Raw genomic sequence first — 112236 nt, 5'->3', positions numbered from 1 at the left:
ATTTAAGGAGGTGAAAACCTATGTATAGAGAGAAAAGGGGGATGGGAAAATGCCAACGCAACAGGAGGTGCAAGTTGATGTGGACGTGTGGAAAAGTGCTATACAATCCGAGATAGATAACATCAAGAACAAGCAGGAAGAAGACCATAAAAGGATAGATCAGTTAGAACGAAAAACAGACATCCATGAACATGACATCAAAGACATCAAAGAGACGTTAAGGGACATCAAAGATGATACAAAATGGTTACGGCGATCGATCACTAATGCACTGATTGTTGCGTTAATTGGTGGAGCTGTAGCCATTTTTTATGCAGCAATTAAAATTGGAGGATGATTAACATGGATAAAGCAAGTGTAACAAGATTCGCGTTACTAATTTTAGCGGTTATCAATTCAGTATTAAACATGTTAGGCTATCAAACTATTTCAGAGGATTTGGTAAATGACATTATCGCTGTTGCTTCTGGTATTTATATCTTGTATGCAACTTGGAAAAATAACTATTTAAGTAAGAAAGGTTTGAAACAAAAAGAAGTCCTTAAAGAAAAAAATCTAACAAATGCGAAATAGGGTAGCCAAACGGCTGCTCTTTTTAATTGGAGTGATTTTATGTTCAAGAAAATTAAATGGTTCTTCAGCAAAATTGATCAGGTTGAGCAAGACGTTTTATTAAACGAAAAATATTGATTGGAGGGTTTAAAATGAGTGTAGAAACATTAAAAAGCAAAGCGATTAGTCGTATGGGTTCTGGTATGAAAGCAATTGTAGTTACAAAAGTATTAGAGATTATCGAAGAAGCTTACAATGAAGGGATTTACGTATTGATTACAGACGGATATCGTTCATATGCAGAACAAGATGCCTTATATGCACAAGGCAGAACAAAACCCGGTCCAATTGTTACAAATGCAAAAGGTGGACAATCAAATCACAATTTCGGTATTGCGGTAGATTTCTGTTTAACTAACAAAGAAGGCACAGCGGCATACTGGACAGTTAATAAAGACTGGAAACGTGTAGCAGCTATTGCGAAATCTAAAGGATTTGAATGGGGTGGAGATTGGACTAGCTTTAAAGACAATCCGCACTTGGAGTACACTGGTAAAATTACAGTTACACCAGATACAAAAGTGGATTCAGAAGTAGTTACTACTCCATCTAAGCCATCTGGCGGTAATAGTAATATTAAAGCTTATCAAAAGTTTTTGAATGGCTATGCTTCAAAAGCTAAGTTTACAAAACTTGTCGAGGATGGTTACACTGGACCAAAAACAAAGTCAGCATACGTCAGAGTTTATCAACATTTAGTTGGTGTAAGTGTGGATGGAATCTTTGGCCCTAAATCTAAAAAGGCTGCTCCTGTTATACAAAAAGGGAAATCTAGTGCAACTTGGATCAAATTTGTACAAGGTTTATTATATTGCAATGGGTATGACCCAAAAGGATTCGATGGCATTTTTGGTAATGGTATGTTAGCAGCTATTAAAAAATTCCAAAAGGATAAAAAATTAACCCAAGATGGAATTGTTGGACCTAATACATTCGCTAAGTTCTTTGCATAAAATAATACGGATTGATATACAATAGTTGTACATCATATTTATACCTACAAGCCCTGCTCTACGGAGTGGGGTATTTTTTTGTACATTTCGTGAACTAAAAGGAATATCCTTCCACAATAAAACAGAAAATGCATGCATAAAAACAGCCCAACTCATTTGAGAAGGGCTGTTTTTTATGCTTGAATCGATGTCTTATCTCGGTTGTTTTTCGTTACCATTAATATTCCAGAAATTAATAAGAGAACTCCTGGAACAACATATACAGAAAATGTATAGATGACACCTACTACAAGCGTGAAAATTCCCCATTTTTGATTATTCTTTTTGATTTTAAAAGTCGATACCCATATTAAGATAACCAATGGTAAAGAAATAAGCGAATATATAAATAGATATAATACAAGAAACATTGAAAAGTCATCAATAGATGGTCCTAATACTATTAAAAAGAAAATAAAAACACCTATAATCCAAGCTATAGTTAAAAGTATAGATGCAATCATAGATAATGTATATTCTGCAGATCGATTCATTTTTTCCTCCTATTTATTCTCGATGTATTCATATAACTCTTCAATAGTGACTCCCAGAAGTCTAGATAATTTATATAATTTAGGAACTGAAGGGAAAGATTTTCCTGTACGCCAGTTAGATAAAGTATTTCTAGATACTTCCATATACATCATAACATATTCATTCTTATAAGGGGATTCGTCTATTAGCTTTCCTATATTACTTATCAACATATTCATCACCACTAATAATATTCCACAATTAGAATGTAAATCCTTTAACAAAAATACATTAAATATATGCACAATTTTTTTGTGAAGGACAGGCAATTTCTTTTTTTAAATGCATACCAATAGACTATCAAACGGATAAGGAGTGGTACCATCATGAACAAAAGGAATATCAATTTAAAGAAATTAAAAAAGGATATAGCGAAGAAAAGTTTAGAAGAATTAGATGATTTATGTAATACGTTTCTTATTTTTTCGCTCGCAACAAAAGATAATGAATACTGTGTCAAAGATATGAGGAAAGCATGCAACATGATTATTGGTGAATTAAGAAGACGAGGCGTTACTGATGAAGAAGACTTAACTTGGGAGGATGAATGATATGTATGAGGTGATCCCATTCAAGGCGTTTGTAGCTGGCAATATCTATCCTACAATGCCCGTCCACAGTTGGTTAGATGGAGGACTAACATTTTTTATAAGCACAGGTGGCGTATTAATCGCTCTAGTAATCTTAGAAAAGTGTGGCGTAGAAATCAATGAATCTCTCGTTCGTTTAGTAGTAGTATCTGGTGGCGTATTAGCTGGAGCATGGGCCATCTTTAAGAACCCACTGTTTCGTAGTCTAGTAATCGGGTTCTGATGTGTCTATTGCGTTATCCATTTAAAAGTTAGTATTTTCATATGTTATTACTTGTACAAAATAGTTCCGAAGGAGTGAAACGAAATGCTCGAATTACTCACATTTCCCCTCGCCATTCTTGCTGTCGCAATCCTACCGAGGGTTGCCGAAGCTGACCATAAAAAAATTGAGCGTATTATGCGGAATATCGGATATGGAATCAGGGGTAAAGAAGGGGAATTAAAAATTCCAAAATTCAAAGGTAAGCAATCAATTGTGGACGGTAAAGAAACAATTGGGACCACATACTTGTACAGCGTGCCACTCGGATTACCAGCCAGTAAAATGACCAAAATCGAAAGTGAAATCAATGTATTTAGTGATGGCTTAAATAAGCCTGTGGAAATCGAGTATAAAAAGCTGTTAATGGTCCATGTCTTTAATGAAGAGTTGCCAGAACTATTTCCTTACGCAGAATTGCCTTCTAAATATGATTGGAGCGTTCCGTTAGGAAAAAGTCTTAGGGGAATTCTATGGCATAATTTTGACCACACTCCACACATGACTGCAGCAGGAACAACTCGCTTTGGTAAAACAGTATTTTTACGCATGATGATGACTTATTTAATCGAACATCACCAAAACAATGTAGAGTTCTATATTATCGATTTAAAGGGTGGTTTAGAGTTCAATCGATACAAAGCATTAGAACATGTTAAAGACGTAGCTTGCGACATATACGAAGCCACAGAACTACTTCAAAAACTACAATCGATGTTTGCTAAGGATTATGAATTTTTCCGTAAGAATAATTATTCGAATGTAGTTGACACAAAGATTCGTAAACGTAGGTTTATTATTGTGGATGAAGCAGCACAATTGGCACCAGATAAATTCCACAGTAAACAAGAGAAACAATTACTATCTTATTGCCAGGGTGTCTTGTCTGAAATTGCTCGTGTAGCAGGAGCGTTAGGATATAGATTAATCTATGCAACTCAATATCCTACAGCTGATACATTACCTAGACAGATTAAACAGAATGCTGATGCTAAGATTTCCTTTAGGCTTCCGAGCGGATATGCTTCTAAGGTTGCTATAGATGACGTAGGAGCCGAGGAACTACCGAGTAATATAAAGGGAAGGGCTATCTTTAAAACGCATGAATTAAGGGAATTGCAAGTGCCATTCATAAGCCATGAAGAGATGTGGGAACGACTAGAAAAATATCAAGATACACAAGTATTAGAGGTGAAACCAGATGACGTTGTCGAGCATAGAGAAGAAGAAAATGCGACAAGAGAAGATCTTGTTAAGTTTGAATGAGCTTAAATTTGCTACAAGCGAACATTTAAGGCAGTTGCATAGTTTAGGAAGCCTCAGAAATGCTCTTAAGGTACTGAATCAGATGAAAGAGTATTTAACTATTCGAAAGCATAATGGCCGCAATGTTTATTATTTAAATAATCTTGGTCGAGAAATCATAGGTGCTGAAACAGAAATCAAATGGTCTTTAACTGTAGATCATCACTTGCTTAGAAATGATATGTTACTTTATTTTGAATGTCCTAGTGACTGGAGAGCAGAGCAAAAAATAACCTTTAAATATAAAAACGGACTATCCTATAAAGAGTCAACCATCATACCAGACGCTACTTTTACCCTCCACAATATATTCCACTTTCTAGAAGTAGACCGCACTCAATCCATGTCAGAGAACAAAAAGAAAATAAACCAATATAAACTACTTTCACCAGCCATTGAAGAACAGTTTAAACATAAGCCTATTCTTGTATTCTATACAACAACAGAAAGCCGTAAAGGGCTATTAGAGAAGCTGTGTAGCGAAGTGCAATTAGAGAACATTATTATCTCCAAGGAGGACTTAAGATGAAAAACATTGTTGATGAAATCTTTAAAGATCATCATGATTGCATGGGTTTATCTGAAGAAGAAATTGAGGACCTTATAGACGAATCGGATTTCTTAGAACGTTATAATTGGTTGAAGAAGAATGGGTATGAACTAGATTGAGTGTGCATGTGCCTATTATAAACTTTGAACATTTGGTGTTGACTACCATGCATACAAGGGATGCGAAAGGTGCGATTCATCGCTTATTGGAGTTTGGTATTAAGGAGACAGAAATTGAACAAACCTTAATTGCTGTTACTGCCCAAAGATTGGTCGAGATAGTATGTCCATTTTGTGATGATGGATGTTCGCCTAGCTGTTACCGTTTAAATGATCGTTTAAAGCGGTCAACCGTGTTTGAAATGATAACAGGACGTAAGATTCCTGCAATTCTTTATAATCAAACCGATAGTTTGACAAATAACTATAAATCATTAGGCGAGATTATTTGTAAAGGTATAGCATTAGGTTATATAAAGAAAGGGGAATATGAACGGTGGATTTATGATGAAAAAAAATAATGCATGGTCTAATTTAGAACAAGCTAGATTTTTAAAGTGTATAGGAGAATTGCTGGATAGGGGATATTCCATGGCAGAGGCAGTTCAATCTTCCTGTTCTTACATGCCTGATCGTCGAATGGAAGATATAAATGCTTGTTACGGTTCATTAAAAGGAGGGGATACATTTTTTGAAAACCTTGTGAGATTAAATTTTGATCGTCAGGTTATTAGCTTTGTTTATTTTGCTGAAAAACATGGAGGATTTGCTAATGCCTTTCAAGATGCCAGTAAAATGATTCAAAATAAGCAAGATACCATCAAAAAATTAAGGAAAATTCTTTCCTATCCTGTCTTTTTATTATTATTTACCTTCGTTTTATTTTTCTTCGTTCAAAGCATACTCATACCGAAATTTAATTCCATTTTTGTAACGATGAATATAAATAAAAATTTCTTTCTCCTTTTTCTCCAGTTTATTGATCATATTATTCCGTATTTCTGTGTAGTCTTACTTCTCTTACTTTTCTCAAGCATTCTCTATTATTATTTGTATTTCCGTAAGTCAAATATCATTGTTCAAATGAATTTATTAGCGCGTATCCCATTTGTAGGTAAATTTGTGAAACACTATTTCTCTTATCTTCTTTCTATCCAGTTAAGTTATTTATTATCCAGCGGATTTTCTATTTATGAATGTTTGCAATTCTTCCAAGAAAATAAGGAGCAAAGACTCTACTCGGAAATAGGTAAAATTACTATTTATCGATTAAAAAAAGGTGTTCATCTTCAACATGCTTTTGCACCGTTTGTTTTTTTGGATAGAGAACTATTACAAATTATTCGCCATGGCCAGGAAAATGGAAAGCTTGATCAAGAATTCTATTATTTTGGAAACTATTGCTTAACGCAAATAGAAGAAAATTTACAACAAACAATAAAAGTCCTTCAACCAACTCTATACGCAAGTGTCGGTATATTAATCATTTCTATTTATTTGTCCGTATTAATGCCAATGTTTCAATTATTAGATGGATTTTAATTGTGAAAGGAGAAGAAAATGAAGAACGAAAAGGGATTTACATTAATTGAAATGAAAGGGGGCAAATATGCTCGTTTAGCTGTCAAAAAAATTAACGAGCAAAATGCCTTTACACTAATTGAAATGATGATCGTCTTGGTCGTTATTTCGATATTATTGATTGTTACCATTCCAAATATCACCAAGCATAATTCAAAAATAAATAATACTGGTTGTGAAGCTTTAACAAAGATGGTACAAGCAGAGGTCCAATCCTATTATATGGAGCATAAATCATATCCAGAGAATATTGCTAAATTGGAAGAAGAAAATTATATAACAAATGATCAAAAAAAATGTACGAATGGCAAGGAATTAATTATTACAAACGGAGTAGTTTCTACTTCTGGTACGGATAATCCATGATAGCAAATCAAAGAGGCTTTACATTAATAGAAATGCTTGTTGCAATATCATTATTAGTGATTATTTCTTCTTTATCGATATTCTTAGTCACCTCACAGCAAACCTCGCTTAATGAAAATCATTTCATTACTCAATTGGAGGGAGATCTCTATTATGCACAAGCCTTTGCGATTGAAAATCAACTACCAGTGCAGGTAAGAATCTTCCCTAGTTTGCATCATTACTACATCCGTGCTGATGTTAATACCGGAAATATAGTGGAGCGCTATTATGATAATGACATCAGTTTTTCTAATAATACAATGCTTTCTTTTAACATCAATTCAAATGGGAATTTTTCTAAATTTGGCACATTAGAGTTTCGAATAGGTAAACAAGACTATAAGTTAACGATTCAAATTGGTAAAGGGCGATTCTATGCGACTAAATTGTAAAGGATTTATGTTACCGGATTATTTATTGGCATTTACGATATGGCTTTTAATTGCACTTACGTGGATGCCGGTATATATCCATGTTCTAAAACAGTTAGAGGATTCAGCACAAAGTAAGTTTGTTCATGAACTGTTTTATCAATATTTAATGGAAGTGAAATTAGGAGAAGCAGAAAAAGGAATATCTTCTATTGAAAAGAAGGAACAGACTTATCCCATCTTTTGGGAGGAAGATAATAAAGTCTGTATACAGTATGAAAATGTATTCCAGCAATCAAAAAAAATCTGTGATGTGTGGACAGAATGAAGAATTTATTCCTTCTCAATAATAAAGGCTATGTTTTATTGGAAATGCTGCTTTCTTTTTTTATTTTTACTATTATTCTTTCTCTCTTATTTACTCCTCTTCAATTAATGCTTGATCGTCAATTTTCGGAAAAAGAACTGCAGGACATGGAGTGGGAACTATTTATTCTTGAATTAAAAAAAGAAACAAAAATGTCCCAAGGAATTGCGGTTGCTAACAATAAGTTAGTCCTTTATGTGGATGGAAGGGTCGTAACTTATGAAAAATATGGCAGCAATATTAGAAGGCGAGTAGATTCAACAGGACATGAGGTAGCGTTGCAAGGTATTAACAGCGTCGAGTTTACTATGCAGAAGAACGGTTTTCAAGTGAAGGTAACGGACCGATTTGCGATGGAAAAAGAGACTAGCATAAGATCTTATCTTATGTTTTTGGAGTGATGGGAATTGATCAGGAATAATAAAGGATTTATTTACCCGTTATCTTTATGTGTGTATATCCTTTTCATCTATTTTTTATTTATTTTGTATGGGATCTATGTAAATAAGAAAGGGATAGAAGTTAGTGTGAAAAATAGCAATATGCAAGAATATTATTTTCTGTCTTCCTTAAAAGAAATTGAATATGAACTTTCTACAGAAGAACATCCTGAACTTTCTGGTACAAAGACTTTTTTACATGGTAATGTTTTTTATACAATAGAAAAAAATTCGCGTACTACTTTTAAAATCGATTATCAATTAAATATGAAAGCTGGGATAAAGCCGATCTATGCAATAAGCTACTTTGATATGGAGCAGAATAAAATGACGAAATGGATAGAATGAATAAAAACCAAACGATAGGGCTATCCTAGTACAAATGCTAGAGTAGGTGATTAGATGAATACCAATGATTATGTGAAGTATTTGACCCAAACATTTGTCCAGTATATGGATCAGCCTAAAGAAGAAAGGCAAAAGTTAAGAGCGGAAAGAAAAGGGCTGAAAGAGCCATTTATGCTGAGATGGTTTGGAGTTTTACCTTATTTAATTATATTTAGCTTTAAGCGTAGAAAGGTAAGAAGATAGGTTATGAAAAGGAGTGGATTTAGCTTATTAAAGCATAAATCTGCTCCTTTTTTCATGATTATGGTTTAGGAAACAGCTTCTGAAGCTAAATAGAATAGCCCGCCATTAATAATCGAAATATTAATCTTTGGTTCATACTGCTCCTGTAGAGCTAATCTTTCCGTCTCCAATGTTTCTTGTTCTTCCTCCATGTCTTCCATATCTTCATAAAAATGCTCTAGCAATTCTAAATCCTTTTTCCATCTTTCTTGCGCTTCTTCTGCCCATGTATGATCTTCTGCTAATAATGATTGTTTTATCATATTCTCAATTCTTGTTATCCCGCTTTTTGGCATAATTAACGGAGAAAGGGTAAACGCATAATCGGGAATTTTGGCAGAAAGATTCATCTTCTCAATCTTTGCTTGAAAATCTGTTGCTATTTGACCATTGATTAGCTGTAGCCCAATTGATTGAAACACATCCCGTTTTCTGTCACATTGATACGATATTTTCACATTAAGGGCTAGCCAAGGTTTTAATGATGTTTGTTGCTGACCTTGTCCTGTTTTTTTTTCGTATAAACGTATATACTTCGATAAATTTTTAGCAGAAGCAAAAAGCTGATGAAGACGAGGAGAGCCAAAATGAATTAATTCGCCCTTTATATCGTCTGGTGCAAGCTTTGGATTTGTGATGAGGGTAAGACTGGCAGGGTTTGGTGTGCCGCCAGTCTTTTCAAGATAATGCCAATAAAAAGGGCGATTCATTAACTCTTTATCCATCTCAATGGTAAGTTGTACGGTTAGATAACCAAGTTTATTCTCTACTATTTCACAATCATTCGCGCTGAAAAATCGTTCAAGAAATTGATGAATTTCCTGCTGCTTCATATGCTTCACCTTCCTTCATATTCTGTGCAAATTCAATCATGCTCGTTAAATTATCCATTTTGATTTTCATTTCTCCCTCTGATTTAGAATGGGAGAAGATATCAATCATATAGTCATCCATATTGCCAAAATCTAGCTTTGTAAGAATATCGTCTAGTTCCCCAATTACTTTTTCGAAAAGATGGATTTTTTCGTAAAGTAATTTTAAAATATGATCTTCAACTGTATCTTTAATAGCGAAATTATAAATCTTTACATCTTCTTTTTGACCAAGTCGATGGATACGTCCTATCCTTTGCTCTAGTCTCATCGGGTTCCATGGCAAATCAAAGTTAATTATATGGTGGCAAAATTGAAGGTTAATACCTTCTCCACCAGCCTCTGTTGCTATTAATACTTGCGCATGATTTTGGAACAGATCTCTCATCCAATCCTTTTTGCCGCGTTTAAAGCCGCCGCGGAAGGGAACAGAAGTGATGCCATGCTGCTTTAAAAACCATTGTAAATATAATTGAGTGGCCCGATATTCGGTAAAGATGATTACTTTATCGTTAATTTTCTTAATAAGCTCTAATGCCTTGTTTGCTTTCGAATTTTGTTGAACCGCTTCTACTTTTTTCACAAGTTCCTGTATTCTTTGTTGAAATTGTGGTGTAGGATTTTCCACTTTCTTCATCATATTTTGAAGGGTATAATAGACAGCTTCCCTGCTTGAACATGCCTCTCTTTGTAAAGTAATCATCGAAAAAGGACTTCGATTATTTTCGGTATTATTAGAAAGATAGTTTTCTGTTTTTAAATTAACTAAGCCTTCATATAATGCTCTTTCTTCTTCCGTAAATTGAATAGGAACTGCTTCGACAATTCGTTTTGTCCATTCGATCCCTGTATCATGGCGTCTGTTTCTTATCATTACTTTATTGACTAATGCTTTTAAATTCTCGTCATCATCAATGGAGCGTGCATCTTTTTTATATTTTTCATAGAATGCTGATTCGCTGCCAAGATGACCAGGCTTTAGTAAAGAGACTAAATTAAAGATTTCGCTAATTCTGTTTTGGATAGGAGTAGCTGTTAATAGCAAACAGAATTTCTTTTTTAAATTTTGGACAAACTCATAGTTTTTCGTTTTATTATTTTTCAGTTTATGGGCTTCATCAATAATCACCAAATCATAATCCAGGTTGTATATGATATCTCGATGAGGCTGTCTTTTGGCTGTATCAATAGACGATACGACAATATCGCATTGCTCCCATACATAGCTTTTGCGCTGAACCATAGCAGGAATGTAGAACTTGCTGTTTAGCTCAAAAGCCCATTGTGTTACAAGAGAAGCCGGAACTAAAATTAACACTTTTTTTACTAATCCACGAATCATATATTCTTTGAGAATTAATCCTGCTTCAATTGTTTTACCAAGCCCAACCTCATCTGCCAAGATGGCTTTTCCATTCATATCTTCTATTACCTTTTTGGCAACTTCTAATTGGTGAGGCAAAGGAGAAAGGTCTGATAGGTATTTGGGGGCTTGGAGACCTTCGAAGTTTGGTATGATATTATGTTGTTCTACTTCTACAGCAAGCTTATATAATTCCCAATTTGCCCATGGACCATCATCTGAAATTCGTTTTAATAACTGATTATTCCATGAATCATCAAAATTAATTTGCAGGGTCATATCGTATTCTTCCTTTCTGATTTCATTTGGTTGTAGACATATTATGTATGTATAAAAAGGAATGAAAAAAGAAAGCTAGTAAAACACAAAAATATATTGCCACCTTTTCATTCGGATGTTAGGATAAAAGGGTAAAAAAGTTTTTAATTTTGTCACAATTTATTTATATTTGAAAAAAACATGAACATTAAAAGGGAAAAAATAAAAAATGATCGTGTTTTACTAATCTCACTAAACAACCATTATTTCCGGTAGTATTTAGTATGACCAATTGAGAAAATTTTATGAATCGCGGATGAGAAATAGGGGAGAGACTACATTCGTAGCGCCGAAGGAGCAAACAATTTTGTGAATCTCTCAGGCAAAAGAACTCTATTTGGACGCAGCTCTGGAGAGTGCTTACAAAGAACCGCGTAAGCCACCAAAGGGGACAGCCGGTTATGGTGATAATCGGTAAACTTTCAGGTGCAAGGACAGAGACCTTACTTTTATAAAGGGGGGTTTCTGTCTTTTTTTGTTGCAATTTTTTGACTGCAATAAATGAGAATGTCTAATACATAAGGGATTGGAGTGCTGTTAATTGACTTTATTAAAACAAACACCGTTATATGAGGTATATAAAGAGTATGGTGGAAAGACAATCGATTTTGGAGGCTGGAACTTACCTGTTCAATTTTCCGGCATTAAACAGGAGCATGAGGCTGTTCGTACAAAAGCGGGCTTATTTGATGTATCCCATATGGGCGAGATTGAAGTAACGGGGATAGATAGTCTAGACTTTCTCCAAAAAGTACTTACAAATGACATAGAAAAAATACAAACAGGTGCTGCCCAATATTCTGCGATGTGTTATGAAAATGGTGGGACAGTAGATGATTTATTAACATATAAGCTAGCAGATAATCACTACTTATTAGTGGTGAATGCATCAAATATCGAAAAGGATTTTGAATGGCTCCAAAATCAAGTGAGTGGCGAAGTTACCTTAACTAATTTGTCAGAAGATTTTGCTCAATTAGCGCTGCAAGGGCCACTAGTTGAAGAAGTGCTAAAAAAAATAAATCCTGCTGTTGATTATGCTTCAATTAAATATTTTCATTTTCAAAATAAGGTGACTTTAGCAGGTAAAGAAGTTCTCCTGTCACGTACTGGCTATACTGGTGAAGATGGATTCGAAATCTATTGTCAAAGCGAAGATGCACAAGGTTTATGGAAGGAAATATTGACAGTAGGAGAACCGTTAGGCGTTCTTCCTTGCGGTTTAGGTGCAAGGGACACTTTGCGATTTGAAGCAACACTTGCTTTATATGGTCAAGAGTTATCAGCGGACATTACACCCTTGGAAGCAGGGATTGGTTTTGCAGTCAAATTAAACAAAGCAGCTGACTTTATTGGGAAGGAAGCTTTAGTGAAGCAAAAAGAGGAAGGCTTAACTAGAAAACTAGTTGGACTTGAAATGCTGGACAGAGGAATTCCACGCCATGGTTATAAAGTATATGCAAATGGGTCTTGTATCGGGGGAGTTACTACTGGTACACAGTCGCCAACATTAAAGAAAAACATCGGGCTTGCATTAATCCAAGTTGATTATGCTGCAATAGATACAGAAGTGGAAGTAGAAATAAGAGGGAAATATTTGAAGGCGAAAGTTATAAAAACGCCTTTTTATAAAAGCAAATAACTTTTTAAGCTTTTTTCTACATGAAAAACAAATGGGCTAATGACTGGGGGAAAAACGAATGAAGCATCGCTATTTACCGATGACGGTTCAAGATCAAAAGGAAATGCTTGAAGTAATTGGTGTAAGTTCAGTAGAAGAATTATTTTCAGATATACCAGAAAAAGTACGCTTTCAAGGAGACTATCAAATTAAGCCTGCAAAAAGTGAATCTGCTTTATTGAAAGAATTAACAAAGCTTGCCAAAAAAAATGCGGATGCAAAAGCAAATGTTTCTTTTCTTGGAGCTGGTGTTTATGATCATTATTCACCTGTTATTGTAGATCATGTTTTATCACGCTCTGAATTTTATACAGCTTATACCCCATATCAACCAGAAATTTCACAAGGGGAATTACAAGCAATTTTTGAATTTCAGACAATGATAGGTGAACTGACAGGAATGGACGTAGCTAACTCTTCTATGTACGACGGAGCAACTGCATTAGCAGAGGCAGGTATGTTAAGTGCGGGTACGACGAAACGAAAAAAGATCCTTGTATCAAGTACAATTCATCCAGAAGCAAAAGAAGTAGTGAAAACTTATGCAAAAGGTCAGTATATCGAAGTAGTAGAGGTTCCTCATAAGGAAGGCATAACAGATTTAGATGCGCTAGAGGCAATGGTGGATGATACAGTTGCAGCAGTTATGATCCAGTATCCAAACTTTTTTGGAAGAGTGGAACCGCTGAAGGATTTAGAAGCAATTATTCATGCTCATAAATCATTATTTGTTGTCTCAAGCAATCCTTTAGCTTTAGGAGCACTGACGCCACCAGGAAAGTTTCAGGCAGATATCGTAGTTGGTGATGCACAACCTTTTGGCATTCCAATGGGCTTTGGTGGACCGCACTGTGGTTATTTCGCAGTAACGTCTAAATTAATGCGTAAGGTTCCTGGTCGTTTAGTAGGACAAACGCTAGATGAGAATGGTCAAAGAGGATTTGTGCTCACACTTCAGGCGAGAGAGCAGCATATTCGCCGTGATAAGGCCACTTCTAATATTTGCTCCAACCAAGCACTTAATGCTTTAGCTGCTTCTGTAGCTATGACTGCACTCGGTAAGCACGGGGTGAAGGAAATGGCGATTGCGAATATACAGAAAGCTCATTATGCAAAAACGAAATTAAGGGAAGCTGGATTTGAAATAATTTTTGAAGGTCCATCTTTTAATGAATTTATTATTAAATGTAATTCCTCTATTTCAGCTATTAACCGTGCATTATTAGAAATAGGTATGATCGGTGGCTATGATTTAGGAAGAGACTTTGAACAACTAGAAAATCATATGCTAATTGCCGTTACGGAATTACGTACAAAAGAAGAAATTGATGAATTCGTTGCAGAAATGGAGGATTATCATGTCTAATCAAAATCAGCCTCTTATCTTTGAAAGCAGTACACCAGGCAGAATAGGTTATAGTTTACCAGAGATGGATATTCCAGCAGTAGATCTTAATCAGCTGTTGCCGAATGATTATATAAGAGAAGAAAATCCAGAACTACCAGAAGTATCTGAATTAGATATTATGCGCCACTATACTGCTCTATCTAAACGAAATCATGGATTGGATTCTGGCTTTTACCCATTAGGTTCTTGTACGATGAAATATAATCCGAAAATAAATGAAAATGTGGCAAGATTTAATGGATTTGCCCATATTCATCCTTTGCAAGAAGAGTCATCTGTACAAGGTGCATTAGAGCTAATGTATGATTTACAACAGCATCTTGTGGAAATCACAGGTATGGATGAAGTGACATTGCAGCCAGCTGCGGGTGCGCATGGTGAGTGGACTGGATTAATGCTGATTAGAGCCTACCATGAAGCAAATGGAGACACTCATCGCACGAAAGTAATTGTTCCCGATTCTGCACATGGAACTAATCCTGCATCAGCGACAGTTGCTGGTTTAGAAACAATTACAGTAAAATCCAATGAACATGGACTCGTCGATCTAGATGATTTAAAGCGAGTAGTAGGAGAAGATACAGCGGCGTTAATGTTAACAAATCCTAATACGTTAGGACTTTTTGAAGAAAATATTTTAGAAATGGCTGAAATTGTTCATAATGCCGGTGGAAAATTATATTATGATGGTGCCAATTTAAATGCCGTTCTTTCTAAAGCTAGACCTGGTGATATGGGCTTTGACGTTGTTCATTTGAACTTGCATAAGACATTCACGGGCCCGCATGGTGGCGGGGGACCTGGTTCAGGGCCAGTAGGTGTGAAAGCAGATTTAATTCCTTTCCTACCAAAGCCAGTTTTGTCAAAAGTAGGAGGAGAATTCGTACTAGATTACAACAGACCGCAATCAATTGGTAGAGTTAAGCCGTTTTATGGCAACTTTGGGATTAATGTACGTGCATACACTTATATACGTTCAATGGGTCCTGATGGCTTAAAGGCTGTTACAGAAAACGCGGTGTTAAATGCTAACTACATGATGCGTCGTCTCTCTGCGTATTATGACTTACCATTTGATCGTCATTGTAAACATGAATTTGTTTTAAGTGGAAGAAGACAAAAAAAATTAGGAGTACGAACTCTTGATATTGCCAAAAGACTGCTTGATTTTGGGTATCATCCACCAACTATCTATTTCCCTCTTAATGTGGAGGAATGTATTATGATAGAACCGACAGAGACAGAATCGAAAGAAACATTAGATAGCTTTATTGAAGCGATGATTCAAATTGCAAAAGAGGCAGAAGAAACACCTGAAATAGTTCAGGAAGCTCCTCATACGACGGTAATCGGTCGCTTAGATGAGACATTGGCAGCGAGAAAGCCAATTCTTCGTTATACAAAATAATGCATCTGTTTGAAGCTAAGTTGCCTTTTTAAAAAAAGTTTAACCAATAAAAAAGCTGATGTCTCCAATTTAATGGGCATCAGCTTCTTCTATATAATAATTCCTAAAAGAATATTATTATTTTTTTGCTTTAATTTTTCCTGTCCACTTTTTAAATCCGCCTTCTAATTGGGTTAAATCTTTATAACCTTTTCGATTTAGAAATTGAGCAGCTCTTCCGCTTCTCATCCCATTTTGACAGTATAGATATACTGGTTTATCAGGACGGATTTCACTTTTTCTCATTTTTAGTTGTGATAGTGGAATGTTTCTTGCGCCAAGCACATGTCCAGCCTCATATTCGTTTGGTTCACGTACATCAATTAACTGTGCCTTTCTGTAACCTTGACGGAATTCATCTTGGTTAACAGTTTTTACAATTCGGCGCTGATACAGCCACATCACTAAGGAATACACAAGGAATGCGACTAAAATGATGAGAAGAGTATAAATCGTTGTCAATTCTCATTTCTCCTTTCAATTACTTACACTATCTCTATTATATCTATCAACCCTTATAGTAGTAAAGTAAATACTTACAATATCATTAACATTCCTATGCTATTTGGGATTAATAGAAAGAATAATTCTTCATTTGTGCAAGTTACTTTTAAATATCCTTTCTTTTTGATATCCTTAGTAAGGATTTAATGTACATCATACATAGAAAAAGAGGGTTCATTATGGTAAAAGAAACATGGAGATTTATTGATTCAGGCAATCACTCTCCTTCTTTTAATATGGCATTAGACGAAGCGTTATTAGAATGGCATTCTAAAGGAGTTTTTCCGCCGGTGATCCGTTTTTATGGCTGGAATCCTGCTACTTTATCTATTGGATATTTTCAGAAGGTAGAGAAAGAAATTGATTTAGAAGCGGTCAAAGAACTAGGGCTTGGATTTGTGAGAAGACCAACAGGCGGTAGAGGTGTTCTGCATGAACATGAATTGACTTACAGTGTGATTGTTTCAGAAGAACATCCTCATATGCCAAAAACAGTAACCGAGGCATATCGAGTAATTTCAGAAGGCATTTTAAAAGGATTTCATTTTCTAGATTTAGATGCCTATTTTTCTGTTCCAAAAACGGAAGAACAGAAAAATAATTTGAAAAGTCCAAGGTCTGCTGTATGCTTTGATGCTCCTAGCTGGTATGAATTAGTAGTAGAAGGAAGAAAAGTTGCGGGAAGCGCACAGACAAGACAGCAAGGTGTCATCTTGCAGCACGGTTCGATTTTACTAGATTTAGATGAGGACAAGTTATTTCGACTATTTAAGTATCCGAATGACCGGGTTAAAGAAAGAATGCAAAAAGCATTTAAGAGCAAAGCTGTGGCGATTAATGATTTAACTTCAAGAAATATTTCGATTGATATGGCAAAAGAAGCGTTTAAAAAAGGCTTTGAGGAAGGTTTACATATTCAATTAGAAAATTATCAATTAACAAATGAAGAACTAGAATATGTAGAAAAAATAGCGAAAGAAAAATATGATAGTAATGAGTGGAATTTTAGACGATAAAAATATCGCATTTAAACACGAAATTCTTTTTTAGAATTTCGTGTTTTATTTGTGTGAACAGTACTGTTTAAAAGAAAAAAAGCAAAGATGCAGTCTCATTTTTGATTGTCGAAAACTTTTTTGAGAGAGCAAATTTTTAGATAAACAGGCTTATATCAATGGATTATCCCTTCTTTTATTTAGCAAGGACGAAAAAGGACGAAATTTCTTTTTTTATATTAAATAATCGATGTTTCTCTTTCTTTTTCTTTAAAATCTACTTTATTTCGTCATTTGACAAATTGGCAGATATATAAAGGGGATACAATATATAGATGTGTGTTTTTGCGTTGGGTACTATATATTGATTTTATGTGTTTGTTGTGATAGTTTAAGGGTATTACTAAAAATGCTAGATATCTAATGATAGATTTATATACGAAGTTTATTTTCATCAACTATTAGTATCAGCTCTACTTTTATATAAATGAAGGGGTTGTGTGTATGTCAGTAATGTTAAGTCAAAGTTTGCAGGTAGATATTGAAAAGCTGAATAAGGATATCGCGTTATTTCCGGAGGTTCATTCGATTACTCCAGATATGAAACTAACTCATAAAGGCGTTTCTCGACTTGTCATGCTTGACCGTTATACGTATAAAGATACAGAGAAAATTACGTTATCTGCTGGCGATTTCGTTGTTTTAACAATTAAAGAAGATCCTAAGTTTCCAGCAAGGGGATTAGGATTTATTCAAGAAATTGATCATATTTTAAATACAGCAAAAGTATTAGTGGAAGAGGATTATCGTGGAGTTCTAGAAGGAGAAGAGGCACAAACTGGGGTAATCGTTCGTCCATTAGATATTATTGAAAAACCGTTAGAAATATATTACGAGCAAATTGCAAAGCGAAATGCTACTGGACTTGCATCAGTAGAAAAAACGGAAGAAAAAAGACAAGAATGGTTCCAAAAGTTTTACAGTGAACTTGTTAACTTAAACTTCATTCCAGCAGGACGTGTATTATATGGTGCAGGAGCAGGTACAGACGTTACTTACTTTAACTGCTATGTAATGCCGTTTGTCCAGGATTCAAGAGAAGGTATTTCCGAGCACCGTAAACAGGTTATGGAAATCATGAGTCGTGGTGGCGGAGTTGGAACAAATGGATCGACTTTAAGACCTCGCAACACATTAGCAAAAGGCGTTAATGGTAAATCATCTGGTTCTGTTTCTTGGTTGGATGATATTGCGAAGCTAACGCATTTAGTAGAACAAGGCGGAAGCCGTCGTGGTGCTCAAATGATTATGCTAACTGACTGGCATCCGGACATTATTGAGTTCATTATTTCGAAAATGCAAAACCCCCGAATTTTACGTTTCTTGATTGAAAATACACAAGATGAAACGATTAAAAAGCATGCACAAGATAAATTGAAATTTACTCCGTTAACAGAACAAGAGCGTTCTATGTATCAAGGGATTCTAAATTATAAAAATATCCCCGGTCAAGGTGGTTTTAACGAGGGGATTTTCCGTGATGCAGAAGAAAAGCTATCAAGTGGCGGTACTTATACTGTTCATCAATCTGAATTTTTAACAGGGGCAAACATTTCTGTCTGCTTAACAAATGAATTTATGGAAGCAGTGGAAAAAGACGAAGATTATGAATTACGTTTCCCTGATGTAGAAAGTTATGATAAAGAACAAATGCAGCATTACAACGAAGAATGGCATAAAGTTGGCGATGTAAGAGAATGGCTGGCAGCAGGAAATAAAGTCCGTGTTTATCGCAAAATTAAAGCAAAAGAATTATGGAACTTAATTAATATTTGTGCAACATATTCTGCGGAACCAGGAATTTTCTTTATTGATAATGGTGCGACACGTTCTCTTATAAGTGCGGCTTAAACGCATGAAATAGAGGGTTTAACAAACGAAAGTTATGTTAAATACAACTGATAATTCCGATAGTGGGAATGAAAGCCGTCACGTTGAGCTGAAACCACTATGATGAGACTCCTACATGCATGGAATCATGATAGTGATGAAGTGTATGAAGCTAGGTAAAGTCGTCTGAATTTGACCTAAAACGCACTTAGAGTCATGGTCGAAGATAGGGCGGTCAGCCGAAAAAGATGAATATGGTGAGAATGTCAGATTAGCAACCTGACTGACGAACTTGCGAATGAAAGGGTCTAGAATGAAATCCGCTTGAAAAGGTGGAAGGTTAACCAGTTTAACCGAGATTGTCGTGGAGTAAGCCCGTTGTCATGAAACACGATATAGTGAACAGAGACACTATGTAATCTCAGGCTCAGAGCAAGCACCTAAGTTCAATCATATGGCTGGGAATTATTGGAACGTGGTAAGCAAGGAACACTCATTCAAGGACTATCATCCGAGTAGTTGATATAAGGATTTTTAATCTGAAATTCATTTATCCTTGTGAAAGTAGGGTCACAGTACCGAAGAAGCTTATGAAAATAAGTGGAGGGATAGACCCAAGTCTAATCCAATAAATTAAACCAAACAAAACAAGTGAATTCGATGGTCGGGTAAGAATGCAGGGAATCACTAAGAAAGTCAGGTGATCTGCAACGAATACGAGCCTAAGACACAACGAGTATTATGGTATGCAAGAGGTTTTTGATGAATTATTTACCAAGAGTGAGGAAGGACATCTTTTCAAAAATCTATTTAACCTAATCATAGATGAAAGAAACATCCTACTAGCTTACAGAAACATAAAAGCCAATAAAGGTTCTAAAACTGCCGGATCAGATAAGTATGTGATTGACAACTATAAAGTGATGAATAAACAAGAATTCATCACTCTCATTCGAACTTCGCTCAAAGATTACAAACCTAAAGCAGTCCGCAGAGTAATGATTCCAAAGGGAATGGATAATACCCAATTTAGACCTTTAGGAATACCAACAATGTTGGATAGGCTAATTCAACAGATGTTTAAACAAATTCTTGAACCTATCTGTGAAGCTAAGTTTTATAATCACAGTTATGGTTTCAGACCATTACGAAGCACAAAACATGCTTTATCTAGGGTGAATTTCTTAGTTAATATCTCACAATTACATTATGTAGTAGATATCGACATAAAGGGATTCTTTGACAATGTAAATCATAGGGTTCTCATGAAGCAAATGTGGAATTTGGGTATTCATGATCGAAGGGTTTTAGCAATCATAAGCAAAATGCTTAAAGCCCCGATAAAAGGTATTGGAATTCCAAACAAAGGTACTCCACAAGGAGGAATACTCTCACCTTTACTCTCTAACATTGTTCTTCATGACCTAGATATGTGGGTAAGTAATCAATGGGAAACTTTTGAAACGAAGCATGAGTATTCTCAGAATGTAAAGAAGTACTTAATGTTGAAACGAAACTCGAATATGAAGATTGGCTTTATAGTTCGATACGCAGATGATTTCAAAATTATGACGAATAATCATGAGAATGCAGTCAAATGGTTTCATGCAGTGACAGGATACTTGAAGGATAGATTGAAATTAGATATCTCACCTGAGAAATCTAAAATTACAAATCTCAAAAAGAAGTCCTCGGATTTCTTGGGATTTAAAATTAAGGCTGTTAGGAAGAAACAAAAACATCTTGTTAGGGTAAATATGATTGATCAGAAGAAAGCTGATGTCATTAGGAAAATGAAGGAACTAATTCTTAGAATAAGGAAGGAAACGACCATTAATAACATAAGGCTCTTTAATGCTTATGTAATGGGGATACAAAATTACTTTAAATACGGGAGTATGGTTCCAACAGATTTCAAAGACATAGCACACAAGGTTCATCCTTATGCTAGGAGTAAACTACATCAAGTTGGAGGGAAATATGCACATCCAACAGATGCTAGTAAAGTTTATAATCAGTATTACTCTAACAGTCTCAAAACATGGAAAGTATTAGATGTTTATCTCTTTCCTATAAATGGGATAACAAGTTTTACTGAATCTAGACAATTTAATCCTAAGCTTTCGGTCTATACTGAAGAAGGTAGAAAATTAATTCACAAAAAACTTCAACCAGTTGTTGAATATAACATAAGATTACTAATGCAATCCAAAATACAAGACCAATCAATTGAATATCAAGACAATAGACTTTCCCGTTACTCAATGAAGAATGGATGTTGTGAAATACTTGGTATCTTTCTTGAAGCACATGAAGTTCACTGTCATCATGTAAAGCCTAGAAGTTTAGGTGGAACCGATAAGTATGATAACCTCAAAATTATCCATGAAGACATGCATAGACTAATTCATGCGACCGAGAAGGAAACGATTGATAAGTACCTTGTTAAATGGAAACTCAATCAGAATTCGAAACTGATTGAGAAGATAAATGCATTACGTAAGAAATGTAAGAACGAGCCAATCGTGATTTAATAGCAATGAAAAAAAACTTGCACAATACTCGATAAATAATTTTTAAGCTTGTAACTTGTTAAAATTTGGTTTAGTAGGATTAGATGGAACGCCGTATGAGGGGAAACTCTCACGTACGGTGTGAAGTGGGGGAAAAGGTGGAGAATAGCTTCAAAGCCTTACCTATCACTATCGAATGAAATGACAAATGCAACTAGCTATGGTCAAAAAGTTGTGGCGACAAACCCATGTGGAGAGCAGCCATTAGCACCATTTAGCGTATGTAATTTAGCTGCTGTTAATCTTGCAGAAATGGCAGATAAGGAAAAGAAAACAGTTAACTTTGAAAAACTAAAGAAAACAGTAGAAGTTGGCATAAGAATGCAAGATAACGTAATCGATGCGACACCTTATTTCCTGGAAGAAAATAAGAAACAAGCTCTTGGGGAACGTCGTGTAGGTCTTGGGGTAATGGGACTTCATGATTTACTAATTTACTGTGAAACAGAATACGGCAGTGAAGAAGGCAATGTTTTAGTAGACAAAGTGTTTGAAACGATTGCTACTACTGCTTATAGAGCATCGATTGAGTTAGCAAAAGAGAAAGGTAGCTTCCCATTCTTGAAGGCTGAGACAAGAGAAGATGAAGCGAAACTACGTAACGCCTTTATCCATACGGGCTACATGAGAAAAATGCCTGAAGACATTAGAGAGGATATTCTTCAATATGGTATCCGCAATTCTCATTTATTAACAGTCGCTCCAACAGGAAGTACAGGAACGATGGTTGGTGTATCAACTGGTCTTGAACCATATTTTTCCTTCTCTTATTTCAGAAGTGGAAGACTAGGAAAATTCATCGAAGTGAAAGCAGATATTGTGCAAGAATATTTAGATGCACACCCAGAAGCAGATCCAAATAATCTTCCAAAGTGGTTCGTTGCTGCAATGGATTTAGCTCCAGAAGCACATGCTGATGTTCAATGTATCATTCAAAGATGGATTGATAGTTCGATTAGTAAAACGGTAAATGCACCAAAAGGATACAGTGTAGAACAAGTTCAAAAAGTATATGAAAGATTATATCGTGGTGGAGCTAAAGGCGGTACCGTTTATGTAGATGGCTCACGCGATAGTCAAGTATTAACCTTAAAAGCGGAAGAAAACACATTTGAAGAAGCTCAACCACAAAAACGTGAAGAACCACATGTAGTTCTTGTAGATACTATCAATGAATTGAAATCAACGAATGTAACGATTGGATCAGAAATTGGTGATACATGTCCTGTATGTCGCAAAGGTGTTGTCGAAGAAATCGGTGGCTGTAACACTTGTACGAATTGTAACACGCAATTAAAGTGTGGTTTGTGATTCGTTAATAGAGATAGAAGTGTTGCTTTAAAATCAAGTTTTATGGAAAAAATCCTCTTTGGTTCCTTTACTAAAGAGGATTTTTGTATTTCTGGAAAATGGAAAGGTGTTTGCAAGAATGTTTAAATGCAAACGTTCATCATCAATAGAAAAAAAGCTGGAGAAAGGTATTGGACTGTATTTACCGATTGACTTTTTCTACAAGTCTCTTTAGAATAAATGTTGTACTTTTAAAATATAAGGAGGATTATTAAAAATGATACCTAGACTATGGACCCTAACTTTGAACCAGTAATTGAATACGGTCAAAGACTCTGTTTGTATACACAGAGTAAACGGGATAAGTCTGTCCTTTTTAATAATCTTCTTTTAATTATATTTATCTTCTTTGAAGAAAGGGATTATTCTGCTTTTCTTCATTTTTGTGTAATTTTCTTCGCTAAGAGAGAAGCTTATATGGTGACATTTACCTTCGTGCTTCTACTTTAATTAAGATGGGCAATTCCCTTTACTCTAAATCACAGACATGGTGTCTGTGATTTTTTGTTTTATCTAAATGTAGATGGAGGGGTTTCAAATGTGTATGTTACTTTTTTATTGATACGAGCTTAGTCCAGAAGCTCGTATCGATCCTTGCTATCGATACGAAATGATAAAATTTCGGGAGGTAGCAAATATGGAAAAAATCTGTTTTGAATTAGAAAATGTTGAATTAGCCTATTTAGATAAGGAAATCTTAAAGATCAACCGTTTAGCTATTCACCAATTTGACCGAATCGGGATTGTTGGTAAGAACGGTGTAGGAAAAAGTACACTATTGAAATTATTGGCAGGTAAGATACAACCCACAAAAGGGAGAGTGTCTCGTCATGTTGAATATGGATATTTTGAGCAGCTTGAAGCACCGACATCTCTTGGAGCCGATCCGGTATTACTTGGAAAATTAGATATCCCAAAAGATGCGGTTCAGTTAAGTGGTGGAGAGCAGACAAGGATGAAGCTTGCTCAGTTGTTTACCAATTATTACGAAGGATTGCTAATTGATGAGCCGACCACACATTTGGATCAAGAGGGTATTTCCTTTTTTTTAGAGGAACTTCGTTATTATTATGGAGCGCTAGTATTAATTAGTCATGATCGTAGAGTGCTAGACGAATTAGTAACGACAATCTGGGAAATTCATGAAGGCAAGGTCCAGGTTTATTCAGGAAATTATAGTGAATACGTGGTCCAAAAGCAGTTAGAACGTGAGCAACAACAGCAAGCTCATGAACAATTCGTAAAAGAAAAGAGCAGGCTTGAAAAAGCAGCACAAGAAAAAATGAAAAAAGCACAAAAGGTTGCTCAAGCAGGGAGGATGTCAAAAAGGGAAGCGAGTGCCTTACCGAACAAGTCGTTTATGACAAAGTCCAAAGGTACGAGTGCAAAAGCAATGCAGCGTGCAGCTAAAGCTATTGAGAATCGAATGGAAAAACTTCAAGAAGTCGAAGCTGTAAGTGAAAATAGACCAATTGTTTTCCGTCAAACGAAAGCTACAGAATTGCATAACAAGTTCCCGATTATGGCTGACCGCTTTACACTTCAAGTTGAGAATAAAGTATTAGTAAAAGATGTTAGCTTTCAGCTACCGCTTGGGAAAAAAATTGCGATTACAGGCAAAAATGGCAGTGGAAAAAGTACATTGCTAGATCATATTGCGAATAAAGGTAATGACCTGATAATTTCTCCAAAAGCAAAAATAGGATATTTCAAGCAAATGAGTTATCAATTCACTAATAATGAAACAGTTCTGCATTTCGTAAAAAATCGTTCAGGATATGATGAAACATTTTTACGAAGTGTTTTGCACTTAATGCAGTTTGTTGGTACAGATTTACAAAAAAGTGTAAAGTCACTAAGTGGTGGCGAAGCTATTCGCCTTCAACTTTGTCTGCTATTCTTAGGAGAATATAATATTTTATTGTTAGATGAACCAACTAATTTCTTAGATATCTATGCCATTGAAGCATTAGAAACCTTTATTACGGGATATGAAGGCACCATACTTTTTGTTTCACATGATCAACAATGTATAAAAAATGTAGCAGACTTGCAATTGAATATTCATAAGAAAAAATTGATACAAAAATGAGTGGGAAAATTAGCCGTTAGAATTCGGCGGTTTTTTATTCCGCTCTTAACGGACAGACCCGACCGAAAGTTGCGGAAAATCGATAAAGCTCCCGTAAAAGTCGAGTCAGTGCAACTAAACAGCAGTGGGGGATGAAGGAAAATCCCCACTGATGGAAGTTTCACTTTATTTTTTTGGTGAAATATGGGTTAACGAGGTGATTTTAACCTTATTATATAGCTACGATATTTATAAAAAAGATGAGGAGAAACACCTTTTGGATTTGATTATTGCAAACGGGCTCTATTCTTGAAAATAAAAAGAAAATAATAGAAAATAAATTACAGGCTCTAAAATATCCATGTTAGTTAAGATACTGTTGATAAGGCATACTACCAAAACAACGGATTTTTTGAAGTGCTTAGCTATTAGGTTTAATGAAAATACCCGCACATAACTTGATAATGGAGTGGAATAAATGAAACAAATTTCAATTTTAATTGCTGATGATGAGGAGGAGATAGCTGATCTAGTCGCAATTCATCTAGAAAAGGAAGGATATAATGTCATTAAAGTACATGATGGCCAAGAAGTTATACATGTTACCCAGGCTCAATCAATTGATTTGCTGATTTTGGATATTATGATGCCGAAAATGGATGGATATGAAGTAACCCGTCAGATTCGAGAACAATATAATATGCCTATTATTTTTTTGAGTGCAAGAACCTCTGATTTCGATAAGGTACATGGACTAGTGATTGGGGCAGATGATTATATGACTAAACCATTTACGCCAATCGAATTGGTTGCACGTGTGAATGCGCAATTGCGGCGCTTTATGAAGTTGAATCAACCCAAAGTAGCGGATAAGAAAACTATTTTGGAATTTGGTGAAATAGTGATCTCTCCTGATCAACGTACAGTTTTGCTATATGGTGAAACAGTCGAGCTAACGCCAAAAGAGTTTGACATTCTGTATTTATTAGCTAGTCATCCAAAGAAAGTTTATAGTGTAGAAAATATTTTTCAGATAGTGTGGGGGGATGCATACTTTGAAGGGGCTAATACGGTAATGGTACATATTCGCACCCTAAGGAAAAAACTTGGAGAAGATAAGCGGAAAAACAAGCTAATCAAAACCGTTTGGGGAGTGGGGTATACATTCAATGGCTAAATTTATACGCAGTTTTCGCGCTAAAATAATCGTATTATTTGGTCTAAGTATGCTTCTCGGTGGTATAATAACTTACTTATTCTTTTAAGGACTACAGCTTTATTATCATGCAACTGTTCGTCGAGGTGACCCGTTAGCTGAACTTCGTCAATTCATAGGCAGTATCGGAGACTTTAACTTCTTTTTTATACTATTTATTTCCCTTTCGTTCGTGTTTTTCTTTTTACTTACTAAGCCCTATTCTACCTATTTTAATGAATTATCAAATGGAATTACTTATCTTGCTCGTGGCAACTTTAAACATCGAGTTTATATCCATTCAAATGATGAATTTGGAGATATTGCCCAAGCAATTAATCTGGCAAGTGAAAAATTAGAAGAAGCCATACAAAGAGGCGATTTTTCAGAAAACAGTAAGGAGCAATTAGTTGTAAATTTAGCCCATGATTTGCGGACTCCACTAACTTCTGTTTTAGGTTATTTAGATTTAATCCTTAAAGATGAGAAGTTGACTAAAGAACAAGTCAGGCATTTTTTAACGATTGCCTTTACTAAATCGCAGCGGTTAGAAAGACTGATTGATGAATTATTTGAAATAACTAGAATGAACTATGGCATGTTACCAGTTGAAAAAAGGCAAATTAATTTAAGTGACCTACTTCTCCAATTAAAAGAAGAATTGTATCCTGTTTTTGAGAAAAATGATTTGATCGCTCGAATGAATATTTTACCCCATTTACCTATTTTGGGTGACGGGGAGATGTTAGCTCGTGTGTTTGAAAATCTTTTAACCAATGCCAATCGTTATGGATACGATGGTCAGTTTGTAGATATAAACGGGTTTGTTGATGGAGAAGAAGTGGTTGTTCAAGTTGTAAATTATGGAGATAGTATTCCAGCGGATGAACTTCCCTATCTTTTTGATATGTTTTATACCGGTGATAAAGCACGTACTCACCAGGAAGATAGCACAGGTCTTGGTTTATTCATTGCAAAGAATATTGTGGAGCAACATAATGGAACGATTACAGCTGAAAGTAGTTTAATACGGACTGTATTTGAAGTTCGTTTACCGCAAGAAAGTGTTCCAATTGACCAAGTTTAAATCTTTCATAAAGGATTTAAGAAAAATTTAAATTTTACCCTACTCTTTATTTAAAAAGTTTTTCCTATTCTAGAAGAGAATAGGAGGAACGTGAAATGAAGAAGTGGGGTTTTTTATTGTTGTTAGTAATATGTCTGAGTTTTGTATTTGTCAATAAAGAATGGTCTATTCAAAATAAAGTTGAAGTTGAAGGAAATGAAAAAAATAACATTGATCCTATAGATAATAGCGAGACTTCTGAAGGTTTCCAAACGATAGCGATTACGAAAGAACAGATCTTTCAAGGAAATTTACTTTTGGTTAATAGTGAAAATCCGGTTCACCAAGAGAGTATAAAATCAGATGTTGTAAATTTATTTATGCATAGAGAATTAACAACTGGTTACGGGTTGCTTGATAACGAAATTAAATTGTCAAAGGATGTTGCCCGTAAATTTTCGGTAATGATAGCTGCTGCTGAAAAAGAGGGGGTTCGCCATTTCTTAATTAATAGTGGCTTTCGAGACTTCGATGAGCAAAATGTGCTTTATCAAGAAATGGGCTCTGACTATGCTTTGCCTGCAGGCTATAGCGAACACAATTTAGGTTTATCACTTGATGTGGGATCAACTCTAACGAAGATGGAGGTAGCACCTGAAGGTCAGTGGTTAGAAGATAATGCTTGGAAATATGGCTTTATTTTACGCTATCCAAAGGATAAAACAGAAGTTACTGGAATTCAATATGAACCTTGGCATATTCGCTATGTTGGATTGCCGCATAGTGCGATTATGGAGGAAAAGAATTTTGCTTTGGAAGAATATTTGGATTACTTAAAAGAAGAAAAAAAACTTTCTACGAGTGTAAACGGAGAAAAATATGAGATCTTTTATTATCCTGTTAAAAAAAATACTGATGTTCTTGTGCCGGACAATCTTCGTTATGAGATATCAGGCAACAACGTGGATGGTGTAATTGTCACAGTACTTCCTGAATCAACAAATACTAACTTAAAAAGGGAAAGGATGGAAAAATGAGTAAATCGAAAATAATGCATAGAATTATCGTACTAGCACTTTTTATCTTTTATATATGCGAATTATTTAAAATCATTCTATTTAAGTTCCGTTGGAGAGATACGACCTTCCTCATGTCTCAACTTCAGAGGAATCTTGGGAACCCTGATAATCTCGTGTACCAATTGCAAAGAGGCAATTTCATCCCATTAAAAACAGTATCTATTAATATTCAGAGTCTATCGGGCTGGCATGATTTAAGTAATTTTGTTGGAAATATTGCAGCGTTCATCCCTTTTGGAATATTTCTTGTATTATTGTCTAAAAAAAGGGGGATATCATTCAGAGGTGTATTAGGCCAATCCTTTATTTTAAGTTTATCCTTGGAATGTCTACAGGTCGTTTTTTCACTCGGAATTTTTGATGTAGATGATCTACTATTAAATACCTCTGGGGGATTAATTGGCTTTGGTGCGATCAAGCTTTATCGTAAATTTACAGTTAATACATCAGGCGTTGAACAAGATGGAGATATGGTTGAAAAACAGAAGATTTAGAATATCGAGAAAGAAGAACTGTACCGTTATTTAGCAAAATGGGAAGGGGATGCGGTGAATTAGGTAATAGTGTTAAATCAGCTAACAGAAGCTCCAAAGTAATTCCCAAAGTGGCATTATTGATGAAGTTTTCGCCTGGAAAAATTATCGATTTTTAAATGACTACTAAACAATACTTTACAAAGAAAGATCCAATTTGATCAAATCGAATAAAAAAGGTACGGAAGAAGGCTGTGCAAACTAATCTGCACAGCCTTCTATATATTGAAAATGTTAGTATCTATTTTCTGAAAGTTGGTCTCAATAATAACCGTAAGGCGGGATGCCATACCCATATCCGTATGGTGGATAACCATATCCTCCATATAATGCTGGACCAAGTAAAGCACCAGTAGCAAATCCACCAAGTAGACCTAAACCAAGTCCTAAGCCAGCACCGCCAAATCCAAAACCTGGTCTTCCAAAACCAAACCCCGGTCTGCCGATTCCAAAGCCCGGACGTATTCTTCTCACATCATTTGCATAAATGAAATGATTCTGCATAAAATCTCCTCCTCTTTTTCTAACTAACTTCTAGCACTATCACCATTTCAAACATTATCTTTAGTTTGTGAACAAACAAAGTGCGTGCACTTTCATCTTTCGGGATAGTGTATGTGTCTATTTCCTTTTTTGCTTGATATAAACGCCTATCTCTACTTACAACAATCTTTCTATTGTGTTTTCTACTGAATGAACGGAAATGTGTGAACATTTAACTTGTCTGTTGTACTATTTTCCCCTTCGAAATACTAAATTTGAGTATAGAGATGGAGAATTCCTTACATTTGTCTTCAATTGTCTTAGTTGGTTGTTAAAAGGAGGGAAAAGTATGTATATTGATGGAGTCTTTTCCGGTGGAGGAATTAAGGGGTTAGCATTAGTAGGGGCATATGAAGTCGTAGAGCAGCGAGGTTTTCATTTTGCTAGACTGGCAGGAACGAGCGCTGGATCCATTGTTGCAGCTTTAATTGCCGCAGGATATAAGAGTAAAGAAATAGCTAATTTATTGGAGGAACTGGATTTAAGCACTTTTTTAGATGAAAGAAAATTGCTCATTCCCTTTCCACTCGCGAAATGGTTTTTTCTATATTGGAAGTTGGGATTATATAAAGGAGAGGAATTAGAAAAGTGGATAGCAGATAAATTAGCCGCAAAAGGATTAAGAACATTTGCAGATATACCTCCGCAATCATTACGTTTCATTGCGTCAGATATTACAAATGGAGTATTAATGATTCTGCCAGATGACTTGCCTAAATACGGAATCAACCCTCAAACCTTTTCCATTGCAAAGGCGGTTAGAATGAGCTGTAGTCTTCCTTATTTTTTTGAACCTGTAGTAATTGGGAGTAAGTCAAATAAAAATGTGATTGTGGATGGAGGTGTGCTCAGTAATTTCCCGATGTGGCTATTCGATCAAGAGAACGTTCTGAAAACAAGGCCCGTTTTAGGAATTAAATTAAGCCATAATATCAAAGAGCATCCAAAACATAAAATTCATAATGCAATCGATTTATTTGCAGCGATGTTTGAAACGATGAAAGATGCTCATGATTCTAGATATATTTCCCGAAAACATGAAAAAAATATTATCTTTGTACCAACAGAAGGAGTAGTGGCGACAGAATTTTCCTTAACGAAAGAAAATCAAGAAAAGCTTATTCAATTAGGAAGAGATTGTGCGATAAAGTTTTTTAAAACATGGACTTATTGATAAAGTGAAACTAACCATCTAGTGGGGGGAGTCCTTCTTTTTTCCTTTCTCCTCTGCATTTTGGTTTTCATTCACTTGGTGAACGCCACTTTTTCGTTTGTTTCTCTGCATTTTGGTTTTCATTCACTTGATGAACGCCGCTTTTTCGTTTGTTCCTCTACATTTTGGTTTTCATTCGCTTGATGAACGCCACTTTTTCGTTTGTTCCTCTACATTTTGGTTTTCATTCGCTTGATGAACGCCACTTTTTCGTTTGTTCCTCTGCATTTTGGCGTTCATTCGCTTGATGAACGCCACTTTTTATAGAAAAGAAAACCCTGGGCTATGCCTAGGGTTCCAAAAAGCTTACAGCGTGGTATTAAAAAAACTTCCTCGTGGTGCTAAAATATTTTTTGGTTCGCCAACCGAAAATAAATAGCCAGGAGGAAGTCCTTATGTCAAAAGACAATAATAGTTTAGCACACACAACTTGGAATTGTAAGTATCACATAGTATTTGCACCAAAATATAGAAGACAAATAATTTACGGGAAAATAAAGAAAGATATTGGGCAAATCTTACGTACCTTGTGTGAGAGGAAAGGCGTAGAGATAATAGAAGCAACTGCGTGTAAGGACCACGTACATATGTTAGTGAGTATTCCGCCAAAATTAAGTGTATCAGCATTCGTAGGATATCTAAAAGGAAAAAGTAGCTTGATGATATTTGATAGACATGCACAACTGAAATATAAGTATGGAAATCGAAAATTTTGGTGTACAGGATATTATGTAGATACGGTAGGAAGAAACAAGAAGGTAATTGAAGAATATATCCGTAATCAAATACAAGATGATCTAGTCGCAGAACAATTAACGATTATGGAATATATTGATCCATTTACAGGGGAAGAAGTGAAGAAAAAGAAACGAAAAAATTAGGAGAGAAGGCCTTTGAGGTCTGGCCAGTAGAAGTAGTACAATTGGCGAACCTTTCAGTAGCCCTTTAGGGTTTGGTCAGTAACAAAGGCTTTCAGCCGCAGAGAAAACCACCCGTTCTCACGGGTGGTCCTTATTCGTTTGTTCCTCTGCATTTTGGCGTTCATTCGCTTGATGAACACCACTTTTCCCCTTCAACCCCCCTGAAGGTTAGTTGAACCAATTGGACTTTTTACGAATAGTTGATCTCAAGTGATCTTCCTCGAATTCTCAAAAGTTTGAGACTGAGTTTTACTGTTAGTTAAGGTGGGATAAATGCACTTTTAGAGGAGTATAGAAGTAATGCATTCCAAGAGAGAATTAATTTATAAGGCTGTTTTCGTAAAGTTTGTTGCTCCATTTTTCCAACTAATTCTTTTTTTCGATTGAAAAACAACAATCCTTTAGAAAACAGCCATTTATAAAAAAAGAATCGAGCTCTTTATAAAGAGGCTCGATTCTTTCTTTTGCTCTTCTTCCCCTCAATAACAGTCAAATGAGCTGTACTTTTGCTTCGTTTATGCTTATTGGCTTTTAAGGAAGAGGATTTGGTTGAGTGCTGTTGTGCTATTGGTGATTTTTCTCTAGTTTGTAGTCGCTTTTTTGATTGCTTTGCAGCTTTTAGAAAAGCTCTTTGTTCTCTTTTTTGCGGACTAGATGTACTGAAATGGCGATAAATGAACCAGATAATGGCACCGACAGCAAACATGACAGCAATGTTTAGAAAAAATCCTGTTGGATTTTTAATTAAATTTACAGCTAGGCCAATGAAAGCAAAGAAAATGATACTTCCAAATATAATAATTGAAAATCGGTTCTTCAAAAAAGCCACCTCCCTAAAAGCATGATGAGCATTTTTTCTAACTTTTAAACTATTATTAAGAAAAGTTTATTCAAAAAAGGCTAAATTGTTCACATGAAAAAGTTTTCAGAAAAAGATTTTTAACAAAAAAATAGTATGTGTAGATCAATCTTGTATTTATATTGAATCTATTTCCCTTTATTATCCATCATACCCTTTTTATTTGCTCATTCAACCATTGCTTTTGATAATTGTGCTTCTGTTTCTTCTTCACGCCTTTTTAATTCATTAAAGGAAAGGATTGCTACTTCTACTTGCTCATTACTCGGTTCTTTTGTTGTTAATAATTGCAGCCAAAGTCCTGGTAATCCAAGGTATTTTAATACAGGAACGTCTCTTAATTTATTGGTGATCTGAAGTACTTCAAAAGAAATGCCAATAACGAAAGGAATTAAGGCAATTCGGATTAATACTCTTTCAAACAGATTCTCTGGATAGAAGAATAAATAAAGGAATAGTCCGACAATTACCGTAAAAAGAATAAAACTTGATCCGCAGCGATAATGTAATCTTGATGCTGCTTGGACATTTTCAATCGTTAATTCTTTTCCATTTTCATATGCATTGATTACCTTATGTTCGGCGCCATGATATTGAAATACTCTCTTTATAATAGGTGTTAGTGAAACAAAGTAAATGTATCCAAGTAAAAGGATAAGCTTAAAAAAGCTTTCTAGTAGGATTTGAGCAACATGACCAGAAATAATCGGCATAAACATAGCCGCTAGAAAGGTCGGAATAAGCGTAAAGATGAATTTTCCAAATAGAAAGGAAAGCACTCCTAGAACTGCTACTCCTAAAATCATGGATAGTTTAGATGGTTCTTGTTCTTCCAATTTATAATCTTCTGAAGGGTCAAGATCAAATCGATCTGTTGAAAAATTTAAATGTTTTGTTCCGTTCCCACTTGATTCGATTATGGCAATAAGACCTCTTAAGAATGGGATTTTCTTAAATTTTGCTAGCTTTGTATTATATTTTCTTGGAAGATGAAAATAATCAACCGACTGATCTTTTCGTCTTATAGCTGTTACATAATGATGTTTACCTCCAAACATAACACCTTCTACAACAGCCTGACCTCCGTATAATGGTTTTTGTTCACTTGACATGTATAATTACACCAACCTCAGGATAAATTAGGTGAACACAACGGGCTTCTATATAATGAAGAATATTTATGGTTGTAATTTCCCCTAATACTATCTTACTAAAAAATTCAAAAAACCACTAGCGTGACATCACATCCTATCTTAATCCTTCCTTTTAATTAATCATAAATAAGAATAATGCAAGGAAAGAAAAGGAATGGGACATACTACTAGTCGGAGGTGGATATTATGGAGAACAAACAACAATCACACGATGAAAAAGATAGACCGATGTCTTTTATTGCCTTAGTTATTTGGACAGGGATGTTTGGCGGTATTTTTTGGTCTTTAATTGGTTACGTTGGGTATGTTTTTAATTTTACGGAAATACGTCCTAATATTATTTTAGAACCTTGGGCTATAGGAAGTTGGAAATATGGTTGGCTTGGAACAGTGATCAGTATTATCGCAATTGGTTTTTTCTCCACTGGTGCGGCTTTTGCTTATTATTTAATGCTTAGAAAATTTAAGACCGTTTATATTGGGATGGGGTTTGGAATTGCATTATTTGCTTGTGTATTTATTGTTTTAAATCCAATTTTTCCAAGTATGGCGCCTTTCTTAGAGTTGAAAAGAGATACGATTATCACATCTGTATGTTTATACATTTTATATGGAGTTTTTGTTGGATATACAATTTCCTATGAAGAAAATGAAATTCAAATAAAAAAATGGAAAGAAACTAAGCCAGCTACGACTTTAACAGGTAATGAAGGAGAATAAAAAGTTTTCTTCCTGTTAATTACTCATAGCTAATTAGGGAGTCTAATATCTTTGTTTACATGCTATTTTGTCTGTATTTCAAGCGTATTTATGATAAAATGATTTACATGAGTGTACTTTTTCATCATTCAGATTATTACCTTATCTAGAAGTTGTTAAGGCTTTAAGAAGAACTGTGCCTCTAGGAATGCGTATAAAGTGAGGGAGAGGATTTAAATGGAGAAACTTAAAAGAGTAAGAGAAGCACTAACAGAAGTTGGGGCAGATGGTATTTTAATAACTAGCACTTATAACAGACGCTATGTTAGCAACTTTACAGGTTCTTCAGGAGCTGTCTTAATTAGTGGGGAAAAGGCTTTATTTATAACAGATTTTCGCTATGTAGAGCAGGCGGGAAATCAATGTATTGGATTTGATATCGTTCAGCATAAAGGGGCAATTCTTCAAGAAGTAGCTAATCAAGCAGAGAAACTAGGGATAAAGAACTTAGCATTCGAACAAGATTACACTACATTTACGCAGTATAAGGAGCTAGAAACGGTAGTAAAAGGAGAATTAGTGCCAGTTTCGGGGATAATTGAAAAGTTACGCTTGATTAAGACAAATGAAGAGATTAAGATATTAAAGGAAGCTGCTAAGATTGCTGATGCTGCTTTTACTCATATCCTTGATTTTATCAAGATTGGGAAAACAGAATTGGAAGTTTCGAATGAATTAGAGTTTTTTATGAGAAAATTAGGCGCCACTTCATCTTCTTTTGATACTATTGTTGCATCAGGAAAAAGATCTGCCTTGCCACATGGTGTTGCATCCGATAAAGTGATTGAAGCTGGTGATTTCATTACATTGGATTATGGTGCGTATTATAATGGATATGTATCTGATATTACGAGAACAATTGCGATCGGTAACCCAGATGAGAAATTAAAAGAAATATATGATATCGTCTTAACTGCTCAACTGAAGGGTATGGAAGGCATTAAACCAGGAATTACCGGTGTCGAAGCAGATGCACTTACTCGTGATTACATAACTGAAAAAGGGTATGGAGAGTATTTTGGACATACAACAGGCCACGGAATAGGATTAGAAGTCCATGAAGGACCAAATTTATCCTTCCGTAATAATGCTCCGCTAGAACCAGGTATGGTAGTAACAGTAGAACCAGGTATTTATATTCCAGGTCTTGGTGGAGTGCGTATTGAAGATGATACAATAATAACAAAAGATCATAATGAAGCTTTAACCCATTCAACGAAAGAACTGATTATTTTATAGGAGGATTACTGCATGATTTCAGTAAACGATTTTAAGACAGGTTTAACAATTGAGGTAGACGGCGGAATCTGGCGCGTGCTTGATTTCCAACACGTTAAACCTGGTAAAGGTGCAGCGTTTGTTCGTTCAAAATTAAAAAATTTACGTACAGGTGCTGTTCAAGAAAAAACTTTTAGAGCTGGGGAAAAAGTTGCGAAAGCACAAATTGATAATCGTAAAATGCAATATTTATATGCAAACGGCGACCAGCACGTATTCATGGATGTAGAATCTTATGATCAAATTGAGCTTTCAGATTCTGTAATTGAATACGAATTAAAATTCCTAAAAGAGAATATGGAAGTCCATATAATGATGTATCAATCAGAAACACTAGGTGTAGAACTTCCAAACACAGTTGTATTAGAAGTGGCTGAAACTGAGCCTGGTATTAAAGGAGATACTGCTTCAGGTGGTACAAAACCTGCAGTAATGGAAACAGGTCTAACTGTTCAAGTTCCTTTCTTCGTTAATCAAGGGGACCGTTTAATTATTAACACAACAGAAGCTAGCTATGTTTCTCGTGCATAATGTTCTAAAATGTAGGTAATATACTAATTTTACCATTTGCATTCCGGTAAAAATTCATGTATGATAAAAACATAGAAGCTGCGTTGTACGTTATCGTATGAAGTTTCAACCTTTATCGATATTTAGGGAGTTCTATATTAAAGAAGGATCAGCAGGCCTAATGCCATTCGTCATTAGGACATATGATGAGAGCTTTTGCGAACACCCACCTGGTGGAGCAGGTTTTGAAACTCCATACACCTAAGCGGCAAATGCGGCTGGAAAAGGAGGTAATCATTTGATTGCCTCCTTTTTCCATGGAAATATAGTGGCTCCTATTTTCTGGATTTTCTCTGGAAAATACTTGTGTTGAAAATATAAACGCTGTAATAATGGCGTTATCGTTTCTTATAAGCAGGAAATAAAAATACTTAATGAAATGAAAAGGGCTTTAGTTATAGACTTAAGAAAAACGAATGAAAATTTTCCAAAGGAGTAGGATTACGAATTTATCCTACTCTTAATTTTTGTCCTGGGTATATTTTATTGACATCCCTCAATTGATTCCATTCCTTCACTTTACCAACACTTGTATGAAACATCTTCGCAATTTGGCTGACTGTATCTCCTTTTTTTACGACATAATAGACAGCTTGTGTGGATGGTATTTTGATTTTCTGCCCGACTTTTAGCAGATTTGGATTTTCTATTTGGTTGTAAGCTGAGAGTACTTTGATGGTTGTATTATATTTCCTGCTAATTTGATACAGTGTATCGCCTGCTTTAACAATATATTCTTTATTATTAGAGGTAGTTGCTTTAGTATCTGTTTCAAAATATGGAAGTGGGTTAACTGCATTAGACTTAAGGACATTCCAGCGGCCAACATGTAATTCAAAATGCAAATGCTGACCTGTTGAATCTCCTGTACTGCCCATAATGCCGATAACTTGTCCTTTTTTGACAGAATCTCCAACCTTTACTTTTCGAGAACCACTTTTTAAATGGGCGTATACTGTTTCATATACTTGTCCAGAAATTTGATGAAGAATCATAATGCATTCTCCGTAACTTGCTGAATAATAGGATCTAGTAACAGTTCCATCAGCACTTGCCCTAATTGCATTGATTCCATTTTCTGCAAAGTCCACACCGAAATGTTTGTCCTTACCTGTTGAGTGGAATCCATTTGATATATATGTTACCGAAGTTGGTTTTGAAAACATGGTAATATCACCTCATGATAGCATATGATGAAGTGATTATTTTTGGTTGGACTACCTTTTTATTTTGGGAAATCATACCCCATAATTGCGGCGATTTTTTTCGGAATATCAGTGTTATCTAGCACACCATGAAATTCTTCCGCACCTGTTCCAACTGCGAAAACAACAATCATATTACTTGTATGTCCTCCTGTATCACTAAGCTGCTGTATTTGCGGTTGTATGATGCCGGCGTGATAATGGTTGGCGATTATATTGCCGATTTTCCAGTCAATTTGTTGCTCAAGATAAACCTGTCCTTTGTTTCGCATTGTATTTGTTTGGAATTGCTTAAGCTCTTCTTTACTTAAATCAATAGCTGCATAGTCTTTAAAAACCTTCCGGATGCTGTTTGTCGTATAACCATTGCCTGTTTTTTTCTTGCTTAATTGTTGTGCCATGTAATGTGGAGAGGCAGAAATGTCTTTAAGCCCGTTTATATCCATTGCTTCTGTGGCAGAAACCCCCATTGTCTCATGGTCGGCAGCAACAACAACTAAAGTATCCTTTCGTTTATTAGCCCATTCTACACAATATTTCACAACATCATCGAAAGCAATGGTTTCTTTCCATATTCCTGTAATATCTGATGAATGGGAGGCATGGTCGATTCGGCCTCCTTCTATCATTGCAAAAAAACCTTTTTCTTCATCTGCTAAAACATTTAAAGCTTTTTCAGTCATTTTCTGTAAAGATGGTTCCGTTGTTTTGAGATGATTTCTGTCTAGTTGGAAATTTAAATGAGCATCCCCAAATAAACCGAGAATTTTTTTCGCATCTGTTTTTTCTAATTGATCAGCCGTTGTTAAAAAATCATATCCAGCCTTTTTATAGGCATCGATAAGATCAATTCCTCTTTTATCATTGCGAGTGAAGTATTTTTTACCGCCACCCATAATAATATCGACTTTATTGCTTAATTGTTGCTTTGCAATTTCCTCTTGGTCTGCCCATCTATTATTAACGCTTGCTGTAAAGCTTGCAGGCGTTGCATCTGTTACAGAATTCGTCGTAATAATCGCCGTTTTCTTGCCAGCTTTTTTAAAGCTATCTAAAATACTGTCTTCGTTTTTCCCCTCAGGTGTCATGCCGATCATTCCATTATCTGTTTTCCTACCAAGTGCGAGTGCTGTCCCTCCAGCAGCAGAGTCTGTTACACGATTATTGTTGGATGATGTATGAACGATAGCGGTATGAGGAAGTGTTTCGATAAAAAGTCTTCCTTTTGTTCCATGCTCAAATAATCGAGCAATCTCCATTTGCCCAATGCCCATGCCATCGCCAATTAATAAGATAACGTTTTTAGGTGTTCTTTTTTGTTCCTTGCTTAAAGCAGGTTTATGTCCCGCTGTTTGAACAGAAAGAAAGAGCCCTAAACTGATGGAAAGAAAGACGAGAAGTAATTTTTTCATGTCCTTTTCCTCCTATATTTTTTAGCTTTTAATCTTATATAGCTTTTGAAAAAAAGCTAATTTTTAACCATTTTTTACACTTGGTGCCATCCTTCTATATAAAGGCTGATTTCATATACTTGGCGAAGCCTAAATATAGCAGATACCTTTTCATTATCCTCTATGGTATCTAAGTGTTTTCAAGCTGCTCAGCTTAGTTAAATAATAATCTTTCCTATGAAAAAACAATAATTGATAAAAATAGAAGAATTAAATCCGAAGTGACATAAAAGAAGAAGACAAGCATACATTTTAATAAGTCATCCTATATATGTCATAACAAATCAGTTTAAATATTGTAAAAGCCTTTTTAACAAAGGAGGAATTTCATTGTGAATACCATCTATTCTTTTTTGCCAAAATCTATTGAAAATCATATTCTCACAATCCCTCCAGCAGAAAGATTAGGAATGGAAGAGATTCGAGTTCGAATAGGCAGGCCATTAGAAGTTTTTATTAATGGGCGTTCTATCTTTTTCCCATTTATCGTTTCAAAAGAGGATGGGAATCAATTGTTAAATAAAATAAGTCAATATTCGGTTTATACAATGGAAGAAGAATTGAAAAGAGGATATATCACTGTTCAGGGGGGACATCGAATTGGACTAGCTGGCAGAGTGATTTTACAAGATAGCAAAGTCAAGGCTATACGAGATGTAGCTTCTTTCAATATTCGGATAGCAAAAGAGCAAATTGGAATAGCTAATTCATTTATTCCTTACTTATATGATAAGGGGAAATGGCATCATACGATGATTATTGGACCTCCTCAGACAGGGAAAACAACCTTGTTAAGAGATATTGCTAGACTAATTTCTTCGGAGGAGGAGAATTCTTTATTAAAACCAGCAAAAGTTGGAATTGTAGATGAGCGATCTGAAATTGCTGGATGTTTAGATGGGATCCCTCAAATGACATTTGGACCACGAATTGATGTACTGGATGCATGTCCAAAAGCCGAAGGAATGATGATGATGATTCGCTCCATGAGTCCAGATGTTCTAATTGTGGATGAAGTCGGTCGGAAAGAAGATGAAGAAGCCATTCTAGAAGCAGTAAATGCGGGCATCCAATTAATAATGACTACACATGGATCAAATTTAGATGAAGTGAAAAAACGGCCTATGCTCTCTAGAATGATAAAAATGGGCATATTTGAACGATATATTGAATTAAATAGAAAGAAAGGTCCTGGTACAGTGACAGCAATAAGAAATGGACAAGGCCAATTATTGATGGATGAAATGAAGGTGAAGTAAATGATGAAAATAATTGGTGCAATCTTAATTCTTGCTTCCACAAGCTGGGGTGGAATGGAATTTTCAAAGCTATTAAGCCAAAGACCAAAGCAAATTCGCGCATTAAAATCTGCACTACAATCTTTAGAGGCAGAGATTATGTATGGACATACCCCCTTGCACGAAGCAAGTAGAAGATTAGCAGAACAATTAAATGAGCCATTAAGTTCCTTTTTTGCGAGTTTTGCAGATCGCTTAATTAAAGAGGACACAACCGTGAAAGAAGCATGGGCAGTTTCTTTAAATGACATTTGGAAAAAAACGGCGATGAAGGGTACCGAATTAGAAATTATGAAGCAGTTTGGAGAGACATTGGGGCGGCATGACCGTCTATCGCAACAAAAGCAAATTATGCTAACACTTACTCATCTGGAAAGAGAAGAAGCAGAAGCAAGGGAAACGCAAGGGAAATACGAGAAAATGATAAGAAGTCTCGGGTTTTTGTCCGGCCTGCTGATTGTCATTTTATTGATGTAGTTTTAGGAGGAGACTTTTATGGGCTTAGAGGTCGATATTATATTCAAAATCGCTGGGGTTGGAATCGTTGTAGCTTTTTTACATACAATCCTCGACCAAGTCGGCAAAAAAGAATACGCGCAATGGGTTACGTTGTTTGGATTTATTTACATTTTGTTTATGGTAGCAAACATCGTGAATGATTTGTTCCAGAAAATTAAAGCAGTATTTCTATTCCAAGGGTAAAGGAGGATATCATCATTGAAATTCTTCAAATAGTTGGAATTGCACTCATTTCCACATTTTTAGCACTCGTGGTAAAAGAACAGAAGCCTAATATCGCTTTTTTACTAGTAGTTTTTGTTGGTTGTGCCATTTTTCTTTTTCTTGTTGATCAAATTGCCGCTATTATACAAATGGTTGAAAGAATAGCCTTAAATGCAAGGGTAAATACCGTTTATGTCGAGACGATTCTAAAGATTATTGGAATCGCCTATATCGCTGAATTTGCTGTGCAAATTACAAAAGACGCAGGGCAAGGATCGATTGCCTCCAAAATTGAACTTGCGGGAAAGATATTGATTTTAGCCATGGCAGTCCCAATATTAACCGTTTTAGTTGAAACCATTTTAAATATGATTCCCAATTAACTAGGAAACCGTTTTCCGAGGTGAAAAAATTGAAAACAAAGCTGAAAATCGTACTACTAATAATGGCAGCTATCTTTTTTCTCTATCAACCTATTGTACAAGCCTCACCTCACGAATCACCAAAAACAGAAGATACGGAAACAGCAGAGGAAATAAAGGAAGAAGGAATGGATCCAACAAAAATTGTTGAATCGCAATTGGAGTCTTTAGATCTCAATGAATTAACGGAATTTTGGGATTCTATCAAAACAGAGTATGGAGGTTTTTTACCAGAAAGTCAAAAGGGCAGTCTCTATGACTTTATGGTTGGGAATAAAAGCTTTGATTTACAGGGCTTTTTCCACGGAATGCTTCAATTTGCGTTCCATGAAATTATCGTAAATGGAAAATTATTAGGTTCCTTAATCCTACTTACTATATTTAGTGTCATGTTGCAGATGCTTCAAAATTCATTTGAGAAAAGCTCAATCAGTAAAGTAGCATATGCGATTGTTTTTATGGTGTTAATTATACTTGCATTAAATAGTTTTCATGTAGCTATTACATATGCGAGTGATGCTATTTCGAACATGACAAATTTTATATTAGCGCTGGTGCCGTTATTGCTGGCCCTTATGGCAGCATCAGGTGGTGCTATATCTGCTGCATTCTTTCATCCCGTCATTTTATTTTTAATGAATACAAGCGGCATGTTAATCGAGTATATTGTGCTCCCTCTGTTATTTTTATCCACATTACTCCATGTCGTAAGTAGTTTATCAGAACAATACAAAGTTACCCAATTAGCAAATTTGTTAAGAAATATTAGCATAGGGATTCTTGGGATTTTTTTAACGATATTTCTAGGTGTTATTTCTGTACAAGGGGCATCTTCTGCTATAACTGACGGGATTACGATAAAAACAGCTAAGTTTGTAACAGGGAATTTCATTCCTGTTATCGGACGAATGTTTACAGATGCAACAGATACTGTTATAAATGCCTCCTTATTATTAAAAAACACGGTAGGGATAGCAGGCGTAGTAATCCTTCTTCTTCTTGTAGCCTTTCCGGCAATCAAGATTTTAATGATTTCCTTTATATATAAATTTGCAGCAGCAATCTTGCAGCCAATCGGCGGCGGTCCAGTCATCAAATGTTTAGATGTTATTAGTAAAAGCGTCATTTATGTCTTTGCAGCATTAGCGATCGTGTCCCTGATGTTTTTCTTAAGCATTACAGTGATCATTGTTGCTAGTAACTTAACGATGATGGTCAGGTAGAAGGGGGGAGAAAGAATGAATTTTATTACAGAATGGGTCACTAATATTATTCTGTTTATTTTGCTAGCAACCGTTGTGGATATGCTTTTGCCGAATTCTACCTTTCAGAAATACGCCAAAATGGTTGCAGGATTATTGTTGATAACAGTCATATTGACACCTGTGTTTAAGCTGATATCTAGTGATTTTGAAGACGTTTTTACTGCTAGTGCAATGGGGCAGCCAGAACAAAAAAATATGAATAATTCGATCGAATTGAAAAAAAGAGAAATACAAGCCTCACTTGATGAATATACATTAAATAAAATGGCTGTCCAATTAAAAGAGGATGCAAATGAGGAGTTGATAGCAAATTACGGAATGGAGATCAATTCGATTCAATTATCGATAGACAAAGAAAAGGATGTTGGGTTTCCCGCAAACTTAACAGAACTGGTTATCCATATGAAAGATAGCAAGGATCAAAATAATGTTGTGGAAGCTGTAAGCCCTGTTCGAATTGATACACAGCAACCTCTTCTTGACAAAGATGAATCGAAACAAATGGATACAGAAAGTATTATTTCCTTTCTTTCCGAAAAGTGGGAAGTACGAGATGATGCAATTGTAATTATGTACGAAGGAGGGGAGGATGAGAAAAATGGATAACAAGGACAAAGGGCCATTAAGCTGGTTGAAAAATTTTCTGTCAAACGATGGGAATGAAAAAAAACAGGGGAAAACCACCTACATTGTCATCGTTGTATTGTTTGGAGTCGCCATCATGCTGTTGAGCAATATGTTTTTTAAGGATGATAAAAATGCCCAAGAAGTTGCAGTTTATAGTAATGATGCTTCCTCTCAAGATGCCGAAGAAACATTTGGACAAAAAGCCTCTAGTAACAACTTAACTATTGCTGATTATGAAGAACAATACAAAAAAGAAATTAAGGAAGCAATAACGGCAATAGCGGGAGTTAAGGATGCAATTGTTTATGTAAATATAGAAGGTTCAGAAAAGAAAGTATATGAAAAAAACCAATCCCAAACAATCCAGAAAACAGAAGAAAAGGATACACAGGGAGGAAATAGGAATGTAGAAGAAACATCAAATGAGGAAACCGTAGTATTAGTGCCAAATGGCGATAAACAAGTTCCGATTGTAGTCGAAACGATGAAACCTAAAATTGTTGGGGTTCTAGTTGTTGCAAAAGGAGCTGAAGATATAAAAGTAAAAACAATGATAGTAGAGGCAGTTACTCGGGCACTGGATGTTCCAAGCCATAGAGTTTCTGTACAACCTAAACAAAACTAAGGGGGAATAATAGATGTTATTAAAAAAGCAAACAGTGTGGTTGTTAACAATGTTAAGTTTGGTTGTGGTGTTGTCTGTTTACTATATTACTTCACCAGAGTCTCGGTTAAATGAATTTGCAACAACAGAAGAAGATAATGCAAAGACAAATGATGCCAAAGAAACAGCTACAGACAGTAAAGGAGAAAGCACTGTTACAACTACTGATTCTGAAGCGGTATTTGAGCAAATGCGCCTTGACTTAATGGAACAACGAGACAAAATGAAAGAAGAGCTAGTAACAGTACAGGGATCTAAAGATAAAACAGCCGAAGAGAAAAATGAAGCTACTGAAAAAATTAAAGAGCTTCAAGCTATTACAGATAATGAAAAGATAATGGAAAGTCTAATTAAAGCAGAAAACTATGAAGACGTCCTTGTACAAACCTCTGATGATGGGACGGTAAAAGTAACAGTGAAAGCAGAAGAATTATCTGCAGAAGCGGCAAATGAAATCGTTCAGCTTGTCCGCAAGAACATGGATTCACCAAATGCTAACGTTGCTGTAAAAATCGATCCGAAATAATAGAGACAACAGGGAAGTAACAAGTAAAAATATGGGGAAAAACGAATAGCTAGTCCAAAACTGTAGATCACTGTTATTGAGTGTCTACAGTTTTTTTAGGTAGAATGAATCAATCTATTAGTGAAATTGTGTTATTAATAATAATCAATTTTTGCTCTTTTTAACATCAATTATAAAAGTAAGCGTTTTCTGCAAATCGTCAGCTTTGATTAGTTATTTTAAAAAGATAGTGGTATGATAAGTAGGTAGAAAGAGAGATGATTTCCCGCGGATTTAAAAATTATTATGAAAATATAATAAAAAAATTAGTAGCAAAAAAGTAATGTTTTAAAGATGATTGTTGAATTATAATAAGGTCTTATCGTATGATATTAGTATCTAGTACTAAAAGAATGACTTAAGGGGTGCAATTATATGTTGAAAATTTCAGAAGTGAAAGAATTAATTAAATTAATAGATGATTCGACTATTAGCAATTTTTTATATGAACAAGATGGCGTGAAAGTTGAAATCAAAAAGAATGTTGGAGAGGCAGTAGTAGCAGCACCAGTTGTTACAAAAACAATCCAACAAGAAGAAGCGAAAACAACAAAAGAGGTTGCGGTTGAAAGTGTAGTTACAGAAGCACCTGAAAAATCAATCGATGAAAACTTACATAAGATTACCTCTCCGATGGTAGGAACATTCTATCAATCAGCTTCTCCAGATGCTCCTGCATTTATAAAAGTAGGAGATAAGGTTACAAAAGATTCTGTTGTTTGTATCGTAGAAGCGATGAAGTTATTTAACGAAATTACAGCAGAAGTAGATGGCGAAATTGTAGAAATTCTCGTTAAAGATGGAGAACTTGTAGAGTACGGGGAACCATTATTTCTAGTAAAGGCGTAACTAAGAGGGGTTTAATCGATGATAAAAAAACTATTAATCGCAAATAGAGGAGAAATAGCTGTTCGTATTATAAGAGCTTGTCGTGAATTAGATATCCAAACGGTGGCTATTTATTCAGAAGCAGATCGTGAGGCTTTGCATGTACAAATCGCTGATGAAGCGTATTGTATAGGACCAAAAGCTTCAAAGGATAGTTATTTAAACTTTACAAACATAATAAGTGTAGCAACGTTAACAGGGTGTGATGCCATTCATCCTGGATACGGATTTTTGGCGGAAAATGCTGATTTTGCTGAATTGTGCAGAGATTGCAAAATCACGTTTGTAGGACCTAGTCCAGAGGCTATTAATAAAATGGGAACAAAAGATGTTGCGAGAGAAACAATGCGTCAGGCTGGCGTGCCAATCGTGCCTGGTTCCCAAGGGATTATTAAAGATCTAGAAGATGGCATTCAATTAGCAAAAGAAATAGGATATCCTGTTATTATTAAAGCTACTGCAGGTGGCGGTGGTAAGGGAATCCGTGTAGCAAGAACAGAAGAAGAATTAATTAAAGGAATAAACATTACGCAGCAAGAAGCATTAACAGCTTTTGGGAATGCAGGAGTGTATTTAGAAAAATATATCGAGGATTTCCGCCATGTAGAATTGCAAGTACTTGCTGATAATTATGGGAATGTCATTCATCTAGGAGAAAGAGATTGCTCCATACAGCGTCGATTGCAAAAGTTGCTCGAAGAATCTCCGTCTCCTGTATTATCAGAAGAAATGCGAGAAAAAATGGGGGATGCTGCTGTTAAAGCTGCCGCTGCAGTAAATTATACAGGTGCAGGAACGATTGAATTCATTTTTGATTATCAAAATCAAGCATTCTATTTTATGGAAATGAATACGCGCATCCAAGTTGAGCATCCAGTAACGGAAATGGTAACTGGTATTGATTTAATTAAAGAACAAATACTAGTTGCATCAGGCAAACCTTTGGAATATAAACAAAAGGATGTTACATTTACTGGTTGGTCAATAGAATGCCGTATCAACGCAGAAAATCCTGCGAAAAATTTCATGCCTTCACCAGGGAAAATCGATATGTATTTACCGCCAGGCGGATTAGGAGTACGTGTTGATTCAGCTGCTTATCCAGGTTATAAGATCCCACCATACTATGATAGTATGATTGCTAAGGTAATTACCTATGGATCAACTAGACAAGAAGCTATTTCCCGCATGAAACGGGCGCTGAGTGAATTTGTAATCGAGGGTGTACACACTACGATTCCGTTTCACTTAAATCTCCTTAATCATGAAAAGTTTGTGGAAGGCAACTTCAACACAAAGTTTTTAGAGATGTATGATTTAATGAAATCAGAAGATTAAAAGGAGGAAAAAGTAATGAGCGAAACAACAAGTTTAGAAATGAACCAAGAGTATAATGGACTAGGCAAAGTAGAAATTGCTCCTGAAGTAATTGAGGTTATTGCTAGTATTGCTGCTTCTGAAGTAGAAGGTGTAGCTCAAATGAGAAGCAATTTTGCAACTGGAGTTGTGGAGAAATTTGGAAAAAAGATGCACAACAAAGGGATAAAAGTTGACCTTAGTGAAGAAGGTATTAAAGTTGAAGTATATTGCGTGATGAATTTTGGTGTTTCTATCCCACAAGTTGCACAACAAATTCAAGACAATATTCGTCAGACTTTAATCAATATGACTGGACTAGTAACAGAGGAAGTTAATATTCACATTGTTGGTGTTCAGTTCGAATCGACAAAACAAGAATCTGAATTACAGCAAGAAATGTAGAATACTATCTACTAGTAGCTAGAATATAATAATTTTTAATAGCAAAGGCTGAACAGGAGAGAACAAATATCTAATAAAAGGGGACCCCTTTTATTAGATATCGAGTTCTTATCTTGGACAGCCTTTGTTTTTGTGAGAATTTACGAAGCAGTACAAACATAATTCTAGGTTTTTTTCACGTAAGATAGAGTTTTGTTTTTATTTATGCTATTATTCATGTAGCATAGATAAATAGGTTGGTTTAAACCTATGGAAGGATTTTAAAGGAGCTTAAATAATGAAAAGAAGAACTGCCAGAGAAAAGGCCTTACAGGCACTATTTCAAATTGATATTAGTGATATAGACAAGGAAATAGCAATAGAACATGTTTTAGAAGGAGAGAAATCCGATTCCTATCTTACTAAATTAGTGGATGGGGTTCTTAGCCACCAAGTTTCTATTGATGAAACAATCAAACAATATCTAGAAAATTGGTCACTGGAAAGAATAGCTAATGTAGACCGGAACATTTTACGTCTTGCAGCGTATGAAATGATGTATGGTCAAGCAGATGATGTACCTGTAAATGTAGCAATAGATGAGGCTGTAGAAATTGCTAAACTTTATGGAGATGATCAATCTGGTAGATTCGTCAACGGAGTATTATCTAAAATCAAAGAAAATCAGCAATAATAAGAGAAACGATGGTTTGATCAAAAGTGCTAATATTTGAATGATTTCTTGTTTGCATCACAAGCAGATAAGACTTGTTATCATCCTAAATTGTTTCCTTCTATAACCTATAAACATGAATGAAAAAGGGATGTGGTGGATGGATGCTACACCCCTTTTTCCATCCTGTATAAGGAGTTTTTATAAATGGAATCACGTTATTTAACGGTACATGCTTTGACGAAATACATAAAAAGAAAATTTGATGCCGATCCTCATCTGCACGAAGTCATGGTGAAAGGGGAAATATCCAACTTTAAGCAGCATTCAAGTGGTCACATGTATTTTACCTTAAAAGATGAGAAAGCCAGGATTTTAGCCGTTATGTTTGCGCGTCATAACCAGCAAATGAAATTCACGCCAGAAAATGGGATGAAAGTACTTGTTAAAGCAAGTATTACTGTTTATGAATCAAGCGGACAGTATCAAATGTATGTGAATGAAATGCAGCCAGACGGTATTGGACAATTGTATCTTGCCTATGAGCAGTTGAGAGCGAAACTAGAGCAAGAAGGCTTGTTTCTGCCAGAACATAAGAAAATAATTCCGCGATATCCAAAAACAATTGGTGTAATTACCTCGCCTACTGGTGCGGCTATTAGAGATATTATTACGACAATTAAAAGACGATACCCAATCGCTAAAATTATGATTTATCCGGCGTTAGTTCAAGGAGAAACTGCGGCTCCTTCCATTGTAAAGGCTATTCAACAAGCAAATGAGCAGGAGTCACCGATAATTGATGTTCTCATTGTAGGGAGAGGCGGCGGTTCCATTGAGGAATTATGGGCTTTTAACGAAGAAATCGTTGCCAGAGCTATTCACACTTCAACTATTCCTGTTATATCTGCTGTCGGTCATGAAACAGATTTTACTATTGCTGATTTTGTTGCAGACATGCGGGCGCCGACTCCAACTGGTGCAGCTGAATTAGCCGTACCTCATATTGATGAACTCGTGGAACGGATTTTGACAAGACAAAGTCGGTTAATTAGGGGCATAAAAGAAAAGGTGGAATTACAGAAACTACGCTTAAACAGAATTCAACGTTCCTATGCTTTTCGTTATCCTAAGGTTTTATATGATCAGAAATTGGAGCAGTTAGATAAACAGACAGAGTTGCTAATCCGTAATGTACAAAGAGTTTTTGATCAGAAGAACAATCAACATCAATCAATCCAAAAGCAATTACTAAGAAATCATCCTGATCAATATATAAAGAAAGCGCACCACGATTTAGCTAACTTACAAAAAAATATGATCCGCAATACTGAGCTTATACTTCAGGCAAAAAGGCAGTCTTTTCTTTCGATAATAGGTAAGATGGATGCATTAAGTCCGTTAAAGATAATGGAAAGAGGTTATAATGTAGCATATGATAGTAATGGAAAGTTAATAGCCACCATTAAACAAGTGCAACCAAAAGATCAGATTGAATTGAATTTAGCTGATGGTACAATAGAGGCGGAAATTATTGCGGTAAAGGAGAGGTAGAATTTGGCAACCAATTCGGAAAAAAAGCCATCTTTTGAAGAAGCGATGGAAGAATTAGAAAGAATCGTTGAAAAATTAGAAGAAGGAGATGTTCCATTAGAAGAAGCGATTAATACGTATAAAAAAGGAATGGAACTTTCTAAATACTGCCATGAAAAATTAAAAAATGTCGAAGAACAATTAGCTGAAGTTGTTCTAGAAAATGGAAAAAAACAACCTTTTTCTATTGCTGAGGAGGACTAACGCTTGAATAATATCTCTTTGTCAGCTTTTACAAAAAAGTATAAAGATCTTTTAGAAAAAGAATTAAAGCAAAATGTAGAAAAACTTGTTGCTCCTTCTAACCTAAAAGATTCCATGCTGTACTCACTGAATGCAGGTGGAAAAAGAATTCGTCCATTGCTTTTATTTGCAACTATCCAATCGTATGGAAAAGATCCATTTAAAGGGTTATTACCTGCAACTGCAATTGAAATGATCCATACATACTCCTTAATTCATGATGATTTACCAAGCATGGATGATGATGATTTACGGAGAGGATTACCGACAAATCATAAAGTATATGGAGAGGCAACAGCAATCCTAGCAGGAGATGCACTTCTTACCTATAGTTTTCAAATTATGACACGGATGACGCAGGAAAATATTCCTTCTGATCTTATTCTTACTACTATTAACCTGTTAGCAGAAGCAGCAGGAGCTGAAGGAATGGTAGGTGGACAGGTTGCTGATATAGAAGGAGAAAATAAAGCGCTAAATCAGCGAGAACTTGAACAGATTCATCTACATAAGACAGGAAAGCTATTAGAGGTAAGTATCATAATTGGTGCAATATTAGCAGGTGCTACAAGCAAGGAAATAGAGACATTAAAGCAATTTGCTTATCATTTAGGGTTAGCCTTCCAAATTAGAGATGATATTCTAGATTTAGAGGGTGATGAAGCTGTCATTGGAAAACCGATTGGCAGTGATATGGATAATCACAAAAGTACTTATCCGAAAATCCTGACAATGGGTGGAGCAAAAAAAGAATTAGATCTACATATTAAAGGAGCAAAAGATCTACTTAGGAGCTTAAACTTAGATAGCGCAATCTTAGAAGAGATTACAAATCTAATTGCATATAGAAATAATTAATAATAACTTTATTTAACCGTTTAAAAGCTTTTTAATGATGGTATATAATAGTATTAAGTTTCTTTAGGAAGCAATAAAGTGAAAATTCCATCAGTGGGGGTTTTCCTTCATTGATGGTTAGTTGAACCAATCGGACCTTTACGGACAGTTGATCTCCCACCTATCTTCCTCGTATTCTCATAAAAAAAGAGGGGGGAGTCTTACTGTCCGTTAAGAGTGGGATAAAAATATAGAAGAACATATCAGGGTGTCTCAATCATATTTGACAGCACTCGTGCATTTTATAAAACGAGGATGGGACATAAGTATTCCAGCCAAGGATAATTCCGAACAATTATACGAAGATGCTAATGAATGTTCCGTATAATTGTTCGGGCTTTTATTTGTTTTTCAAAGGATGTTTCCATGAAGTTTGGTGCGATTCCCCGCAGCCGGAATACACTTCGCTTTCCATGGGGCTCGCGCTGAGCCGCTTCGGCCTGTGGCCTGCAGGGTCTCAGACTGTCTCGCTAATCCCATAGGAGTCTTCGTGTATTCCGGCTGCTCTGTTTTTCCAACTAATTATATTTCCTCTTGTAAAAAGTATGCGAAAGCAGCCGCTATTTACTAGCTATATTAGAAATTGTTCGTCTTTACAGAGTATCTATTTAGTTATGTCCCATCCTCATTTTATAAAACAAAGCATTTATAAAAGTGTATGAGTGCTGTTCCACTTTGAGGCATCCTTTTTTTGAGCGCTAAAAGCCCTACTGTTCTTACTATGTAGAATTACTACTATTATCTGTGAAGGAATGGTATAATACATATTTAAATACAAGTATAAATTAGGTTTTTTAATAAAAATAAGGTATTCTAATATAAAATACAATCTTAGATGAAAAGAAATAGTTAAACGGAAGGAAGATATACCAATCTAGTCGCACATTCATCGCTATTTTTGGTTATATACTGAATGAAAGTGAGTTGTTACCTTATGGATTTAATGTCAATTGAAAATCCAGCATTTTTAAAGGGGTTGTCTGATGAGGAACTAAAGAGCCTCAGTGAAGAAATCCGTCACTTTTTAATTAATAAGCTTTCTCTAACTGGCGGTCATATTGGTCCTAACTTAGGGGTAGTGGAATTAACGATTGCCCTTCATAAAAGCTTTGATAGCCCAAAGGATAAATTTATTTGGGATGTAGGCCATCAATCCTATGTACACAAAATTTTAACAGGTCGTGCAAAAGATTTTGATACCCTTAGACAATACAAAGGATTAAGTGGGTTTCCAAAAATGAATGAAAGTGAGCATGATGTCTGGGAAACCGGTCATAGCTCTACTTCCTTATCTGCTGCAATGGGGATGGCCGTAGCTCGGGATATCAAAAAAGAAGATTCCTATATTGTTCCAATAATCGGAGATGGCGCATTAACAGGTGGAATGGCTCTTGAAGCATTAAACCATATCGGTGATGAAAAGAAAAATATGATTGTTATCCTCAATGATAATGAAATGTCGATTGCACCGAATGTGGGAGCTCTTCATCAAGTATTAGGCAGATTAAGAACGGCTGGAAAATACCAATGGGTAAAAGATGAATTGGAAATGCTTTTAAAGAAAATTCCAGCAGTCGGTGGAAAGATGGCTTCTACTGCGGAAAGAATTAAAGATAGCCTAAAATATTTATTGGTATCCGGTGTGTTTTTTGAAGAGTTAGGTTTTACTTATCTAGGTCCAGTAGATGGACATGATTTTGATGACTTATTCGAACAAATAAACTATGCAAAGAAAACTTCCGGCCCAGTTTTATTGCACGTCATTACGAAAAAAGGAAAAGGATTTTCTCCTGCAGAAAAAGATAAAATTGGAACATGGCACGGAACTGGTCCATATAAGATTGAAACAGGTGATTTTGTCAAACCAACGATTACTGCACCTACGTGGAGTAAACTCGTAAGTGATACCGTTTTAAAATTGGCTAGATCAGATGAACGGATTGTGGCTGTTACTCCTGCTATGCCAGTTGGTTCAAAATTAGAAGCATTTGCAAAAGAATTACCAGATCGAATGTTAGATGTTGGTATAGCTGAACAGCATGCAGTTACATTAGCAGCAGGACTCGCTACACAAAAGATGAAGCCATTTTTAGCAATCTATTCTACTTTTTTGCAAAGAGCGTATGATCAGGTACTTCATGATGTATGCCGTCAAAGATTAAATGTGTTTATTGGGATTGACCGAGCAGGTTTAGTAGGAGCAGATGGGGAAACGCATCAAGGAATTTATGATATTGCGTTTTTACGACATATGCCAAACCTAGTATTGATGATGCCAAAGGACGAAAACGAAGGACAGCATATGGTAAATACAGCAATAGAGTATAATGATGGACCGATTGCTATGCGTTTTCCTCGTGGCAATGGGATAGGAGTTAAGCTTGATCCTACTTTAAAAACGATCCCAATTGGTACATGGGAAGTACTAAGAGAGGGAACAGATGCAGCAATCCTTACGTTTGGAACGACAATTGAAATGGCGATGGAAGCAGCAAATCAACTCGAATCACAGGGAATCCATGTAAAAGTAGTTAATGCGAGATTTATTAAACCGCTAGATGAAAAAATGCTTACAGACTTATTGCAAAAACAAATACCAATTTTGACAATTGAAGAAGCTGTTCTGCAAGGTGGTTTTGGAAGTTATTGTTTAGAATATGCACATGATCATGGGTTTGGTGCAAATGTGATTGATCGCATGGGAATCCCAGATGAATTTATTGAGCATGGAGATGTGAACTCTTTATTAAGTGAAATTAAATTAACTAAAGAGGAAGTTGTAAATAGAATTTTAGCCATTGCCAGAAAAAAACAAAAGAGGGCTTAGATTATTCATGAAGAAAGAAAGAATTGATGTATTATTAGTGGAACAAGGCTTATTCGACACAAGGGAGAAGGCAAAACGAGCTGTTATGGCTGGAATTGTCTACTGTGAGGAGAATAGACTAGATAAACCAGGTGAAAAAATAAGCGCAGATTCAAAGCTGTCTGTAAAAGGAAAAACGCTACAGTATGTATCCAGAGGCGGACTGAAGCTTGAAAAGGCGCTGAAAGCATTTGATGTCGATATGAAAGAAAAAGTATTACTAGATATTGGATCCTCTACTGGTGGATTTACTGATTGTGCGCTCCAAAATGGAGCAAAACAATCCTATGCGCTAGATGTGGGCTATAATCAGTTGGCTTGGAAACTTAGACAAGATGAGCGTGTCATTGTAATGGAAAGAACCAATTTTCGTTACGTAACTCCCGCGGATTTAAAAGGGGAAATGCCTACCATAGCGTCTATAGATGTTTCTTTTATATCATTAAAACTGATACTACCAGTATTAAAAACACTGTTAGTATCAGGCAGTGATATCATTGCACTAGTAAAACCTCAATTTGAAGCAGGCAGAGAACAGGTTGGGAAAAAAGGAATTGTCAGAGACCGAAAAGTCCATGAATCTGTATTAGAAATGATTATCGATTTTTCTATTAAAGAGGGATATATCGTTAAAAATCTGTCTTTTTCTCCCATAACAGGTGGGGATGGAAATATTGAGTTTTTACTACATCTTCATTGGGATGAACGTGGAGAGCAATCAACACATTTTTATCAAATAAAAGAGACTGTAGAAGCTGCACATTCCGAATTGAAAGCAAAAAAGGAAACGGAAGAATAAGCTAATGGTAAAAGGGTTTGACTGCATCAAGGGATCTATTAGTCAATGTGCTAGTAGTACTTCTATGCTGGCTGACCCTTTTTGGTATGTCCAAAATAGAGCGAAAATAGTTGCAGAAGTAATTTGTTTTCTTTGTTCTTGTAAAAAGGCGAACAAACACGGTAAAATAAAATAGAAGGAAAATGTCTAAAAAAATCGAATGAACGAATAAAAGGAAACAAATACTTTGGATAAAAAGTTGTACATATTGAATAAAAATGATAACCACTATAAAGGATGGAATATATGAATAAGGGTCAAAGGCATATAAAAATAAGAGAAATCATTACCAATAATGATATAGAAACACAAGACGAATTAGTCGATGAGTTGAAAAGTGCCGGATACAATGTAACACAAGCTACTGTATCAAGAGATATTAAAGAATTGCATTTAGTTAAAGTGCCGCTTCAAGATGGTAGATACAAATATAGCTTACCAGCTGATCAACGCTTTAATCCGTTACAAAAATTAAAAAGAATGTTAATGGACTCATTTGTAAAAATCGATTCAGCTGAAAATTTACTTGTCCTAAAATCTTTGCCAGGAAATGCTCAAGCAATTGGGGCATTAATAGATAATCTAGACTGGGATGAAATATTAGGAACTATTTGTGGAGATGATACATGTTTAATTATTTGTCGCTCCGCAGATGACGGCAAGAAAATTAGTGATCGCTTTCTTGATATGCTGTAATATGGGGGGACAATAATTGCTAAGTGAATTATCGATTAAAAATTTCGCAATCATAGATAGTCTATCCATTTCTTTTAAAAAGGGACTTTCTGTGCTTACAGGTGAAACTGGTGCGGGAAAGTCAATTATTATTGATGCTATAAATTTATTAGTTGGTGGTCGTGGTTCAGCTGAATTTGTTCGTCATGGGGAAGAAAAGGCGGAAATTGAGGGGCTATTTTATATTGAAGATGGTCATCCATGCTTTCGGAAAATGGATGAATTTGGCATAGATATAGACGAAGGCACCATTGTGTTAAGAAGAGATATTGCTTTGTCTGGCAAAAGTGTTTGTCGGATTAATGGGAAGCTTATCACAATTGCTGTCCTACGTGAAATAGGTTCAACCTTAATAGATATTCATGGACAGCATGAACATCAGGAATTAATGGATGAAACGAAACACTTACATTTGCTGGATACTTTTGCAATGGGAGAATTAGCCCCTGTTCTGGAAGAATACGGGGAAGTCTACCGTTCCTATAACCAAACGCAAAAAAAATTAATGAATTTAACGGAAAATGAGCAACAAATGGCTCAAAGACTAGATTTATTGCAATTTCAGTTTAATGAAATCGAAAGCGCTCATTTAAAAATAAACGAAGATGAAGAGCTAATGGAAGAAAGAAAAAAATTAAGTAATTTTGAGAAAATTTATGATAGCATCCAGACAGGTTATAACGCTCTTAGAGGAGAGCAAAAGGGCTTGGATTGGCTTGGTGAGGTAATGGGTAATATGGAAGAAGCTGCAAGCCTTGATACCGAGTACAAAGATATGGCTGAATCTGTTTCAAATAGCTATTATATTTTAGAGGATATTGCAAGACAGCTGCGAAGTGCTTTAGATTACTTGGAATACGATCCTAAAAGATTGAATGAGATTGAAACAAGGCTCAATGAAATCAATACATTAAAGCGGAAATATGGAACAACCGTAACAGATATTTTAGAGTATGCTGCTAAAATAGAAGAAGAATTAGAAACATTACAAAATAAAGAAACTCATATTGATTTATTGGAGCGTGAGCTAGCTTCTCTGAAAAAAGATCTTTTAGTGGAAGCGAAGGAATTGAATACCTTAAGAAGAAAAGCTGCTGTCCGTTTAACAGATAGTATTCATCAAGAATTAAAAGAACTTTACATGGAAAAGACCATTTTTGAGGTTAGAATCCATGCGGATGAGAACAATGTCACTAAAAAAGGAATTGATGTAGTCGAATTTTATATATCCACTAACCCAGGAGAACCGTTAAAACCACTATCGAAAATCGTTTCTGGCGGTGAATTATCGAGAATGATGCTTGCATTAAAAAGCATTTTTTCTAAACATCAAGGCGTTACATCCATTATATTTGATGAGGTAGATACTGGGGTAAGTGGAAGAGTCGCTCAAGCTATTGCTGAAAAAATTCATCATGTTTCCGTTGATTCTCAAGTGCTTTGCATATCTCACTTACCGCAAGTTGCTGCAATGGCTGATACGCATTTATTCATTGCGAAAAAAATTGAGGATGGAAGAACCTCTAGCTCGGTAACACCATTAGTACAACAAGAAAAGATAAAAGAGATTGGACGAATGATTTCTGGAACAGAAATAACGGAATTAACAAAAAAACATGCAAAAGAGCTGTTAAAATTAGCGCAAAAAGCCAAGAATAAAATATAGACACGTAAAACCTCTGTATATGTGCAGAGGTTTATTTTATTCTTTTGAATAATTGTCTAGATATACCTAACACGATAGAGATAAATTTCAAAGTTTATCCAATATGGGTATGTATTTAAAATTTTTAACAGTTATAAATGAGGCCGTAACAGGCAAACTTATAAATGTAGCCGGAGAAGTAGTGGTGAAAAGAAGCGAGGAGAGTGAAGTGAATTGAAAAGTGATATCCTTAGAAAAATAATTGGTGGGATTCTCCTTGTTTCATTAATATCGTTAGTATGTAATCAATCATTTCAAGAATATCTTCATATCCCAAAGAGCATTACATTGTTTGAAGGACAATCAGTGGCAATCAACAATAGTGAGGCGATTTCTGTGACAGCAAATGTAGCAGACGAAGATTCGGTTGTTGCATTAAGTCAAGAAAAAGGAAAACTTTCTTTGCAAGGAAAAGTTAGTGGGAAAGACGAGATGATGCTTGAGCTTGCAGGTTTTCCGATAAAAAAAGTGGATGTGAATGTTTTAAAGGATTTTAAAGTAATTCCTGGTGGCCAATCCATCGGGGTAAAACTAAATACAGTTGGCGTATTGGTGGTAGGGCACCATCAGGTTAACACCGAAGAAGGCAAGCAATCACCTGGTGAAAAAGCAGGGATTAAAGTTGGCGATATGATTGTAGAAATAAATGGAAAGAAAATCGAGAAAATGGCAGATGTAGCACCATTTGTTCAAAAAGCAGGCGAAGAAAATAAACCATTAGATTTAAAAATAAAAAGAGAGAAAGAAGAGTTTAAAACAAAGTTAATGCCGCTAAAAGAAAAAGGGGATAACGCGTTTAAATTAGGATTATATATAAGGGATTCAGCAGCAGGGATTGGAACGATGACTTTTTATCACCCAGATTCGATGAAATATGGTGCATTAGGACACGTAATATCAGATATGGATACAAAAAAACCAATTGTTGTGGATGATGGAGAAGTATTACGATCAACGGTCACAAGTATCGAAAAAGGAAGCAATGGGAATCCTGGTGAAAAATTAGCAAGATTCTCAGAAGATAAAGAAGTAATCGGGGATATTAAAACAAATAGTCCTTTTGGAATATTTGGTGAATTAAATAAAGAAATTAAAAATGGAATAATGGATAAGCCGATGCCAATTACATTATCAGACCAAGTAAAAGAAGGACCAGCACAAATATTGACGGTTGTAGATAATGATCAGGTGAAGCTATTTGATATAGAAGTGGTAAGCTCTGTTCCGCAAAAGTATCCTGCTACAAAAGGATTAGTCATTAAAGTGACAGATAAAGAATTATTGAGCAAAACAGGCGGGATTGTACAAGGAATGAGTGGTAGTCCAATCATTCAAGATGGAAAGGTTATAGGTGCAGTGACACATGTATTTGTAAATGATCCGACAAGCGGATACGGAGTGCATATTGAATGGATGTTAAATGAGGCAGGAATTGATATTTACGAAAAAGGACAAAAAGCGTCATAAATAAAAACGTAGCATGTAAAAGGATTAATCGACAATCCTTTTACATGCTACATTTTAAATGTACCTACTTTTTACATGTTTTGCATGATGAAATCTAACAAGTAGCCAACTGTAATAAATAATCCGAACATAGTATTTGTCAATCCGGTATTTTTCATGGCAATTGGTGTTTGGCTTCGATCCCCTCTAAAGCCTTTGATTGCTTCAAGAGGCTTCTTGAAACTTAGCAATACAATTAAGAGCCATGGACTGAAAATGCCAAAAGCCACGAAGATAACGATCCAAAGATAAGATAATATAAATAATGCCGCAAGGAGGTTGACTGCTTTGTTAAAGCCGATTAGAATAGCAATCGTTTTTCTGCCACCTAATGTATCCTCTTCAATGTCTCTAATATTATTTGATAAATTAATGGCGCCAATAAGAATTGCGATTGGTACAGAAATAAGGATACTTTCTTGACTGATGACACTAGTTTGAATGTAGAAAGAAATAAGGATAAAAATACATCCCATACAGATGCCAGAAAATACTTCTCCAAATGGTGTATAGGCTATCGGTAGCGGTCCACCCGTATATAAATATCCAATAGCCATGCCCAACAAGCCGACTAATGCAATCCACCAAGAAGTATTAGAACAAATATATATACCTAAAAGCAGTGCAATAACGTATAAGGAAATGGCCATATTTAATACTAATTTCGGTTTCATTCCATGATGAACAATAGCTCCGCCTATTCCTACAGAATCTGCCGTATCTATACCCCTTATATAATCATAGTACTCATTAAATAAGTTAGTTGCTATTTGAATAATCAAACAAGCAAACATCATGGCAAAAAATAAACCCCATTTTGTAGAGGCATGAGGGAAAGATAATACTGTACCAATTGAAACGGGTACAAAAGAAGCTGTTAGCGTATGAGGCCTTGTTAGCTTCCACAGTATTTTATAAGTTGGTTTTTCTTCGTTTGTGACGTTCTCCATAAAAATATCCTTTCTATCTCTGGGAAAATGATAAAAGCACGACTATTTTATAGCTGATAAGTAAAAAATGTGCTTAATGTTTAATCTGTTCTAGACACATTTATTGGAATCAAAAAATAAGTGCATCTTTTGCCCAACTTTAATAATACCGTATAAAGTAATCTTCCAACAAGAAAATATTCATAAAAAAGTCATAATTTTTTCTTCCAGAAAAAGAAGTGTTTGGGTAAATGGAAGTTAATTTTCCTATGTTCTTTTTCTTCTCTACTAGGTAATGTATAATAATAATATAAAGATAAAGATTTTTCGACAAACGAGTGAAATATATCGAAATCGGTCGAAAACATGAGAAAATGAGAGAAATAATAGGGTTTTTCCTATTTTTTAAGTTTTTTTTATAAAATCAAAGGATTTTTGGTTGCTTTGTCGAAAATGTCCTTTAGAATAAAAATATAGATAAAATAGAGACATTTGGATTGAGGGAGGAAACAATCGTTGAAAAAGATAAAAGTTTGTATTGTGGATGACAATCGAGAACTAGTTGGATTATTGGAAGAGTATATAGATGCTCAAGCTGACATGGAAGTAATTGGAGTTGCACATAATGGGCAAGAGTGTCTGGAATTAATGGAACAGTTAGAACCAGATGTTATGGTTCTCGATATCATTATGCCTCATTTAGACGGTCTAGCTGTACTAGAAAGAATGCGCCAGATGAATAAACCTATGCCTAACGTGATAATGTTAACAGCTTTTGGCCAAGAGGATGTTACGAAAAAAGCCGTTGAATTAGGGGCCTCTTATTTCATTTTAAAACCGTTTGATATGGATTATTTAGCAAGCCATATTCGCCAAGTAAGCGGTAAAACAACTGGATTTGTGAGAAAGTCTTCTACATCTTTCAAAACACACCAAGAACCAAAAACGAAGAATTTAGATGCAAGCATTACGAGTATCATTCATGAGATTGGTGTACCTGCTCATATTAAAGGCTACCTTTATTTACGCGAAGCTATTTCCATGGTTTATAATGATATTGAATTATTAGGATCGATCACAAAAGTATTGTATCCGGATATCGCTAAAAAATTTAATACAACGGCAAGCCGTGTGGAACGTGCAATTCGTCATGCAATTGAAGTAGCGTGGAGCAGAGGAAATATCGATTCCATTTCTTCCTTATTCGGCTACACGGTAAGCATGTCTAAAGCAAAACCAACAAACTCTGAGTTTATCGCAATTGTAGCAGATAAATTAAGGTTGGAACATAAGGCTTCTTGAGAGGGTTAGGAAAGTTTTCAAACATACCAAAATGACGTTTGCTGTTTTGGTATGATTGAAATGATACCAAGAAAGCCTTTATTTAATCTTAAGAGGCAAATCTTTGAAGCGTAATTAATTGTGATAAATCCAAAATAAGGAATTTATTTTAAAAAATTGAAAAATTTATTCTTAAAGGTTTGCTTTCTGTAGATGAACCTGTTAATATTAAGGAGACTTATTTTTGTTCTTTAGAAAATAGTTGAGATTTACATATTTCTTTATTTTTTACTACGAGCAAGGATAGTAATACATTTGTGCATTAAGCACATAGGAGGAAACAAGAAATGGCTACAGGTAAAGTAAAATGGTTTAACGCAGAAAAAGGTTTTGGATTCATCGAAACAGCAGAAGGACAAGATGTATTCGTACATTTCAGCGCTATTCAAACTGAAGGTTTCAAAACTTTAGATGAAGGTCAAGAAGTAAGCTTTGACATTGAAGAAGGTCAACGCGGACCTCAAGCTGCTAACGTAGTAAAAAACTAATTTAACAAAAACGATACAGGCTCTGACATATGTTGGAGCCTGTTTTTTTATCATTTATTCCACTCTTAACGGAGAGTAAGACTCCACCCCTCAAGCTTATGAGAATACTAGGAAGCTAGGTGAGAGATCAACTGTCCATAAAGGTCTGATTGGTTCAACTAACCATCAGTGGGGGGAGGAGGGAAAACCCCCACTGATGGAAGTTTCGCTTTATTAGCAATACAAATGAATATTCTATTGCTAATAAAAGGAAGTTTTACATAAGGATGTGAATTCATATGACGAAAATATTTGCACATAGAGGTTTTTCGGCAAATTATCCTGAGAATACAATGATAGCTTTTGTAGAAGCAGAAAAGGCAAAGGCTGATGGAATAGAGATAGATATTCAAATGACTAAGGATGGGGAAATTGTTATCATCCATGACGAAAAAGTTGATCGAACGACTAACGGCTCAGGTTTTGTGCAACAATTGAGTTATAAAGAATTAAGAGCGTTAAATGCAGGACATCGATTTAAGTATAGTAATAAAGAATCTATTCCAACGTTAAGTGAGTTGTTTGAATGGATGCAGGGGAATTCAATAATCTGTAATATTGAAATGAAGAATAATAAGATTTCCTATGAGGGAATGGAAGAAAAAACAATTAATCTCATCAGACAATATGGATTTGAAAAACGGATCATTTTTTCTTCCTTTAATCATTATAGTCTCGTTCATAGTTATCGCATTGCTCCAGAAATAGAAACGGCTCCGCTATTGTCAGATGGTATCTATCAGCCATGGATTTATGCCAATGCTATAAATGCCAAAGGTTTTCATCCAAATTATAAACGATTAAACGGAGAAATAATCAGAGCTTCTGAATCGAATAATATAAAAGTAAGAGCCTACACTGTAAATAATTCGAAAACGATGAGAGCACTTATGAAGGAAGGAATATCAGCAATTATTACAGATGAGCCAATAATCGCACGAGAAATTTTAACACAGTTATAAAGAACAAAGGTCTCCCCTATCCTTCTAAAGCCATTAGAAAGATAAGGGAGACCTTTGTTTTTGAATTTATGAGGTTGGGATTTAACAAAATAGATACGCTGTTAAGACAAATATTCTCTCATTTAGCTAGTAAATATAGGTTGCTTTCGCATACTTTATTTTATTTGTTTTTAAATAAAATAAAGTGTAAGAACTAGTTCGTTCCATTACGCTATAGACACTTCATTTCACTTCGTTTTTAAAGGCTATTTTCTAAAACCTAATTATTTTACCAAGAAAAAAATGAAATAGATTGGAAAATGGAGCAGCCTAAATACACGTAGACTCCGGTGGGATTAGCGAGACAGCTGAGACCCTGCAGGCCAAGGGCCGAAGCGGCTCAGCGGGAGCCCCAAGGAAAGCGAAGTGTATTTAGGTTGCGGGTAAATAGCAACAAACCTCATGAAACATCCTTTTTGAAAACGAATAAAAAAGCCCAAACGACTATACGAGCCCTTCATTAGCATGTTCTTATAATCGTTTGGGTCTATGTTTGACTGGAATAGTTTTTTTATCTTTTAAGATGATCGCTCTCATCCAGAGAAGTCATAAGCTCGTCCCTTTTTTCAGAAAAAAATGAAAACGGGAAAAAAATTGCATAATAACGAAGAGATAGGTATAGTATAGATATGAAATAAATTGCACGGATGATAGGAAGTGTGCTAATGATCGATCGAACAATACAGTCAACCTCTTATACCCTTTTTGATGAATTGAAGGAAGGGATTATCCTTGTGGATAATCATGGAGTCATCTGCTATTTCAACCAAAGTGCTGAAAGAATGGTGCAAAAGCAATATCATCTTCAAATAGATCAGCATATTTTATCCATTATTCCTAACAGTGGAATGATGAGAGTTTTACATACAAAAAGAAAAGAAGAACAGAAAATGTTTGCAATTTCTGACACAGATTATCTTTTGATTTCTCGTTATCCACTTAAAGATAAAGAAAATCAAATAATTGGTGCTGTTGCAGTATTGCAAGAAGCTAGTCAAAAAAGAGAATGGTTAGATGATGACAATATTCAAATGTTGTTAATGCTAATTTTGCAAAAAAGTGCAGAGGCTTATGTAATAGTCGATGAGCAAGGTCTTGTTATTATGCAAAATCCATCATACGATGGTTTGATTTCTGTAGTTGACCAAGAACAACATGAATCAGTAATAAAGAATAGAGAAGAAGTTTTTCAAACAAGACGGGATGCGGAGATAACACTTAATACAGACACCTTGTGTCTTTCGATAAAAAGTACACCTATAATAGTCGATGGCAAATTAAAAGGCTGTCTGCAAATTATTAAAAATAAAACAGAAACTGTCTATTTAAAAAAAGAGCTTCAACAAACAAAAGCAATTATCCGAGGGTTGGAACATAACTATCAATTTGACGATTTTATATATCAATCACCGTTTATGAAGTTTGCCATCGAGCAGGCAAAGCTAGCAGCTGCAACTAAACGTGTCATATTTATTAGAGGTGAGGAAGGTACTGGCAAGTTTATGCTTGCCAATGCTATTCACAATTGGAGTGAAAATAAGTTTAAACTTTTTAAACGTATCCACCCAAAAAGAAATCAAGCACAACTGAATAAGTTTCTAAGCACTAATTGTACAAAATATAAAGGAACAATTTACTTAGAAAATGTCACTTATTTATCGATCGATGAACAAACATTGCTTTTAGAAAAACTAAGGGAATTTGGAAAGGGCGAGAAGCAGGCGTCTTTTCGCCTGATCATTTCATCTCCTATCAAGTTAGAAAAAGCCTTAATCGCTGGGGCATTTTTAGAAGAGCTGTATGATGAGTTAATGAAAACGAATATTTATTTACCACCTTTAAGCGAGCGTAAAGAAGATATTTATCCATTATCTAAGTATTTTCTCATGGAGCTAAATCAAGAAAGTGACAGATGGATACAAGAAATCGATTTAGAAGCGCAAAAAGCATTAGAATCTTATTCTTATACGAGCAATGCACTAGAATTAAAAGCAATTTTACAGCTTGCAGTCGTAAGGGTTCAGGAAGAAGAGACAGTGCTAAAATTGGAGCATCTTTTTCATTCAGGAGAAAAAAAGGAACAACCAATCGAACTGGAAGATACCACAGATGATGTGGATCAACCACTATCTGAGTTAGTTGAAAAATACGAGAAAGTAATTATAGAAAAAACGTTAAGAAAGTTAGAGGGAAACAAAACATTAACGGCTAAAACATTAGGGCTTTCTGTCCGAAATTTATATTATAAATTAGATAAGTATCACTTAAATTAATTTTTCTAGGGGTTTTTAAGATGAGTAGATATCGTATATTGGTAATAAACCCAAGGTCATTAGTAACAGAAATCGCTCTATATGAAAACCAGGTTCCAATTATTATAGAAGATTTGCATCATGATTCCGAAAAAATACGAGAATTCTCATCAATTGTTTCTCAATATAAGTTCCGAACAAATGAAATTCTCTTATATCTAGTGGATAAAGGAATTAATCTTTCCAAGCTAGCTGCTGTGTGTGGTAGAGGGGGGTTACTTAAACCAATCGATGGAGGTACCTATATAATCAATGCTGCTATGCGTAATGATTTACTTGGACAAACAAGAGGTGAACATCCATCAAACTTGGGAGCTCTTATTGCTTATGAAATTGCAGAGCATTTAGAAATTCCTTCCTATATAGTTGATCCAGTCGTCGTCGATGAAATGGACAACATTGCTAAAATTTCTGGCTATCCAAAAATTACAAGAAAAAGTGTTTTTCATGCACTTAATCATAAAGCAACTGGCAGACGCGCAGCGATGGAGCTTGGCAAAAAGTATGAGAAAGTGAAGCTAATCATCGCTCATCTTGGGGACGGGATTACGATTGGTGCACATTCAAATGGAAAAGTAATTGATGTGAATAATGGATTAAATGGAGAAGGACCATTTAGTATGGAACGCTCTGGGACACTGCCTCATGGTGATTTAGTAGATTTATGCTACTCTGGAGAATTTACGTATAAAGAGATGAAGCAACAATTGTTGTATCATTCAGGGGTAATGGCTTATCTTGACAAACCACGTTCCCTTCAAATAGAAGAAGAGCTTCAAAATCCAGACAATCCTAACTATCTAATTTTTGAAGCATTGGCCTATCAGGTTGCTAAGGAAATTGGTAGTGCCAGTGCAGTGTTATTTGGGAAAGTAGATGCAATTATTTTAACAGGTGAACTTGCGTTTAGTAACCTTTTTGTAAAATTAATTATGGAACGTGTTAGTTGGATTGCAGATATAATGGTATATCCAGGTGAAAATGAGCGACAATCATTGGCAGAAGGAGTTTTACGAGTATTACGTAAGGAAGAAATACCAAAAGAGTATGGAGATAGAGAGGAGTGTGAAGATAATGGCAAAGGAATATGATCTTGTCATTCTAGGCGGAGGAACTGGTGGTTATGTAGCAGCGATTCGCGCTTCCCAATTAGGTTTAAAAACAGCAGTTGTTGAAAAAGGAAAATTAGGTGGTACATGTTTACATAATGGTTGCATTCCGAGCAAAGCACTATTAAGAAGTGCAGAAGTTTATGCAACAGCAAAAAAAAGTGAAGAATTTGGGATTATTACATCAGATATACGATTGGACTTTAATCGAGTGCAAGAAAGAAAATCAAGCATCATAAGCCAGCTTCATAGCGGTGTGCAATATTTAATGAAAAAAGGGAAAATTGATGTTTATGAAGGAAATGGAAGAATAATGGGACCATCTATTTTTTCTCCAATGCCAGGAACGATCTCCGTTGAAATGAATAATGGAGAAGAAAACGAAATGTTGATCCCGAAAAATGTAATCATCGCAACAGGCTCTAGACCGAAAACCTTACCAGGATTAGAGATTGATGGTTCGACTGTCATTAGTTCTGAGGAAGCATTACAAATGGAAGAACTTCCTAAATCCATTATTATCGTTGGTGGGGGAGTAATAGGGGTTGAATGGGCTTCTATGCTTGCTGATTTTGATGTGAAAGTAACTATTTTAGAATATAGCGATCGATTGGTGCCAACAGAAGATAAGGAAATAAGTAAAGAATTACAACGAATCCTAAAGAAAAAAGGGATCAAGATTGTTACAGGTGCGAAGGTATTAGCAGACACCGTCCAGAAAAATTCATCTAGTGTAACTATTCAAGCAGAAAAAAATGGTGATATACAGACGTTTGAAGGTGATAAACTGCTTGTATCTGTAGGACGCATCGGAAATGTGGAAGGAATTGGTCTTGAAAATACTGAAATTGCAGTTGCTAATAATGTAATTGAAACAAATAAATACTATCAAACAAAAGAATCGCATATTTACGCAATTGGAGATTGTATTGGAGGATTGCAACTAGCACATGTTGCCTCACATGAAGGGATTATTGCCGTAGAACATATTGCAGGCGAAAATCCACAGCCGCTCGATTATAAAACAGTTTCCAAATGCATCTATACAAGTCCAGAGATTTCTAGTGTTGGTTATACAGAAGAGGAAGCTATTGCGCTTGGATTTACGATTAAAAAAGGAAAGTTTTCTTTCAAAGCCATTGGCAAAGCACTTATTTACGGGGAGCAAGATGGCTTTGTAAAAATAATTACAGATCAAGAGACAGATGATCTATTAGGTGTTCACATTATTGGAGCACATGCAACAGACCTTATTGCAGAAGCAGCTCTTGCAAAAGTACTAGATGCAACTGCGTGGGAAATTAGTAATACAATTCATCCTCATCCAAGTTTAACGGAAGCAATTGGGGAAGCAGCCCTTGCAGTTGAGGGCAAAGCCATTCATAGCTAGTAAAAAAGTTGAAAAATGTTCATTTTAATATAGGGGGAACAAAGATGAATCAATTAGGAGGTAATAATATGACAATGGTTCATAATCGCCATTTAGAAGCTGGTTTAACAGATGATCAAGTATTAGAAATGTATGAGCAAATGCTCCTTGCAAGAAGAATTGATGAAAGAATGTGGTTATTAAATCGAGCAGGAAAAATTCCGTTTGTTATATCATGTCAGGGACAAGAAGCGGCACAAGTGGGCGCAGCCTTTGCATTTGATCGGGAAAAAGATTATATGCTTCCCTATTATCGGGATCTGGGAGTTGTGTTAACTTTTGGCATGACAACAAAGGAAATTATGCTGTCAGGCTTTGCGAAAGCGGAAGACCCTAACTCAGGGGGAAGACAAATGCCAGGACATTTCGGTCAAAAGAAAAATCGTATTGTTACAGGTTCTTCTCCGGTAACTACCCAAGTACCTCACGCTGTTGGTGTTGCATTAGCAGGGAAAATAGAAAAGAAAGATATTGTTACATTTGTTAGCTTTGGGGAAGGCTCATCTAACCAAGGAGATTTTCATGAAGGAGCAAACTTCGCTGGTGTTCACAAGCTACCTGTTATTTTTCTATGCGAAAATAATAAATATGCTATTTCCGTTCCAATCGAAAAGCAATTAGGTTGTGCGAATGTCTCCGACCGAGCAATCGGCTACGGTATGCCAGGATATACAGTTGACGGAAATGATCCAATTGAGGTATATCGTGTTACGAAAGAAGCAGTAGATAGAGCGAGAAGAGGAGAAGGACCAACATTAATTGAAACAATTTCTTATCGTTTAACTCCTCATTCTTCTGATGACGATGATAGCAGCTATCGTGCAAGAGAAGAAGTGACAGAGGCAAAAGCAAAGGATCCGTTACTAACATTTAGAGCTTATTTAGTTTCTACTGGTATATTGACAGAAGAAATAGATCAGCAATTAAATAAGAAAATTGCGGAAGAAATAAATGAAGCAACAGATTATGCAGAAAAAGCGCCATATGCACAACCAGAAGATACTTTGAAATATGTATACGGCAATTAAGGGGGAAATGAAAAGATGCCAGTAATATCCTATATAGACGCAGTGACTCAAGCCATTCGGGAAGAAATGGAGAAAGATGATAAAGTATTTATCCTTGGAGAAGATGTTGGGGTAAAAGGTGGAGTTTTCAAAGCAACAACAGGCCTTTACGAACAATTTGGGGCAGAAAGAGTAATTGATGCCCCACTCGCAGAATCTGCAATTGCAGGCGTGGGAATTGGAGCAGCGATGTATGGTTTAAAACCGATTGCAGAAATGCAGTTTGCTGATTTTATTATGCCAGCTGTAAATCAAATCGTTTCCGAAGCAGCAAAAATTAGATATCGATCAAATAATGATTGGACGTGTCCGATTGTTATCCGTGCACCTTACGGAGGCGGTATTCACGGTGCACTTTACCATTCTCAATCAGTAGAAGCAATGTTCGCTAATACGCCAGGATTAAAAATTGTCATGCCTTCAACACCATATGATGTAAAAGGATTGTTAAAGGCAGCTATCCAAGATCCTGATCCGGTTTTATTCTTTGAGCATAAACGTGCTTATCGATTAATTAAAGGGTTTGTTCCAGAAGAGGACTATGTATTGCCGATAGGCAAAGCAGATGTCAAGCGAGAAGGCGAAGATATTACAGTTATAACGTACGGATTATGTGTCCATTTTGCCTTGCAAGCTGCTGAAAAATTAGCGGAAGATGGTATTTCTGCACATATTTTAGATTTGCGAACGGTTTATCCACTTGATAAAGAAGCAATTATTGAAGCTGCTTCCAAAACAGGTAAGGTTCTTTTAATAACAGAAGATAATAAAGAGGGCAGTGTAATCAGTGAAGTTGCAGCAATTATTGCAGAAAATTGTTTGTTTGATTTAGATGCACCAATTATGCGATTAGCAGGGGAAGATGTTCCTGCAATGCCATATGCGCCAACAATGGAAAAATTCTTCTTAGTTACGCCAGAAAAAGTAGAAACAGAAATGCGAAAGCTTGCAGAATTCTAAATCGCATAAGAAGGAGTGAAAAGCGATGCCAATTGAAAAAATAACAATGCCTAAATTAGGTGAAAGTGTTACAGAAGGAACCATAAGCAACTGGATTGTTTCGGTTGGAGATGTTGTAAATAAATATGACCCACTTGCGGAAGTAATGACCGATAAAGTAAATGCCGAAATTCCTTCTTCTTTTTCAGGTAAGGTCAAAGAATTAATAGCAAAAGAGGGACAGACGCTCGAAGTTGGCGAAGTAATTTGCACCATTGAAGTAGAAGGGGACAATTCTCAGGAAGAACAACCTGCCAAAGAAGAGACGGAAGAAAAAGCAGCTGCGTCTATAAATACAGATACAAGTCAAAAAGCAAGATACTCACCAGCAGTATTGCGTCTATCTCAAGAAGCTGGGATTGATTTGACGCTGTTAACTGGAACTGGCGCAGGAGGAAGAATTACGAGAAAAGATGTACAAAAGGCTATACAAGAAGGGGTTCCACAAGGAAAAGAGGATGAGAAAGTGCCAGCAAATGGATCAAGTGTACCTGCTGATCCTATACCGAAAAAAGAAACATCTGTACATAATGTGCAAACACAAGCAGGAGATAAAGAGTTCCCGATAACAGGACTAAGAAAAGCGATTGCTAGCAATATGGTTAAGAGTAAGCATGAGATTCCCCATGCTTGGACAATGATCGAAGTGGATGTAACAAAACTTGTACAATACAGAAATAAAGTGAAAGATTCCTTTAAGAAGGAAGAAGGCTATAACTTAACATTCTTTGCCTTTTTTGTGAAGGCAGTTGCACGTGCATTAAAAGAATTCCCGCAAATTAATTCAACGTGGGCAGGAGACAAAATTATTCAGAAAAAGGATATTAATATCTCCATCGCAGTAGCAACCGAGGGGGCACTATTCGTACCAGTTATCAAAAATGCAGATGAAAAATCGATTAAAGGGATTGCAAGAGAGATTACAGAACTTGCAAATAAAGCAAGAACAGGAAAACTTACTGTTGATGAAATGCAAGGGGGCACATTCACAGTGAATAACACTGGATCATTTGGTTCCATTCAGTCAATGGGAATTATCAATCATCCCCAAGCGGCTATCCTTCAAGTGGAGTCAATTGTAAAAAGACCTGTTATAAAGGATAATATGATTGCTATATCAGATATGGTAAATCTCTGCATGTCATTAGATCACCGTGTATTAGACGGATTAGTTTGCGGAAGATTTTTACAAAGGGTAAAGGAAATTCTTGAAAATACTTCTGAGGAAACAACACCAATCTATTAATGCAAACAGATTAATTGAAAATGCATACTTTTTTTATAATAATGTAGTAAGAATATATTTCATAAAAGGAGCGAAATAATGAATATTGATTTTAATTTATTCATGAATGATGTTGTCCGTCAAGCACGCCAAGAAATAGTTGAGGCTGGATATGCTGAACTAACAACAAAAGAAGCAGTAGATGAAGCATTATCAAAAAAAGGTACCACACTAGTAATGGTGAATTCTGTATGTGGATGTGCAGGTGGAATTGCAAGACCAGCTGCAAGTTACTCCTTACATTATAAAAAAAGACCTGATCAATTAGTAACCGTATTTGCAGGCCAGGATAAAGAGGCAACAGAACAAGCTCGTTCGTATTTTACAGGTTTTCCTCCTTCTTCTCCTTCTTTTGCATTAATGAAAGATGGCGAACTAGTGAAAATGGTCGAGCGCCATGAAATTGAAGGCCACGATCCAATGCAAGTTGTGGAAAAACTACAAAACGCATTTGAAGAATATTGCGAAGAAGTAAAATAAACACTGTATATTGTGTAAAGAAGGCTCAGGATTCTGAGCCTTCAGTTTGTCGACAAAAAGATTTTTAGAAACTTACATTGAATTTTCATGCGTTGCTTGGAGTGGAAGGGGTGAGACTCCTGTGGGATTAGCGAGACAGCTTAGACCCTGCAGGCCAAAGGCAGACCGCGGCTAAGCGCGAGCCCCACGGAAAGCGAACCCCTGGAGCGGAAAGCAACATCCCTCTTCAAAGAGACTAATAAATATACTATAGACAAACCTCTATATCTAAAATTCAGGGGTTTGTCTACAGTCTGAAGGCTCAGGATTTTGAGTCTTTTTTGATGTTATCTACGAAGTGAATTCATTTCACGGCTTCTTTTATTATTCATATCTTCCTTAAAAGTTTTCGCTTGTAAATTCAAATAAAATTAAAAATGATGTATTGATTTAATTGAAAGAAAATTAAGTTTTTTCAGAATAGTATTTTATTTAATGGATTTGTATAAATCATATTGCATAATTATAAGTATGTGTTAAAATTCATATTGTTGCATGAATATAAATGAAAAGATCATTTAATAATTTGCAACAAACAAGCAATATTAATAAAGAATGAAAGCTTAAGTAAGTATAGGGGGATAATAATAATATGAAAAAATTACTAGCATTAATGCTGTTGTCTATAGTATTTATTTTAGGCGCATGTGGTACTTCTACTGATGAAAATAGTTCAAATAGTGATAGTGGATCTTCTGATGAAAAAGTACTTGTAATGGGAACTTCTGCAGATTATGCTCCATTTGAATATATCGATACCGCAAAAAGTGATGATATTATCGGCTTTGATATTGATTTAGCTAATGCATTAGGCGAAAAGCTTGGTTACAAAATCCAAGTAAAAGATATGGATTTTAGCGGATTAATTTCTGCATTACAATCTGGAAAAGTAGATTTAGTTTTATCCGGTATGTCTCCAACACCGGAAAGAGCTGAAAATGTTGATTTCAGTGATATATATTTTACTGCAAAAGACTTAGTTGTTACAACAAAAGATAGCAATATTAAAAGTGTTCAGGATCTTGAAGGGAAAAAGGTTGGGGTACAACTAGGGTCTATTCAAGAAGATGCAGCAAAAGAAATTGCTAAAACGGTAAAAGTTACTGTAGAAAACCGCGACCGTATTCCACAATTAATTCAAGAAATTAAAGCAGGTCGATTTGATGCAGCAATTATTGAAGATGTAGTTGCAACTGGTTATTTAAATAAAGAAGATACGCTAACATCTTTCCCAGCAATAGAAGCGAATGAAGACGCTGGTTCTGCTATTGCTTTTCCAAAGAATAGTGACTTAACAGAAAAATTCAATGCTGAATTAAAGAAAATGAAAGATAACGGAGAGATTGACGAGTTAGTTGTAAAATGGTTTGGTAAATAAGATAGGTTTAAGTGGGGGACAGTTTAGGGCAAACATTGCCCTAAACGTTTTCTTGTTTTTAAGCTATATCAATAGGTAAAAACACACCCCGTGTTTAATGAAAGGATTGAGATATTAATGGGCTTAGATTTCCAACAATTTATTCCGTCCCTGCCATATTTATTAAAGGGAATCACAGTGACATTGCAAATTGTCGTAGTGGCTGGAATTATTGGTTTTGTTTTAGGGATAGTACTTTCGATTTTTAAACTTAGTAAGATTCCAGTATTAAGCTGGATTGCTGCTATTTATACATCCGTATTCAGAGGGACACCTCTTGTATTGCAATTAATGATCATCTATTTTGGTGTTCCGCAATTAACAGGAATACAAATAGAACCAGCTGTTGCAGCAATTCTTTCTTTTGGCTTGAATTCAGCTGCTTATATTTCGGAAATTATTCGTGCTGGAATTTTAGCGGTAGATCGTGGGCAGAAAGAAGCAGCTATGGCACTAGGTGTTTCACCTAGACAAGCAATGTTCGATTTAATTTTGCCACAGGCTTTAAAGAATATTTTTCCAGCATTAATTAATGAAGCTGTTTCCTTAACAAAAGAGTCGGCGGTTGTCACGGTTATTGGTGTTACCGATATTATGCGTAGAGCCTATATAATGGGTGGAGAAAAATATGCATATTTGGAGCCAATGATTCTTGCAGGTCTTATTTATTACGTTCTAGTAATGATACTGACAACATTGGCTAAAGCTGTTGAAAGGAGAATGAGAAGAAGTGATTAATGTTGAAAATTTGCATAAATCTTATGGCTCTCTTCAAGTTTTAAAAGGGATAAATACACAGGTAGAAAAAGGCGAAGTAGTGACGATTATCGGTCCTTCTGGTTCGGGAAAATCTACTTTTCTGCGTTGTATTAACTTACTTGAAGTACCAACAAAAGGAAAAGTAATCATTGATGGCACAGATATTACAGAAAAAAACACAAATATAAAAAAAATAAGAGAAAACGTTGGAATGGTATTTCAACATTTTCATCTCTTCCCACACAAAACGGTTTTACAAAACGTGACTTATGCACCGATTAAGGTGAAAGGACTAAGTAAGAGCGAAGCGGAAAAGATGGGGAAAGAGCTTCTTGCTAGAGTTGGTCTTGCCGATAAAGCAAATGTATATCCTAGCCGTCTATCAGGCGGGCAAAAGCAAAGGGTCGCAATTGCTCGTGCCCTTGCAATGAATCCAGAAGTGATTTTATTTGATGAACCAACGTCAGCATTGGATCCTGAAATGGTAAAAGAGGTACTGGAGGTAATGAAATCTCTGGCGCACACTGGAATAACGATGCTTATTGTGACACATGAAATGGGCTTTGCAAGAGAAGCTGCCAATAGAGTATTATTCCTAGATGGTGGAGTAGTGGTTGAGGATGCCCCACCAGCTGAGTTTTTTACCAATCCTAAAACAGACCGTGCAAAAGAGTTTTTAGAGAAAATGCTTTAATAATGGATAGAAGAAGATTTCCTTGTCTTTAAGATGAAGAAATCTTTTTTTTGTTTCCTCTGTCTTTAGAAGTAGTAGAGAATAGAAAGGGAATAAAAAACTATTTTTCCAAAGAGCAGTATCCTTTTCGCATAAAGAAGCAACAATCACACAAACTAAGAAAAAAAGAGAGTGTGATTGGATGTTAAAACTAGCTTTGTCTATTCTCTTAACAATCTCCCCTGTATGGCCATTAGGGATAAATCCATTGCCAGGTGATCCTTTTCTTATTATTAATAAAAAAACGAATCAATTATCTTTAATAGATGAAAATCGCGTACAAACGACAATAAGTGTTTCGACCGGAAAAAAAGAAGACCTAACACCAGAAGGTTTGTTTACAATAACAGTCAAAGCGGCTAATCCCTATTACCGAAAAAAGAATATAGTGGGGGGACATGAGGAAAATCCGTTAGGAACACGATGGATTGGTTTTGATGCAAATAATACAGATGGAAGAATATATGGAGTTCATGGAACCAATAATCCAGGCAGTATCGGGAAATACGTGTCACAAGGCTGTGTTCGCATGCAAAATGAGGCAGTAGAATCAATTTATGATTTCATTCCATTAGGAACGAAAGTGCTGATTACAAACTCAGAGAAAAGCTTTCAGGAGTTAGCTGAGGAGTATGGAGCTATCGAATAAAAGGTTGGGACAAAAGTATTCCAACTAAATATAAACTCGAACAATTATATGGAGATTGCTAATCAAATTTTCGTATCATTGTTGGGTTTTTTATTCATTTTAAATAGGGTTTGTGGTAGTCACCCGCAGACTGAATACACTTCGCTTTCCATGGGGCGAGCGCCGAGCCGCTTCGCCTTCGCTGCAGGGTCTCGGACTTTCTCGCAGCTCCCATAGGAGTCTACGTGTATTCAGTCTGCTCCGTTTTTCCTACTAATTATATTTTCTTAAAAAAAGGATAGAACTAAACAACCTTTTAAAACGGAGTGAAATGAAGCGAGGACACTCAACTCCTGCGGGAAGTAGAGCAAAACCTAAGAGACCCCACAGGCTTTAGCCGAGGAGCTTAGGTTGCTCATCGGCGCATAGAGTGTCTGTAGCGTAATGGAAAGGAGTTGGTTTCGCTACTAAATTAGAGATTGTTCGTCTTTACGCATTATATATTTTGTTTTGTTCCAGCCTATTTCTTATGGAAAATAATCTTCCATTAAAATAACATCCCAATTCCAATTAACAGAGTAGATGCAAGCATAATAAAGATCATTAAATATACAACAATCTTTTGTAATCTATTTTTCTTTTTCTTCATAGTATCCTCCAATGTCTTAACCATTCTTACTGTCTATTTTACTAAGAATAGCAGAATGGTACAACTATAAACATATGGAATATTCGCTGAGCGAGCTTTTCTTTATTAGCAGGTAGAAAAATGAATTTCACGCCTATGATTTTTATTTGATGTTCTATTTTTATAGGCGTATACTAATAATGTCACTAATTTTTGGAGGAACAAAAAATGATTAATCAAGAGCGTTTATTAAATCAATTTTTAGAACTAGTACAAATTGATTCGGAAACAAAGTTTGAAAAAGAAATCAGTATTGTATTAAAAAAGAAATTTGAAGAATTAGGCTTAGAAGTAATAGAGGATGATACAACAGCTATTACTGGTCATGGCGCAGGTAATTTAATCTGTACGCTTGCGGCAACGAAGGAAAACGTTGATCCTATTTACTTCACATCTCATATGGATACAGTAGTTCCTGGGGTTGGAGTAAAACCGTCAATTAAAGATGGATACATAGTAACAGATGGTACGACAATACTTGGTGCAGATGATAAAACTGGTTTATCTGTTATGCTTGAAATACTTACTGTAATCAAAGAAAATAATATTCCTCATGGAACCATTCAGTTTATTATAACAGTAGGGGAAGAATCAGGCTTATTAGGCGCAAAGGCGCTTGATCCTAAGCTAATTCAAGCAAAATACGGTTATGCATTAGATAGTGATGGTAAAGTAGGAAATATCGTTGTAGCAGCACCAACACAAGCAAAAGTCAAAGCAACGATTCTAGGAAAAACGGCACATGCAGGCGTGGCACCTGAAAAAGGAGTTTCTGCTATTACAATTGCCTCTAAAGCAATAGCAAAAATGCCTTTAGGTCGTATAGACAAAGAAACAACAGCTAATATTGGCAGTTTCGCTGGAGGGAAACAAACAAATATCGTTTGTGACCATGTAGATATTCTTGCAGAAGCACGCTCTTTGGTAGAAGATAAAATGCTTGCACAAGTAGCTAAGATGAAAGAAGCATTTGAATCTACAGCAACCGAGATGGGCGGACAAGCAGTTGTCGAAGTAGACGTAATGTATCCAGGCTTTAAATTTGGTGAAGGTGACCATGTGGTGGAAGTAGCTAGAAAAGCAGCTGCAAAAATCGGCAGAAGCTGTGAATTACAACAAAGCGGTGGCGGAAGTGATGCCAACGTTATCTGCGGTTTTGGTATCCCAACTGTCAACTTAGCAGTAGGTTATGAAGATATTCATACAACAAATGAAAAAATGCCAATAGAAGAATTAAATAAATTGGCTGAAATGGTACTTGCAATTATTGAAGAAGTAACAGGTAAATAATCATATTTTCGACTCGGAGTGTTTCCTTTTTAGGGAAGCACCCTTTTTGTGTATATATCAAACAAATGTTTCTATTTTTGCTTGCATTTATCTAGAAAACAGAGGAAAATATTTTATAGGAAAATACTACTGTAAAATATAATTTTGGGGGAATATAAATGGAAGAAAAGAAGGTTGTTATATTTAAAGTGGCAAACGGAGAATATTCCGTAGATGTTTCTTATGTCATATCAATAGAGAAAGAAGAACAGATTACTCCTGTTCCTCAATTACCATCCTTTGTGAGAGGAATAAGAAAAGTAAGAGAGGAGCTTATTCCTGTCATTGATTTACAAATGGTTTTATACAATCAAAAAACAGAAGAAAATGAAAATAATAAATTAATTGTTGCGCGAACAGAAGATATTTCATTTGCTATGATTGTTAGCGATGCAAAAGAGATTCTCGATATAAAAGAAGAAGTAATTAAAGAGGTTGGCATTTCTGCATATCAGAAAACAGAATATATTACAGGAGTTCTTAATTTAGAAAATCGTTTGGTTTTAATGCTAGACCCAAATGTCTTATTAGAAACACTTGAAGGAGTAAAAGAAATTAAAGACTATATGAAAAATCAGCCTGCATAAGCAACAAGTAGGAAATAGGGAATTTATAATAGAAGCGTCTACAAATGATCATAAAGAATTGGTGAAGGCAAAATGAAGGAATTTTATCCAAAAAAAGGACGAGTTATCTTACACGTAGATATGAACAGTTTTTATGCATCTGTTGAAATGGCCTATGATCCACAGTTAAAGGGAAAGCCACTGGCAATTGCGGGAAATGAAAAAGAACGCAGAGGTATTATCGTCACTTGCAGCTATGAAGCAAGAAAATTTGGTGTAAAAACAACAATGCCTTTATGGGAAGCGAAAAAGAAATGCCCGGATTTAATTGTTTTGCCTCCAAATTTTGATCGTTATCGGACGGCATCCCTTGCGATGTTTCAAATTCTCCATGAATTTTCCGATACTGTCGAACCTGTTTCGATTGATGAAGGGTATGTAGATATTACGAATAGTCATGACTTAGGAACTCCAATATACATCGCAAAAACAATTCAGAAGCGAATTTATGAGCGTTTAGATTTACCATGCAGTATTGGGATTGCGCCTAATAAATTTCTTGCTAAAACGGCATCTGATTTGAAAAAGCCGATGGGAATCACGATTTTAAGAAAGCGAGATATTCCCAATATACTTTGGCCGATGCAAGTAGAAGAAATGCATGGTATAGGAAAAAAAACAGGGGAAAAACTAAGAGCGATTGGCATCGAAACAATTAAAGATTTGGCAATGGCTTCATCTATTGGACTTAAAGGAGCCTTAGGTATTAATGGAATCCGTTTAAAGGAAAGAGCCAATGGAGAAGATAATCGGCCTGTTGATCCAGAAGCAGCTAATGAATTTAAAAGCATTGGGAATTCCACTACTTTGCCTCGGGATGTAAAGAATCAACAAGAATTATTTCAAGTCTTGGCAACTCTAGCAAATAAAGTTGCTACGCGTATGAAAAGAAAGCATGTGCATGCTAATCATCTAGCGGTAACGATACGTTATGGAAATCGCAAAAATTATTCCAAAAGTAAAAAATTAGCAAATCCGATTAAGACAGAGGAAGAGATACTCCAATTTAGTAAAGAGATTTTTCAGTCCGCTTGGGATGGAAATCCTGTTCGCTTACTCGGCGTAACAGCATTTAATTGATAATAATATTGTAGTAAAACAACTTGATCTCTTTTCCTTTGAAAAAGATGCAGAGAAGGAATCGTTATGGACAGCTATTGATAAGCTGAAAGAGAAATATGGTTCATCTATTATTGAGCCGGCGTCTGAAAGAAATAATATTTCAAAAAAGGAAGAAGACATTGGTACCATGACTAGTTTTAATAAAGATTTTTTGCAAGGAAAGAAATTTTAGTCTAGTTAAGTATGTTGAAAAATTTTTTTTGAAATAAACGAGAAAAGTAGTTGCATTTTAGTTGCATAACTTAAAAAATCTTGCTAAAGTTAAGTGAATTCTACTATAAGGATACATAGTTTAGAAGGGACGTTAGGAAAAAATGACAAAACAGCAATTTGGTGTAATCGGTTTAGCGGTTATGGGTAAAAACCTTGCGATGAACATCGAAAGCAGAGGTTATACTGTTTCCGTTTTCAACCGTTCAAAAGAAAAAACAGAAGAAATGCTTAAAGAAACAGAAGGTAAGAATGTCGTTGGAACATATACATTAGAAGAATTTGTACAATCTTTAGAAGTTCCACGTAAAATTATGTTAATGGTTAAAGCTGGTCCTGCTACTGATGCTACAATCGAACAATTAAAGCCTTTATTAGATAAAGGGGATATTGTTATTGATGGCGGTAACACATTCTTTAAAGATACGCAAAGACGTAACAAAGAATTAAGTGAACTTGGTATTCACTTTATTGGTACAGGCGTTTCTGGTGGGGAAGAAGGCGCTTTAAAAGGTCCTTCTATCATGCCTGGTGGGCAAAAAGAAGCATATGAATTAGTTGCACCTATTTTCCGTGATATCTCAGCAAAAGTTAATGATGAGCCTTGTACTACGTATATCGGTCCAGATGGTGCTGGCCATTATGTAAAAATGGTTCACAATGGAATTGAATATGGAGATATGCAATTAATCTGTGAAGCATACTTTATTATGAAGCATGTATTAGGATTAGAAGCACAAGAACTTCATGAAGTATTCGCAGAATGGAATAAAGGCGAGCTAGATAGCTACCTAATTGAAATCACTGCAGATATTTTCACAAAAGTAGATGATGAAACTGGTAAACCTTTAGTAGATCTAATCTTAGATACTGCTGGACAAAAAGGAACTGGTAAATGGACAAGCCAAAGTGCTTTAGACTTAGGTGTTCCACTTCCAATGATTACGGAATCTGTATTTGCTCGCTTCATTTCTGCAATGAAAGACGAACGTGTAAAAGCAAGTAAAGTACTTTCAGGTCCAGAAATTAAACCATTTACAGGTGATAAAGCAGCATTTATCGAATCTGTACGTAAAGCACTATACTTAAGCAAAATTGTTTCTTATGCACAAGGTTTCGCGCAAATGAGAGAAGCATCTGAAGAATATGATTGGAATTTAAACTATGGCGAAATCGCAATGATTTTCCGTGGTGGTTGCATTATTCGTGCACAATTCCTACAAAAAATCAAAGATGCATATGACCGTGATCCAGAATTGAAAAACCTTCTATTGGATCCATATTTCAGTGAGATTGCTGAAAACTATCAAACAGCATTACGTGAAGTAATCTCTGGTGCTGTATTAAATGGTATTCCTGTACCAAGCTTTGCAGCTGCTTTAGCTTACTTCGACAGCTACCGTACAGCAACATTACCAGCAAACCTACTACAAGCGCAACGTGACTACTTCGGTGCACACACATATGAGCGTCTTGATAAAGAGGGAATTTTCCATACTAACTGGATGGAAAAATAAGAATTGCTATAAAGCACACCACGATTTTGATTGTGGTGTGCTTTTTTAGATTGTATACGGAGATGCAGAAAGGAATGCAGTAAAAAAAGCGTTTATCAGTCGAATGAAAACCAAAAAGAGAGAGGCAAGTAGGAAAAAAGGCGTTCATCAGTTGGATGAACACCAAAAAGAAAGAGAAAAGCAGTGAAAAAGGCGTTCATTAATCAAATAAAACAAAAAAAGAATTTACACAAATTTTACGTACCCAAAGATTTTACATCACCCCAAAAATCTACCGATAAAGTACTTAAAAAATAATTAGCAATCAATAAAAAATGTGCTACTATACTCAGCAGCACATCAATCAAACAAATTATTTTTTCACAAAAATAAACTAGTGAATGGTGAAAAAATTTATCCTTTAAAAATTATTTCAATATAAACAACTTCGGATCTACTACCAATTCTAATTGGTGGCCCCCAAAATCCAAATCCAGAGGAAACAATCGCATGAAGTTGCTTCTTTTTCTTGTAGCCCCAGTCTAATTCAAAGACTCGTTTTGTAATCAGATGGTTCGGTGCCATTTGGCCACGATGTGTATGTCCTGATAGAATGACATCGATACCATCGTTCATTGCAGCTTCTAGTTCATCTGGCTGGTGATCCATCATGATAATTGGTAAGTGGTTATTTTCATTCTCAAGGAGCATCGGAATGGAAAGTCTTTCCTTGTCGGTTTTATCTTTACGACCAATTAATCGAATGGTTTCGTCAATGGTTACTTTTTCATCCATTAGGATTTGAATACCGATACGGTTCATTTCCTTTAAAAAAGTAGGAATCATTTTGCCGTAATATTCATGATTACCTAACACACCATAAATACCTAGAGGAGCTTGTAATTGCTTTAATTGTTCACCCATGTTCTTTTTCAGAAAAGGAAGAGGGTCATCATCTATGATATCCCCTGGTAAAAGAATCAAATCAGGCTGTAAGCCGTTTATTTTCGTTACTAGACGTTTTAGATGACTTTTCCCTGATAAAGTGCCAAAGTGCATATCAGAAGCCATAGCGATCCTCAGAGTGTCTCTATGAGCCTGTTTTTTATCTACTGTAAGTTTATAAGTTCTAATAACAGGGGAATAAGCATTGTATGTGCCGTAAATAAGTAAAAGGAGAAGAATTCCTGCTGCGATGCTTCCTACAATTTTTGTTGTATCTTCAGACGGAATAGATATGTTTAATAGAAGCCATCCTAAATTAGCAATTGGAAATAGTAAGATACCATATTCAAAAATAGCAAGCCAATAAGCGCCAAGTATTTTAAATATGGAGATTGACTTAAGGAAATGGCTGATAATATATGCGTAGGAAAAAAGAATAACAACTCCGATATAAATAGATGGATATGTTAATAAGTTTAATGATTCAAGCCAAACATAACCATTCCATCCTAAGTAGAAAACTAGTAGATTATATAAAATGAATACGAGAATGATAGAAAAAATTAATTTGATTTTTTTCATTTGGAACTCCTTAGAATAGAATTATAATCACGAAAGAAAAAACGTGAATACAAATGGATTCACGTTTTTTAGGTTTACTTGAAGTATTGGATTAGCAAACATCTACTTCAAATTGATTTACTGGCCACCAGAAGAAACCGTCTTTTTCTAATAATTCATCTGCTTCTTGTGGTCCCATTGTACCTGAAGCATAATTAGGAAATTGAGTAGCAGGATTTTGTTCCCAAGCCTGTGAAATTTTATCGACATAGCTCCAAGATAAGGCTACTTCATCCCAATGCGTAAAGTTAGTTGCATCGCCATGAAGGCTATCGTCAATTAGTTTTTCATAAGCTTCTGGAGTATTTATTCCTGCAATGCCTGTATTTGCATAGCTAAGCTTAATTGGTGTTGCTTCCATGTTTTGTCCTGCTTTTTTAGCATTTAAATGCAATGTAATACCTTCCTCTGGTTGAATATGGATGACAAGAAGGTTTGGCGTAATTTCTTGATCAGGACGATTGTATAAATTCATTGGAATGTCTTTAAATTGTATAACGATTTTTGTCGACTTGCTTTCTAATCTTTTTCCTGTTCGGATATAGAATGGAACACCAGCCCAACGGAAGTTATCAATCATTACTTTACCAGCGACAAAAGTTTCTGTGTTGGAGTTAGGATTAACCATCTGTTCTTCACGGTAGCTCGGTACATCTAAATCCTCAACGAAACCTTTACCATATTGTCCCCTTACAAAGTATTTATCTACTTCATCTACTTCGACAGGACGCATCGCGCGGAAAACTTTAACCTTTTCTGAGCGAATTTCATCTGGTGTAAGTTTAATTGGTGGTTCCATTGCAAGCAGTGCAACCATTTGTAACATATGGTTTTGAACCATATCACGAAGAGCGCCACTTGTTTCATAATATCTTCCACGTTCTTCTACTCCAAGTACTTCACTTGAAGTTACTTGAATATTGCTGATGTAACGGTTGTTCCACAGGTTTTCAAAAATTGCATTAGAAAAACGGATAGTTTCAATATTTTGCACCATCGCTTTTCCTAAGTAATGATCAATACGGTATACTTCATCCTCAGAAAATGCAGTTCGAATTTGCTCGTTAAGTTCTTTGGCTGATTCTAAATCATGACCAAATGGTTTTTCGATGATAAGGCGTTTATAGCCTTTCACATCTGTTAATCCATCTTGATTTAGATGAATCGCAATTGGGCCAAAGAATTCTGGTGCCATTGCTAAGTAAAATACGCGGTTGCCATTTAAGCTATATTTTACATCCAAATCATCTGCGATGTTTTTCAGCTCTGCATAAGAGCTTGAATCTGTAACATCATGAGAATGATAGCAAAAATAAGAAGCGAATGTCTCTAGGTCATCATTTTTAGAACTTGCAATTGCTTCAGAAACAGAATTAACAACATTTTGTTTAAACTGTTCTTGCGTTAATGTTCTTCTTCCTACACCTACTACGGCGAAATTTGCTAATTTACCTTTTTTATACAATCGATAAAGAGATGGGAAAAGCTTTCTATTGGCTAAATCTCCTGTAGCTCCGAAGATCATAATAAGTGCATTTGATGTTTGTTTTTCATTCACTTTCTTGTACCTCATTTCATTTATATATGTATGAAAATTATTAAATTGCTGTTTTACAAAGGTGCATTTATCTTAAATAATGACTGTTTTTGTATAGATTGTCGCTAGGTTTTTTCCAATAAATTTTTTAGAAAACAGCCTAAATAATACATGTACCTATACAGTTATAAAATTTTATCTTTTTCTTAAGGATATGGCAACACATTTGTTTGTAATTTTTGCAAATATTTTTACTATTTGTATTTACAGCAGAATTTTTTCATTCATCCAACATGATATTACAATATATTAGCAAAAGTTACTAGTTAAATGATTTAGTAATTTGGATAAACGCGCAGCATTAAAGTATACTTAAGACATCTATTCTGAATTAGTATTTAATGAACGAGTTTTATTTATACAGTGGGATGAGGAACAACGTAGAAAAAAGAAAGGGAGTAGTATGCATTTATGAAATTGCAATTTTTAGGAACTGGTGCAGGTATTCCAGCAAAATCGAGAAATGTTACAGCGATTGCTTTAAAACTTTTAGAAGAGAAGGGGAGTATTTGGCTGTTTGATTGTGGGGAAGCAACACAGCATCAAATACTATATACAAATATTAAGCCAAGAAGAATTGATAAAATATTTATTACCCATCTACATGGAGATCATATCTATGGATTACCAGGTTTTCTTTCTAGCCGATCTTTCCAAGGTGGAGAAACCACGCTAACAGTTTATGGACCTAAAGGAATTCACGAGTATATTCGAGTTAGTCTTGCTGTTAGTCAAACATATTTAAAATATGATTTAAACATCGTAGAGATTGAAGAAGGCACTATTTTTGAAGACGATGATTTTATCGTGGAAGCAAAAATACTTGAACATGGCGTAACAAGCTATGGCTATCGAATAATCGAAAAGGACCGTCCTGGAAAGTTAAATACAGATAAATTATTGCAATATGGAATCAAGCCCGGTCCTATATATAAAAGAATAAAGGATGGGGAGAATCTCACGCTTGATGATGGTACGATAATAAATAGCCAAGAGTTTCTTGGTACTGCTATCAAAGGAAGAATAATAACTATTTTAGGGGATACAAGAACCTGTTCTGCCACAGAGGTTTTGGCAAAAGAAGCGAAAGTACTGGTTCATGAAGCAACGTTTTCAAAAGAAGAAAGTTCGATTGCCACTGAATATTATCATTCTACGACAGTACAAGCTGCCGATACAGCTAAAAAAGCAAAGGTAGATTGTCTCCTGCTAACACATATAAGCGCAAGATATGATCAATCATTAACAGAACAACTGTTACAGGAAGCAAGAGCTATTTTTCCTAATACATACATTGCAGAAGATTTGGCGGAGTTTGAGATTTAAGCAAGTAAAAAAGGATGTCGTCAAAATAAGAGACAGCATCCCTTTTATCTATTCTTAACTGGTCGTAAAGGTCTGTTAAGTGTGACTAACCATCATTGGGTTGTGGAAAAGCCCCACTGATGGTTAGTCTTCTTTATTTTGACAGCTTAAGTTCATCTGTAAGTGCTTTTCCCATCTTTTTTGATTGGGCAGTCGCTTCTTCAATACAAGAGATAAAGGCATTTTGTACATCAAATTGCTCTAAAATTCTGAGTCCTGCTTCTGTGGTACCACCAGGACTAGTTACATTCTTGCGAAGCTCCTGTGGACTTTTGGAAGATACCGCAATCATTTCTGCTGCACCAATTAATGTTTGCACAATCAACTCGTTAGCTACTTCACGATCCAGTCCGATTTTTAGTCCGCCTTTCTCCATTGCTTCTACTAAATAATAAATATAAGCTGGCCCACTTCCTGATAGTCCAGTAATCGCATCTAATTGCTCTTCTTCCACAACAGTAACTAAGCCAACGGTTTTAAACAAATCTAAAACGAATTGTTTTTGTTCATTTACTACAAAGGAGTTGAAGGCAATCCCAGTTGCTGATTTTCCAACCATTGCAGAGGTGTTTGGCATGGCACGTGCAATTGGAACCTTTTGGTCAATTAAGCGTTGCAGGCTGTCCATACTAACGCCAGCAAGAACAGAGATTAGGAGGGTACGTTCAGATAAATAATCTTTCCATTGAAGAGTAGCCTCTCTTACATCTTTCGGTTTCATTGCGAGAATGATAACATCTGCATTTCCAATCACTTTTTCTAAATCGAAAGAGTAATTAATTCCATAGCGCTCCTGTAATTCAATAAGTCTGTTCTCATTGCCACGATTTGTAACGATAATATCGGTTGTCTCACTCATCTTACTGGAAACAATTCCAGAAATTAAGGCCTCGCTCATAGAACCAGCGCCGATAATAGCAAGTTTGTTCATTTTCTCTCCCCCTATAATAATGTGTCTAAAATAAGAAAAAAACCTTACGTTAAAAAGAAAGGACAAAAGGTTTTCCGTGGTACCACCTTAGCTTATATATAATCAGCATTCGCATATAATTATACAACTCTTCACCGGTAACGACGAATTATGTTTAGGTTTTCCTACCTACTCTTAAGTAGATTCAATCAGATGGACAATGATGAAGTCTTTCAGCCTAAGGAACTTCCTCTCTAGCAAGCCGTTTCCATTTACTATTCTTATTTCATCCTGTAAATTTATCATTTTCCGACAGAAGACTCCCTCTTCCATTATATGCAGGGCTGTAGCCCAACGATAAGGGGGAGATGAATGTCGGTTGGCGATAGCCAAAACACATCCTCTTATAGTAAAATAAGAACATATATTCGTGTTGGGGGAGTGAGCGCAATGATCGTTAATAAAGCATATAAGTTTCGTATCTATCCCAATAAAAAACAAATGGAACTCATCCATAAAACGATTGGTTGTGTGAGGTTCACATTCAATTTCTTTCTAGGTAAGCAGAAAGAGAAAGACGCTTATTGGTATATTGTTGAAGAAATGGTTCAAAATAGTCAGCTTCCAACAAATAATTGGAAAGGAAAATGGTTGAACAAATATGAAACAGTAAAGGCAATTCCAGAATTAAAGAAACACTATTCTTTTCTGAAAGAAGTGGATAGTATTGCTTTGCAGAAATCGGTTGAAAACTTGGCTGATTCTTTTGAACGATACTATAAAAAACAAAATAAGTATCCACGCTTTAAATCGAAGAAGAATCCTGTGCAATCCTACACGACAAAGCATACAAACGGAAATATTGCGGTTGAAGGTAAGTATATTAAGCTTCCTAAACTTGGTCTTGTTCGCTTTGCCAAAAGTCGTGAAGTTGAAGGCAAGATACGGAGTGCTACCATTAGACGCAATCCGTCAGGAAAATACTTCCTTTCCATCGGTGCAGAAGTGGAAGTGAAAGAGTTACCAAAAACAAATTCCGCTATTGGAGTAGATGTTGGGCTAAAAAATTTTGCTATTCTTTCAGATGGTACAACTTTCTCTAACCCTAAATTCTTTCGCACATTGGAAGAAAAGTTAGCTAAATTTCAACGAATCATGAGCAGACGAGCCGTTGGTGGCTCAAACTGGTATAAAGTCAAACGAAAAGTTGCCTGTATTCACGAGAAAATGGCAAATGCAAGAAGGGATTACTTGCACAAAATCTCCACTGATCTTGTCAAAAACCACGACATAATCGGGATGGAAGATTTGTCTGTATCCAATATGTTAAAAAATCACAACCTTGCCAAAGCCATTAGTGAAGTATCATGGTCAGAATTCAAAACCATGATGGAATACAAGGCAAAATGGTATGGAAAACGGGTGGTGACCGTTGCAAAGCACTTTCCGTCCAGTCAGCTTTGCTCCTGTTGTGGCTACCAAAACAAAGAGGTTAAAAATCTTGGCTTACGTGAATGGGAATGTCCAACATGCCATATCCATCATGAAAATCGAGATATTAATGCAGCAATCAATCTCAAAAATGAAGCGTTAAGACTTCTAACCGCAGGAACTGCGGGGGTAGCCTACTAAGATAACCGAAGGATACTTTGGTGTTCGTAGGAATTTCCCCCTTCAATCAGACTGTAAGGTTGATAAGGGGTAAGTAGTTCAATTGATTATGCAAGTTAGAAGGCTTTTCTGTCAATAGAAAAATAGGATGGTGGGAAAATTAGCCATTCGAATATTACCGGTAGCAATCGATTATTATGATCACAAAATTGTGGAAGCTTGGAAAAGAATGCATGCGGAAGAACAAATAGATTATATAATGACTAGTCAGCTTATTTGGGAAACAATGGAGGAAGAGAATCTTTTTATAGACCATAATTTTCTCGAATATCGGATTCGTCATCTTGTCTATTCTGGAGTATTTGAAATGAAAGGAATCCCCAAAAATAGGGGACGCTATTTTGTGCGCCTGAAATAGCGGAGTCAATAGCCTAGTTGTTATTTTAAATCTACTATGTAAAAATATAAATAGTATTTTATTATTAATGTTATTTGAATATAGTATGTGATATTTTAGTAGGAAAATAATCACACTAGATATATTTTGTTTAGGCTGTTTCCTAAAGGAATGTTGTTTTTTTATAGAAAAAAAGGATTAGTTGGAAAAATGGAGCAGCCGGAATACACGTAGGCTCCTGTGGGTTAGCGAGACAGTCTGAAACCCCAGAGGCGAAGCTGAGGAGACTCAAGCTTAGCCCCACGGAAAGTGAAGTGTATTCCGGCTGCGGAGCATAGCCACAAATTTTACAAAAACAGCCTTTTTTTAAGAAGAGTGCGTATTAACGAGGTGAAAAGATATGACAAACATACATGGAAAGAACATTGTAATAACAGGAGCTTCATCTGGCATTGGAGAGAAAATTGCACTAAAAGTAGCACAAAAGGGCGGACGACCGATTCTTCTTGCTCGATCTGAAGAAAAGTTAGCTGCTATTTGTGCCAATATAAATAAACAATTTCCTGTCCATGCTAGCTATTATCCTTTGGATGTAAGTAATACGAACCAAGTGAAGGAAGTTTTTGCGAAGATTTATCAAGAAGTCGACTTTATCGATATTTTACTTAATAATGCAGGGTTTGGCGTTTTTGATATGGTCCACGAAGCGAATATGGCAGACATTGATCAAATGTTTCAAGTAAATGTAATCGGAGTAATTGCTTGTACGAAAGAAGTATTGCCTTCTATGTTAGAAAAAAACAGAGGGCATATTATTAATGTTGCCTCCCAGGCAGGAAAATTAGCTACAGCAAAATCGAGTGCTTATGCTGCAACCAAACATGCTGTTTTAGGTTTTACAAACAGTTTGCGAATGGAAGTAGCAACTTCCAATATCAAAATTTCTGCAGTAAACCCAGGTCCAATTGAGACTGCTTTTTTCAATACGGCTGACAAAACTGGAAACTATGTTAAAAATGTTCAAAAATATATGCTGTCTTCCGAAACAGTAGCTGAAAAAGTAACGGGATTGATACTGCATCCAAAACGTGAGCTCAATCTGCCAGTGTGGATGAATTGGGGAAGTGTTCTTTATAATCTATTTCCAGGAATCGCAGATAAGCTGGTTGGCAGCATTTTGAATAAAAAATAAACACAGTTAAAAATAGGGAGAATCTGTAATATACCCATAAACTACATCTTGAACAAGATCATTGAGATCATGGGAAGGATGTTGTTTTTTTAAATGAATGATTTTATTTGCTAATTCCTCATATTCATTGAGGGGAAGCGTATTGGATTCAATGTGTTGCTAAAGGGATTTTTGTATCATTTTTTGTAAAAGTAATTTATCATTTAATTTTTCCTTATTATTAAATAGTATTTTATGTCATATAACTTATTAACTATGGAAGTGTAAAGAAAAAAATAGTAACTTTCTCCAAAGTATTATATACTAATTTCTATCTAATAAGAGAGTTATCGCTAATTTTCTTGAAAATAGTATGCTAAAAAGTGGAACAATTAAGGAGATGAGAGATAATGGAAAAAGCTACATTTGCTGGTGGGTGTTTCTGGTGTATGGTATCCCCATTCGAAGAACTTCCAGGAATTGGAGGTATTGTTTCTGGCTATAGCGGGGGGCATGTGGAGAATCCAACTTATGAACAAGTGAAAACAGGAACAACTGGACATTTTGAAGTGGTAGAAATCACATATGATCCAGAATTATTTCCATATGAACGTTTATTAGAATTATTTTGGCAGCAAATTGACCCAACTGATCCAGATGGACAATTTCAGGATCGTGGACCACAATATCGAACAGCTATTTTTTATCATAATGAAAAGCAAAAAGAGCTTGCTGAAAAATCAAAGCAAGCATTGGCTGAAAGTGGAAAATTTAAAAAGCCGATTGTTACATTAATTGAACCAGCAGCAACATTCTATCCTGCTGAAGACTATCATCAAGACTATCATAAGAAAAATAAGCAGCATTATAAAGAGGATAGAGAAAAGTCTGGACGAGATGAATTCATTAATGAGTATTGGTAAAAGGATAAAAAGAGGATTTGCTATCAAGCATTAATGATAGCAAATCCTCTTTTTTTGTGTAGGTGTTACTTTAATCATAACTATTATAATTGCGAAATTTTGTAATTAATCTCCTATTTCTAAAAAAATAGAATTTTTCAACCTAATGTCCTAAAGTATTGTCGATCTATGTCGATATGAAAAAAGGATTAGATGAAGAAAAGGGGTAGCTTCTATGAGATTTTTACAAAATATCAATATTTCTAAAAAAATATTGATCATCATTATGTTTAGTGCAATTGCATTAATACTAATTGGATTATTTGGAATGTATGGAATGAAAGAAATGGCTAGTAATTCTCAAAAAATGTATGAAGAGAAACTATTACCTAATACATATATTGCGAAAATAGAAAATTATCGCCGTACAAACGATAGCTATATTATCGAATTAATGATAACAGAGGATGAAAAGAGAAATCAGGAACTGTTAGAAGCGATAAATAAGAATATGGAGGAGTCAGATAAATATATTAAAAAACTTGATGCGATAAAGCTTTCACAGGAAGAGACAAATGCGTATAAGATCTTTAAAGATGTTTATGATGGCTTTGAACAATTGCAGGATCAAGTTATCTCTCTAGCGCTCAATAATTTTAATGACTCTGCCTATAACTTATATACAAAAAATCTACGTTCTAAAACAAATGTTATCAATAGTCAATTGGATGAACTACAAGAAACCAATCAGGCAGAAGCGGAACGAATTTCTAAAGAAAATGAAAGCTATTATTCAACGATGATTCTGGTAACAGCAGGAATTATCATCGTTTCCGTAGCACTTGCAGTCTTATTTGGTTTATATATATCATCAATGATTGTCGCTCCGATCAAACGCTTGAAAGCTCTAATGGAAAAAGGGGGACAAGGAGATTTTTCGGAGAGATCTTCATATATCGGAAAGGATGAAGTGGGTTCTCTATCTGATAGCTATAATACGATGGCAGATGGGATGAAGGGGCTTATTGAAATGCTGTCTGAAACGTCCCATCATCTTGCTTCTTCATCTGAACAATTAAGTTCTAGTTCCGAAGAAAGCAGTAAAGCAAGTGAACATATTTCGGAAACGATACAAGAACTTGCAGTAGGTTCGGAAACACAAATGAGGTTAATGGAGTCAAGTTCGGAAGGAATACGTAGTGTAAATGAAACGACTGGAAGTATAACAGAACGTGCCAAAAAAGTCGCAGAAACAGCCGAACAAACGTCAGATGTATCTGCAGAAGGTGCAAAAAGAATTTCAGAAGTAACTACACAAATGAAATCCATTAATAATAATGTAGCATCACTAGCTCAATCTATTTCTACATTGGAATCTCGAATTAGTGAAATTGGGGATATTACAAAGGTAATAACAGATATTTCTTCACAAACCAATCTATTAGCATTAAATGCAGCAATTGAAGCAGCAAGAGCTGGAGAGCAAGGAAAAGGTTTTGCCGTTGTAGCTGATGAAGTAAGAAAATTAGCGGAACAAACGGCAGGATCTGCTGAACAGATTACCAATCTAATTAGTCAAATTCAAACTGATTCAAAGAATACTTCTCTCTCCATGACAACCGCTGCAAATGACGTAGATGCAGGTATAAATATTGTTCAAGACGCAGGGGAAGCGTTCAAGAAAATTGAAGGGTCAGTTAATGAACTAGTTATATTAGTAGAGGAAGTAAGTGGATCACTTAATCAATTAAAAGAGCATACAAATACCATCAATGGTTCTATCTTAGAAGTAAATTCGATGGCAAGTGAAGCTGCAGCAAGTACGGAAAACGTCTCAGCAGCTACCGAGGAGCAAGTAGCATCCATGCAGGAAATAGCGGCTTCTTCTACATCACTAGCACAACTAGCATCAGATTTGCAAGATAAGATAAAACAATTTAAAATTTAAACAGAAAAAGGAGGCATGCAATAGACATGACTCCTTTTTTAATTAGGCTGTTTTCTAAAGGATTGTTGTTTTTTCAATCGGAAAAAAGAATTAGTTGGAAAATTGGAGCAGCCGGAATACACGAAGACGCCACGGGGATTAGCGAGACAGTCTGAGACCCCGGAGGCGAAGCTGAGGAGGATCAGCGCGAGCCCCACGGAAAGCGAAGTGTATTCCGGCTGCGGGTAATCGCAACAAACTTTACGAAAACAGCCTTTAATTAATTTATATCCACATATTCTTTTAAAAAGTTATCAATCGCCTTTTCATACGCTTCTTTGTTCTCATTATAGCTTTGAGCATGAAAGCCATTAACAGCGAAAAATAATTTTTTAGGACCTTGTTTTTTATCAAATAATTTTTGTGTCATTTCTGGCAAGATAAAATCATCTTTTTGACTATGGATAAACAGCATTGGGCTTTTAATGTTATCAATGACCGAAATGGGAGAGATATCCTTAATCGAATATCGGGCTCTTGCTCGAAGGAATATATTGGCGATTGGGATAAAAATTTTCCCTGGTAACTTTATTTCTTGTTTAATAAGATAATTTAATTGGTCGGTGAAATCTGAAAATGGACAATCAGCGATATAGAAATCAGCCCCATCTTCAATTCCACCAGCATAAAGAATCATGGTAGCAGCACCCATCGATTCTCCGTGGATACCTAGGATTATATCCTTTCCTTTCTCTCTTCTAACCCAATCTACAATTTGCTTTAAGTCAAATTTCTCATAATAGCCAAAGCTTGTATTTTTTCCGCCAGATTCTCCGTGTCTCCGATGATCGTAAATAATTCCATTAAAGCCTCTTTCTAAAAATAAGTTCATGTATTTAATGGAACTCGTTTTATTTTCCGTGACTCCATGTGATATGATGATATATTTCTTTGTTTCAAAAGGCTCCACTAGAATTGCTTTTAAATCATAACCATAGGGGGAGGGGAGGGTAATTTCTTGTTTAGTTAAATTATCAAATGAAACCGGGTCCAATCTGCCAGCTTCTTGCTCTCTTTTTAAAATAAAGTCATTGTCTTTTTTCTTCATATACATTAATCGATTGGAACAATAGACTCCAATAGATGTAATAAACAACAATACAGAAAATAGATAACGAAACAGCTTTCTCAAACCGATTCCTCCAGTAAGTTCATAAATTTAGCAGAAACTAATTTGAGTGTATCATTTCTCCATAGAGAAACAAAATAGACAGCTTGTTTATTTATGCAAAAATAGACATTGAAGGCTATAATGTTTATCCCTCACTTAACAGACAGTAAGACTTCCGCCTCAAGCTTATGAGAATACGAGGAAGATAGGTGAGAGATCAACTGTCCGTAAAGGTCCGATTGGTTCAACTAACCATCAGCGGGGAAGGAAGGAAAACCCCCACTGATGGAAGTTTCACTTTATGATAAAAAATTTTATGCAGGAATAAAAAAATGGTTACAAATTGAAGCTGTTTTGCATGGAAGAATAAGTAAATATTGATATAAAAACTGCACCATCTATTATTAGAAAGTGCAGTTAAGCAGAACTACTGTTTGGAGTTTTGTCTGTTTGGCGGATGAACGGCCTTTTCTAAATCTTCTGCGGCAATTGCTTGTTTAACAGTATCAGCATTTGGCTTCCCAGCTTGACTGTATCCTTTATCACGCTTTTGACTCATTAAGATTCCCTCCTAGAATAGAAATGATGACACTAGAAAACAATTGTGCTGTATCGAATTCTCTAGTATAACTTGAGTTAAAAAATATGTTATTATACATACAGCATAGGAAAAAGAAGGGTTGAATTATGGCAGAACATCACTTTTATTTAAAAGCAGATTGGCCGGGCTATCGTAATGATGTCGGCACAATAGAGAGCGGAAATCTAAAAACAAAAATATCTATTCCACAAGAAATGGATGGACCTGGTGTAGGAACAAATCCAGATGAAATGTTACTAGGTGCTGCGGCCACATGCTTTATTATTACTCTAGCAGCAATGATGGAAAGAAGTCGGTTGGAGAAGGAAAGTTTAACATTGGAATCAGAAGCAGTGGTAGATGTGACAAACGGTATATTTACCTATCAAAAGATTATCCACCGCCCAAAAATTGTATTAAAAAAAGAGGCGACTGAAAAAGATATAAAGCTTGCAGTAAAACTAGCTCAAAAAGCAGAAGAAAGCTGTATGATTACAAGAGCTATTAAAGGGAATGTCGAAGTCAAGCTAGAGGAAACAATTGAGGTTGCATTGTAAGGAGGATAACCAGATGGCAAAACAACGGAAAAATGTACAAAAATCGAAACAAGATGATAAGCCCGTTACATTAGGGGATCTTTTGAACGAGCAATTAGCGAAACAGCTCAAAGATAAAAAGCACGAGCTTAAAGAACAAGAAGAAGCCAAGCTTAAAGCGGATGAAGAAAGAAAAAGAGAAGAGCGAAGACAAAAAGAGAAAAATAAAAGCTTTGAAGAACTATTAAACGAAAATTCGATGAACTGGAAGGACTTTAAATAAGAAGAAAAGGCTGAGACAAAACAAAATATCTAATGGGTAAAGACGAACAATCTCTCATTTAGTAGCGAAACCAATAAGTTGCCTAATTCTTTTCAAAAGTAAATATAATTAGTAGGAAAAACGGAGCAGACTGGATACACGTAGACTCCTATGGGAGCTGCGAGAAAGTCGCAGGAACTTAAGAAGCGATGAGGCATGGCGCTCGCCCCATGGAAAGCGAAGTGTATTCAGTCTGCGGGTAATAAGCACAAATCTTCTTTCTTAAAATTAATAAAAAAACCAAACAATTATACGGAAGTTTTATCAATATCTGCATATGATTATTCGGATTTATATTTGGTTGGAATATTTTTGGCCCAGCCTCTTTTCCTAATAGTTTATTTTCTTACTGCCATTTTGGTGAATGCTTCTTCTTTTATATGACTATTTTCTGGGATAAGTAAAGCTTGGAATTCATTAAATAATATTTGAATTTCTGCTTGTTCATTGATCAAATCAATATTGATTTGATAATCTTGTTCGCTTTTATATGTCGTTATCTCCAGCCATTTTGTTGGATCATCATTACTTTGTAGATAGGTTGTTTTTGAATCGATGTATTTACGATAGATGTGGCTTACTTTTTCTTGTATGCGAAAATATTCCTCTAACTTATCCGGCATAATATGGTATTCATATACTTTTACATACATTTTCTCCCCGCCTTTAAAAAATATATCATTCTTTAGTTTGTTATCTTATTTTAGCATGTTTACAAAAACATTTATTGCTATCTACAAAATCAAATATTATCACGATTTATCATTGAATTCTTTTATAACTTGTTTGTATAAATGTTTGCCTATCTATTATGATAGGGAAACTATTAGTAAATATGGTTCAATTTATTGGAGATGATAGAATGTTAGAATGGAAATTAAAGTATGGCAAAACGATAATTGAAAGGAAAATTCGTTATAATTCCACAATAGAAGAATATCAATGCAAACTTATTCACTCAGATAATAAAAAAATTACCCTCTTACATCAAGTGGAAAAACCATTTGAAATGGGGAAGGGGAAGGAGAAACTAGTTATTCCAAAAGGGACATACACGTTTGCCTATTACTGGTTGGATCAGCCATATAATTTATATTTTTGGAGAGAGGAAAATGGAAAGTATTTGGGAGCGTATTTTAACATTGTGAGAAAAAATAGCATTCAAAATAATATTGTCATGTTTGAAGATTTAATTATTGATGTAGTAGTTAAACCTAATCATATATATTATATTTTGGATCAAGAAGAATTGCCTCAGCCATTAGAAACATTTGAAAATGGATATGTTCAAACTGCATTACATGCATTGTTAAAGAGGAAAGATTGTATTATAGATGAGGTCAGTGCTGAAACAGCAAATTTTTATCCATTGTAAGTTAAAATATGTACTTGAATTTTTCTTTGCCATTCATTGTTGCTCTCTCTCTATAACGTTACTTGTAATTAATGAAGGAGGATTATTAAAAAATGACACATTCGATGAGACTTCGATTCCTAGCTTTGAACAAGTAATTAAATATGTTCAAAGGCTCTGTTTTGTGTATACAGAGTAAACGGGATTAGTCTGTCCTTTTTTAATAATCTTCATTGCATATTGGAAACAATCATTAGTGACCATTATTTCTATTGGTGTATTCTTTCTTGTACAATATCAGTAACGACTGTGTTGTATGGATATGGAATGCTGTTTAAAAAGTAGATATTTCTACCTTTTTAAATTGCCTTTTTTATAAAAGGGCAATTTACTATAACGCTATCTTAAAAAGGTAGTTTTTCCCCTTTTATTGGAAAATAACCAATGGAGGGTAAAATAATGGAAAAAGTATTTCTTGAATTAGTGAATATAGAAGTTACGTATTTAGATCGGATTGTGTTAACAATACCAAGATTATCTGTAAATCAGTTTGATCAAATTGGTATTGTAGGAAAGAATGGGACCGGTAAGAGTACCTTGCTAAAATTAATGGCAGGTAGGATTCCGACAGAGAAAGGACAAATAAATCGTTTTGTAGATTTCGCTTATTTTGATCAATTAAATTCACCTGAAACAAAGGAAGTTAAGTATGACTTAATCGGAAAACTTTCTATCCCTAAAACGAAAATAGAAAATTTTAGTGGGGAAAGTTAACGAGACTCAAAATAGCAGAGGGTTTCTCCAATTATCGAGAAGGCTTATTGTTAGATGAACCAACAACCCATTTAGATAAGTTAGGCAAACAATTCTTATTGGAAGAATTAGAGTACTATTATGGTGCGCTTATTCTTGTCAGTCATGACCGAAGTTTTCTTGATAAACTAGTGACGAAAATATGGGAAGTTGTGGATGGTATGGTGATTGAATATATTTAGATATTGATTGTATCGAAGCTTTAGAGCGATTTTTAAAAGCCTATGAAGGAACAGTCATTCTTGTTTCACATGATCAAGCATTTATAGAGCGTGTTGCAGATTATATTTATGAAATCGAAAATAAACAATTAGTTTTAAAGAAATTTCAATAGGACTTTAAACCATGATAAAAATTGTGTAAAAGAAATAGAATAGCTCGAAGCCATGTTTAAATAGAACAACAAAGGAGAAGAAGGTATTGAACTGTTCTCCTTTTCCTTTGTCTTATCTAATAGTCTAAATGCTTAAAATACAATAAATATTCTTTTTCGTTATGTTTTTTAATCTTATACTTGCGTAGGTCGTTTTCAAGTTTTTTTTGATCTTTGTTTTTATTACTAAGTTTTAAGACAAGCTGATAAAAAATTTCACTTAAAATGTATATAGTTCCAGCAGAACCTAATTCCAGCCCGAGTGTTTCCGTTTCTGAAAGCTGTGTTTTTGCTAGTTCCTCTATTTCTTTTTTATATTCCTCTTTAATCACTAGTGTTGCATTAATTTAATTTCACTATTAAAAATACTCGAAATGTTCACTTTTATTATTTTATGCATAGAAAAAGTCCTTTATAATGGATAAGTCAGGTGGTAACCCGTCCAAATCCACTAAAAAAGGACCAATCTCATGGACAAGATTACACGAAAAACTTCATTTGGACAATGGTTTTCGCCAATTAATCTTCAATTATTTGAAGAACAGGTGAAAACATTGAAATTAGATTGCTATACGAAAAAGTTAACGACAGAATCATTCCTAAAACTATTACTTTTTGCACAATTAGAAGAAGTTGAAAGTCTTCATGCGTTAAGTGATTGCCTTTTTGATGATCATCTTCAAAAGGAAATCGACCTTGATTCTATAAGCATTTCTCAGCTCTCGCGCCGTTTAAATGGTCTAAATCCAGATTTGTTTCAAAGACTTTTCCTTGATTTAGTCGGACAAATTCACGCCAAAACACACTACACAAAACTTGTCATGCCGTTAAAAATTATTGATTCAAGTACTTTGCCACTAAATTTGACCAATCATAAATGGGCGAAGTTCCGCAAAACTAAGGCAGGCGTAAAGTTACACTTACGCCTTGTATTTATGGAAAAGGGAGAATCCTATCCCGAAAAAGCCGTGATGACAACGGCAAGCGAACACGATCGTGGTCAACTTGAGATTATGGTTGACGATAAAGAATGCATGTATGTGTTTGACCGAGGTTATCTAGACTACGAGCGTTTTGATCGCATGACCGATGAAGGCTACTTTTTTCTTTCTAGGCTACGAAAAAACGCAGTCGTACGGGAGGTTTATGATTTTAAACTACCCAAGGATTCATCTGTTTTGTCGGATCAAATGGTGTTGATTGGTACAACTCAAAACCGAGCTGAAAACTATTTTCGACTTCTAAAAATAATAGATTCAAAAGGTAATGAACTTCATTTAATCACAAATCGTTTTGACTTAAGCGCCGAAGAAATATCGGAAATGTATAAATCACGCTGGGCAATTGAGTTGTTCTTTAAATGGATCAAACAGCATCTCAGCATCAAAAAGTTCTACGGTCAAAGTGAATGGGCGATTCAAAACCAAGTGTTTATCGCACTGATTGTTTTTTGCCTACATGTTCTCGTACAACTTGAAACAAGAAGTAAGCGAAAAACCTTACAAATTAGCCGTTATTTAAGGGCTGCATTGTGGAAACCAGCCCATATCTGGCTTCGAAAGATTGAAGGGAAAGCCATCCCTTAATAAGCAAATTGTTGTTGTCGCACAAGTCTAATTGTAAAAAAAACCCAAATGGATGGAGCCACCTTTGAATAGGTATTTACCTTTTTGGCTCTAAACAAGGAGGATAATCAGACTGAAAATTGCGACAATATTTATGCAACACTAGTGCTCTTTAATTAAAATATGAGATTCTTTATTTGCAAAGGCCAGTAGTAAATCTTCTGTATTAAATACTTCAAAATAGGCATTTTCTTTTTCTAATTGTAAAAGTTCGTCCAACACTTTTCCTTCTGTTTTTGCAACTGTTTGGGCGATGGCTTGAATGGTTTTTACAGAATAGCTGCTAACTTTCTTTTTATTGACTGCAGAAAGTACTTGTTGGCTTAACCCAGTTTGTTTATAAACATCATAACGCTTTTTTTCATTTTTTTGTAAATAGACATCAAGTAAACTCATTATTAACCCCCTAAAGTACTAAAATATTATTTACTAAATAATATTTTAGTATAAATGGCTAATAATGTAAATGAATAATTGGAAAATTTAAGTTGTATAACCAAATTTTATTGTGATTACAATTTCCTTTGCTAAAATAAACAAATATAGGCATACAAGAAAAGATAACTTAAGAATTTTTTAGTAAAGGGGAATAAGAAGTGAAATTTGTTCTAATATTCGGGCCACAAGCAGTTGGGAAAATGACAGTTGGCCTAGAATTAGCAAAAATAACTGACTTAAAGCTATTCCATAATCATATGACAATCGATTTGGTTAGCACATTTTTCGATTATGGAACTACAGAGGGAAAGAGATTAGTTGAGCTGTTTCGTAATGAAATATTTGAAGCGGTATCAAAAAGTGATTTAGATGGCATCATCTTCACTTACGTATGGGCATTTGATATGAAAGAAGATTGGAATTATGTTAATCATGTATGCGAGCTGTTTGAATCAAGAGGAGGAACCATCTATTTCGTGGAGCTTGAAGCACAGATAGAAGAAAGAATCATACGAAATAAAAGTCCCCAACGATTAGAGCATAAACCAACTAAAAGAGATATCGTTTGGTCTGAAAATAACTTGAAAACTTCGATGGAAAGATACCGTTTAAATTCTTGGCCAGGAGAAATAAATCAAAGTAATTACTTACGAATCAATAATACAAACATAAGTGCTGAAGAGGCGGCAAAGCGGATAAAAGAACGATTTAATTTATGAATGCAATAGCAAAAGATGAGTTTAATAGAAAGAAGGAAATGCTTGGCTATTTTCCATCAATTTGGCATTATTGCCAATTTCGATAAACAAGAAGCATACATTCATTATGCCCCTGATCATTATAAGTGTATTGCAGTAAATGATGATATGATAGAAGAGCTAAAAGAGCAATTAGCGATGATGAAAACATACTTCCATACATATAATAGACCTGCAAATGGTTTAGCATACTGGGGGATAACACTCATTCCCCCTGAATCGTTACCACTTTTTTTAGAAATTGTTTTGTCCAATAAAAACAGAAGAAAATCTAAGGAACATACAGATTTAGCTATAAAAATACTAGAAGCACAAGAAACAAAAAAATACATGATACACTATGGAATTTAAACTATAATGCATCATGTATTTTCGCCGTATTTCTATTTTAATCTTTTTTTGTTTGGGATAATGTGGTGACGTCAAGAAAAGAAAGACCGAATGCAAAGCCAAGAGCTGTAAAAGAGAACGTAAAATCTTTATGCGAGGGAAGAAAAAAATAATTAAATAGATAACTAGTTAAGCTGAATAAGATAAATAGACAAACGAATTGCAATATTTTTCCCCTCAGTAATGACCAGCTAAATTTATTCTTCCACTTGATCGTCGCAATCCATAGTAAGTAAAAGATAAAACATATAATGAAAATAGAGTATCCAATAATAAAGTAATAGGTAAAAGTACTAGTAAAATCTTTATAGAAAATGAACAAAAGGATTCCCGTGCTTGCGAAAAATAAGAAATATAAAAAGACGGTTAACTTACTTGAAAATTTATTCATATTGCACCTTCTGATAGATTGTTTTTATCTTTTTCATTATTATTCATCCTTTTCTACCCAAAAAAATTCATCCAATGTTCAGTTAAGGACATAACAAAGATCAAGACAAAGATTTACTTAAAAAGGCAGAATCACTAAAAGACCCTCCCTTTTTAAGCAGATCTATATTTAGATTGTCTCGATTACTTCTTGCCATGTTGGAATGGAAGAAGCGGCTCCTTTTCGAGTTACTGCAATGGAAGCTGCCTTTGCTGCAATTTGCAAAGATTTTTTTATATCAGTATGCTGCGAAATTTGACTTAAAAAATAACCTAAGAAGGTGTCACCAGCAGCAGTAGTGTCGACTGCATCTACTTTATAGGATGGTTGTCTATGTTCTTGAACACTATCTTTATAAATCACGCCTTCTGTGCCTAAAGTTAACACTATTTTTAGCTGTTTGTTTAATGACAATAGTCTTTGAAAAATCTTGTCATTCATGTTTTCACCTGTAATTGCCTTTGCTTCTATTTCATTTAAAATTAAGTAATCAATTTTAGAAAAGCCTAGTTTGGTAATTGTTTCATTAATTGGAGATGGATTAAGGGCAATTTTTAATCCTTTTTTGTGTGCTTTTTCCACTATGTATTCTAAATCGTTGATTTCGTTTTGCAATAGCAGTAAATCGTCCTGCGAAAAATTCACTAGAACATCGTTAATTTGATCAATTGTTATTTCTTTATTTGCTCCGCCAAATAAAAGAATACAATTTTCCCCACTGGAAGAAACTTGAATAATCGCATGACCTGTTGTGGTCCCAGTTTCTTCAATCCAATCAATATTCACATTCGATTCAGATAAAATGTCTTTCAAGAATAGACCGTCTTTTCCAATCTTTCCCGTGTGGTAGACTTCTGCTCCAGCTTTAGCAAGCGCAATCGATTGATTTAACCCCTTGCCTCCAGGAAATTCTTCATAATTCGTCGAAGACAACGTCTCACCCGCAGAAACGAAATGAGGAACGGAATATACCTTATCAATATTTAAAGATCCAAAGTTTAAAATTTTCAAGCCATTCACCTCTGCATTTTAACTTATCTATAGAATAGCATTGATTTTACTTTATATAAATGGGAGAAGTTTGTTAAAGTTAGAAGTGAAGAGGAATTTTTAGGAAGTAATGTATAGTTCTTTACTTTATATGTATCTAGGAAAAGGAGTAATTATGCGAGTTGTCCGGCAATTTATAATAATAGCATTAATCTTTAGTATGTTAAGTGGATGTGAGACGAAGAAGATTGAATATGCTAGAAATGCTAATGTGATAACCATTAAAAATCAATCAAAAATGGCCGCTGAAACTTCAACCTTCTTATTAAAACGAGAAGAATCCAAGCTTACACTAAAGAGTGCAAATAATAATGTACAAATAGAATTACCCTCTAAGGAGTCTGAAATTAAGAGCGTACAATTATCCTACGATCAAAAATATGCAGCAATGGATATCTGGGATAAAAAAGGACTAAGTGTATATGTAGTTAATCTTCAGTCGGGAGAAACACTTAATCTTATCGAAAAAATTGGAGATGAGGATAACTATATGGGGTATGATCCTCCATTTGGGATTGCATGGTCTCCTAATGAAAATATAATTACTATGATAGGTGGCTACCCAGAAAGTGCCAGAGTGTATATGTATCATCTGGAAATGGATGAATGGAAACAGTATTATACTGCTTCACTTATATACGAAAATATATATGGAGTGAAGTGGGGGCAGGATGGACAGAAATTATATTATCTAGTAGATTCTTTAGAAAATAAAAGTGAAAAAACAGTAAATAGTACAGAAATAGAAGTAGATCATACTTTAATTGGTGGAACTATAGAAGAATATGAGCTTAGTAACGAAGAAATTATGAATGATTGGTTAGATACTGAAAGGGAGTACCGATAAACGATTTAAAAGGGGGTAGCAGTGAAATGACGCATGTATTAATTATTGGCGGCACAGGAATGCTTGTTGAGGTATCTAGATGGCTAGCTGAACAAGAAGGCTACAAAACATCTATTGTTGGGAGAAACCCTGTTCCTATGAATAGATTAGTAGATAACTTGAATGCTAAAACGAAAATAACTCCATTATTGGTTGATTATACAAATTCTACTGTATTTAGAGAGATGTTAAGTTGGACCATTCAACAGAATGGGCCAATTGATTTTATAGAAAAGAAAACCCTGGGCTATGCCTAGGGTTCCAAAAAGCTTACAGCGTGGTATTAAAAAAACTTCCTCGTGGTGCTAAAATATTTTTTGGTTCGCCAACCGAAAATAAATAGCCAGGAGGAAGTCCTTATGTCAAAAGACAATAATAGTTTAGCACACACAACTTGGAATTGTAAGTATCACATAGTATTTGCACCAAAATATAGAAGACAAATAATTTACGGGAAAATAAAGAAAGATATTGGGCAAATCTTACGTACCTTGTGTGAGAGGAAAGGCGTAGAGATAATAGAAGCAACTGCGTGTAAGGACCACGTACATATGTTAGTGAGTATTCCGCCAAAATTAAGTGTATCAGCATTCGTAGGATATCTAAAAGGAAAAAGTAGCTTGATGATATTTGATAGACATGCACAACTGAAATATAAGTATGGAAATCGAAAATTTTGGTGTACAGGATATTATGTAGATACGGTAGGAAGAAACAAGAAGGTAATTGAAGAATATATCCGTAATCAAATACAAGATGATCTAGTCGCAGAACAATTAACGATTATGGAATATATTGATCCATTTACAGGGGAAGAAGTGAAGAAAAAGAAACGAAAAAATTAGGAGAGAAGGCCTTTGAGGTCTGGCCAGTAGAAGTAGTACAATTGGCGAACCTTTCAGTAGCCCTTTAGGGTTTGGTCAGTAACAAAGGCTTTCAGCCGCAGAGAAAACCACCCGTTCTCACGGGTGGTCCTTATTTGGTTGTTGCATGGGTTCATTCTATAGGGGAAAATACATTGAATATAGTAAAGGACGAAGTTTCTAAGGATGGACATAAATGGTGTTTATTCCACATTATTGGTAGTAGTTCAGATTTATCGGAAATAAAGAAGGAAATAGCCATTCCAGAAAATTGCAGCTATTATCAGATTCAACTAGGTTTCATTTTGGAAAAAGACCATTCAAGATGGCTAACACATGAAGAGATTTCAGATGGGGTAATCGAAGCCATAAAAAATAAAAGGGAGAGAAAAATAATAGGCGTAATCGACCCATGGGATAAAAGACCATAAAATTTATCCCACTCAAAAAGCTCAGTAAGACCAAACGGCAATCTGGAGAAAATCACTCTCTCGTAATGAATCGTCCGATAAATGCACTAATCATCAGTGGAGGAAGAGGAAAATCCAACTGATGGAAGTTCCGTTATTAAATAATAAACAGGAGGAACCAATATGACAGAAGATTTCTATTGTGACGAGGTTCTTAGCGGAAAAACAACGGTTAGAAAAGTTATGGAAACAGAAAATGTCTTAGCTTATTATCATACAAAACCCTTCTATCCAATCCATATCGTTACTATTCCGAAAAAACATATCGCTTCTCTAATTACTTTAGAAGAAGCGGATAATAATTTACTATTGGAGCTTTTTGGTGTTATAAAACAAGTGGCTGCTACAGTAACTCAAGAGCATGGTGCATGCAGAGTTATTACCAATATCGGGAAGTATCAAGATTCAAAACATTTACATTGGCATATTGTTCATGGTAACCCACTAAAATAAATAGAAAAATCTCAATAAATCTATAGGAAAAGGGCCTTTCTAAAAAGACCCCTTCTTTGTTAATCTAGTGTATAAATTGAATGGAATAGTTGGTGTTAAAAAAGGAGTCTCTTCCTTAAAAAATAAGGAAAAGGTGAATATTAGTGCGAAATAGAGGTTCTGTTGTCATTATAGAAGAGAATAAAGTTTGTTTAATAAAAAGAGTAAGAGAAAGTTCGACTTATTATGTTTTTCCAGGTGGAGGAATCGAAAAAGAATAGAAACCAGAGGAAGCAGCTATACGGGAAGCATTCGAAGAGTTAGGTGTAACGGTTGGAATAAGAGAATGTCTAGCGGAACTAGAGTATCAAGGAACTCAAAATTTTTTCTTAGCGAATGTAGTTAGTGGAACGATTGGATCAGGAAAAGGGGAAGAATTTACTGATCGTAATCAAGATCGCGGTACTTATTTGCCGATGTGGGTAAAAATAGAGGATTTAACGGCTATTGATGTAAAACCAAGAGTGACAGCAAACAAAGTGGAGGATTTATTTGCTAGAAAAAGATTTTTTTTGTAATAATGACCTTTATTTTAGAAGGTCATTATTACTATCAGTATCTTAATTGTTCAATTGGTTTTAAAGAGTTAATGCTATTATTTTTACGAATTTAACGGTGAGGTAATGGTTGACCGAGTCGCTAAAAATAATATACCAGGGCAAAAACTTCTAGTAGATTATGGATTTACTTATGAAGATGTTAGTGAGCCAGATATAGTTTTGGTTAAATTAACAAAAGAAGATTTTATAAAATTATCTATTTAAAATAAAGCAATCAGTAGGTGAATGACATGAAAGTAGAACTGCGTACATTTAAAGAGAAACAAATAAAAGCCAGTGAAGTGATGGAGCTTTATAAAGATGCTGGGTGGTGGAATGAAAGAACGGAGCAAGATATGGAAAAAATGTTATCCCAAGCATTAGCGGTAGGCGCATGGAAAAATAATACGCTTATAGGCTTTGCAAGAGCTATATCAGATGGGATTTTTAGAGCTTATATTGAAGATGTAGTTATTCATAGCTCTTACAATAGAAAAGGAATCGGTACTCAACTTATTGATAAATTATTAAAGGAATTGTCTGATATAGATGTAATTAGTTTATTTTGTGAGGAAGATTTAATTACCTTTTACAGCAAAAATGAGTTTAAGAAAAGCAAGTCACAGTTTGTATTGCATAAAGTTAAGCGATGAAAAGGTATAATTTTATTGTACTTATTCATTATCAGAATAATCGAAATTTTTTTTACGGAGAGCAGGACGGAAGAAATAAAGCATAAGTTATTAATCTATATTAGGAGATATATTAAACATGGACTGTCCAATATTTGATACACTAGATTATTTACGGTTAGGGAACGAAAAGCAACAACATGCCTATTTAGCATTAAAGAAACTAAATATATACGAAATTTTACATCCTTATACGCCTATCCTATGTGGAACGATTCCAATTGGCGTGGATATAGATAGTTCCGACTTAGATATAATCATGGAAGTCCATGAAGTTGAAACTTTTAAACAAATTGTAACCGAGCATTTTGGTAAAATGAGAAATTTCAGCTTAAAAAGTTTAATGATTAGAGAAGTGGAAGTAACAAAAGCAAATTTCTTTTTTGAAGGATTCGAATTTGAATTATTTGGTCAACCAATTCCTGTTAAACAGCAATATGCCTATCTACATATGATAATTGAACATGCGATTTTAAAACTGGATCCGTCAGTAAAAAAGGAAATCCTTTCACTAAAGAAACAGGGATACAAAACAGAACCGGCTTTTTGTAAGGTACTAGGGTTAAAAGGAGATCCTTATCTTTCACTGATCCAGTATGGGAAAGTGAAGAGGTTCATTTAAATATGGGCGAAAAAGGGAAGGGGACATACAGTGGAAAGACAAATGATCGGTGAATATAAGTTTTATGCATCTAGTAATGAACTACAAGATAAAGAGAAAATTGTAATTCTTTATCATGGGTGGGGTGGATCTTCAAAAGGTTACATGGAGTTGGCAGAAGAAATGGCCAAAGAAGGATTTATCGTTTTAATACCTGATATCATCTATCATGATGAAAGAAAACCATTGGAAAATCACTTTGATTCCATCGTTACACGAAAGTACTTTTGGAATACAGTTCTCCAGACTATTGATGAATTTGATGAGTTTGTGAGAGTAGTAGGGTTAAAGAAGAAAAATATTATTTTAGTAGGTAATTCTATGGGTGGGTTCATTGCAAATGGTATCTTTGCAATGAATCCAAACATAAGTGGCTTAGTAAGTATAAATGGATCTGGTTCATTTGTACTTACCGAAAAAACATTTCGCCTGCGGGATAAAAGAGAAGGGATGACTCAAGAAGAAGAGAATCAATTAAAGAAATATGATCCAATGGACAAACCGAGCAGTTTATCGCCTGTTCTTCTTATGCATGGGGATAGTGACACCATTATACCGATCGAGGGACAAGAAAACTACTATAAGTATCTTACTCAAGAAGAAAAACGCACTAATATAGAATGGGAAATTTTTAAGAAGGTAAATCATGAATTTACTCCAGCCATGATGGAGAAATTAATAGGTTGGTTAAAATCAATATAGTTTTTAAAGGAAGAGGGATCCGATGGAATTAATCTTTATACGTCACGGGGAGGCAGAACATACGCTTGATCTACCAACTAGTCTAAAAATGAGAAATCCTTCTCTCACCAAGAAAGGAATGGACCAAGCGAATGTGTTAAAGGAGAACTTTCCTTTAACACATGAGGATATTGTTTTCATTAGTCCTTTGGTACGAACTATGCAAACAGCATTGCTTTGGAGTGAGGGGATTCATTGTAGAAAAATAGTAACTCCTTATATTTCACCAAGAATGTTCCCTATCTTACCTAATAAGCAGACATTACCATGTGATGAAATGATGGGAAAGGAGAGAATAATAGATTTATTTCCTTCCTATGAACTAGATGTCAATGCTCCCTTTTCATTAGAGCATGAGGGATTTAATACTGTAGTAGAAGAAAAATTTAGAAAATATGCAGAAGAATTTTTATCAAATTGCAGCCAGTTACAAAAAGAGAAAATCTATATTGTATCTCATGATGGCACAATAACATCCTATCGCCAGTTACTATTAGGCAGAGAATTAAGCAGAGACGATTTTCCTAAAGAGGCCGGCTGGTTTCGGATAAATTGTTAAAATGGGATGTATGTGAAATGTCGATAAAAAGAAAATTCGGGAACTATAAAGGCGGGGATCGGATACTAGAAAAACAATATGCTCAAGAATTTATAAAAACAGAGGAGTTTACAGGTTATGTATCTTTATTTCACACAATTAAAATAATAGAACCATTACGGAAAAGATATAACCAAAAAGAGGTTTGTATTCTCGGAAATGGCTATATGTGGCTACACCAGTATCCTCTCCATAAAAATCACGCCATCACTACGATGTTTAATAAAGGCTGTTTTGTATGAAAACTCTTTAGGTAAAAGGCAACACTAAGCTGAACCTTCTAAATTTGAACTTTTTTAAAAGGCTAGGAATGATTAAATATAGTGCTTTTGTTATTCATTAAGCAATTTGTTCATTAGTGGGTTCAATACGATACCCTTTCCTTTTTAAGTATTGAATCATTTTTTGTTCTTTACTTTGTTCGAGATCAACATAATCAGGGCCTAGTTCCTGATATGGTTGCCTTGTTTTTAAAATATTGTAAGCAATTGTTAGGATTAAATGAGCGGAAGCGATCCGTGCTTTCGATTTTCCTTGTCGTTTCATAATTCTTTTTCTATGTGCAGATATGCGATTATACTGTCTATCTGTAGCCATGGAACATTCAACAGCGGTGGTTCTTAATGATTTGTTTCCGTACTGAGTTTTACCTGTTTTTTTTTTACCGGCACTCTCATAATTTCCTGGACTCACTCCAGCCCATGAGGCTAGATGTTTAGAACTTTTAAATACTGACATGTCTACACCCATTTCAGCTATAAAGATTGCGGATGCATTTTTATCCACACCCGGTATGGTATCTAGTAGTTCGCACTCCTCTTGATAAGGAATAAGCGCTTGGTCTATGCGTTCAACTACTTTTTCGATTGTTTCATCGATGTGATTGATATGGTCCCAATGGAAACGTAACATATCAATATGATGTTTACGTATTCCACCGTTAAGGGCTTCTGCAATATCTGTTGTGCTCGCCTTAACTCTTGAATCAACCATTTGTTGAAGTTCAAACACACCTATTTTTTCGCCGTTTATTAGGGCTTCAATAATGCGACAACCAGTGACACCAAAAATGTCAGATAAAACAGAAGTTAGTTTAATATTTGCATCCTGTAGAATTTTGTGGATTCGATTGCGCTCAGAAGTTCGTGTATGGATGAGTTTTTTACGATACCGGGTTAAATCTCGCAAATCACGAATTTCTTTGGGCGGTACAAAATTTTTTTCAATTAGTCCAGAACGCAAAAGTTTAGCTAACCACTCCGCATCTTTTACGTCTGTTTTCCTTCCGGGAACATTTTTAACATGTTGGGCATTGGCGAGGATTAATTGGAAGTCACATTCTATAACATTCCAAACGGGCTTCCAATATACACCGGTACTTTCCATTACAGCATCCGTTATTTTGTGTGAGGATAGCCAGTCGCTAAGTGCCAAAAGGCCACTTGTGGTTGTTGGAAAGGTTTGAATCTCTTTATTTGGTTTTTTATCTAATGAACCAAATAAAACACAAGCAACTACTGTTTCTTGGTGTACATCTAGGCCTGCACACCGTTCAATCATAGCTTCCATATAATCACCTCAAAGATTTTTAATACAATACAAGCGACAGAAGTCATCATACAAAATTTTTGTATTCGTGTTTATAAACACATTAGACGGTTCTTTTAAACTGTCACAACCAGTTTTTCTAACGGGGTATCAACTTGTATTGATCCACCAAACAGTCTTCGGACTGGTCGTATTGTACTATTAATTATGGTCAGGTGTTAAGTGGTTTAGACTTTCTATCATGGGATAGGAGCAAGTTTTCATGATAGACGGTGGCGGCGGGTAACGCCGCCATGAGAGTTTTTCTAAAGGATTGTTGTTTTTTCAATAGGAAAAATGAATTATTTGGAAAAATGGAGCAGCCGGAATACACGAAGACGCCTGTGGGATTAGCGAGACAGTCTGAGATCCAGCAGGCCAAGCGGCTCAGATTCTTGGTAGGAAGAAAAGAAGCATATTGGAGAATGCGGTAATTCCTCAAGGTATGCTAATGAAACCCGTATAACATTACAAGCGTTCTCAAGCTAATCAAGAAATAGGGAGGATGAGTTAAGGTGTCAGTTAATTTGGATACAGAAAAAAACTGCAACAGTTTTTTTCTGAAATAGAGTATCAAACTATTGTTGACTTGAAAGTTAATTATCTTAAAGAAACTATTTCCCTTAAATTAATAAGTGTTAATAATGCTGAATTAATCAAAATTAATATTATATTTAATCAAGTCATGTCTTATTATATTTATCAAGAACCAGAGTATGATACGTATAGATTAAATGATTTTGATGAAAATTCCAATTTGCTACTAACTGAATCAAGCTATTTTCCACAAGGATTTGGTAAAATTAAGATTGAGAGTCTTAATAGTGAATTAAAAGAAATAGAAACACTTTCATCTACAACAAATTTCTATTTTCAAGTTAATAATAAGGACTACTTCTTTATCGAAGCAAACTCCGTAAGTATAAATGGTAAAGAGTATAGAAACTTGATTGTAGATGATAAAGAATTAAAGAAACCATTAGGTTGAAAAAATTTACCATTACTAGCTAGGAATGTTTAAATGACTCTAGCTTTTTCTCCTGCTAAATAAATGACCAACTTTCTTTTTGGGTTTAATCCAAAAGGAACAGGTTTCAGTATTTACTTGCTTGATCTATGGGTTGAAGATGTTGTAGAAAGAGAACGATATAACTCATTGATGACTTTCAGTTCAATAGCATCAACTTCCCCAGTTATTCGCATCCGCTGAGTTGTATAGGCGATAGCCATGCCTTCATAAAAGCGTTGCTTCTCTGCAGAATCACTGCTTTTTGCATGTTCTTCACAAACGGAAATTAACTGATCTAATTCTGCCAGCAAATCTTGAAAAGAATTATCTGTCATAATAAACACCTCTGTTTCAAATATATGGACGATAATATTTATAGAATGAATACAAGTGTACAAATTATTTAAAACGAACTAAATTCCTTTTTCTTGTTTAAGTTTGTTATTAATTGAGGGATTTCAATTAGTTCATCAATAATAAAATTAGTTTTCGCACCATTCCACTGGTCATTTCTTTTCCAGACTGTCTCCATTCCTGCTTGTTTTGCGGCAATAATATCATTTTTAGGATGGTCACCGATAAAGATACATTCTTTCGGTGTTATATTTAATTTCATCATAGCACGTTGAAATATTTGTTGATCTGGCTTTTTCATCCCTTCCCATTCTGAAATAAGAATCACCTCAAAATAGGATTTGATTCCAAGGGAGAGAATATTATCCATTTGAAATCTGCCATTTCCATTCGAAATAATTGCTAGCTTAAGATGATTTTGTTTTAGTTGCTCTAGCATTTCGACTAGCCTAGGAAAAGGGAGGCAATCTTCTTTAAAATAAGTGAGATAATCTTCAAGAAGGTCTTCTGAAGTTAATCCTTTTATCTGATAGTCTTCAACTAGTTGCGTATAAACTTTATCTTTCCAGACATAGCCATGGTTATCTAATTCAATAAATCGTTCACAATAAGTTCGTTTGGAAATAGGAGAAAGAAACTTCTCCAATCTGTCATATTGTTTTACAATAAACTGTTTTACCGATGCATCTCTATCAAGCATCGTTCCATCCAAATCAAAGAAAGCGGCTTTAATCACTGTTTTCATAACCCACCTTTCATCCTAGATAGTTATATTTTCTTTGAAAAAGAAAGAAAATCCTTCCTAATTAAAGGATTTTCATATGAGAAGGCGAGTTTGAATATATATATTTTAGTTTAGGCTGTTTTCTAAAGGAATGTTGTTTTTTAATAGGAAAAACAATTAGTTGGAAAAATGGAGCAGCCGGAATACACGAATGCTCCTGTTGGATTAGCGAGACAGTCTTAGACCCTGCAGAAATGTAGTGACCCCAAAAAATTAGACATATATTTTTTTGAAAATACTTTTAGTTATATTTTCTTCAAATAAACATAGCTTACTTTTTCATATTCCATCTTCTCTTCATAAAAACGATGGGCATCGATACGTTGTAAACCAGAAGATAAAGACACGATAGGATAGTCATTGTCGATGGCCCACTGTTGAACATAGTCTAATAATATTTTTCCATGACCTTTTGAACGATGTCTGCTATCTGTAATTAATTCACAAACCCATATAAATTTGCCATTGTATAAGGTGATCATGGGCATATATCCACAAAGGGCAACGATTTCCTTTTGATTGCAAAGGGCAATCATACGGTATCCTTCTTTTTGAACCGATTCAGACACTAATGCAAGATATGTGTCCAAATCTAATTGTGTTCTTAATTGCTTCATAACTGGAAATGCTGATTTCCATTCTTCCTCTGTAGTCAATTCTTTCATGAGTAATTGTTCATTTATCATATCTATTCCTCCATTTCTAATCTTTAATGTAATTGGAATTTGGTATAATCTAAAGTATCAGATTTTATCTTTTTAATGGTATCAGTTGAATAGGGGGGATTAGTTAGTGTTAGAATTAACACCCATTTTACAGAAAGATAGTAGGGAGCCGCTTTATATTCAATTAGCTGAATTTATTAAACAAGAAATTATGAATAAACATATTTTACCTAATGAAAAATTACCTTCAAAAAGAAAGTTATCAACTCATTTGCAGCTAAGTTTAAATACAGTTCAAGCAGCCTATGATCAATTATGCGCAGAAGGATATGTAGAAAGTATTCCGCGAAAAGGATTATTTGTTTTGAACATTGATGAAGAATATAGCTATCAACTAGGTAAAGAAATCCCGCATGTGGAAAAGAAGAAAGAACAAATGAAACAAGTTAAAATGGATTTCAACTCAGGTAAGGTGGATACTAAATGTTTTCCTTACAATAACTGGAGAAAACTATCCATGCAATCCATATATGAAGATCAAAATTCATGGTTTGCAAATGGAGATCCACAAGGAGAGCTAAACTTAAGAGAACAAATTGCCAAGCATTTGTATGAGGCAAGAGCGGTGCATTGTTATCCGAATCAAATTGTAATAGGGGCAGGTACGCAAGTATTAATTGGATTACTTGTTTTATTGTTAGGAAGGGATAAAATATTTGCACTTGAAAACCCTGGCTATCACCGAGTTAGAGTGGTTTTACAGGATATGGGGATATCAACAATCCCTATTCCTATTGATGAAAATGGTATGGAGGTTTCTCATCTCAATAAAAGTAAAGCAAATGTCGCCTACGTAACTCCGTCTCATCAATTCCCATATGGAATGATTATGCCAAT

The 112236-nt window shown here is 35.2% G+C and carries 121 protein-coding genes, 1 other RNA gene, 5 pseudogenes and 2 riboswitches (1 of these 129 running past the window's edge); of the genes and pseudogenes, 101 read left to right on the top strand and 26 right to left on the bottom strand.

The window, feature by feature from the left end:
• Window positions 1–49: 49 nt before the first annotated feature.
• The 3 genes from NST60_RS22785 (at window position 50) to NST60_RS22775 (ending at window position 1565) form a co-directional block, all read left to right on the top strand.
• Complete coding sequence (locus NST60_RS22785) at window positions 50–337, top strand: hemolysin XhlA family protein (protein ID WP_341100290.1); 288 nt, start codon at window positions 50–52, stop codon at window positions 335–337.
• Between the two features lie 5 nt (window positions 338–342).
• Window positions 343–573 carry a phage holin gene (locus NST60_RS22780; RefSeq protein ID WP_445304420.1) on the top strand — a complete coding sequence of 77 codons (231 nt, stop codon included), beginning with the start codon at window positions 343–345 and terminating at the stop codon, window positions 571–573.
• 131 nt (window positions 574–704) lie between these two features.
• Window positions 705–1565: a peptidoglycan-binding protein gene (locus NST60_RS22775; RefSeq protein WP_341100285.1), complete on the top strand. Its 861-nt coding sequence runs from the start codon at window positions 705–707 to the stop codon at window positions 1563–1565.
• 173 nt (window positions 1566–1738) lie between these two features.
• On the opposite strand, the gene NST60_RS22770 is transcribed toward NST60_RS22775, so the two are convergent.
• Window positions 1739–2098 carry a DUF4064 domain-containing protein gene (locus NST60_RS22770; protein WP_341100283.1) on the bottom strand — a complete coding sequence of 120 codons (360 nt, stop codon included), beginning with the start codon at window positions 2096–2098 and terminating at the stop codon, window positions 1739–1741.
• Between the two features lie 9 nt (window positions 2099–2107).
• Window positions 2108–2311 (bottom strand): helix-turn-helix transcriptional regulator, encoded by a 204-nt coding sequence (locus NST60_RS22765; RefSeq protein WP_341100281.1) that lies wholly within the window; start codon window positions 2309–2311, stop codon window positions 2108–2110.
• A 153-nt stretch (window positions 2312–2464) separates the two neighbouring features.
• Between NST60_RS22765 and NST60_RS22760 the strand changes: the two genes are divergently transcribed.
• The 13 genes from NST60_RS22760 (at window position 2465) to NST60_RS22700 (ending at window position 8602) form a co-directional block, all read left to right on the top strand.
• On the top strand, window positions 2465–2689 hold the full coding sequence (locus NST60_RS22760; RefSeq protein WP_341100280.1) for a hypothetical protein: 225 nt from the start codon (window positions 2465–2467) through the stop codon (window positions 2687–2689).
• Window position 2690: 1 nt separating this feature from the next.
• On the top strand, window positions 2691–2951 hold the full coding sequence (locus NST60_RS22755) for a hypothetical protein (protein ID WP_341100277.1): 261 nt from the start codon (window positions 2691–2693) through the stop codon (window positions 2949–2951).
• Window positions 2952–3035: 84 nt separating this feature from the next.
• Window positions 3036–4256: an FtsK/SpoIIIE domain-containing protein gene (locus NST60_RS22750; RefSeq protein ID WP_341100275.1), complete on the top strand. Its 1221-nt coding sequence runs from the start codon at window positions 3036–3038 to the stop codon at window positions 4254–4256.
• Window positions 4222–4824 (top strand): replication-relaxation family protein, encoded by a 603-nt coding sequence (locus tag NST60_RS22745; protein WP_341100272.1) that lies wholly within the window; start codon window positions 4222–4224, stop codon window positions 4822–4824. The genes NST60_RS22750 and NST60_RS22745 overlap by 35 nt, the downstream gene beginning before the upstream one ends.
• The gene (locus tag NST60_RS22740) at window positions 4821–4964 is read left to right on the top strand and encodes a hypothetical protein (RefSeq protein WP_341100271.1); all 144 of its coding nucleotides are present in this window, start codon (window positions 4821–4823) and stop codon (window positions 4962–4964) included. Before NST60_RS22745 ends, NST60_RS22740 begins: the two co-directional genes overlap by 4 nt.
• A gap of 47 nt (window positions 4965–5011) precedes the next feature.
• Window positions 5012–5365, top strand: coding sequence for an ATPase, T2SS/T4P/T4SS family (locus NST60_RS22735; RefSeq protein ID WP_445304419.1), 354 nt, complete (start codon window positions 5012–5014; stop codon window positions 5363–5365).
• Complete coding sequence (comGB, locus tag NST60_RS22730; RefSeq protein ID WP_169188828.1) at window positions 5349–6386, top strand: competence type IV pilus assembly protein ComGB; 1038 nt, start codon at window positions 5349–5351, stop codon at window positions 6384–6386. Before NST60_RS22735 ends, comGB begins: the two co-directional genes overlap by 17 nt.
• A gap of 51 nt (window positions 6387–6437) precedes the next feature.
• Window positions 6438–6791 carry a competence type IV pilus major pilin ComGC gene (comGC, locus tag NST60_RS22725; RefSeq protein ID WP_051994029.1) on the top strand — a complete coding sequence of 118 codons (354 nt, stop codon included), beginning with the start codon at window positions 6438–6440 and terminating at the stop codon, window positions 6789–6791.
• Entirely contained in the window at window positions 6788–7225 is a 438-nt protein-coding gene (gene comGD / locus NST60_RS22720; protein ID WP_016204887.1) for a competence type IV pilus minor pilin ComGD, read from the top strand. The genes comGC and comGD overlap by 4 nt, the downstream gene beginning before the upstream one ends.
• A complete protein-coding gene (locus NST60_RS22715) occupies window positions 7209–7532 on the top strand; it encodes a hypothetical protein (RefSeq protein ID WP_016204888.1) in 324 nt (107 codons plus the stop codon). Before comGD ends, NST60_RS22715 begins: the two co-directional genes overlap by 17 nt.
• Entirely contained in the window at window positions 7529–7972 is a 444-nt protein-coding gene (gene comGF / locus NST60_RS22710) for a competence type IV pilus minor pilin ComGF (protein WP_169188826.1), read from the top strand. Before NST60_RS22715 ends, comGF begins: the two co-directional genes overlap by 4 nt.
• A 6-nt stretch (window positions 7973–7978) precedes the next feature.
• Complete coding sequence (gene comGG / locus NST60_RS22705) at window positions 7979–8359, top strand: competence type IV pilus minor pilin ComGG (protein WP_101730836.1); 381 nt, start codon at window positions 7979–7981, stop codon at window positions 8357–8359.
• Window positions 8360–8413: 54 nt separating this feature from the next.
• The gene (locus NST60_RS22700) at window positions 8414–8602 is read left to right on the top strand and encodes a YqzE family protein (RefSeq protein WP_016204891.1); all 189 of its coding nucleotides are present in this window, start codon (window positions 8414–8416) and stop codon (window positions 8600–8602) included.
• A 65-nt stretch (window positions 8603–8667) separates the two neighbouring features.
• On the opposite strand, the gene NST60_RS22695 is transcribed toward NST60_RS22700, so the two are convergent.
• Both NST60_RS22695 and NST60_RS22690 read right to left on the bottom strand, forming a co-directional pair.
• Entirely contained in the window at window positions 8668–9474 is an 807-nt protein-coding gene (locus tag NST60_RS22695) for a YqhG family protein (RefSeq protein ID WP_169188825.1), read from the bottom strand.
• Window positions 9443–11155, bottom strand: a complete 1713-nt coding sequence (locus NST60_RS22690; RefSeq protein ID WP_016204893.1) for a DEAD/DEAH box helicase — start codon at window positions 11153–11155, stop codon at window positions 9443–9445. Before NST60_RS22690 ends, NST60_RS22695 begins: the two co-directional genes overlap by 32 nt.
• A gap of 295 nt (window positions 11156–11450) precedes the next feature.
• Window positions 11451–11538, top strand: a riboswitch (glycine riboswitch).
• A 3-nt stretch (window positions 11539–11541) separates the two neighbouring features.
• Window positions 11542–11634, top strand: a riboswitch (glycine riboswitch).
• A 101-nt stretch (window positions 11635–11735) separates the two neighbouring features.
• Between NST60_RS22690 and gcvT the strand changes: the two genes are divergently transcribed.
• The 3 genes from gcvT to gcvPB are packed head-to-tail and all read left to right on the top strand — an operon-like array spanning window position 11736 to window position 15691.
• Window positions 11736–12836 (top strand): glycine cleavage system aminomethyltransferase GcvT, encoded by a 1101-nt coding sequence (gene gcvT / locus NST60_RS22685; RefSeq protein WP_016204894.1) that lies wholly within the window; start codon window positions 11736–11738, stop codon window positions 12834–12836.
• Window positions 12837–12894: 58 nt separating this feature from the next.
• Window positions 12895–14241, top strand: coding sequence for an aminomethyl-transferring glycine dehydrogenase subunit GcvPA (gene gcvPA / locus NST60_RS22680; protein WP_341100264.1), 1347 nt, complete (start codon window positions 12895–12897; stop codon window positions 14239–14241).
• The gene (gcvPB, locus tag NST60_RS22675; RefSeq protein ID WP_016204897.1) at window positions 14234–15691 is read left to right on the top strand and encodes an aminomethyl-transferring glycine dehydrogenase subunit GcvPB; all 1458 of its coding nucleotides are present in this window, start codon (window positions 14234–14236) and stop codon (window positions 15689–15691) included. The genes gcvPA and gcvPB overlap by 8 nt, the downstream gene beginning before the upstream one ends.
• A gap of 117 nt (window positions 15692–15808) precedes the next feature.
• Here the strand turns inward: gcvPB and NST60_RS22670 are convergent, their stop codons facing one another.
• Window positions 15809–16192, bottom strand: coding sequence for a rhodanese-like domain-containing protein (locus NST60_RS22670; protein WP_016204898.1), 384 nt, complete (start codon window positions 16190–16192; stop codon window positions 15809–15811).
• Window positions 16193–16413: 221 nt separating this feature from the next.
• On the opposite strand from NST60_RS22670, the gene NST60_RS22665 reads away from it, so the two are divergent.
• The 9 genes and pseudogenes from NST60_RS22665 (at window position 16414) to NST60_RS22625 (ending at window position 28947) form a co-directional block, all read left to right on the top strand.
• Window positions 16414–17250, top strand: coding sequence for a lipoate--protein ligase family protein (locus tag NST60_RS22665; RefSeq protein ID WP_341100261.1), 837 nt, complete (start codon window positions 16414–16416; stop codon window positions 17248–17250).
• A gap of 483 nt (window positions 17251–17733) precedes the next feature.
• Window positions 17734–19107: pseudogene (locus tag NST60_RS22660) on the top strand (vitamin B12-dependent ribonucleotide reductase); the annotation flags it as partial.
• 758 nt (window positions 19108–19865) lie between these two features.
• Window positions 19866–21653, top strand: a complete 1788-nt coding sequence (ltrA, locus tag NST60_RS22655; RefSeq protein WP_341100259.1) for a group II intron reverse transcriptase/maturase — start codon at window positions 19866–19868, stop codon at window positions 21651–21653.
• Between the two features lie 102 nt (window positions 21654–21755).
• Window positions 21756–23003, top strand: a pseudogene (locus tag NST60_RS22650) (vitamin B12-dependent ribonucleotide reductase); the annotation flags it as partial.
• A 676-nt stretch (window positions 23004–23679) separates the two neighbouring features.
• Window positions 23680–25134: an Msr family ABC-F type ribosomal protection protein gene (locus NST60_RS22645; protein ID WP_254415394.1), complete on the top strand. Its 1455-nt coding sequence runs from the start codon at window positions 23680–23682 to the stop codon at window positions 25132–25134.
• Between the two features lie 457 nt (window positions 25135–25591).
• Window positions 25592–26290 (top strand): vancomycin resistance response regulator transcription factor, VanR-F/VanR-M family, encoded by a 699-nt coding sequence (gene vanR / locus NST60_RS22640; RefSeq protein WP_016204904.1) that lies wholly within the window; start codon window positions 25592–25594, stop codon window positions 26288–26290.
• Window positions 26283–27395, top strand: a pseudogene (locus NST60_RS22635) (ATP-binding protein). The gene vanR and the pseudogene NST60_RS22635 overlap by 8 nt, the downstream one beginning before the upstream one ends.
• A gap of 95 nt (window positions 27396–27490) precedes the next feature.
• Window positions 27491–28411 (top strand): VanY-A/VanY-F/VanY-M family D-Ala-D-Ala carboxypeptidase, encoded by a 921-nt coding sequence (vanY, locus tag NST60_RS22630; protein ID WP_254415393.1) that lies wholly within the window; start codon window positions 27491–27493, stop codon window positions 28409–28411.
• Window positions 28408–28947, top strand: coding sequence for a VanZ family protein (locus NST60_RS22625; RefSeq protein ID WP_016204906.1), 540 nt, complete (start codon window positions 28408–28410; stop codon window positions 28945–28947). The genes vanY and NST60_RS22625 overlap by 4 nt, the downstream gene beginning before the upstream one ends.
• Window positions 28948–29247: 300 nt before the next feature.
• On the opposite strand, the gene NST60_RS22620 is transcribed toward NST60_RS22625, so the two are convergent.
• Entirely contained in the window at window positions 29248–29490 is a 243-nt protein-coding gene (locus NST60_RS22620; protein WP_016204907.1) for a hypothetical protein, read from the bottom strand.
• Between the two features lie 328 nt (window positions 29491–29818).
• On the opposite strand from NST60_RS22620, the gene NST60_RS22615 reads away from it, so the two are divergent.
• Entirely contained in the window at window positions 29819–30703 is an 885-nt protein-coding gene (locus tag NST60_RS22615; protein ID WP_016204908.1) for a patatin-like phospholipase family protein, read from the top strand.
• 434 nt (window positions 30704–31137) lie between these two features.
• On the top strand, window positions 31138–31623 hold the full coding sequence (tnpA, locus tag NST60_RS22610) for an IS200/IS605 family transposase (protein ID WP_061800923.1): 486 nt from the start codon (window positions 31138–31140) through the stop codon (window positions 31621–31623).
• A 478-nt stretch (window positions 31624–32101) separates the two neighbouring features.
• On the opposite strand, the gene NST60_RS22605 is transcribed toward tnpA (NST60_RS22610), so the two are convergent.
• Complete coding sequence (locus tag NST60_RS22605; RefSeq protein WP_224427523.1) at window positions 32102–32491, bottom strand: SA1362 family protein; 390 nt, start codon at window positions 32489–32491, stop codon at window positions 32102–32104.
• A gap of 197 nt (window positions 32492–32688) precedes the next feature.
• A complete protein-coding gene (locus NST60_RS22600; RefSeq protein WP_254415391.1) occupies window positions 32689–33633 on the bottom strand; it encodes a DUF1385 domain-containing protein in 945 nt (314 codons plus the stop codon).
• A 228-nt stretch (window positions 33634–33861) separates the two neighbouring features.
• Between NST60_RS22600 and NST60_RS22595 the strand changes: the two genes are divergently transcribed.
• From NST60_RS22595 to ssrS, 4 genes are all read left to right on the top strand, one after another.
• A complete protein-coding gene (locus NST60_RS22595) occupies window positions 33862–34395 on the top strand; it encodes a YqhR family membrane protein (protein WP_205835627.1) in 534 nt (177 codons plus the stop codon).
• A gap of 216 nt (window positions 34396–34611) precedes the next feature.
• Entirely contained in the window at window positions 34612–35673 is a 1062-nt protein-coding gene (locus NST60_RS22590; protein WP_016204912.1) for a M24 family metallopeptidase, read from the top strand.
• A gap of 12 nt (window positions 35674–35685) precedes the next feature.
• Complete coding sequence (gene efp, locus NST60_RS22585) at window positions 35686–36243, top strand: elongation factor P (protein ID WP_016204913.1); 558 nt, start codon at window positions 35686–35688, stop codon at window positions 36241–36243.
• Between the two features lie 72 nt (window positions 36244–36315).
• A non-coding RNA gene (ssrS, locus tag NST60_RS22580) (6S RNA) lies at window positions 36316–36507 on the top strand.
• Window positions 36508–36731: 224 nt separating this feature from the next.
• Here ssrS and NST60_RS22575 read toward each other — a convergent pair.
• Together NST60_RS22575 and NST60_RS22570 are read right to left on the bottom strand one after the other, a co-directional pair.
• A complete protein-coding gene (locus NST60_RS22575) occupies window positions 36732–37448 on the bottom strand; it encodes a LysM peptidoglycan-binding domain-containing protein (protein ID WP_224427522.1) in 717 nt (238 codons plus the stop codon).
• Window positions 37449–37507: 59 nt separating this feature from the next.
• Complete coding sequence (locus NST60_RS22570) at window positions 37508–38899, bottom strand: alkaline phosphatase (protein ID WP_101730842.1); 1392 nt, start codon at window positions 38897–38899, stop codon at window positions 37508–37510.
• A gap of 371 nt (window positions 38900–39270) precedes the next feature.
• Between NST60_RS22570 and spoIIIAA the strand changes: the two genes are divergently transcribed.
• The 20 genes from spoIIIAA to spoIVB all read left to right on the top strand — a co-directional run bounded on the left by spoIIIAA (window position 39271) and on the right by spoIVB (window position 58147).
• On the top strand, window positions 39271–40197 hold the full coding sequence (gene spoIIIAA, locus NST60_RS22565; protein ID WP_101730843.1) for a stage III sporulation protein AA: 927 nt from the start codon (window positions 39271–39273) through the stop codon (window positions 40195–40197).
• Window positions 40198–40713: a stage III sporulation protein SpoIIIAB gene (gene spoIIIAB, locus NST60_RS22560; RefSeq protein WP_016204917.1), complete on the top strand. Its 516-nt coding sequence runs from the start codon at window positions 40198–40200 to the stop codon at window positions 40711–40713. It abuts the gene before it with no gap.
• Window positions 40714–40731: 18 nt separating this feature from the next.
• Entirely contained in the window at window positions 40732–40938 is a 207-nt protein-coding gene (gene spoIIIAC / locus NST60_RS22555) for a stage III sporulation protein AC (protein ID WP_016204918.1), read from the top strand.
• 8 nt (window positions 40939–40946) lie between these two features.
• Window positions 40947–41342 carry a stage III sporulation protein AD gene (gene spoIIIAD, locus NST60_RS22550; protein WP_051994032.1) on the top strand — a complete coding sequence of 132 codons (396 nt, stop codon included), beginning with the start codon at window positions 40947–40949 and terminating at the stop codon, window positions 41340–41342.
• A gap of 29 nt (window positions 41343–41371) precedes the next feature.
• On the top strand, window positions 41372–42604 hold the full coding sequence (gene spoIIIAE, locus NST60_RS22545) for a stage III sporulation protein AE (protein WP_205835626.1): 1233 nt from the start codon (window positions 41372–41374) through the stop codon (window positions 42602–42604).
• Window positions 42605–42619: 15 nt separating this feature from the next.
• Window positions 42620–43252 carry a stage III sporulation protein AF gene (gene spoIIIAF, locus NST60_RS22540; protein ID WP_169188816.1) on the top strand — a complete coding sequence of 211 codons (633 nt, stop codon included), beginning with the start codon at window positions 42620–42622 and terminating at the stop codon, window positions 43250–43252.
• The gene (gene spoIIIAG / locus NST60_RS22535; RefSeq protein WP_169188815.1) at window positions 43245–43898 is read left to right on the top strand and encodes a stage III sporulation protein AG; all 654 of its coding nucleotides are present in this window, start codon (window positions 43245–43247) and stop codon (window positions 43896–43898) included. The genes spoIIIAF and spoIIIAG overlap by 8 nt, the downstream gene beginning before the upstream one ends.
• A 13-nt stretch (window positions 43899–43911) precedes the next feature.
• Window positions 43912–44463 (top strand): SpoIIIAH-like family protein, encoded by a 552-nt coding sequence (locus tag NST60_RS22530; protein WP_016203272.1) that lies wholly within the window; start codon window positions 43912–43914, stop codon window positions 44461–44463.
• A gap of 414 nt (window positions 44464–44877) precedes the next feature.
• Complete coding sequence (accB, locus tag NST60_RS22525; protein ID WP_016203271.1) at window positions 44878–45351, top strand: acetyl-CoA carboxylase biotin carboxyl carrier protein; 474 nt, start codon at window positions 44878–44880, stop codon at window positions 45349–45351.
• Between the two features lie 18 nt (window positions 45352–45369).
• Window positions 45370–46728 (top strand): acetyl-CoA carboxylase biotin carboxylase subunit, encoded by a 1359-nt coding sequence (gene accC, locus NST60_RS22520; RefSeq protein WP_101730847.1) that lies wholly within the window; start codon window positions 45370–45372, stop codon window positions 46726–46728.
• Window positions 46729–46743: 15 nt separating this feature from the next.
• A complete protein-coding gene (locus tag NST60_RS22515) occupies window positions 46744–47151 on the top strand; it encodes an Asp23/Gls24 family envelope stress response protein (protein WP_016203269.1) in 408 nt (135 codons plus the stop codon).
• Window positions 47152–47428: 277 nt separating this feature from the next.
• The gene (gene nusB, locus NST60_RS22510) at window positions 47429–47824 is read left to right on the top strand and encodes a transcription antitermination factor NusB (RefSeq protein WP_016203268.1); all 396 of its coding nucleotides are present in this window, start codon (window positions 47429–47431) and stop codon (window positions 47822–47824) included.
• 186 nt (window positions 47825–48010) lie between these two features.
• Complete coding sequence (gene xseA, locus NST60_RS22505; protein WP_212117125.1) at window positions 48011–49357, top strand: exodeoxyribonuclease VII large subunit; 1347 nt, start codon at window positions 48011–48013, stop codon at window positions 49355–49357.
• A 3-nt stretch (window positions 49358–49360) separates the two neighbouring features.
• Window positions 49361–49600, top strand: coding sequence for an exodeoxyribonuclease VII small subunit (locus NST60_RS22500; protein ID WP_016203266.1), 240 nt, complete (start codon window positions 49361–49363; stop codon window positions 49598–49600).
• A gap of 3 nt (window positions 49601–49603) precedes the next feature.
• Entirely contained in the window at window positions 49604–50497 is an 894-nt protein-coding gene (locus NST60_RS22495) for a polyprenyl synthetase family protein (protein ID WP_016203265.1), read from the top strand.
• Window positions 50498–51470: 973 nt separating this feature from the next.
• The gene (dxs, locus tag NST60_RS22490; RefSeq protein ID WP_224427519.1) at window positions 51471–53363 is read left to right on the top strand and encodes a 1-deoxy-D-xylulose-5-phosphate synthase; all 1893 of its coding nucleotides are present in this window, start codon (window positions 51471–51473) and stop codon (window positions 53361–53363) included.
• Between the two features lie 7 nt (window positions 53364–53370).
• Window positions 53371–54201, top strand: coding sequence for a TlyA family RNA methyltransferase (locus NST60_RS22485; protein WP_040343429.1), 831 nt, complete (start codon window positions 53371–53373; stop codon window positions 54199–54201).
• A gap of 285 nt (window positions 54202–54486) precedes the next feature.
• A complete protein-coding gene (gene ahrC / locus NST60_RS22480; protein ID WP_016203262.1) occupies window positions 54487–54936 on the top strand; it encodes a transcriptional regulator AhrC/ArgR in 450 nt (149 codons plus the stop codon).
• 16 nt (window positions 54937–54952) lie between these two features.
• Entirely contained in the window at window positions 54953–56641 is a 1689-nt protein-coding gene (gene recN / locus NST60_RS22475) for a DNA repair protein RecN (protein ID WP_224427518.1), read from the top strand.
• Between the two features lie 213 nt (window positions 56642–56854).
• On the top strand, window positions 56855–58147 hold the full coding sequence (gene spoIVB, locus NST60_RS22470; RefSeq protein WP_016203258.1) for a SpoIVB peptidase: 1293 nt from the start codon (window positions 56855–56857) through the stop codon (window positions 58145–58147).
• 71 nt (window positions 58148–58218) lie between these two features.
• Here spoIVB and NST60_RS22465 read toward each other — a convergent pair whose 3' ends face one another.
• Entirely contained in the window at window positions 58219–59136 is a 918-nt protein-coding gene (locus NST60_RS22465) for a 1,4-dihydroxy-2-naphthoate polyprenyltransferase (RefSeq protein WP_016203257.1), read from the bottom strand.
• Window positions 59137–59631: 495 nt separating this feature from the next.
• Here NST60_RS22465 and spo0A point away from each other — a divergent pair, with 495 nt between their 5' ends.
• The 14 genes from spo0A (at window position 59632) to NST60_RS22395 (ending at window position 74262) form a co-directional block, all read left to right on the top strand.
• On the top strand, window positions 59632–60417 hold the full coding sequence (gene spo0A, locus NST60_RS22460) for a sporulation transcription factor Spo0A (RefSeq protein WP_016203256.1): 786 nt from the start codon (window positions 59632–59634) through the stop codon (window positions 60415–60417).
• 326 nt (window positions 60418–60743) lie between these two features.
• Entirely contained in the window at window positions 60744–60944 is a 201-nt protein-coding gene (locus tag NST60_RS22455) for a cold-shock protein (protein ID WP_016203255.1), read from the top strand.
• 278 nt (window positions 60945–61222) lie between these two features.
• Window positions 61223–61945: a glycerophosphodiester phosphodiesterase gene (locus NST60_RS22450; protein ID WP_016203254.1), complete on the top strand. Its 723-nt coding sequence runs from the start codon at window positions 61223–61225 to the stop codon at window positions 61943–61945.
• Between the two features lie 704 nt (window positions 61946–62649).
• The gene (locus NST60_RS22445) at window positions 62650–64257 is read left to right on the top strand and encodes a sigma 54-interacting transcriptional regulator (protein ID WP_224427517.1); all 1608 of its coding nucleotides are present in this window, start codon (window positions 62650–62652) and stop codon (window positions 64255–64257) included.
• 20 nt (window positions 64258–64277) lie between these two features.
• Window positions 64278–65387, top strand: coding sequence for a butyrate kinase (gene buk / locus NST60_RS22440; RefSeq protein WP_101730902.1), 1110 nt, complete (start codon window positions 64278–64280; stop codon window positions 65385–65387).
• Window positions 65371–66795, top strand: a complete 1425-nt coding sequence (gene lpdA / locus NST60_RS22435; RefSeq protein WP_016203251.1) for a dihydrolipoyl dehydrogenase — start codon at window positions 65371–65373, stop codon at window positions 66793–66795. The genes buk and lpdA overlap by 17 nt, the downstream gene beginning before the upstream one ends.
• 74 nt (window positions 66796–66869) lie before the next feature.
• Window positions 66870–67862, top strand: coding sequence for a thiamine pyrophosphate-dependent dehydrogenase E1 component subunit alpha (locus tag NST60_RS22430; protein ID WP_212117193.1), 993 nt, complete (start codon window positions 66870–66872; stop codon window positions 67860–67862).
• A gap of 15 nt (window positions 67863–67877) precedes the next feature.
• Window positions 67878–68861 (top strand): alpha-ketoacid dehydrogenase subunit beta, encoded by a 984-nt coding sequence (locus NST60_RS22425; RefSeq protein WP_212117153.1) that lies wholly within the window; start codon window positions 67878–67880, stop codon window positions 68859–68861.
• 25 nt (window positions 68862–68886) lie between these two features.
• Window positions 68887–70146 carry a dihydrolipoamide acetyltransferase family protein gene (locus NST60_RS22420; RefSeq protein WP_341100218.1) on the top strand — a complete coding sequence of 420 codons (1260 nt, stop codon included), beginning with the start codon at window positions 68887–68889 and terminating at the stop codon, window positions 70144–70146.
• A gap of 78 nt (window positions 70147–70224) precedes the next feature.
• Window positions 70225–70665 carry a BrxA/BrxB family bacilliredoxin gene (locus NST60_RS22415; protein ID WP_016203247.1) on the top strand — a complete coding sequence of 147 codons (441 nt, stop codon included), beginning with the start codon at window positions 70225–70227 and terminating at the stop codon, window positions 70663–70665.
• A gap of 631 nt (window positions 70666–71296) precedes the next feature.
• Window positions 71297–72082, top strand: coding sequence for a transporter substrate-binding domain-containing protein (locus NST60_RS22410; RefSeq protein WP_016203246.1), 786 nt, complete (start codon window positions 71297–71299; stop codon window positions 72080–72082).
• A gap of 117 nt (window positions 72083–72199) precedes the next feature.
• A complete protein-coding gene (locus NST60_RS22405; RefSeq protein ID WP_016203245.1) occupies window positions 72200–72859 on the top strand; it encodes an amino acid ABC transporter permease in 660 nt (219 codons plus the stop codon).
• Complete coding sequence (locus tag NST60_RS22400; protein WP_016203244.1) at window positions 72852–73574, top strand: amino acid ABC transporter ATP-binding protein; 723 nt, start codon at window positions 72852–72854, stop codon at window positions 73572–73574. The genes NST60_RS22405 and NST60_RS22400 overlap by 8 nt, the downstream gene beginning before the upstream one ends.
• A 181-nt stretch (window positions 73575–73755) precedes the next feature.
• Entirely contained in the window at window positions 73756–74262 is a 507-nt protein-coding gene (locus NST60_RS22395; protein ID WP_016203243.1) for a L,D-transpeptidase, read from the top strand.
• Window positions 74263–74788: 526 nt separating this feature from the next.
• On the opposite strand, the gene prli42 is transcribed toward NST60_RS22395, so the two are convergent.
• Window positions 74789–74890, bottom strand: a complete 102-nt coding sequence (gene prli42, locus NST60_RS22390; protein ID WP_156827795.1) for a stressosome-associated protein Prli42 — start codon at window positions 74888–74890, stop codon at window positions 74789–74791.
• Window positions 74891–75097: 207 nt separating this feature from the next.
• Here prli42 and NST60_RS22385 point away from each other — a divergent pair, with 207 nt between their 5' ends.
• The 4 genes and pseudogenes from NST60_RS22385 to gndA all read left to right on the top strand — a co-directional run bounded on the left by NST60_RS22385 (window position 75098) and on the right by gndA (window position 79733).
• Window positions 75098–76219 (top strand): tripeptidase T, encoded by a 1122-nt coding sequence (locus NST60_RS22385; RefSeq protein WP_169188810.1) that lies wholly within the window; start codon window positions 75098–75100, stop codon window positions 76217–76219.
• A gap of 158 nt (window positions 76220–76377) precedes the next feature.
• Entirely contained in the window at window positions 76378–76845 is a 468-nt protein-coding gene (locus NST60_RS22380) for a chemotaxis protein CheW (protein WP_016203240.1), read from the top strand.
• Between the two features lie 72 nt (window positions 76846–76917).
• Window positions 76918–78178 (top strand): annotated as a pseudogene (locus NST60_RS22375) (DNA polymerase IV).
• A gap of 142 nt (window positions 78179–78320) precedes the next feature.
• Window positions 78321–79733 carry an NADP-dependent phosphogluconate dehydrogenase gene (gndA, locus tag NST60_RS22370; RefSeq protein WP_016203238.1) on the top strand — a complete coding sequence of 471 codons (1413 nt, stop codon included), beginning with the start codon at window positions 78321–78323 and terminating at the stop codon, window positions 79731–79733.
• A 393-nt stretch (window positions 79734–80126) separates the two neighbouring features.
• Here gndA and NST60_RS22365 read toward each other — a convergent pair whose 3' ends face one another.
• Both NST60_RS22365 and zwf read right to left on the bottom strand, forming a co-directional pair.
• Window positions 80127–81239, bottom strand: a complete 1113-nt coding sequence (locus NST60_RS22365; RefSeq protein WP_341100214.1) for a metallophosphoesterase — start codon at window positions 81237–81239, stop codon at window positions 80127–80129.
• Window positions 81240–81330: 91 nt separating this feature from the next.
• Window positions 81331–82803, bottom strand: coding sequence for a glucose-6-phosphate dehydrogenase (gene zwf, locus NST60_RS22360; RefSeq protein ID WP_220040942.1), 1473 nt, complete (start codon window positions 82801–82803; stop codon window positions 81331–81333).
• Window positions 82804–83286: 483 nt separating this feature from the next.
• On the opposite strand from zwf, the gene rnz reads away from it, so the two are divergent.
• Window positions 83287–84201: a ribonuclease Z gene (rnz, locus tag NST60_RS22355; protein WP_016203235.1), complete on the top strand. Its 915-nt coding sequence runs from the start codon at window positions 83287–83289 to the stop codon at window positions 84199–84201.
• 133 nt (window positions 84202–84334) lie between these two features.
• Here the strand turns inward: rnz and proC are convergent, their stop codons facing one another.
• Window positions 84335–85171: a pyrroline-5-carboxylate reductase gene (gene proC, locus NST60_RS22350; protein ID WP_341100210.1), complete on the bottom strand. Its 837-nt coding sequence runs from the start codon at window positions 85169–85171 to the stop codon at window positions 84335–84337.
• A gap of 429 nt (window positions 85172–85600) precedes the next feature.
• Between proC and tnpB the strand changes: the two genes are divergently transcribed.
• The 3 genes from tnpB to NST60_RS22335 all read left to right on the top strand — a co-directional run bounded on the left by tnpB (window position 85601) and on the right by NST60_RS22335 (window position 88350).
• Window positions 85601–86782, top strand: a complete 1182-nt coding sequence (gene tnpB, locus NST60_RS22345) for an IS200/IS605 family element RNA-guided endonuclease TnpB (RefSeq protein ID WP_224427526.1) — start codon at window positions 85601–85603, stop codon at window positions 86780–86782.
• A 127-nt stretch (window positions 86783–86909) separates the two neighbouring features.
• The gene (locus NST60_RS22340; protein ID WP_341100209.1) at window positions 86910–87179 is read left to right on the top strand and encodes a DUF3658 domain-containing protein; all 270 of its coding nucleotides are present in this window, start codon (window positions 86910–86912) and stop codon (window positions 87177–87179) included.
• Window positions 87180–87558: 379 nt separating this feature from the next.
• On the top strand, window positions 87559–88350 hold the full coding sequence (locus NST60_RS22335; protein WP_212117171.1) for an SDR family NAD(P)-dependent oxidoreductase: 792 nt from the start codon (window positions 87559–87561) through the stop codon (window positions 88348–88350).
• Window positions 88351–88356: 6 nt separating this feature from the next.
• Here NST60_RS22335 and NST60_RS26880 read toward each other — a convergent pair whose 3' ends face one another.
• Window positions 88357–88503 (bottom strand): YqzH family protein, encoded by a 147-nt coding sequence (locus NST60_RS26880; protein WP_445304423.1) that lies wholly within the window; start codon window positions 88501–88503, stop codon window positions 88357–88359.
• Window positions 88504–88739: 236 nt separating this feature from the next.
• Here NST60_RS26880 and msrA point away from each other — a divergent pair, with 236 nt between their 5' ends.
• Together msrA and NST60_RS22325 are read left to right on the top strand one after the other, a co-directional pair.
• The gene (msrA, locus tag NST60_RS22330) at window positions 88740–89252 is read left to right on the top strand and encodes a peptide-methionine (S)-S-oxide reductase MsrA (protein ID WP_341100206.1); all 513 of its coding nucleotides are present in this window, start codon (window positions 88740–88742) and stop codon (window positions 89250–89252) included.
• Window positions 89253–89466: 214 nt separating this feature from the next.
• Window positions 89467–91179: a methyl-accepting chemotaxis protein gene (locus NST60_RS22325; protein WP_016203228.1), complete on the top strand. Its 1713-nt coding sequence runs from the start codon at window positions 89467–89469 to the stop codon at window positions 91177–91179.
• A gap of 259 nt (window positions 91180–91438) precedes the next feature.
• Here the strand turns inward: NST60_RS22325 and NST60_RS22320 are convergent, their stop codons facing one another.
• Together NST60_RS22320 and NST60_RS22315 are read right to left on the bottom strand one after the other, a co-directional pair.
• Complete coding sequence (locus NST60_RS22320) at window positions 91439–92350, bottom strand: alpha/beta hydrolase (RefSeq protein WP_341100203.1); 912 nt, start codon at window positions 92348–92350, stop codon at window positions 91439–91441.
• Window positions 92351–92756: 406 nt separating this feature from the next.
• Complete coding sequence (locus NST60_RS22315) at window positions 92757–92888, bottom strand: hypothetical protein (RefSeq protein WP_341100200.1); 132 nt, start codon at window positions 92886–92888, stop codon at window positions 92757–92759.
• A 128-nt stretch (window positions 92889–93016) separates the two neighbouring features.
• On the opposite strand from NST60_RS22315, the gene NST60_RS22310 reads away from it, so the two are divergent.
• Together NST60_RS22310 and NST60_RS22305 are read left to right on the top strand one after the other, a co-directional pair.
• Window positions 93017–93466: an OsmC family protein gene (locus NST60_RS22310; protein WP_016203225.1), complete on the top strand. Its 450-nt coding sequence runs from the start codon at window positions 93017–93019 to the stop codon at window positions 93464–93466.
• A 13-nt stretch (window positions 93467–93479) separates the two neighbouring features.
• Complete coding sequence (locus NST60_RS22305; protein ID WP_101730913.1) at window positions 93480–93728, top strand: YqkE family protein; 249 nt, start codon at window positions 93480–93482, stop codon at window positions 93726–93728.
• Window positions 93729–94105: 377 nt separating this feature from the next.
• Here the strand turns inward: NST60_RS22305 and NST60_RS22300 are convergent, their stop codons facing one another.
• Complete coding sequence (locus NST60_RS22300; RefSeq protein ID WP_341100194.1) at window positions 94106–94420, bottom strand: hypothetical protein; 315 nt, start codon at window positions 94418–94420, stop codon at window positions 94106–94108.
• Window positions 94421–94629: 209 nt separating this feature from the next.
• Between NST60_RS22300 and NST60_RS22295 the strand changes: the two genes are divergently transcribed.
• The 4 genes from NST60_RS22295 to NST60_RS22285 all read left to right on the top strand — a co-directional run bounded on the left by NST60_RS22295 (window position 94630) and on the right by NST60_RS22285 (window position 96116).
• Window positions 94630–95142, top strand: a complete 513-nt coding sequence (locus tag NST60_RS22295) for a DUF402 domain-containing protein (RefSeq protein WP_226752676.1) — start codon at window positions 94630–94632, stop codon at window positions 95140–95142.
• 92 nt (window positions 95143–95234) lie between these two features.
• Window positions 95235–95279 (top strand): erythromycin resistance leader peptide, encoded by a 45-nt coding sequence (locus NST60_RS26875; RefSeq protein WP_145999722.1) that lies wholly within the window; start codon window positions 95235–95237, stop codon window positions 95277–95279.
• A 301-nt stretch (window positions 95280–95580) separates the two neighbouring features.
• Window positions 95581–95895, top strand: coding sequence for an ATP-binding cassette domain-containing protein (locus tag NST60_RS22290; RefSeq protein WP_051993935.1), 315 nt, complete (start codon window positions 95581–95583; stop codon window positions 95893–95895).
• A 47-nt stretch (window positions 95896–95942) separates the two neighbouring features.
• Window positions 95943–96116 (top strand): hypothetical protein, encoded by a 174-nt coding sequence (locus NST60_RS22285; RefSeq protein ID WP_319005189.1) that lies wholly within the window; start codon window positions 95943–95945, stop codon window positions 96114–96116.
• Window positions 96117–96384: 268 nt separating this feature from the next.
• On the opposite strand, the gene NST60_RS22280 is transcribed toward NST60_RS22285, so the two are convergent.
• Window positions 96385–96639, bottom strand: coding sequence for a hypothetical protein (locus NST60_RS22280; protein ID WP_341100189.1), 255 nt, complete (start codon window positions 96637–96639; stop codon window positions 96385–96387).
• A 138-nt stretch (window positions 96640–96777) separates the two neighbouring features.
• Here NST60_RS22280 and NST60_RS22275 point away from each other — a divergent pair, with 138 nt between their 5' ends.
• A complete protein-coding gene (locus NST60_RS22275) occupies window positions 96778–97893 on the top strand; it encodes an IS4 family transposase (RefSeq protein ID WP_169188508.1) in 1116 nt (371 codons plus the stop codon).
• A gap of 141 nt (window positions 97894–98034) precedes the next feature.
• Here the strand turns inward: NST60_RS22275 and NST60_RS22270 are convergent, their stop codons facing one another.
• Window positions 98035–98328 carry a helix-turn-helix domain-containing protein gene (locus NST60_RS22270; protein WP_341100185.1) on the bottom strand — a complete coding sequence of 98 codons (294 nt, stop codon included), beginning with the start codon at window positions 98326–98328 and terminating at the stop codon, window positions 98035–98037.
• A 200-nt stretch (window positions 98329–98528) separates the two neighbouring features.
• On the opposite strand from NST60_RS22270, the gene NST60_RS22265 reads away from it, so the two are divergent.
• Window positions 98529–99089 (top strand): AAA family ATPase, encoded by a 561-nt coding sequence (locus NST60_RS22265; RefSeq protein WP_254415380.1) that lies wholly within the window; start codon window positions 98529–98531, stop codon window positions 99087–99089.
• Window positions 99090–99131: 42 nt separating this feature from the next.
• Window positions 99132–99479 carry a hypothetical protein gene (locus NST60_RS22260; protein WP_016203219.1) on the top strand — a complete coding sequence of 116 codons (348 nt, stop codon included), beginning with the start codon at window positions 99132–99134 and terminating at the stop codon, window positions 99477–99479.
• A 598-nt stretch (window positions 99480–100077) separates the two neighbouring features.
• On the opposite strand, the gene NST60_RS22255 is transcribed toward NST60_RS22260, so the two are convergent.
• A complete protein-coding gene (locus NST60_RS22255) occupies window positions 100078–100968 on the bottom strand; it encodes a ribokinase (protein ID WP_254415379.1) in 891 nt (296 codons plus the stop codon).
• Between the two features lie 145 nt (window positions 100969–101113).
• Between NST60_RS22255 and NST60_RS22250 the strand changes: the two genes are divergently transcribed.
• The 12 genes and pseudogenes from NST60_RS22250 to NST60_RS22195 all read left to right on the top strand — a co-directional run bounded on the left by NST60_RS22250 (window position 101114) and on the right by NST60_RS22195 (window position 107182).
• Window positions 101114–101845: a hypothetical protein gene (locus tag NST60_RS22250; protein ID WP_341100183.1), complete on the top strand. Its 732-nt coding sequence runs from the start codon at window positions 101114–101116 to the stop codon at window positions 101843–101845.
• Window positions 101846–101871: 26 nt separating this feature from the next.
• Complete coding sequence (locus NST60_RS22245; protein WP_341100181.1) at window positions 101872–102141, top strand: hypothetical protein; 270 nt, start codon at window positions 101872–101874, stop codon at window positions 102139–102141.
• A gap of 102 nt (window positions 102142–102243) precedes the next feature.
• Window positions 102244–102729: an IS200/IS605 family transposase gene (gene tnpA / locus NST60_RS22240; protein ID WP_061800923.1), complete on the top strand. Its 486-nt coding sequence runs from the start codon at window positions 102244–102246 to the stop codon at window positions 102727–102729.
• A 134-nt stretch (window positions 102730–102863) separates the two neighbouring features.
• Window positions 102864–103178 (top strand): short-chain dehydrogenase, encoded by a 315-nt coding sequence (locus tag NST60_RS22235; protein WP_341100178.1) that lies wholly within the window; start codon window positions 102864–102866, stop codon window positions 103176–103178.
• A 162-nt stretch (window positions 103179–103340) separates the two neighbouring features.
• Entirely contained in the window at window positions 103341–103670 is a 330-nt protein-coding gene (locus NST60_RS22230) for an HIT domain-containing protein (RefSeq protein WP_169188805.1), read from the top strand.
• A gap of 275 nt (window positions 103671–103945) precedes the next feature.
• Window positions 103946–104227 (top strand): annotated as a pseudogene (locus NST60_RS22225) (DNA mismatch repair protein MutT); the annotation flags it as partial.
• A gap of 105 nt (window positions 104228–104332) precedes the next feature.
• Window positions 104333–104473 (top strand): hypothetical protein, encoded by a 141-nt coding sequence (locus tag NST60_RS22220; protein WP_254415376.1) that lies wholly within the window; start codon window positions 104333–104335, stop codon window positions 104471–104473.
• Window positions 104474–104511: 38 nt separating this feature from the next.
• Entirely contained in the window at window positions 104512–104901 is a 390-nt protein-coding gene (locus NST60_RS22215) for a GNAT family N-acetyltransferase (protein WP_040343406.1), read from the top strand.
• 118 nt (window positions 104902–105019) lie between these two features.
• Window positions 105020–105562, top strand: coding sequence for a DUF4269 domain-containing protein (locus NST60_RS22210; protein ID WP_016203206.1), 543 nt, complete (start codon window positions 105020–105022; stop codon window positions 105560–105562).
• 30 nt (window positions 105563–105592) lie between these two features.
• Complete coding sequence (locus NST60_RS22205) at window positions 105593–106303, top strand: alpha/beta hydrolase family protein (protein WP_254415375.1); 711 nt, start codon at window positions 105593–105595, stop codon at window positions 106301–106303.
• A 22-nt stretch (window positions 106304–106325) separates the two neighbouring features.
• Entirely contained in the window at window positions 106326–106901 is a 576-nt protein-coding gene (locus tag NST60_RS22200; protein WP_254415374.1) for a histidine phosphatase family protein, read from the top strand.
• A gap of 17 nt (window positions 106902–106918) precedes the next feature.
• Window positions 106919–107182 (top strand): hypothetical protein, encoded by a 264-nt coding sequence (locus NST60_RS22195; RefSeq protein WP_341100167.1) that lies wholly within the window; start codon window positions 106919–106921, stop codon window positions 107180–107182.
• Window positions 107183–107279: 97 nt separating this feature from the next.
• On the opposite strand, the gene NST60_RS22190 is transcribed toward NST60_RS22195, so the two are convergent.
• A complete protein-coding gene (locus tag NST60_RS22190) occupies window positions 107280–108509 on the bottom strand; it encodes an IS110 family transposase (protein ID WP_100525939.1) in 1230 nt (409 codons plus the stop codon).
• 562 nt (window positions 108510–109071) lie between these two features.
• Between NST60_RS22190 and NST60_RS22185 the strand changes: the two genes are divergently transcribed.
• Window positions 109072–109515 carry a YxiG family protein gene (locus NST60_RS22185; protein WP_445304422.1) on the top strand — a complete coding sequence of 148 codons (444 nt, stop codon included), beginning with the start codon at window positions 109072–109074 and terminating at the stop codon, window positions 109513–109515.
• Between the two features lie 113 nt (window positions 109516–109628).
• On the opposite strand, the gene NST60_RS22180 is transcribed toward NST60_RS22185, so the two are convergent.
• From NST60_RS22180 to NST60_RS22170, 3 genes are all read right to left on the bottom strand, one after another.
• Window positions 109629–109871 (bottom strand): hypothetical protein, encoded by a 243-nt coding sequence (locus NST60_RS22180; protein ID WP_205835624.1) that lies wholly within the window; start codon window positions 109869–109871, stop codon window positions 109629–109631.
• Between the two features lie 68 nt (window positions 109872–109939).
• Window positions 109940–110635, bottom strand: coding sequence for an HAD family hydrolase (locus tag NST60_RS22175; RefSeq protein WP_254415372.1), 696 nt, complete (start codon window positions 110633–110635; stop codon window positions 109940–109942).
• A 284-nt stretch (window positions 110636–110919) separates the two neighbouring features.
• A complete protein-coding gene (locus tag NST60_RS22170) occupies window positions 110920–111360 on the bottom strand; it encodes a GNAT family N-acetyltransferase (protein WP_016203199.1) in 441 nt (146 codons plus the stop codon).
• Between the two features lie 106 nt (window positions 111361–111466).
• On the opposite strand from NST60_RS22170, the gene pdxR reads away from it, so the two are divergent.
• Window positions 111467–112236 carry the 5' portion of a MocR-like pyridoxine biosynthesis transcription factor PdxR gene (gene pdxR, locus NST60_RS22165; protein ID WP_341100160.1) on the top strand. Its footprint extends 637 nt past the window's final position, so the window shows 770 of its 1407 coding nt (coding positions 1–770); its start codon is at window positions 111467–111469; its stop codon lies beyond the right edge, outside the window.

Source organism: Niallia sp. FSL W8-1348, from assembly GCF_038006745.1.
GTDB lineage: Bacteria > Bacillota > Bacilli > Bacillales > Cytobacillaceae > Niallia > Niallia alba.
The sequence above is the reverse complement of the archived record's forward strand: the minus strand, read 5'-3'. Positions and strand labels throughout refer to the sequence as shown.

What these genes read in the sequence shown, in the direction of transcription:
- NST60_RS22620 (WP_016204907.1), bottom strand. Translation starts at nt 29,490, where the DNA reads ATGCAGAATCATTTCATTTATGCAAATGATGTGAGAAGAATACGTCCG.
- NST60_RS22570 (WP_101730842.1), bottom strand. Translation starts at nt 38,899, where the DNA reads ATGAAAAAATTACTTCTCGTCTTTCTTTCCATCAGTTTAGGGCTCTTT.
- prli42 (WP_156827795.1), bottom strand. Translation starts at nt 74,890, where the DNA reads ATGAAGAAAAAGAAAAATAGATTACAAAAGATTGTTGTATATTTAATG.
- NST60_RS22340 (WP_341100209.1), top strand. Translation starts at nt 86,910, where the DNA reads ATGGTGGGAAAATTAGCCATTCGAATATTACCGGTAGCAATCGATTAT.
- xseA (WP_212117125.1), top strand. Translation starts at nt 48,011, where the DNA reads ATGGAATCACGTTATTTAACGGTACATGCTTTGACGAAATACATAAAA.
- NST60_RS22410 (WP_016203246.1), top strand. Translation starts at nt 71,297, where the DNA reads ATGAAAAAATTACTAGCATTAATGCTGTTGTCTATAGTATTTATTTTA.
- NST60_RS22595 (WP_205835627.1), top strand. Translation starts at nt 33,862, where the DNA reads ATGGAGAACAAACAACAATCACACGATGAAAAAGATAGACCGATGTCT.
- NST60_RS22180 (WP_205835624.1), bottom strand. Translation starts at nt 109,871, where the DNA reads ATGACAGATAATTCTTTTCAAGATTTGCTGGCAGAATTAGATCAGTTA.
- NST60_RS22170 (WP_016203199.1), bottom strand. Translation starts at nt 111,360, where the DNA reads ATGATAAATGAACAATTACTCATGAAAGAATTGACTACAGAGGAAGAA.
- NST60_RS22700 (WP_016204891.1), top strand. Translation starts at nt 8,414, where the DNA reads ATGAATACCAATGATTATGTGAAGTATTTGACCCAAACATTTGTCCAG.
- gcvPA (WP_341100264.1), top strand. Translation starts at nt 12,895, where the DNA reads ATGAAGCATCGCTATTTACCGATGACGGTTCAAGATCAAAAGGAAATG.
- NST60_RS22200 (WP_254415374.1), top strand. Translation starts at nt 106,326, where the DNA reads ATGGAATTAATCTTTATACGTCACGGGGAGGCAGAACATACGCTTGAT.
- buk (WP_101730902.1), top strand. Translation starts at nt 64,278, where the DNA reads ATGAGTAGATATCGTATATTGGTAATAAACCCAAGGTCATTAGTAACA.
- NST60_RS22420 (WP_341100218.1), top strand. Translation starts at nt 68,887, where the DNA reads ATGCCAATTGAAAAAATAACAATGCCTAAATTAGGTGAAAGTGTTACA.
- accB (WP_016203271.1), top strand. Translation starts at nt 44,878, where the DNA reads ATGTTGAAAATTTCAGAAGTGAAAGAATTAATTAAATTAATAGATGAT.
- NST60_RS22590 (WP_016204912.1), top strand. Translation starts at nt 34,612, where the DNA reads ATGGAGAAACTTAAAAGAGTAAGAGAAGCACTAACAGAAGTTGGGGCA.
- gndA (WP_016203238.1), top strand. Translation starts at nt 78,321, where the DNA reads ATGACAAAACAGCAATTTGGTGTAATCGGTTTAGCGGTTATGGGTAAA.
- NST60_RS22755 (WP_341100277.1), top strand. Translation starts at nt 2,691, where the DNA reads ATGTATGAGGTGATCCCATTCAAGGCGTTTGTAGCTGGCAATATCTAT.
- NST60_RS22785 (WP_341100290.1), top strand. Translation starts at nt 50, where the DNA reads ATGCCAACGCAACAGGAGGTGCAAGTTGATGTGGACGTGTGGAAAAGT.
- NST60_RS22305 (WP_101730913.1), top strand. Translation starts at nt 93,480, where the DNA reads ATGGCAAAACAACGGAAAAATGTACAAAAATCGAAACAAGATGATAAG.
- spoIIIAG (WP_169188815.1), top strand. Translation starts at nt 43,245, where the DNA reads ATGGATAACAAGGACAAAGGGCCATTAAGCTGGTTGAAAAATTTTCTG.
- vanR (WP_016204904.1), top strand. Translation starts at nt 25,592, where the DNA reads ATGAAACAAATTTCAATTTTAATTGCTGATGATGAGGAGGAGATAGCT.
- NST60_RS22335 (WP_212117171.1), top strand. Translation starts at nt 87,559, where the DNA reads ATGACAAACATACATGGAAAGAACATTGTAATAACAGGAGCTTCATCT.
- efp (WP_016204913.1), top strand. Translation starts at nt 35,686, where the DNA reads ATGATTTCAGTAAACGATTTTAAGACAGGTTTAACAATTGAGGTAGAC.
- NST60_RS22300 (WP_341100194.1), bottom strand. Translation starts at nt 94,420, where the DNA reads ATGTATGTAAAAGTATATGAATACCATATTATGCCGGATAAGTTAGAG.
- NST60_RS22310 (WP_016203225.1), top strand. Translation starts at nt 93,017, where the DNA reads ATGGCAGAACATCACTTTTATTTAAAAGCAGATTGGCCGGGCTATCGT.
- spoIIIAC (WP_016204918.1), top strand. Translation starts at nt 40,732, where the DNA reads ATGGGCTTAGAGGTCGATATTATATTCAAAATCGCTGGGGTTGGAATC.
- zwf (WP_220040942.1), bottom strand. Translation starts at nt 82,803, where the DNA reads ATGATCTTCGGAGCTACAGGAGATTTAGCCAATAGAAAGCTTTTCCCA.
- NST60_RS22770 (WP_341100283.1), bottom strand. Translation starts at nt 2,098, where the DNA reads ATGAATCGATCTGCAGAATATACATTATCTATGATTGCATCTATACTT.
- comGF (WP_169188826.1), top strand. Translation starts at nt 7,529, where the DNA reads ATGAAGAATTTATTCCTTCTCAATAATAAAGGCTATGTTTTATTGGAA.
- NST60_RS22365 (WP_341100214.1), bottom strand. Translation starts at nt 81,239, where the DNA reads ATGAAAAAAATCAAATTAATTTTTTCTATCATTCTCGTATTCATTTTA.
- NST60_RS22465 (WP_016203257.1), bottom strand. Translation starts at nt 59,136, where the DNA reads ATGGAGAACGTCACAAACGAAGAAAAACCAACTTATAAAATACTGTGG.
- tnpA (WP_061800923.1), top strand. Translation starts at nt 102,244, where the DNA reads ATGTCAAAAGACAATAATAGTTTAGCACACACAACTTGGAATTGTAAG.
- NST60_RS22395 (WP_016203243.1), top strand. Translation starts at nt 73,756, where the DNA reads ATGTTAAAACTAGCTTTGTCTATTCTCTTAACAATCTCCCCTGTATGG.
- NST60_RS22230 (WP_169188805.1), top strand. Translation starts at nt 103,341, where the DNA reads ATGACAGAAGATTTCTATTGTGACGAGGTTCTTAGCGGAAAAACAACG.
- NST60_RS22615 (WP_016204908.1), top strand. Translation starts at nt 29,819, where the DNA reads ATGTATATTGATGGAGTCTTTTCCGGTGGAGGAATTAAGGGGTTAGCA.
- NST60_RS22175 (WP_254415372.1), bottom strand. Translation starts at nt 110,635, where the DNA reads ATGAAAACAGTGATTAAAGCCGCTTTCTTTGATTTGGATGGAACGATG.
- proC (WP_341100210.1), bottom strand. Translation starts at nt 85,171, where the DNA reads ATGAACAAACTTGCTATTATCGGCGCTGGTTCTATGAGCGAGGCCTTA.
- NST60_RS22290 (WP_051993935.1), top strand. Translation starts at nt 95,581, where the DNA reads ATGGAAAAAGTATTTCTTGAATTAGTGAATATAGAAGTTACGTATTTA.
- NST60_RS22735 (WP_445304419.1), top strand. Translation starts at nt 5,012, where the DNA reads ATGCATACAAGGGATGCGAAAGGTGCGATTCATCGCTTATTGGAGTTT.
- NST60_RS22425 (WP_212117153.1), top strand. Translation starts at nt 67,878, where the DNA reads ATGCCAGTAATATCCTATATAGACGCAGTGACTCAAGCCATTCGGGAA.
- NST60_RS22600 (WP_254415391.1), bottom strand. Translation starts at nt 33,633, where the DNA reads ATGTCAAGTGAACAAAAACCATTATACGGAGGTCAGGCTGTTGTAGAA.
- NST60_RS22760 (WP_341100280.1), top strand. Translation starts at nt 2,465, where the DNA reads ATGAACAAAAGGAATATCAATTTAAAGAAATTAAAAAAGGATATAGCG.
- comGD (WP_016204887.1), top strand. Translation starts at nt 6,788, where the DNA reads ATGATAGCAAATCAAAGAGGCTTTACATTAATAGAAATGCTTGTTGCA.
- NST60_RS22190 (WP_100525939.1), bottom strand. Translation starts at nt 108,509, where the DNA reads ATGGAAGCTATGATTGAACGGTGTGCAGGCCTAGATGTACACCAAGAA.
- NST60_RS22250 (WP_341100183.1), top strand. Translation starts at nt 101,114, where the DNA reads ATGCGAGTTGTCCGGCAATTTATAATAATAGCATTAATCTTTAGTATG.
- NST60_RS22450 (WP_016203254.1), top strand. Translation starts at nt 61,223, where the DNA reads ATGACGAAAATATTTGCACATAGAGGTTTTTCGGCAAATTATCCTGAG.
- NST60_RS22575 (WP_224427522.1), bottom strand. Translation starts at nt 37,448, where the DNA reads ATGTTTTCAAAACCAACTTCGGTAACATATATATCAAATGGATTCCAC.
- spoIIIAF (WP_169188816.1), top strand. Translation starts at nt 42,620, where the DNA reads ATGAATTTTATTACAGAATGGGTCACTAATATTATTCTGTTTATTTTG.
- NST60_RS22515 (WP_016203269.1), top strand. Translation starts at nt 46,744, where the DNA reads ATGAGCGAAACAACAAGTTTAGAAATGAACCAAGAGTATAATGGACTA.
- NST60_RS22315 (WP_341100200.1), bottom strand. Translation starts at nt 92,888, where the DNA reads ATGAGTCAAAAGCGTGATAAAGGATACAGTCAAGCTGGGAAGCCAAAT.
- NST60_RS22380 (WP_016203240.1), top strand. Translation starts at nt 76,378, where the DNA reads ATGGAAGAAAAGAAGGTTGTTATATTTAAAGTGGCAAACGGAGAATAT.
- NST60_RS22750 (WP_341100275.1), top strand. Translation starts at nt 3,036, where the DNA reads ATGCTCGAATTACTCACATTTCCCCTCGCCATTCTTGCTGTCGCAATC.
- NST60_RS22530 (WP_016203272.1), top strand. Translation starts at nt 43,912, where the DNA reads ATGTTATTAAAAAAGCAAACAGTGTGGTTGTTAACAATGTTAAGTTTG.
- NST60_RS22295 (WP_226752676.1), top strand. Translation starts at nt 94,630, where the DNA reads ATGTTAGAATGGAAATTAAAGTATGGCAAAACGATAATTGAAAGGAAA.
- NST60_RS22625 (WP_016204906.1), top strand. Translation starts at nt 28,408, where the DNA reads ATGAGTAAATCGAAAATAATGCATAGAATTATCGTACTAGCACTTTTT.
- NST60_RS22715 (WP_016204888.1), top strand. Translation starts at nt 7,209, where the DNA reads ATGCGACTAAATTGTAAAGGATTTATGTTACCGGATTATTTATTGGCA.
- NST60_RS22445 (WP_224427517.1), top strand. Translation starts at nt 62,650, where the DNA reads ATGATCGATCGAACAATACAGTCAACCTCTTATACCCTTTTTGATGAA.
- NST60_RS22415 (WP_016203247.1), top strand. Translation starts at nt 70,225, where the DNA reads ATGAATATTGATTTTAATTTATTCATGAATGATGTTGTCCGTCAAGCA.
- msrA (WP_341100206.1), top strand. Translation starts at nt 88,740, where the DNA reads ATGGAAAAAGCTACATTTGCTGGTGGGTGTTTCTGGTGTATGGTATCC.
- NST60_RS22740 (WP_341100271.1), top strand. Translation starts at nt 4,821, where the DNA reads ATGAAAAACATTGTTGATGAAATCTTTAAAGATCATCATGATTGCATG.
- ltrA (WP_341100259.1), top strand. Translation starts at nt 19,866, where the DNA reads ATGCAAGAGGTTTTTGATGAATTATTTACCAAGAGTGAGGAAGGACAT.
- vanY (WP_254415393.1), top strand. Translation starts at nt 27,491, where the DNA reads ATGAAGAAGTGGGGTTTTTTATTGTTGTTAGTAATATGTCTGAGTTTT.
- nusB (WP_016203268.1), top strand. Translation starts at nt 47,429, where the DNA reads ATGAAAAGAAGAACTGCCAGAGAAAAGGCCTTACAGGCACTATTTCAA.
- tnpA (WP_061800923.1), top strand. Translation starts at nt 31,138, where the DNA reads ATGTCAAAAGACAATAATAGTTTAGCACACACAACTTGGAATTGTAAG.
- NST60_RS22245 (WP_341100181.1), top strand. Translation starts at nt 101,872, where the DNA reads ATGACGCATGTATTAATTATTGGCGGCACAGGAATGCTTGTTGAGGTA.
- NST60_RS22695 (WP_169188825.1), bottom strand. Translation starts at nt 9,474, where the DNA reads ATGAAGCAGCAGGAAATTCATCAATTTCTTGAACGATTTTTCAGCGCG.
- NST60_RS22690 (WP_016204893.1), bottom strand. Translation starts at nt 11,155, where the DNA reads ATGACCCTGCAAATTAATTTTGATGATTCATGGAATAATCAGTTATTA.
- NST60_RS22485 (WP_040343429.1), top strand. Translation starts at nt 53,371, where the DNA reads ATGAAGAAAGAAAGAATTGATGTATTATTAGTGGAACAAGGCTTATTC.
- NST60_RS22195 (WP_341100167.1), top strand. Translation starts at nt 106,919, where the DNA reads ATGTCGATAAAAAGAAAATTCGGGAACTATAAAGGCGGGGATCGGATA.
- NST60_RS22275 (WP_169188508.1), top strand. Translation starts at nt 96,778, where the DNA reads ATGGACAAGATTACACGAAAAACTTCATTTGGACAATGGTTTTCGCCA.
- NST60_RS22385 (WP_169188810.1), top strand. Translation starts at nt 75,098, where the DNA reads ATGATTAATCAAGAGCGTTTATTAAATCAATTTTTAGAACTAGTACAA.
- NST60_RS22220 (WP_254415376.1), top strand. Translation starts at nt 104,333, where the DNA reads ATGGTTGACCGAGTCGCTAAAAATAATATACCAGGGCAAAAACTTCTA.
- NST60_RS22270 (WP_341100185.1), bottom strand. Translation starts at nt 98,328, where the DNA reads ATGAGTTTACTTGATGTCTATTTACAAAAAAATGAAAAAAAGCGTTAT.
- tnpB (WP_224427526.1), top strand. Translation starts at nt 85,601, where the DNA reads ATGATCGTTAATAAAGCATATAAGTTTCGTATCTATCCCAATAAAAAA.
- accC (WP_101730847.1), top strand. Translation starts at nt 45,370, where the DNA reads ATGATAAAAAAACTATTAATCGCAAATAGAGGAGAAATAGCTGTTCGT.
- NST60_RS22775 (WP_341100285.1), top strand. Translation starts at nt 705, where the DNA reads ATGAGTGTAGAAACATTAAAAAGCAAAGCGATTAGTCGTATGGGTTCT.
- spoIIIAB (WP_016204917.1), top strand. Translation starts at nt 40,198, where the DNA reads ATGATGAAAATAATTGGTGCAATCTTAATTCTTGCTTCCACAAGCTGG.
- NST60_RS22665 (WP_341100261.1), top strand. Translation starts at nt 16,414, where the DNA reads ATGGTAAAAGAAACATGGAGATTTATTGATTCAGGCAATCACTCTCCT.
- NST60_RS22455 (WP_016203255.1), top strand. Translation starts at nt 60,744, where the DNA reads ATGGCTACAGGTAAAGTAAAATGGTTTAACGCAGAAAAAGGTTTTGGA.
- NST60_RS22745 (WP_341100272.1), top strand. Translation starts at nt 4,222, where the DNA reads ATGCGACAAGAGAAGATCTTGTTAAGTTTGAATGAGCTTAAATTTGCT.
- rnz (WP_016203235.1), top strand. Translation starts at nt 83,287, where the DNA reads ATGAAATTGCAATTTTTAGGAACTGGTGCAGGTATTCCAGCAAAATCG.
- comGB (WP_169188828.1), top strand. Translation starts at nt 5,349, where the DNA reads ATGATGAAAAAAAATAATGCATGGTCTAATTTAGAACAAGCTAGATTT.
- NST60_RS22645 (WP_254415394.1), top strand. Translation starts at nt 23,680, where the DNA reads ATGGAAAAAATCTGTTTTGAATTAGAAAATGTTGAATTAGCCTATTTA.
- NST60_RS22430 (WP_212117193.1), top strand. Translation starts at nt 66,870, where the DNA reads ATGGTTCATAATCGCCATTTAGAAGCTGGTTTAACAGATGATCAAGTA.
- NST60_RS22405 (WP_016203245.1), top strand. Translation starts at nt 72,200, where the DNA reads ATGGGCTTAGATTTCCAACAATTTATTCCGTCCCTGCCATATTTATTA.
- ahrC (WP_016203262.1), top strand. Translation starts at nt 54,487, where the DNA reads ATGAATAAGGGTCAAAGGCATATAAAAATAAGAGAAATCATTACCAAT.
- NST60_RS22780 (WP_445304420.1), top strand. Translation starts at nt 343, where the DNA reads ATGGATAAAGCAAGTGTAACAAGATTCGCGTTACTAATTTTAGCGGTT.
- NST60_RS22325 (WP_016203228.1), top strand. Translation starts at nt 89,467, where the DNA reads ATGAGATTTTTACAAAATATCAATATTTCTAAAAAAATATTGATCATC.
- lpdA (WP_016203251.1), top strand. Translation starts at nt 65,371, where the DNA reads ATGGCAAAGGAATATGATCTTGTCATTCTAGGCGGAGGAACTGGTGGT.
- NST60_RS22765 (WP_341100281.1), bottom strand. Translation starts at nt 2,311, where the DNA reads ATGTTGATAAGTAATATAGGAAAGCTAATAGACGAATCCCCTTATAAG.
- gcvPB (WP_016204897.1), top strand. Translation starts at nt 14,234, where the DNA reads ATGTCTAATCAAAATCAGCCTCTTATCTTTGAAAGCAGTACACCAGGC.
- comGC (WP_051994029.1), top strand. Translation starts at nt 6,438, where the DNA reads ATGAAAGGGGGCAAATATGCTCGTTTAGCTGTCAAAAAAATTAACGAG.
- NST60_RS22210 (WP_016203206.1), top strand. Translation starts at nt 105,020, where the DNA reads ATGGACTGTCCAATATTTGATACACTAGATTATTTACGGTTAGGGAAC.
- dxs (WP_224427519.1), top strand. Translation starts at nt 51,471, where the DNA reads ATGGATTTAATGTCAATTGAAAATCCAGCATTTTTAAAGGGGTTGTCT.